Below are 115,343 nucleotides of genomic sequence, written 5' to 3' on the forward strand. Positions count from 1 at the left end.
CGAACCCCACACCCATGGCGTTCACAGAGCTGTTTACAGCACTGCAGCAGAAAACAGTAGACGCACAGGATAACGGTGCGGAGCTGACATGGCAGACAAAATTCTATGAAGTACAGAGCCACTATACATATACAAAACACATTTACTCTCCTTACCTGATTCTGATGAGTAAAGATAAATTTGATGCGCTGACTCCCGAACAGCAGGAAATCGTGCTGAAGGTTTCTGATGAAGCAGTTGCTTATGAACGTCAGAGATGTGACGAATATGAAAAGGTTGCACTGGAAAACATCAAAAACTGCGGCACCATGCAGTATAGCGACTTGGATCCTGCGGTTAAGGCCGAAATGGTGAAGGCTTGCGAAGGACTGAAGGAAATGGCTTATGAAAAGGTAACCAATCCCGATGTGGTAGACCTGCTGTATAAGGAAGTTGCCAAGGCAAAGGAAAAATTCCCTGAAGAAGGCTAAAAAGGAAAGGGGCGTAAAATACTATGAAATGGGTTTTAGACCATGTGGAAGAATTTTTCATGATTCCACTGATTTTCGCAATGAGTATTATCATTTTCATTCAGGTTGTATGTCGTTATGTGTTCCAGAACTCTCTGACATGGTCTGAAGAAATGGCAAGATATATGTTCGTATGGCTGGTATACTTCTCCGTAAGCTATACCGCAAGAAGAGAAAAGCACATCCGTATTGATGCTGCAATCAATTTGTATCCTAAAAAGGCACGTCCTTACATCGAAATCCTCAGTGAATTGATTGTTCTGGGCTTTGCTATCTTTATTGCTGTAACAGGCTATACTGTATTCGGCAAGATTGCATGGTCCGGTCAGATGTCTCCCGCAATGCGTATTCCTATGCAGTTCGTATATGCGGCACCTATGATCGGCATGGGGCTGACAGCAATTCGTCAGCTGCAGTGCATTTACAGAAGAATCAAGGCGTTGAAAAATCACGAGGAGGTGACTGAGGCATGACAGGTTCTATTGCTGCAGTAGTATTTCTTACATTGATTGCTTGTCTGGTGCTGACAGTTCCCATTGGTTTCTCTCTGGGTATTGCATCTCTGGGCTACATTCTTTACACAAAACAGCTGACATTCGGCTTTATCGCACAGAACATGGTAACAGGCTGCGACTCCTTCCCTACCATGGCGATTCCCTTCTTCATCTTCGCAGGTGAATTGATGGGCGGCGGCGGCATTTCCAAAAGACTGCTGAATCTGGCGAACGTATTCTTCGGCAGAATCCAAGGTGGTCTGGCAATCGTAACCGTTGTTGTATGTATGTTCTTCGCGGCAATTTCCGGCTCCGGCCCGGCAACTGTTGCGGCGGTAGGCGGTATGGTTATCCCTACCATGCTGGAAAAGGGCTATGATAAAAAATTCGTACTGGCGCTGATTGCTGCTGCCGGTTCCATCGGTGTTATCATCCCTCCCAGTATCCCTATGGTTATCTACGCTGTAACAACAAACAGCTCCGTATCTACACTGTTCCTGGCAGGCTTCGTACCCGGTATCCTGATTGGTCTGGTACTGATTGCGTATTCCTACTTCTATGCAAAGAAGATGGGCTACAAGGGCGATGACGAACCCTTCTCCGTAAAGAGAGCATTGCGCGAAACAAAGGAAGGCTTCTGGGCAATCCTTTCCCCCGTTATCATTCTGGGCGGTATCTATGGCGGTATCTTTACCCCGACAGAGGCAGCTGCGGTATCTGTAATCTACAGTATCATCGTTGGCTGTGTCATCTACAGAGAGCTGGATCTGAAAAAGCTGATTCAGTGTACCAAAAACGCCTGTGAAACAACAGCATCCATCCTGATTGTTATCGGCTGTGCTGCCGGTTTCTCCAAGGTTCTGACACTGGGTCGTATCCCTACCACAGTTGCATCCGCAATGCTGGCACTGACAGACAGCAAGATTGTAATTCTGCTGCTTATCAACGTGCTGCTGCTGATTGTTGGCTGCTTTATGGAAACACTGTGTGCCATCATGATTCTGGCACCCATCCTGTACCCCGTTGTAACAGCAATGGGCGTAGATGTAACACACTTCGGTATCATCATGGTAGTAAACCTTGCAATCGGTTTCATCACACCTCCACTGGGCGTAAACCTTTTCGTTGCCTCCCGTGTTGGCGAAACCACATTGGATACGGTTATTAAGGGTATCATTCCCTTCTTGGCACTGATGATTATTACACTGCTGTGCATCACCTATATCCCTGCAATTTCCATGTTCTTGCCTAATCTGATGGGCTAAGACAGTATTGTTAAAAGCTTCTCAAGGAGTTGGTAAATATGAGTATTTCAAGAAGAATAGTGCAAAGATTGCTGGACTGCGGCATCATTTTGATGACAGCACTTTGTATGTTTTATTACTACGGTTAAAACTCGTTGACCTTCATCTATCCTAAATAGATGTGGCTCATATTGAACTCCGCGTAGCCCCTCTCCCTGCATGGGAGAGGGGCTATTGCTATACTGCGGAAAATTTTTGTTTACGGACGCTTTGAAAAAGAATGTTTTACAAAACAGAAAAGCGTGCTATAATAGAAAAGATAGCCTCATTGCGAGGCTTACGCCAATGAAGCGGCGTACGAAAGGCAAACAGAAATGCGGCAGGCGATACTGCCGTTTTTTGCAAAATAAAAAACGAAACGGAAGGAATGGAAAAGTATGACATTTTATCAGGAGCTGCAATTAAATCAGGCCGGCTCAAAGGAGCTGCTGCGAAAGAGTGAAACGGCACAGGAAAGGCGCTATCACGCATTGGTTTATCTGGCAAAGGTTGCAATTACAATGCTGTTTTGCTTTGCATTCGTCAGCGTGTTCAGCATTTTATTCGGTAACGAAAACAGCGTTGTGGGCGTTGTTGTTTTATTGTGCTTAATGGTATTCCGCAATGCGGATTTTGGGCTGCATACAGGGCAATCTACCCTGCTGCTGGCGTTATTTTTTGTGGATATGGCGGTTTTTCCGCATTTGGCACAGCAGGCAGCACCACTGCCGGCGTTGCTTTTGAATGTGGCGGCACTTGCGTTTCTTGTTATTTTCGGGTGCCATAATCCGTTTATGTATAATCAGTCCACTCTGGTTTTGGGATACCTGCTGCTTTATGGATATGATGTTTCGGGAGACAGCTACCGGATGCGTTTGATTGCCATGGCTGTCGGCGCACTGCTTTCCTGTCTGGTGTTTTACAGAAACCATAAAAGCCGCACCTATCAAACAGGAATTAAGGGGGTTTTGCAGGCATTTGATCTGACCTCCTCCCGCACAAATTGGCAGCTTTGCCAGATTATCTGCGTACCCATGGTGCTTTTTCTTGCGGAGCTGTGCAAAATGCCCCGTGCCATGTGGGCAGGCATTGCGGCGATGTCTGCCATTGTGCCGCTGATGGCAGATATGCAGGCGCGGGTGAAAAACAGAATCATCGGCAACGTGGCAGGGGTGCTTTGCTTTCTGGTGCTATATACCCTTCTGCCTACCTCGATTTATGCCTATATCGGAATCCTTGGCGGTATCGGCGTTGGCTTTTCTGCGAAGTATGGCTGGCAGGCAGTGTTTAATACCTTTGGTGCGCTTGCCATTGCAGAGGAGCTTTACGGCCTCAAGGGTGCAGTGGGGCTTCGTGTGGCGCAAAATGTGTTTGGGGTTGTGTTTGCCCTGCTGTTCTGCGTTGCGTTTTATTGGGTGATGGAACGGGTGACGGGAAGAAGGATAGCAGGAGAGCAGAATATCTAATGCGGAAAATGCGTTCTTCGGATGCCGTGACATGTGTCCCGTGACCGTTATCATCATACGGCGCTGTCCTTCCGTTGATAAAATCCCGGAAGGCAATAATCCTGTTTTCAGGCAGAATAAAATCCGCCACAGGGGAAATTCCCGTATCCAGAAAGGCGATGGAAAGCCTTTTGCCGGTGGATTCTGTGGAAAAGATGCGCTTCATCAAAGACATGGCAAGCATCTCCTTTCCTTATCAAAATATGTGAAAAAGCATTTTTCGGCACAGCCCTGCATATCTTTATTTGAGAAAGAAAAAGGGGGGAAGTGCTGTGGCAGAACAGAAACAGATGGAAATGCTTTCGGCATTGATGGGAGAGGAAGGGCAGGATGCGGCAAAAATGCTCCTGCGGATGCAGAGACTGCAAAGGCTGCTGGGTGCGCCGCAGGATACGGCATTGCCACCTGCGCCGCAGGAGGAAGCGGATGTGTTTTCGCGCAGCCGCAGGGAAAATATGATTTCCGCCGCCATTCCCTTTTTGAATCGGGAATATCAGAAGGAACTGTATCTGGTGGTGCGGCTGATGGAGCTGCGGCGCGTGATGGGCAGTGAGCTTCTGGAAACCAGAGAGCGGCAGGAGGAGCCGCTGCGTCTGCGGCAGAAGAAGCTTTTGCAGGCGGTTGAAAAATATGTATCACAGCAGGAACGCGGACAGGTGCAGCTGCTGCTGAAAATGATGGATATGAAGGAAATTCTGGGGCAGGGGGAATGAAAATGAACGCATGGGAAATGCCACAGGTGCAGGCATTGGGCGAGGAACGGCTGCGCCTGATGCAGGAGGCGGCAGAAAAATGCAGAGGGAAAAGCGGCATGGAGCGTCTGGATATTTTTCTGGAATATGGCGAAAAATTATCTGAAGGGGGACCGCTTGCGCCGGAGGAGCAGAAGGCTTTGCTTGCGGCGGTGGCGGCAAGCCTGCCCGAACAGGAGCAGAAGCAGCTGACACAGCTGATGCAGATGATGGGAATCTGAAATGAAAAAAGAGCGGCGATTTTTCGTCACTCTTTTTTTGCGGAAAGCAGCTCCAGCAGCAGCATTGCAAGCACAGGCGAGCCGCCGCCTTGCGGCATTGTTTTTTCCTCCGCGTGAAGAAAAATGGGTTCTTTTGAGGTTTCCTTTTGGGAAAAAGCTGTGGTGGCTTCCTTCTTTTTTTCGGCTGTTTTCTGCGGTTTGCCGAAGGGCGCAGGGATTTTTTTTCGAGAATACATGACAGCCTCCGTGGGTTTTCTTTCCTTTATAGTGTATGCTTAAAAAAGTTTTTTATGTTTTTCCTATAAATAAACAGGCTTTTGTGGTATCATATATCATAAGAGAAACGAGAAAAAAGAAAACTCCTGAAAGGAAGCTGTAAATGAAGGAGCGCAGAGAACGAAATTTCCGTATTCTGGAATTTCGAGAAAATAAATTTGATATCATTGGGGATGTGCATGGCTGCTATGATGAGCTGATGGAGCTGATAGAAAGGCTCGGCTATGAGAAAAAGGATGGCTGTTATACGCATCCGGAGGGCAGAAGGCTGATTTCCGTGGGAGATGTGGCGGATAAGGGCTGTCAGAATCTGGCGTGTCTGGATTTCTGGATTGAGCAGGTCAATAACGGCGGCGCATTCTGGGTGCATGGCAACCATTGCAATAAGCTGTACCGCTATTTTCTGGGGAATCGTGTGCATCTGTCACACGGACTGGAGCGGACGGTAGCGGAGCTGGAGGCACTCCCGAAGGAAGAACGCATGGTGTTTCGCAGCCGATATATGCGCTGCTATGAGAGCCAATGCTTTTATCTTCTGCTGGACAGAAAGCGTCTTGCGGTGGTGCATGGGGGCTTGCGTCCCGAATCCATCGGAAAATTTTCCAATAAAATACGTGCGGTTTGTTTATATGGCGAAACAACGGGTAATTTTGACGAAAACGGTAAGCCTGAGCGTTTGGACTGGGCGGCGGAATATGACGGGCAGCCCTTTGTGGTCTATGGGCATACGGTGGCGGAAAGACCCGAAATCATCAACCGTACCGTTGATATCGATCAGGGCTGTGTTTATGGCGGCTATCTGACAGCATTGCGCTACCCGGAAATTGAATTTGTGCAGGTGCGCGGCAAAAAATATGCGGAATATCACGGCGGCGGAAAGGTGCCGGAGGAATGAAAAGTCTTAGAGAATCGGAAGCTTTAAGGCTTTTTTTCGTGCAGAAAAAGGAATTTTCGGGAAAATGGCGTATTCTAAAAGTAATAGGAAAAATTTCGACTGATACGAAAGGCGGAAAAGGAGGGATTGCTATGGAATTACGGCGGTTTCAGGAGGAATTGGAGGAGAAAATCCTTGGGGAATATGCAGCAAAAAGCAGCCGGACGAGGGGCAGGGAAAGACCTGAGGAAAAATGCGACATTCGGACGGATTTTCAGCGTGACAGAGACCGTATCATCCATTGTAAATCCTTCCGCCGCATGAAGCACAAAACACAGGTGTTTATTTCCCCTGAGGGCGACCATTATCGGACACGGCTGACGCACACGCTTGAGGTTTCGCAGATTGCCAGAAGCATTGCGCGCGCATTGCGGCTGAATGAGGACTTGACCGAGGCGATTGCCCTTGGGCATGATTTAGGGCATACCCCCTTTGGGCATGCAGGCGAGCGCAAGCTGGATGAGCTTTGCAGGGATACGGGCGGCTTCGCGCATAATGTGCAGAGTCTGCGTGTGGTGGAGCGTCTGGAAAAGGACGGACGCGGACTGAACCTGACCTGGGAGGTGCGGGACGGGATTCTGAACCATCGCACAAGCGGCAATCCTGCTACCTTAGAGGGGAAAATCGTGCAGCTTTCCGATAAGATTGCTTATACGAACCACGATATTGACGATGCCATCCGCGCAGGCATGCTCAAGCCGAAGGATATCCCAAGGGATATTGTTGCGCGCATCGGCACACGCTCCAGCAGCCGCATCAATGCCATGGTGCGGGATACCATTTTTCACAGCATGGGCATCAACGATATCCGCATGAGCGAGGAAATGCGGCAGACCCTAAAGGAGCTGCGTGCCTTTATGTTCCGTCATGTGTATGCCAGTGATATTGCGGTGGCGGAGCATAAAAAGGCGGAGAAAATCGTGGGGGATTTATTTGATTATTATTTGGAATATCCGGAGGAAATGTCGGGAGAGTTTCAGGCACTTCTGGATGACGGAGATCCGGTGCGGCAGGTGGTTTGCGATTATATTGCCTGCATGACGGATCGCTTTGCCGTTGCAAAGTATAAGACGCTTTTTATTCCGCAGGAATGGACCATCCTTTGAAAGGGTAAGTCGAAATCAGGATTTCGACTTGTTTGGACAGAAGAATAAACAGATGCGTTCCGGCGGTAAACCTTGAAACGCCCTGTTTTCCTCGACGGAAGTGAATTCCGTCTGCGGATTCCATTTGGGAAACTACTTACCGCTCAAGAAGGGGCGGCAGGCGAAGCCTGCTTTGCGTAGCAAAGTAATGAATAGTTTGTTTCCCAAGCCCTTCCGCTGCCCGAAATCACTTTGGCTACAGGCTGAAAAAGATACCAATTTTGGGGTAAAATATTCTTGCATTTTGCACATAGTTTGAAAAAGTCAAGGCTTTTTTGCAAAATTTTTGTTGATTTCTACAAAATGTATACAAGGAGAAGGATTTTTCTCAAATGTGTCGAATTTAGTATATAAAAGGGAGTGAAAGAACTTCCTTTTCGACTGTTATGGAAGGGGGGATGATGCCATGAGATATCCGAGGGAGGTCGTGGATGAGGTGCGGCTGCAAAATGATATCGTAGAGGTCATTTCCCAGTATGTGCCGCTGAAGCAAAAGGGCAGCTCCTATTTTGGGCTTTGTCCGTTTCATAATGAAAAAACGGCATCCTTTTCCGTCAACAGCGAAAAGCAGTTTTATTATTGCTTCGGCTGCGGCGCGGCAGGAAATGTGTTTTCCTTTTTAATGGAGATGGAAAACTGCGATTTCCCCGAAGCCATGAAGCGTCTGGCGGAGCGGGCGCATATTACCCTGCCCGAACCGGAAAAAAACGCGCAGGCAATCGCGGCGGAGCAGCTCAAGAAACGATTATTTGAAATGCACACCCTGGCAGGGAGGTTCTTTTATGAAGCCTTGCAGGAGGAGGAGGGGGCAGAGGCGAGAGCCTATCTGCAAAAACGGCAGATGGACCCCCGTATGGCAAGAAAATTCGGCATAGGCTACTCTCCGGACAGCTACGATGCGCTTTTCAGGCATTTGCAGGAGAAGGGCTTCAAGGTTTCGGAGATTTTGAAAACAGGGCTTGTGCTGGAAAATAAGGATGGCAAGGGCTACCATGACCGTTTCCGCGGCAGGCTGATGTTCCCCATTTTTGATGTACAGGGGCGTGTGGTCGGCTTCGGCGGCAGGATACTTGCCAAGGGTGAGCCGAAATATCTGAATTCACCCGAAACGATTCTGTTCAGCAAAAGCAGGAATCTGTATGGACTGAATTTTGCGAAGCAGACGAGAAAACGAGAGCTGATTCTGGTGGAGGGCTATATGGATATGCTTTCCATCTATCAGGCAGGGTTCCATAACGTAGTGGCATCATTGGGAACAGCCTTCAATCAGGAGCATGCAAGAACGCTGAAGCGCTTTGCGGATGATGTGATTTTGCTGTATGACAGCGATGAGGCAGGCACCAATGCCGCACTTCGCGCCATTCCCGTATTGGTGAAAAACGGCTTTCATGTGAAGGTGACACAGGTGCCGGACGGAAAGGATCCCGATGAATTTATCAAGGCAAAGGGTGCAGCGGAATTTTCCAAGCTGTTGGTGAATGCTGTGCATTATATATCCTTTGAAATTGCCTGCATACAGCGCAAATATAATCTCAAAAATCCGGAGCACAGGGTTCGCTTTGCCACAGAGGCGGCGGAAATCCTTGCAAAGCTGGACAGTGAGATTGAGCGTAATGTTTACCTTGGAGAGGTAAGCAGGGTGACAGGCGTGGAGGAGGAGGCCATCCGCAGTGAAATTCGGAAGCTGGTGCAAAAAGAGGATGCGGCTTACCAAAGGGAGGCCGAAAAGCGGCAGCAGAATCTGAAGAATTACACGCCGGAGGGCAGAAGAAAGGATAAAGGGCTTCTGGAAGCCCAGAGAAGCTTGTTATATTATGCCGCCCAGCATCAGGGCATCTATGATACGCTCAAAGAGATTCTGGAAGAGGATGATTTTACAGAAGGAATTTATTGGCGCACCTTCGGCGATATCGGGGATTTGTGGCAGAATGCAGGCCATGTGTTCCCTGCCGATTTGGTCAGCCGCTTTGAGGATGCAAAGGAACAGAAGCAGGTGACAGAGATTTTTGCCGTACAGCTGCCGACAGAAAACGGGGCAGATATGGAAAAAGCCATCAATGAACAGGTAAAACGGCTGAAACGGACGAAAATCGACCATTTGACGGCAAACGCCGCAACCGTTGAGGAGATACAACGGCTGGTGGATGCCAAGAGAAAACTGGATTCCCTGTATATTACCATTTGATATGGTTAGACTATAGGAACAGAGAGAAAGGAAGGATCATGTTGAAATCCGTCGAAGAAACAACATTATTGACCAAGCTGGAGGAACTGGTGCAGCTGGCCAAAAAGAAAAAGAATGTACTGGAATATAAGGAGATCATGGATCATCTGGCGGATTTGGATCTGGACCCCGACCGCATTGACAGAATCTATGAGTATCTGGAAAGTCAGAATATTGATATTCTGGGGAATATCGAAGCGGAGGAGGAGGTTGAGAAGGAGCTTGACCTGACTCTCCCCGAAGGCATCAATATTGATGACCCCGTCAGAATGTACCTCAAGGAAATCGGTAAGGTGCCCCTTCTGACGGCAGAAGAAGAAATCGAACTGGCGCAGAAGATGGAGGAGGGCGGCCCTGAGGGCGAAGCTGCCAAGAAGAAACTGGCAGAGGCCAACCTGCGTCTGGTTGTCAGCATTGCAAAAAGATACGTTGGGCGAGGGATGCTCTTTCTTGACCTGATTCAGGAGGGCAATCTGGGGCTGATTAAGGCAGTTGAAAAATTCGACTTCCATAAGGGCTTTAAATTCTCCACATATGCGACATGGTGGATTCGTCAGGCAATCACAAGAGCGATTGCAGATCAGGCAAGAACGATTCGTATCCCCGTACACATGGTGGAAACCATCAATAAGCTGATTCGTATTTCCAGACAGCTTTTGCAGGAACTGGGCAGAGAACCGACCGCAGAGGAACTGGCTGTGGAAATGCAGATGCCGGAGGAGAAGGTGCGTGAAATTATGAAAATCGCACAGGAGCCGGTTTCTCTGGAAACGCCTATCGGTGAGGAGGAGGACAGCCATCTGGGTGACTTTATCCCCGATGACGATATCCCCGCACCTGCGGAAGCCGCAGCGTTTACGCTTTTGAAGGAACAGCTGATGGAGGTTCTGGATACGCTGACGGAAAGAGAAGAAAAGGTGCTGCGTCTGCGTTTTGGTCTAGATGACGGCAGAGCAAGAACACTGGAGGAGGTTGGTAAGGAATTCAATGTTACCAGAGAACGTATCCGCCAGATTGAAGCAAAGGCTCTGCGTAAGCTGCGCCACCCCAGCAGAAGCAAAAAGCTGAAGGATTATCTTGAATAAGAGAATTGGAACAAAAGAGGGCGAAACAAATAGAGATATTTGCTGCGCCCTTTTTTTGAAAATAAGGAGTCGAGGCTATGGAGTTATCAAAACGATTGGAGATGGTCGCAGGTCTGGTGACGCAGGAGCGGATTGCGGATATCGGCACAGACCATGGCTATGTCCCTATTTATTTATACAAGCAGGGCAGAATCAAAAAGGCATACGCCTGCGATGTACGCAAGGGGCCTTTGGAAAAATGCAGAAAAAATATTGCGCTTTACGGTGCGGAGGATGTCATTGAAACGCGCCTTGGCAGCGGCTTAACCCCTCTGCGCCCCGGTGAAGCGGAAACGGCAATTATGGCAGGGATGGGCGGCATGCTGATTGTACATATTTTGCAGGACAGCCCGGAGGTGGCGGATAGCCTCAAGGAGCTGGTGCTTTCGCCGCAGCGCGATTTCGGTGCGGTTCGAAAATATTTACATCAAATCGGATTTGCCATCCGAGAGGAGCATACACTGAAAGAGGAGAATAAACCGTATGTGCTGATGCGGTGCGAAAGGGCAGAGGAGCATTACGACAGGGAGATTGAGTATCTTTACGGCAAAAGGCTGTTGGAGAAGAAAGACCCTATTTTAAAAGAGGTGCTTCTGCACGAAGAAGGAAAATACAGCCGTTTGCTTGAAAATCTTAAGAAGAACCCGACGGAAAACGCACAAAAGCGTCTGCCGGAGGTGGAGAAGAAGCTGGCTTTGATGAGGGAGGCGTTGGAATGTCTGTAAAAGCTGTAAGGGTAAAGGATATCATGGGTGTGATGGAGGAAATCGCACCGAAAAAGCTGGCGGAGAACTGGGATAAGCCGGGGCTTGCCATCGGTGATCCGGAGCGAGAGGTGAAAAAAATTCTGGTGGCACTGGATGTGATTGATCCTGTTGTGGAGGAAGCAAAGCGCATTGGTGCGGATATGATTGTGACGCATCACCCGATGCTGCTGTTCCGCAAAATCGAGAGCATTACGGCGGATACCCTTCTGGGGAAACGCATTTTTAATCTGATTCAGAATAACATTGCCGCTTTCTCCGCGCATACGAATCTGGATGTTGCCGCAGGCGGTACAAATGATGTGCTGGCGGAGCTGGCAGGCTTGAAGAATATTGAGATTCTGGAGGAAACATGGGCGGAGAGCCTGAAAAAAATCGTGGTTTATGTTCCTGCGGGGTATGAACAGGCGGTGCGTGATGCCATGTGCGGCGCAGGGGCAGGGCATATCGGTGCCTATTCCCATTGCACCTTTGGCGCGGCAGGGAAGGGAACCTTTCTTCCTTTGGAGGGGACAAATCCCTTCTTTGGTGAGCAGGGCAGACTGGAAACGGCGGATGAAATCCGTCTGGAAACGATTGTTCCTGCTGAGAAGGTACACGCCGTTGTGCAGGCAATGCTTGCGGCACACCCCTATGAGGAAGCGGCGTATGACATTTATCCTGTGGAACAGACAGGGAAAAAGGAGGGCATTGGGCGCATTGGAGAGCTGCCGCAGGCAATCCCCTTCAGGGATTTTGCAAAGCAGTTGAAGGAAAGGCTTGGTCTGGATGCCATTCGTCTGGTCGGGGACGGGGAAAACCCTGTCAAGCGCGTCGGTCTTTGCACAGGCACAGGGGTGGAATTTGTTTCTCTGGCGGCGGCGAAGGGCTGTGATGCCTATCTGACGGCGGATATCAAATATCATGAAGCGCAGAAGGCGGTCGAGCTGGGCATTGCCGTTGCGGATGTGACGCATTACGCGAGCGAGGTGCTGATTGTGCCTGTTCTGCAGGAAAAATTGCAGGCGGCGGCAAAGGAAAACGGTTGGAATATCGAGGTTGTCTGCTCCGCGGTGGATGGGCAGACCTTCTGGACGATAGAGTAAGGAGGGAAGACAAGTGGAAACAAGAAAAGTAAATGTAATGGGAAAGGAAGTGCAGATTCCCAAGGACATGACCTTCGGGGAGCTGGCAAAGGAATTTGAGGGCGAGGTTTTCGGCAAAATTCTGGTGGCAAAGCAGGGGAATTCCCTGCGCGAATTGATTTGCCCCATCCGCACCGATGAGGATATTACCTTTTTGGATTTTCGGGATAAGGAGGGTGTGCGCGTTTATGAAAGAGGGATTTCCCTGCTGCTGGTGAAGGCGGTGCGCGATGTGCTGGGGACAGCGACAGGCGTGGAAATCGAACATTCCCTGCGGGGCAATCTTTATTGCGAGCTGCGCAGCCCACAGCAGGTGCCGGATGCAGATCTGCTTGCCAAGATTGAGGCACGCATGAAGGAATATGTTGCGGCGGATACGCCTATTGTGAAGCATGTCTGCCCCAGAGAGGTTGCCATTTCCATCGTGAAGGAGCAGGGCTTGCAGGATAAGGTGGAGCTGTTCCGCTATCGCACGGCTTCCAATATCAACCTTTATGAACTGGATGGCTTCTATGATTATTTCTTCGGGTATATGCCGGATTCCGTCGGCGCATTGGAATGGTTTACGCTGATGCCCTTTGAAACAGGCTTTCTGGTGCGCTTCCCCGATCCTGCAAAGACAGGGGAGCTTCTGCCGGAGGAGCAGCCCAGAAAAATCAGCAAGGTATTTCTGGAGCAGATGCACTGGTGCCAGCTGATGCAGGTGCGCAACGTGGCAGAGCTGAACCGCACGATTGTCGAGGGGAAATTCGGTGACCTGATTCGCGTGAATGAGGCATTGCATGAAAAGAAAATTGCGGAAATCGCAGATCAGATTCATCAGCGGATGGACAAAGTGCGTGTGGTGCTGATTGCGGGGCCTTCCTCCTCCGGCAAGACCTCCTTCGCAAACAGATTATGTATTCAGCTGCGCGCGCTGGGGGTGAAGCCGCACAAGGTTTCTCTGGATGATTATTTTCTCAATCGGGAGGACACCCCTCTGGATGAGCACGGCAAGAAAAACTTCGAGCGCATGGAGGCGTTGGATTTGAAGCGGCTCAATCAGGACTTGAAGCAGATTATCGCGGGGGAAGAAGTAGAGCTGCCCTATTACAACTTCCTGACGGGCAAGCGTGAGCACAGCGGTGAATTTGTGCAGCTTGGCGAGGGCGAAATTCTGGTAATGGAGGGCATCCATGGCTTAAATGACCGCCTGACCCCCGAAATTCCGGCGGAATACAAATTCAAAATCTTCATCAGTGCCATTACGCAGCTGAATGTAGACGACCACAACCGCATTTCTACCTCCGACAGCAGGCTTATCCGCCGCATTGTGCGCGATTTCCAGTTCCGCGGCAGAAGCGCCAGAACGACCATAGAATCCTGGGGAGAGGTGCGTCAGGGCGAGGAGGATAATATTTTCCCGTTTCAGGAGAATGCGGATGCGGTGTTCAATTCCGCAACGCTATATGAGCTTTGTGTGCTGAAGCAATACGCAGAGCCACAGCTATTCGCGATTGAAAAAAACATGCCGGAATACCCCACGGCAAAGCGTTTGATTAAATTCCTGAGCTATTTCCTTGCCGCGCCGGGGCTGGAAATTCCGAATAATTCCTTGATTAAGGAATTTGTCGGCGGGAGCTGCTTTAAGGTTTGACAAGGGGACGAAATTCATTTATAATAATTTGGATTATGTGAGTAGGTTGGACAGTCGCGCTCGTAGGAGTGAGGAAAGTCCGGGCTTCGCAGAGCAGGGTGCCGGCTAACGGCCGGTGGAGGCGACTCCAAGGATAGTGCAACAGAAATAGACCGCCGAATTCGTTTCGGTAAGGATGGAAAGGTGGGGTAAGAGCCCACCGCTGCGGCGGTAACGTCGCGGGCCCCTGTAAACCCCACCCGAAGCAAGACAAACAGAGACCATGGGGCTGCTCGTTCCGTCTCGAAAAAGTCGCACGATGCCGTTGGCAACAACGGACCAAGATAGATGGCTGTCTGAAAAACAGAACCCGGCTTACAGGCCTGCTCGCGTTTTCAAATCTTTCGGCGTGATTTTTGCCCGATAGAAAAAACTTTTTCTACCCTATAATTAACCACTAAAAAAAGTCCTCTTTCGAGGACTTTCTTTTTTTGCTTTTTTTACACAAACTCCACAACCCAGAAGCCGATTTTCACAGTATCCACATCACAGCCGGTATGCTTAACGGTAATGGCATTGCTGCTCAGCGTATAGGAAAAATTCAAGAGGGAATCGAAATTATTATTCAATCGTTCTGTGATAATGAATGTTTTTTCGAGATTTACTGTCTGAATTGTTACCGTGCCGCCGTAGGAAGGGCTTTTCGGTGCGGTATACACCACATACTGAATCGAGCGAATCACCGAGCCGCCGTTTTGCAGCAGGGAAGAAATGCTCTGCCCATCGGGGGGCGTGCCAAGCTTTTTATTGATAGCGGCGAGGGTTTCCTCTGCTGTGGCAATGCTTGCTTGAATCGCCGCCACCTTTTGCTCCGCCTGTGCCAGCTGTGCATCAATGGCGTCCATGTTTTCATTGAAATCCTGAATGTCATAATAATCTTCGTTATCGGGCTTGATAAAATCATAATTTTCTGTAAAAGTGCTCATTTGCGTCACCTCCTTTCTGCCCTCATGATAAAGCCCCCTTAGTCTCATGGGGTCTCATGTTGTAATATTGCTGCAATATTTCAGTTTTGTTACAAAACGCCCAAACCCCTTGCCAATTTCCGATTCTATTGATATGATAGCTATGCAAAGTAAAACTGACGCAGGAATGGAAACCAAACCGGAACGGAAGAAACGGAAGCCGAATCCTTGAATGGGTGTGGAGGAAGCGGAAGGGCCGGAAGGGAAGGGGCGGCGGAAAGGATGGCGGCGGAATGAACTGCATTTCGTTGTATAATTATGAAACGAAGCGAACATTTAAAATTAAAAAAAGGAGGAATGAGACCAATGAAGAAACTTATCTCTATGGTCATGGCTGCAGCTATGGTAGTATCTCTGGTGCCCGCAACAGCATTTGCTGACACAGGTTCTGCTAAAGCAGTAGCTAAAGTTATCGATGCAGCTGATGTATCCAAAGATGCAACAGCAGAAACTGCAATGGATAGCGAAACAACAGAACTGCAGCTGAAGGTTGACGGCGACGGTCAGTATGCAGGCACAACTGGCAATGCAAAACATGAACTGACATTCACACTGGATGGTGCTGAATTCAAGACAGTTACAGCAGAAGCAATCGCAGCAAATGTTACAGTTAAAAAAGGCGCTTCTACTGTAACAACCATTACTAAAGATAACATCTCTGAAGTTGAAAAAGACGGCTTCAAACTGACAATCGAAGCAAGACTGACAGATGAAACTGTTATCGCTGTAAACCTGCACAACAACATCAAGCTGAAAAGCACATCCGTTGGCAAAAAGGCTACAATCGCTGTTGACGGTGCTATGGTAACAACAGATGATCTGACATTCGCAGAAGTTAAAGATACAGGTATCAAAGCTTCCGTGAAGAAAGTAGCAGACATCACAGAAGAAGGTATCTCTGCACTGGAAAAAGACCTGAAAATCGAAGCTAACGTTGGCAAATTCAAAAAGGGTCAGGTATTCACACTGAAACTGTCCAGCGGTTTTGAATTCAACAAGCTGAACAATGGCACAGATTACGTAGTGGTTGATGCAGATGATTACACTCCCGCAACTAACACTAACGGCACATACGCTAAGGGTGAAAAAGAAGTTACTATCAAAGTAACAGCTGACGACAACACAACAGATACAATTACAATCAAAGCAGCTGATTTGGTAATCTCTGCTGAATCCGCTAAGGTTGGCGCAGAATGCAAACTGACAGTTAAGGCTGTTAAAAACGGTTCTGCTGGTTTCTCTGATACAGCAGATGCAATCGTTGTAGCTAAGGTTGTTGCAGATGCAATCACAGTATCCGTTGATGAAGACGAAGATCTGCCCGTAATCTACAGCGGCGTTAACGTTAAAAACGAAGGTATCACAGATGATTCCGATCACGAAGCTCTGGAAGTTACTCTGGAAGAACCCACAGCAGGCACACTGGATGCGAAAAAAGAACTGACAATGGAACTGCCTGATGGTGTTTACGTAACAAACGTTAAGTTTGGTGACGTAGATTTCATCGAGGGCAAAGATAAAACTGTAGCAGAAACAGTATTCAAGGCTGCTTACAAGAAGGGTGACTACGAAACATTCGATTTCGCTAGAAGAACTCTGAAAGCAACAGATGAAAACACTGATAAAGACGGCGGCAAACTGGAATTCACACTGACACTGGTTGCTGAACCCGGCTTCACAGGCGACGTTACTCTGAAAGTAGACGGCGCTGGCATGGATAAGGCTCAGGAAGTAAAGATTGCTAAGTTTGTATCCCCTTACACAGTAGAAGCTTCTCAGAATGACCTGATCATCGACTACAGAAACACAAAGGTTCCTACCAACATCGTTGTGAAGGAAGCTGAAGATGGTCTGTGGAAGAAGGGCTCCGAATTCAAATTCAGCCTTGACAGAAATATCGACACTGAAGATGATGCTACTTACACAGTAGACGACAAGTCCGATATGGAAGTTAAGAAGATCAAAAACGATCTGGGCTTCAGAGTTGACAAAGAATCCGGCGATGCAGCAACAGTAACAATCTCCGACATCTCTCTGTACATGAGCAGAAGCCTGGCAGCAGGTGCTTACGATCTGCAGCTGGATACAACAGGTTCCGATGAATTCATGGATCAGGCAATTCTGGCTCCCACTGGAGTGAAGGCAGAAGAAGCAAAAGTTAAATACCAGTACTACAACAACGATGACAACTTCAAGCACGTTGTTAAAGAAGGTTTCGTAAACATCATCACAGCTGGTAGAGACCAGGATGATGCTTCCTTCACAAAGAAGGTAGTAGTTCCCGTTGGCGAAAAATACATCATCGCAGGTGAAGAACAGGTTGCTCTGGATGTACCCGCTTACATCTCCGCTGCAGGCTACACAATGCTGCCCGTAAGAGCAGTTGCTACAGCACTGGGTATCAACAACAACAACGTTCTGTGGAACCAGGCTTCCAGAACAGTAACAATCCTGTATGGTCAGAGAATCATCACTATGGTTGCAGGCCAGAAGGTTGTTACAGTTAACGGTAACACAATCCCCGCATCCGCTACAGTACAGATCAAAGACGGCAGAACATTCCTGCCTATGAGAGATCTGGCTACAGCTCTGGGCGTAACAGACATCACATGGGATGCAGCTACAAAGACAGCTACAATGAACGGTAACCAGAATAAGTAATTATTCTTTCCTTCATTCTAACTGAATCAGTAGAATCTCTAAGGACACTCCGAAAGGAGTGTCCTTTCTTTTGCATCTTTTTTGCATAAAAAAAAGACCTGTTTCTCACAGGTCTTATTTTCTTTAGCGGAAGGTTTTCGCAAGCGCCTTTATCGCCTGCTCCGCAAGCAGCGTTTCCCCATGCTCCAGCAGGTAATATTTCGCCAGTGGCGTGGAAATGTGCTTCTGACCGTATTCCTTCAAAATGCGCTCCGCATCCTCTGCGGTTTCCTCCGTGGTGTATGTATCCCCCTGCATCACAAGGAAATACTTCCCATCGTTCTTATAAACCGCGCTTTCGCCCTTGAACGCGCCATCCAGACGCAGGCTCACGCCAATCACATCATCCAGAGAAGGGAAGGAATAAATCAGAATATCCGAATTTTTTTCCTCCTGATGCGCCAGCGTATCCATGGGCTTCTTTTTCCAGCGGCGCAAATCCTCGTCCGCGTGTTTCTCTTTATTGTTTACCTTCGTCACGATGATCATGATACCATCGCCCCCCGAAGGGATCGCCTCTACCATCAGCGGTGTGTTTTCCGAAATGAAATCCTCCTCATCCAACGCCTGCTCCATAATATCCCGAAACAGCTTCTGCGTGCGCTCCGAAGGGGAAATCAAATCCTCCAGTTTGATTTTTCTTTCCGCTAAATCTGCCTTTGTCAGGGTCAGCTTTAGCTGGTTTTCGCTTATCCGCTCTATTTTCATGCTATCACTCCCTTTTTCCCGTTTTGCGGGGCATGATGCGGAAACGGTCAATTTATTACTATAGTATATGCAATCCTGCGCCGGATGTAAAGAGGGGATTGCCGCCAAAGTTTTGAATTTTTTATGAACACCCCGATTTCTTACAATTTCTTGAATTTTTGCCGCTTTGGTTGACACTGCGCCAATAAACCTGTAAAATATATTAGATAAAATGCGATTTTTGTGTGAAAATGTTTTATTTTCAAAGGATATATTTTTTTTTGGAGGGAATCACATGAGCGATGATAAAATCGGCAATAAAACAGGCCCGGAGGGTCTGAGCGAAACAGATAAGGGCTATTATGAGGATTTATATAACGACCTGCCGAAGGAGGTTGTGGATATCCTCATGCAGACGCACCCCCTCATGGGCAAAAATGACGACCTTGAGGCAACCGCCTACCGCGCACGCCGCCCCCAGAGACGCGAGGACGTGGAGGAGGTCAAAGAGGCGAGGATGCAGCAGGTCGGCAACGAGATTAACGAGGTGAGCCGCGCACCCCAGCAGGAGGGCGACCCTACCCGTTACGTTTCCCGCCGCGCAAGAAATGCGGAAAGCGCGCATACTTCCGCCCCGAAGGGGAATACAATGAATCAGGATGATTATGACGATGGCATTCAGTATGTAAGCGTACTGCCCGCGCGTAAGAAATCCAAAATCGTGGAGGAGGTTACTTTGCAGACCGCTGCCCCCGCGAAGCATCATGGCAAAAAGAAAAAGCATAAAAAAGAAAGAGAGCCATTTGACGATATGGGTATGGAGGAAAGAGATTATCGCCCCCGTTATGAGGATATGGATTTTGAGGAGCGCGCAAAGCAGGAGCACCTTGACAGCCTCTATGACGAGGAATATTATGACGATTACGGCAGAGGCAGAGGAAAGCTGCCGATGATTCTCGGCGTGGTTGCCGTTGTGCTGATTATTTTCCTCATTTTCCGTACCGTTAGCCTGAGCAGTAAGCTGGAGGAGGTACAGAACCAGCTGACACAGTCTCAGGATTATAAGCAGAAATACGAGGATATGCAGCTGGAAAATATGCAGTTGCAGGAAAAACTGGACGGTAAGGACACCAAAACGACAGGCAATTCTGATGCTGCGGACACCAAAAAGGACACCAAAGCGGACACCGCATCCACATCCTCCGGCACCAAGGAATACACCGTGCAGAAGGGCGATACTATGTGGACAATCGCCCAGAGCCAGCTTGGCAATGGCGCGGAATATCAGAAGATTCTGGATGCCAACGGCCTAAAGGAGAGCGATACCTTAGCGCCCGGCACAGTGATTAAAATCCCACAGTAAGAACAGGAGTGTAGCATGAGCGATTTGGAGAAAAGAACTCTTGTGGAATTGAGAAAAATGGCGAAGGAGCTGGGGATTCCTGCCATTTCCGGTTTGAAGAAAAGGGAATTGATTGAGAAAATTGAGCAGTCCTCTGAGGTGCAGAAAAATGATTCTGTACCTCGGTCGGCTGCTTCCGACTTTTCTCACAGAAATTTCGACGAAAAAACCGAAGCTCCGCAGGAGCATACGGAAAGGGAAAAGCAGTTTTTTGAGGAATTGGGAGAGGGGATTCTGGAGGTACTGCCGGATGGATATGGGTTTCTGCGTGCGGAAAATTGCCTGCCCGGTGCAAATGATGTGTATGTTTCTCCGGCGCAGATTCGCAGATTTAATCTGAAAACAGGCGACAGAGTGATGGGAAATGTGCGCCCTGCCAGAGAAGGCGAAAAGGTCGGCGGTCTGGTTTATGTGCAGACGGTCAATGGAGATGCGCCGTATCTTGCGATTCACCGCCCGAATTTCGAGGATCTGACACCCATTTATCCTGAGGAGAAGCTCAAGCTGGAAACAGTGCAGAGAGAACTTTCCGGTCGCATCATTGATCTGATTGCGCCTATCGGCAAAGGGCAAAGAGGGATGATTGTTGCACCGCCGAAGGTCGGGAAAACAATCCTTCTGACGAAGATAGCAAATGCAATCACCTGCAACCATAAGGAAGTGCATCTGATTGTACTGCTGATTGATGAACGCCCTGAGGAGGTAACGGATATTCAACGCTCCATCGAAGGGGAGAATGTGCAGATTGTGTATTCTACCTTTGACGAGGAGCCGGAGCATCATAAAAAGGTAACGGAAATGGTTCTGGAACGCGCGAAGCGCATGGTGGAGCAGGGGAAGGATCTGGTTATCCTGCTGGACAGCATTACTCGTTTGGCGCGTGCGTATAACCTGACGATTCCGCCAAGCGGACGCACGCTGTCCGGTGGTCTGGACCCCGCGGCACTGTATATGCCGAAGCGGTTCTTCGGCGCAGCCAGAAATATTGAAAACGGCGGCAGTCTGACGATTCTTGCAACTGCGCTTGTGGATACGGGCAGCAAAATGGATGAGGTTGTGTTTGAGGAATTCAAGGGCACCGGCAACATGGAGCTGGTGCTGGATAAGCGCATGGCAGAGCGGAGAATCTTCCCTGCGGTGGATATTATGAAATCCGGCACAAGACGAGAGGAAAAGCTGTTTACCCCTGAGGAGCTGGAGTGTAATTATGCGCTGCGGCGGATGGCGGCACAGCTGAATCATACGGATATGATTGAAGGCTTTTTTGACCTGATGCGCAAGTCCAAAAATAACAAGGAATTCATGGAGCGGCTGCACGTTTGGGAAAAAACGTTAGGTCTGCATGAAAAATAACCTCGGTTTTTGGATAAATCTCTCAAGAATACGGAAAATGCTGATTTTTCGGGGAATTGCAGTTGCCAAGCCGAAAAAAATATGCTATAATGCTCATGTTGTCTTTAAATAACGTAGATTATTGATCAACAAATACGAAAAATGAGGTGAAAGAAAATGCGCGAAGGTATCCATCCCGAATACAAACAGGTAAAAGTAAGATGTAACTGCGGCAATGAATTTGTAACAGGTTCCACAAAGGACGAAATCAGAGTCGAAGTTTGCTCCAAATGCCATCCCTTCTACACAGGCAGCCAGAAACTGCTTCTGGAAGCCGGCGGCAGAGTTGAAAAGTTCAACAAGAAATACGGCAGAAAGTAATTCTTTTCGGATTGCTGAGCTGCAAAAAATCAAGACAGAATATAAAAAGGGCGAGATCGCAGGATCTTCGCTCTTTTTTCATGCAGGAAGATTGTCGAAAAAAGGAAAGTATGATATGCTATAAGAACGGATTATCGCTTGGCGGTTCAGTCACTCTCTGTAAAGGGGGTGATGCTATGAATTGTGTTACATATTCTGATTTAATTCAGATGGGTATACTTGTAGTAGCGCTTATCTCCCTGTATCAAAATAGGGGATAAATAAAAAACGACCGCCTAACAAGAGTTAGACGGTCTTTCTTGAGATATTAGGACTGACCGCCCGACCAAAAGCGGTAATCCTTTTATTGTAGCTATTATCGCCCTGTGTAAAAACAGGAGATAAATAAAAAATGTTGCCTAACAAGAGTTAGACGGTCTTACTTGATTAATCAGGACTGACCGCCCGACCAAAAGCGATAATCCTTTTCTTATCTTCATGATAGCAAAAGAAAGTGATTCTGTCAATAAAAGCGTTTTGCTTAAACGCGTTTGATATGCTATAATAAGTACCTGTTAAAAGGAGATGATTCTGTGTCAGATAGAAAAAGACCAACTAACATCGGCGGTCAGGCGGTCATTGAGGGCGTTATGATGCGCGGAAAAAAGATATATGCAATGGCAGTGAGAAATCCCGAAGGGGAAATTGTTGTGGAAAAGAAGCCTGTCGGCGGCCTAGGGAAAAAAGGGCTGTTCAGATACCCTATTTTCCGCGGCATGGCGGCGTTTGTAGATTCCCTTGTTACCGGTACGAAAATACTGATGCGTTCTGCGGAAATTGCAGGCGAGGGCTGGGAGGAGGAAGAGCTTTCCCCCTTTGAGCAATGGCTGAAGGAGAAGCTGGGGGATAAAATCAACGATATTCTGATTTATTTCAGCGTATTCATTTCCCTGCTTCTGGGCATGGGGCTGTTTTTTGTGCTGCCTGTTGCCATCGGGAATTTATTCAAAACCCTTGTGCCGACATGGGCACTGGGCATTATCGAAGGCTTGATTCGTATTGCGATTTTCCTTGGCTATCTCTGGCTGATTTCTCGTATGAAGGAGATTAAGCGCGTATTCCAATACCATGGCGCAGAGCATAAGACGATTGCATGTTTTGAAAGCGGCAAGGAGCTGACGGTGGAAAACGTACGCCCCTGCACAAGGCTGCATAAGCGCTGCGGCACAAGCTTTCTGCTGTTCGTGATGCTGATTTCCATGATTGTGTTTTTCTTCGTTCGGACGGATGTATTCTGGCTGCGGCTGATTACAAGAATCTGCCTTGTGCCGTTTATTGCGGGGATTTCCTATGAGGTTATCCGCTGGGCGGGCAATTCAGAAAGCAGCTTCGTGAAAATCGTCAGTGCGCCGGGACTTTGTCTGCAAAAGCTGACAACGGCAGAGCCGGATGCAAGTCAGATAGAATGTGCCATTGCGGCAATGAAAGGGGTTCTGGAAGATGAGCCTGAGGAATAAAACCATTGCAGAGGCATTGCGCGAGGGGAAGCAGCGTTTGCGGTCGGCGGGAAAGGATGCCTACGCCGTTGAAGCGGAGCTGCTGCTCGAAAAAGCTGTCGGTCTGAATCGAACGGCTTTATTTTTGCGTGGAGAGGAGCCGCTTTCTGCGGAGGCTGCGATGCAGTATGAAGGCTTTCTTGCGGAACGGGAGAGCGGTCGCCCGACGCAGTATATCCTCGGCACATGGGAGTTCATGGGACTTCCCTTTTCTGTGGGCGAGGGCGTGCTGATTCCCAGAGGGGATACGGAAATTCTTGTGGAAACCATTCTGGAGAAGCAGCAGACAGAACCACTGCGGACGATTCTGGATATCGGGACGGGGAGCGGCTGTATTCCTGTCAGCCTGTCCCATTACGGGAAATTTGAATATGTTCTGGCGGTGGATATCAGCCGGAAGGCGTTAGGCTATGCAACGAAAAACGCGGCGGCAAATCATGCGGAAATTTCGTTTTACGAGAGTGATTTATTTCAAAATGTGCCTGCGCAGTGGAGAGGGCAGCTGGATGCGATTGTTTCCAATCCGCCCTATATTCCCAAGGAGGATATCGCAGGGCTGATGACGGAAGTGAAGGACTTTGAACCCATCAATGCACTGGATGGCGGTGCGGACGGTCTGGATTTTTACCGTGCGATTGTGGCAGAGGGCAGAGCATGGCTGAAGGAGGGCGGATGGCTCTTTTTTGAGATTGGCTATGACCAAGGCGAAGCCCTGCGCACGCTTTTGGCAGACTTTGGCTATACGGAAATCGGCATCCGACAGGACCTGGCAGGACTGGACAGGGTTGCCTTTGGGAGATATACAGGAAAGAAGGAGGGGGCATAAAAATGTTAGACCGTTTGGCGGAAATCGAGACAAAATATGAGGACTTGGCGGAACAGATTAACGACCCCGACGTGATTGCCAATCAGACAGAATGGCGCAAGCGGATGAAGGAATACAGCGATATGACTCCCATTGTGGAGAAATATCGGGAGTATAAGCAGGCGAAGGAAGGGATTGCCGAAAGCCTTGCCATGCTGGAGGAAAAGCAGGAGGAGGATTTTCGGGAGCTTTTGAAGGAGGAGCTGGCGGAAAACAAGGAAAAGGCGGAAACGCTGAAACAGGAGCTGACGCTTTTGCTGATTCCTAAGGACCCCAATGACGAAAAGAATGTTATCATGGAAATCCGCGGCGGCGCAGGTGGGGATGAGGCGGCATTGTTTGCAGGGGATTTATTCCGCATGTATGCGCGCTATGCAGAGCGGAGAAAATGGAAGATAGAAATTATGAATACGAGCGAGAGCGACCTTGGTGGCTTTAAGGAAATTTCCTTTATGATAAAGGGCGAGGGAGCATATTCTCGTTTGAAATACGAAAGCGGCGTGCATCGTGTGCAGCGCGTGCCGGTGACGGAAAGCGGCGGACGCGTGCATACCTCAACCGTGACGGTGGCAGTGCTGCCGGAGGCGGAGGAGGTCGATGTGCATATTGATATGAACGATGTGCGCGTGGATGTGTTCCGTGCATCGGGCAACGGCGGTCAGTGTGTCAATACAACGGATTCTGCGGTGCGGATGACGCATATCCCGACGGGGATTGTGGTTTCCTGCCAGAATGAGAAATCGCAGCTCAAGAACAAGGAGCAGGCGTTAAAGGTGCTGTATGCCCGTGTATATGAACGGGAGCGGCGTGCGCATGATGCGGCAATTTCCGCCGACAGACGTTCACAGGTCGGCACGGGGGACAGAAGTGAGCGAATTCGTACCTATAACTTTCCGCAGGGCAGGGTGACAGACCACCGCATTGGGCTGACACTGCATAAGATTGATGCCATTATGGATGGCGATTTGAATGAAATTATGGATACCCTTGCAACGACAGACCGTATGGCGAAAATGCAGGAGACATAAGAGCAGGAAAGAGGATAGCAATGAAAGAATTATGGGAATTATTTTCTTCTTTTGCACGCATTGGCGGCTTTACCTTTGGCGGCGGCTATGCCATGCTGCCGATGCTGCAGAAGGAGGTTGTAGAAAGGCGCCAATGGGCAACAGAGGATGAAATGCTGGATTATTTTGCAATCGGGCAATGCACCCCCGGTGTTATTTTTATCAATACGGCGACCTTTATCGGCTATAAGCAGAAGGGCATACCGGGTGCGATTGCGGCAACGGTCGGGAGTGTGTTCCCGTCACTGTGTATTGTGATGTTTATTGCGGCAGTGCTGAAAAACTTTGCAGAGCTGGCAGTGGTGCAGCATGCCTTTGCAGGGATTCGCGTTGTGGTCAGCGTGCTGATTCTCAATGCCGTGATGGGACTGCGGAAAAAATCCATCGTGGATAAGCTTTGTGTGGTGATTGCGGCGGCTTCCTTCCTTGTATCCGTATGGGTGGATATTTCCCCTGTCTGGATTGTGCTGGCGGCGGCGATTCTCGGTATTGCTGTTTCCTGCGGAAGGGAGGCGAAGGAGAAATGATGAGCCTTCTGATTTTGATTTTTGAATTTTTCAAGATTGGGCTGTTTTCCATCGGCGGCGGTCTGGCGACGCTGCCCTTCCTCTATCGTCTGGCGGATAAATATCCATGGTTTTCCGCGAAGCAGATTCCCGATATGATTGCTGTTTCGGAATCGACCCCCGGCCCCCTAGGCATCAATATGGCAACCTATACGGGCTTTCAGCACAGCGGCGTTATCGGAAGCATTGCGGCGACCTTTGGCTTGGTGCTGCCCTCGGTTATCATTATTATTCTGATTTCCAAGGTGCTGGAAAAATTCCGCAGCAATAAATATGTGGAGTATGCGTTTTACGGACTGCGTCCTGCGGTTATGGGGCTGATTGCGGCGGCAGGCTTTGGCGTGCTGATCGGGGCGCTGTTCCATTCTGCGGCTCTATCTGATTTAACGCTTTCCAATCTTGGCAGCTATATCGGCATTGAGGAATGTATTTTGTTTGTGGTGCTGCTGTTCGTAACGAATAAATGGAAAAAGCACCCGATTTTTTATATTGTGCTAAGTGCCATTGTGGGGATTGTTTTTGCACTCTGATGCGGCATGAAGGCTTTGTCCCTGCCATATCCTTTTTCTAAGAGGGTATGATGGGGTGATTTTATGGAAAAGGTCTGGGTACTCCTTCTGGTGGGGTATCTGATGATGATAAGGACGGCAGAGAGGCGGAACGCCGCGGGTGCTGTCCTTTGCTTTTTGGAGGGGGCTTATCTGGCAATGCTCTGCTTTGCGGTTTTGCCGCCTGCCATGGGTGCGGCGCGGTTCTGGGGTGCGGCAGGCTGTGCGGCGGCAGGCTGCGGAACGGGATTTCTGGCAGAGAAATATCTTCCGTGGGATGTGCTTTTGCGGCGCGCGCTGTTTCTTTTTCTGACGGCGGCGGTCTGCTTCTCATGGGAGATTCCCGTATTTCCGCTGGCATTTCTGGGCGGCGTGGGGCTGTATCATGCCTCGGCAGGCATTTTGCCTGAGCCTGTTTCCATACGAAACGCACTTTTCAGCGTAGGCGGCTTTCTTGCGGGAGTATTTCTCTTTTCGCCGCTATTGTAGCAGGAAAAAGGGGAAATTTGCCAAGCTTTCTTTTTTTTGGTATGATGAAAAGGAAAATGTACAGAATAGCATACAAAACAAAATTTTTGTAGAAATAGAGAAAACCTTAAGGGGGTTTATTATGGAACGAATTGAAAAAAAGGAATTGAAGAAGCTCATTCGGGAAAATGTAAAAACACTGTACCGCAAAACACTGGAAAATGCATCGCCTGAGGAGCTGTATCAGGCGGCGGTGTTTGCTGTGCGCGATGTGATTACCGATAAATGGATGAAAACCCATGATGAATATTATGAAAGGGATGCAAAGGTGGTTTATTACCTCTCCATGGAATTTTTGATGGGGCGTTTCTTTGGCAATGCACTGATCAATCTGGAAATGTTCGATGAGGTGAAGGAGGTCTTTGCGGAGCTGGGCATTGATTACAATATGGTGGAGGAGGCGGAGCCCGACCCCGGCCTTGGCAACGGCGGTCTTGGCAGATTGGCGGCCTGCTTTCTGGAATCCCTTTCCACGCTTTCCCTGCCGGCTTACGGCTGTGGGATTCGCTATCATTACGGCATCTTTGAGCAGCGGATTGAAAACGGCTATCAGGTTGAGGTGCCGGATAACTGGCTGGAAAACGGCGACCCTTGGGGCATTAAACGGAACGAATATGCCGTTGAGGTCAAATTCGGCGGCAATGTGCGCGCGGTGGGAAAGGGCAACGGCGAATATCGCTTTGTGCAGGAAAATTATCAGTCTGTAACGGCAATCCCGTATGATTATCCGGTGATCGGGTATGGCAATAATACTGTAAATACCCTGCGCCTATGGGAGGCAAAGCCCAAAACAAGACTGGATTTGAAATCCTTCAATGAGGGCAATTATCAGAAGGCGGCGGAGGAGGAGCTGCTTGCCAATACGCTGACGGATGTGCTGTATCCTGCGGATGAGCATATACAAGGGAAGGAGCTGCGTCTGCGTCAGCAGTATTTCTTCATTTCCGCAACGGTACAGCGTGTCATTGCGCGCTTTAAGAAAAAGCATACCGATTTCAACGAGCTGCCCGATAAGGTGGCATTTCAGCTGAATGATACCCACCCCAGCATGGCGGTGGCGGAGCTGATGCGTGTGCTGGTAGATGAAAATGATTTGCCTTGGGATCAGGCATGGGATATTACAAGAAGGGTCTGTGCATATACCAATCACACGATTATGTCCGAAGCGTTGGAAAAATGGCCGATGGAATTATTCAGCCGCCTGCTCCCTCGTATTTATCAGATTGTGGAGGAAATCAACCGCCGTTTCGTTCTGGAGCTGACGGAAAAATATGGGAACAATCCCGATAAAATCAGAAAAATGGCAATCATTGCAGATGGGCAGATTCGCATGGCATTCCTGGCAATCGTCGGGAGTCATTCTGTCAACGGGGTAGCGGCACTGCATACGGAAATTCTGAAAAAGCAGGAGCTGCATAATTTTTATGAGTTGTATCCCGAAAAATTCAATAACAAAACAAACGGCATTACCCAGAGAAGATGGCTGCTCCATGCCAACCCGAAGCTGGCAGAGCTGATTACGGAAACCATCGGCAAGGACTGGATCACCAATCTGGATGAGCTGAAAAAGCTGGTGCCTTATGCAGAGGATGCCGCCTTCCGCAGCCGATTTACGGCAATCAAGAAGGAAAACAAAATTGCATTGGCGCAATATATTAAGGAAACAAAGGGGATTGATATCAATCCTGATTCCATTTTTGATATTCAGGTGAAGCGTCTGCATGAATACAAAAGACAGCTGTTGAATATCCTGCATGTCATTGGGCTGTATAACCAGCTGAAGATGAACCCCGGACTGGATTTGGTACCCAGAACCTTTATTTTCGGGGCAAAGGCGGCGGCAGGCTACCATAGAGCGAAGCTCATCATCAAGCTGATTAACGCTGTTGCGGATGTGGTGAATAACGACCCGACCATCCATGGCAGGATTAAGGTGGTATTTATGGAAAACTACCGTGTTTCTCTGGCAGAAAAGATGATTCCGGCAGCAGATGTCAGCGAGCAGATTTCGACTGCGGGCAAGGAGGCCTCCGGTACGGGCAATATGAAGTTTATGCTGAACGGTGCGCTGACAATCGGCACGATGGATGGTGCAAATGTGGAAATTTGCGAGGAGGTCGGCAGAGACAATATCTTTATCTTCGGCATGAGCGCGGCAGAGGTGCAGCAGAAGACACAGGAGGGATATGATCCATGGATGGTCTATAACATGAATCAGGAGGTGCGGATGGCACTGACAAGCCTGATTGACGGCACATTTGACCCGGATACCAATCTGTTCCGCGAGCTGTACGATGCACTGCTGAACGGCTGCGGCGGCAGAGCGGATGAATACTTCGTTCTGGAGGATTACGCCGATTATGCGCGCGCACAGTGGGACATCGACAGAGCCTACCGCGATGAGGAAAAATGGGTGCGGATGGCAATTCTTAATACGGCAGAGAGCGGCAAATTTTCTTCTGACCGTACCATTCGCCAGTATGCCGATGAAATCTGGCAGCTGCCTTCGGTAGAGATTGTTTAAAATGAAGCGGCTTTTGACGAAAGGAAACAAGGGGAAAGGAATTGACATTTTCCACGATTCCATGTAGAATAGAAAAACGGGCTGGAACACAGCCCTTACGCACCCGTAGCTCAGGGGATAGAGCGTTCGGCTCCGGACCGAAAGGCCGCAGGTTCGAATCCTGTCGGGTGCAGCAAAGAAGCCTTGATTTTTCAGGGCTTCTTTTTTTATGCGATTCGCTTTAACACAGAATTTGCCCGAAGCAGCTGAGGACTGAGCAGACAGAGAGATGGGAAGCGGTTCTTCGGCAGGAGAAATAAATCATGAGGCATAAAAAGAACCCCGTTTGCCGGACGAAAGCCGTTCAGCAAATGGGGTTTTGTTTTTATCTGATTAAGTCAAGTGCCTTCGCACATTCCTCCAGTGCATCCACAACCTTGTCCAAATCCTCCTTGGTGTGGTCTGCGGAAAGGATGGTGCGCAGGCGTGCGGTTCCTCTAGGCACCATGGGGAATTGCAGAGCCTGTGCATAAACGCCTCGTTCATACATCATTTCACTGAGCTTCTGCGCCTTTTCAGCATCGCCGACGATAATCGGGATAACGGGTGTGACGGATGTGCCGATATTCAAGCCGAGCTTGCTCAGGCGGTCGGCGAAGTAATTGCGGTTTTCCCACAGCTTATCTACCAGTGCCGTATTTTCCATGACCAAATCTACAGCCTTTGCTGCCGCCGCTGTCAGGCAGGGAGCCATGGGGGAAGCGGTGAAGATAAAGCTTCTTGCCTTGGGACGCAGTGCTTCGATGAACTCCTTCGGGCCTGCCACAAAGCCGCCTGCGGAGCCAAATGCCTTGGAGAGAGAGCCTGTTTCAATGATGATGCGGTCGCGCAGACCGAAATGGTCTACCGTACCTCTGCCGGCAGGACCCATTACGCCATCCCCATGGGCATCATCTACCACCAAGAGAGCATTATATTGATCTGCCAAATCTGCCATTTCCGGAAGGGGTGCAAGGTCGCCGTCCATGCTGAATACGCCGTCTGTGATGATGAGCCGTTTGCCTTCGACAGGCTCCTGCAGCAGCTCTTCCAGATGTGCCATATCCATGTGGCGGAACACCTTTATTTTCGCGCCGGATAAGCGACAGCCGTCAATGATGGAGCCATGGTTCAGCTCATCGCTGTAGATAAAATCACCCTTGCCGACCAGCTGTGGAATCAGACCGGAGTTTGCGGTTACGCCGCAGTTGAATACCAGTGTTGCCTCCACGCCCTTGAATTTTGCCAGCTTTTCCTCCAGCTCATCATGCACGGGATAATTGCCGCAGATGTTTCTGCTTGCGGTTGTGGCAACGCCGTATTTTTCCAAAGCCTCCTTTGCGGCAGCAACAACGGCAGGATGGTTGGCTAAGCCAAGATAGTTGTTGGAGGCCATATTGATGACCTCACGTCCATCCAGGATAATGCGTCCGCCCTGTGGGCTGTATAATGTTCTGTACATAAAAATACCCTCTTTTCTATCAGTGCTGTATAGTGATTGCTTTTATCATACTACACAGAGACCGAAAGGGGAAGATTTATAAAATACAGTTCGGTCTGCATAAAATGAAAAAATGTTCAGCGGATTTTTGGGAGCATTCCTGCATAAAAGGGGAACGGCACCTTCTTGGGGGAGAAGGTGCCGCGTAAGGGTTGTCATTGCTACGCAAAAAAACGATAAAGGGGGTGCTTTTTTACGCTTGGGAAGCAATGACAAGAAGAGATGAAAAGTTTGATTCAAAATAGCTTGAAGTTAGGAGAAAAACCTCAAACTACAGAAGCAAGCATATTTAAAATACAAGAACGGAAAAAAAGATTTGCCGTTCTCGTTTTTTCTTATATACATCATACATGATTTTCAACCAAATATCAATAAAAAAATGCAATCAAACCCATAGATTTTTTAAAGGCTGTATGCAAAGTACGAAGAACAGCAGAAAAGGATTGTAAATTGTACATATTTTTGTTAATATAAAAAGAAGAAGGGGGGAACCCGTATGAAAACACAGGAATCTATGGAAAATTATCTGGAAACGATTTATGTTTTAAATCAGAAAACAGGCTTTGTGCGCTCGGTGGATGTTGCGCTGGAAATGGGCTTCAGTAAGCCCAGCATTTCCAATGCCATGAAAAAGCTGAAGGCAGAGGGCTATGTGCAGATAGAGGATAAGGGTCGTATCGTGCTGACAGAAAAGGGCAAGGCACTGGCAGAGGGCACCTATGAAAAGCATTGTGTGATTTCCCATCTGCTGATGGATATTGGGGTAAGCAAGGAAACGGCCTTGGCAGATGCCTGCCGCATGGAGCATATCCTGAGCGAGGAAACCTTTGACTGCATGAAGGCGCACCATAGAAAATGGCATGAGCTGAATCCGGATATGAAGGAATGATTTCTGCGATCAGGCAAAATAAAAAGCATACACATTTGTGTATGCTTTTTTTGTTTGCCTTAAGCAAGCCGCTTAACCAAGCAGCTTTACAAGAACTGCCTTCTGTGCATGCAGTCTGTTTTCCGCTTCGTCGAAAATTTCGTTTGCATGCGCCTCGAAAACCTCTGTTGTGATTTCCTGTTCGCGATAAGCAGGCAGACAGTGCAGCACCATAGCGTCTGCCTTTGCAACACCCATCAGCTCCTTATTTACCTGATAGCCTGCAAATGCCTTTTCTCTGATTTTCTTTTCCTCCTCCTGTCCCATGGAGGTCCAGCAGTCTGTGATGACAACATCGGCATCCTTTGCGGCTGTCATGGGGGCATCTGTGATGGAGAACCTATCGGGATACTGCGCTGCAAAATCCATTACCATAGGGTCGGGACGATAGCCCTCGGGGCAGGCAATCTGTACGTTCATGCCTGTTTTCAGACCGCCGACGATGAGGGAGTTTGCCATGTTGTTGCCGTCACCGATATAGCACATGGTCAGTCCTTCCAGCTTGCCCTTGTGTTCGCGGATGGTCAGCAGGTCTGCCATAACCTGACAGGGGTGACACAGGTCTGTCAGCCCATTGATGATGGGAATGGAGCCGTATTCGGCAAGCATTTCCACTTCCTTCTGCTCGAAGGTACGAATCATAATCCCATCCAGCATACGGCTCATCACACGAGCGGTATCCTGTGTCGGTTCGCCTCTGCCAATCTGGGAATCCCTTGCACTGATAAACAGCGCATGGCCACCCAGCTGATACATCCCTGTTTCAAAGGAAATACGGGTACGGGTGGAGGATTTTTCAAAAATCATACCCAGTGTTTTGCCCTTCAGGAAATGATGCTCCTTGCCTTCCTTGACATACTGCTTCATGGTTGCTGCCAAATCAAGCAGTTCATAAATTTCCTCTGTTGTGCAGTCCAACAGCTTCAAAAAATGTTTCATAGTTGTTCCTCTCTTTCCGAGGGACGCTGTCCCTTCCCAACCCCTGTCGGGTTTTTCTGTCAGTGATAGGTATCATTATACCCTATTTATGTTTGAAATCAAAGTGCCGCAAGCGTGTTTTTCAAAATGGAAAGCCCTTTTTCCAGCTCTGTCTGTGCAATATTCAGAGGGGGGAGCAGACGCATTTTGTGCTTTGCGGTCAGCACCAGAAGTCCGTTTTCCATCAGCGCCGTCACCACAGGCTTTACGTCAATATCCAGCTCAATGCCGAGCATCATGCCCATGCCTGCAACGCTTGTTACATGGGGCATTTTTTCGATTTCCTCACGCATGTGCCTGCCCTTTGCGGTTACGTTCTGCAGGAAGGTATCATCCATGCGGTTCAGCACCTCAACCGCACCGGCGCAGACAACGGGGTTGCCGCCGAAGGTAGAGCCGTGGTCGCCGGGAATCAGGGTATCCTGTGTTTTTTCACCGAACAGCACCGCACCGATCGGCAGACCGCCGCCCAGACCCTTTGCGGAGGATACTAAATCGGGCTGAATTCCGAACTGCTGATAGCTGTAGAAGGTGCCTGTTCTGCCGACACCTGTCTGTACCTCGTCTACGATAAAGAGAATATCCTTTTCCTGACAGGCCGCATAAACTGCCTGCACATATTCCTTCTCCAAAGGCATAACGCCGCCTTCACCCTGCACCAGCTCCATCATAACGGCGCAGACATCGTCTGTCAGCTTGGAGATGGTATCTTCTGTGTCATTTGCCTTTGCGAACACAAAGCCCTCCACAAAGGGGAAGAAGAAGTTGTGATATACGTTCTGTCCTGTTGCGGAAAGTGCCGCCATGGTTCTGCCATGGAAGGAGTTTTCCAGAGCGACAATTTTACTTCTGCCCTCACCGTATTTCTGGAAGGAGTATTTTCTTGCCGCCTTAATTACGCCTTCGTTTGCCTCTGCGCCGCTGTTGCCGAAGAATACCTTTTTCATGCCGCTTTTTTCGCAGAGTAGCTTTGCTGCCAGAACGCAGGGCTCTGTATAATACAGGTTGGAGATATGCTGTAATTTATTCAGCTGTGCCGTGACTGCCGCAACCCAGCCTTCATCCGCGAAGCCGAGGGAATTTACTCCGATGCCGCTGGTGAAGTCAATATAGGATTTGCCGGCAGGGTCATAGCAGATTGCACCCTTGCCGTGGTCGATTGCCACATTGTATCGCCCATAGGTGTGCATGACATAGGTGTCATCCAGTTTTTTAATATCTTCAAAGCTCATTGAAATTCCTTCTTTCCGTGCTTTTTCCATGCTTTTTTATTTTGTAAACATTGTGCCGATCCCTTCATCGGAGAACATTTCGATGAGGATGGAATGTTCGATTCTGCCGTCAATCATAACGGCCTTCTTTACACCTGCCTTGATTGCGGCCTCCAGACCCTTGATTTTGGGAATCATGCCGCCGCTGATAATCCCTCTTTCCATCAGAGTGGGAATATCGTCCATGGTGACAGTGGAAATCAGAGAATCGGGATCATCCACATCCTGCAAAAGCCCACGGATATCGGTCAGCGTGATGATGTTTTCTGCCTGCAGGGCTGTTGCGATTTCTGCGGCGGCAGTGTCGGCATTGATGTTGTATACATTGCCGTCTAAATCTGTGCCGACGGTCGCGATAACGGGGATATAGCCGTTCGCAATGGCATTTTCAATGGGTTCTGTGTTGATGTGGGTGATATCGCCGACATAGCCGTAATCGCCCTCCAGCTTTTTCGCCTGAATCATGCCTGCATCAATGCCGCACATGCCGATTGCCGTGCCGCCCAGCTGTTCAATCAGGGAAACCAGATCCTTGTTGGTTTTGCCGGAAAGCACCATTTGCACGATTTCAATGGTTTCCTCATCCGTATACCGCAGACCATTCACAAATCTGGAGGGGATATCCAGACGCTCCAGCATGCTGCTGATTTCGGGGCCGCCGCCATGCACCAGAACGATGTTGATGCCGACCAGCTTCAGCAGGATAATGTCGCTCATGACAGCTTTTTTCAGCAGGGGGTGAATCATGGCGTTGCCGCCGTATTTTACAACAACTGTTTTTCCGTTGTATTTTTGGATATAAGGCAGGGCGGCTGTTAGCACCTTCGCCTTTACGCTGTTTATATTCATATCTTCCATTACCTTTCTCCTTTGCTTTTCTTGAGGGCTTCATTCAAGCAGGGTGTGGGATGGAATCCCACGGTTTTATGGTATCAAGTGCGATAATCCCCGTTGATCTTCACATAATCGTATGTCAGGTCGCAGCCCCAAGCGGTTGCGCTCGCATCGCCCTGCTTCATTGCAATCTCAATATGTATCGCATCCTCCAGAAGGATTTCCTTCGCCTTATCCTCATCAAAGGCAACGCCTGCACCGTTTTCGCAGACCAGAATACTGCCCTTGGGCGAGGAAATATCCACCTGAATGGTATCTACGGCAAAATCACCCTCTGTATACCCAATCGCACAGAGAATACGCCCCCAGTTGGCATCCGCGCCGAACATTGCCGCCTTTGTCAGGCTGGAGGTGATTACGGATTTCGCAATCGCCTTTGCCAGAGGAATGGTTGGTGCACCTGTAACGGTACATTCCACTAATTTTGTTGCACCCTCGCCGTCACCGGCAATCTTCTTCGCCATAGAGGTGCAGATTTCCTTGACAACTGCAACGAATAAATCAAAATTTGCGCCTTCCTTGTCGATGACGGGGTTTTCTGCCATGCCGTTTGCCATGATGGAAACCATATCATTTGTGGAGGTGTCACCGTCTACGCTGACCATATTGAAGGTATCATCGACTGCCAATTTCAGTGCCTTTTGCAGCATTGGCGTTGTGATTGCCGCATCTGTGGTCAGGAAGCCAAGCATGGTCGCCATGTTGGGGTGAATCATGCCGCTGCCCTTTGCCATTGCGCCGATTTTGACTGTTTTTCCGCCAATCTCGATTTCATAAGCCTCTTCCTTGGGCTTGGTGTCTGTGGTCATGATGGCCTGCACGGCATCCAGATTGCCTTCTCTGGAAATGATGGGAGCCAGTGCCGCAATGCCCTTTTCGATGGGCTCGATGGGAAGCACCTGCCCGATGACACCGGTAGAGGCTACAATGATATCCTCCGGCTTCAGATGCAGTGCTTCTGCTGCCAGAATACACATTTTCTCCGCCTTTTCCACGCCGTCTGCATTGCAGGTGTTCGCATTGCCGCTGTTGCAGACAACTGCCTGCGCCATGCCGTCCGCAATGTTTCGTCTGGTTACGGTGATGGGTGCGCCGAAAACCTTATTCTGTGTATAAACCGCTGCTGCTGTGCAGGGCTTTTCGCTGTAAATGATAGCAATATCCTTTTTTGCGGTATTGTTTGTTTTTACGCCACAATGCACCCCGCCGGCAAGAAAGCCCTTGGGTGCTGTGACACCGCTGTTTATCTTTTGCATAGTATTTCCTCCTTATAGTAAACCGGTCGTTTCATCCAGACCTAATACAAGATTCATGTTTTCTACTGCTGCGCCGGATGCGCCCTTGCCCAGATTGTCGAATACGCTGATGAGCGTCATTCTCTCATCATTCCCTTCAACATAGAGCTTGAGCTCATTCGTATCACTCAGGGGATTGGATGCCAAGAAGTTCGTTTCCTCTGTGCCGACACTGATAAGCTTTGCATCCTTATAATATTCTGTCAGCAGTGCCAGCAGCTCGTCCTTTGTCACCTTCTTTTTGAATAAAGAGGCAATCAGAGGGATGCAGGTTGCCATGCCGCTGTAATAATCCACAACGATGGGGCAGAACACAGGCGGTGTATCAATCCCTGTCACATACTGCATTTCGGGCAGGTGCTTATGTTGCTGTCCCAAGCCGTACTGTCTGGGGCTGTCGAACAGGGGAGAGCGGTTCTCCGCTTCATATTCGGCAATCATTGCCTTGCCACCGCCGCTGTAGCCTGTCAGACTGTGCGCTGTCAAGGGATAATCCGTCCCGATGATACCAAGCCGAATGAGGGGATAAACCGCCGCAATAAAGCCTGTGGCATGGCAGCCGGGGTTGGCAATGCGCTTTGCATGCCTGATTTTTTCCTTATGCAGAGGGGAAAGCTCAGGAAAGCCGTATACCCAATCGGGATCTGTGCGGTGGGCTGTGCTTGCGTCAATAATGCAGGTGTTCGGGTTTTCCACCAGCTTAACCGCCTCTCTTGCCGCATCATCCGGCAGACAGAGAAAAACAACTTCTGCCTCGTTCATCAGTCTTTTTCGCTCTGCCTCATCCTTTCGCAGCTCCTCGCTGATTAAGAGGATTTCCACATCTTTGTGATTTTGCAGCTTCTGACGCAGCTGCAGACCTGTTGTGCCTGCCTGCCCGTCGATGTATACCTTATGCTTCATCAGGCTGTTCCTTCCTTTCTTTTTCTTCCGAAATAAATGATTACCCCATGGTAATGATGAGTTATTCTTATTATATACTCCTTATGGGTGAAGTCAATAAATATATGTATAATTATTCAATTTTAGCGAATTGCAGAGCGAGAACGGAGAGAAATAAAAATACGAGAGATAAAATAGACAAAAATCAGAGAGGAAATCTGCAAAAACTATATAGAATTTGCTGCTGTTCTGCAAAAAAATGCTTTGATAATTCCGATAGAAGCTGTGTATATGTGTATTGTATACATAGTTTATGCAATATTCACGCGAATATGTGAATAAAAAACAGAGGTGGCGTGTATTGTCGATGCAAAAGAAGGAATGTATCCGCAGAAAAACCGTTTGCCCTTGTTTTCGCGCAAAAGTCAACAAAAAACCGTAAAACCTGTTCTTTTTTACAGAAAGGCTTGACTTTAGTGCTTCGGTATGTTATGAATGAAGAATAGTCTGGCAGAAACGTCAGACAACAAATAAGGAAGATAGAGGTGCAATGACGATGAGTATCCTCTCCCAATAGAGCCGTGGGCGGCAGGAGGGGGAAAGGCGGCGTTGCCGAAGTGGTTTTTTCTGCCCAAGGGAAGAAGCTGCTGGGACATTGCAAAAAATGTAATGTACTGTCACGGATGTGGAGCGCTATCGGAATTTCAGCATATTTTTATGTTTCTGATGCCGTGCGCTTTGCGCAGGGCTTTTTTGTTTCCGAAATTTGGGGACAACCGATATCATCTTATTTATTCCTTTATTACTGTTTTTATCATTTAAGATTTTCTGAAAGGAGAAGGGTTATGAAAACAAAAAGCAACATCAAAAAAACATGGCTGGGAACGCTCTTTGTGGTTGTTCTGGTAGCGGCAGCCATGTCCGTAACCGTTTTTGCGGGCGATGCAGAAGCGGCAGAGCACACAAGTAAAATGTATGCAACCGCATGGTCTCTGGTGCCTCCGCTGGTTGCAATCATTCTGGCACTGATTACAAAGGAGGTTTATTCCTCTTTGTTCATCGGTATCGTGGTCGGCGGTCTGTTCTATGCGAACTTCAGCCCCAAGCTGACCTATCTGACGATTTTCACTGATATCACAGACGGCGGTATGCTGGCAAAGCTTTCCGACAGCGACAATGTGGGGATTCTGATTTTCCTTGTTATTCTGGGTATCATGGTTGCGCTGATGAATAAGGCAGGCGGCTCTGCGGCGTATGGCCGTTGGGCAGTTAAGGCAATCAAAACAAGAAAGGGCGCACTGCTGTCCACCTTCCTGCTGGGCGTTCTGGTATTCGTGGATGACTATTTCAACTGCCTGACCGTAGGCTCTGTTATGCGTCCCGTTACGGATACGCATAAGGTTTCCAGAGCGAAGCTTGCGTATATTATCGACGCAACAGCGGCTCCTATCTGTATCATTGCTCCCATTTCCTCCTGGGCTGCGGCAGTAGCCGGCGTAGTTGAGGGCGTGAACGGCTTGGATTTGTTCATCAGAGCCATTCCCTATAACTTCTATGCACTGCTGAGTATTGTAGCAATGCTGACACTGACTATCACCAATACAGACTTCGGCCCTATGCTGGAGCATGAAAGAAATGCACAGCTGAACAATGATCTCTATACCACAGATGCAAGACCCTTTGCAAGTGCAGAGGCAGAATCCGAGGTAGTGGGCAATGGTAAGGTTATCGACCTGGTTCTGCCCGTTATCGTGCTGATTATCTGCTGTATCATCGGCATGATTTACACAGGCGGCTTCTTTGACGGCGAAAGCTTCATCAAAGCCTTTGCAAACTGCTCTGCACCTACAGGCCTTCTGCTTGGTTCTGCGGCGGCACTGCTGATTACCTTCTTGCTGTATATCCCTCGCCGCGTGCTGACCTTCCACCAGTTCATGGAAGCGCTTCCCGAAGGCTTTAAGGCGATGGTTCCTGCAATCATGATTCTGACATTTGCATGGACACTGTCCGGTATCACAGGGCTTTTGGGCGCGGATGTATTCGTTGCGGGTATTCTGGCAAACAGCACAGGCGTTTTGCAGGTCTTTATCCCCATTATCGTATTCTGTATCGCGGTGTTCCTTGCATTTGCAACAGGTACCTCCTGGGGTACTTTCGGTATTCTCCTGCCTATCGTTGTGCCTATTATGCAGACAGGCAGTGAAATGCTGACCATTACCGTAGCGGCTACATTGGCAGGTGCGGTTTGCGGTGACCATTGCTCTCCTATCTCCGATACCACCATCATGGCATCCACAGGTGCGCAGTGTGACCACATCAACCATGTATCCACACAGCTGCCCTATGCACTGACTGTAGCGGCTGTTTCCGCTGTGAACTACGTTCTGGCGGCACTCATCCAGAATTGGATGATCAACCTGCCTATCGCAATCGTTTCCATGGTTGTTGTAATTCTTGCTATCCGTAAATTGTACGGGGATAAGGAAGTTCCGGCAGAGAAATAAAAAGACGTTTATAAAATAATTTATACTAAAAACGGCGTAACCGATTTCGGTTACGCCGTTTTTTATATCCCAACAGAAAGGCAGTTGGGGAAAGGGGTTACTTATGCAATGCGCGATACAGGAATGTTACAATCTGTGCGCGTGTGCAGGGGGCATCGGGGCTGAAGGTATTTGCGCCTGTGCCGCCGGTAATGCCGTTTTCTGCCGCCCAAAGCACTGCATCATGGTAATAATCCGCTGCATTCACATCCATAAACGGATTTTCTGCCGCAACCATAGGGGACTGCTTGCTGCGCCACAGGAAGGCAACAATCTGTCCACGGGAGCAAGGAGCGTCGGGGGAGAAGGTTGTAGCGGATGTACCGCCGGTAATGCCGTTTTCGACTGCCCACAGTACCGCATTATAATAGTAGGCATCCGTAGGTACATCTGCAAAGGGCATTTCTGTGCTGCTTGGTGCAGGACTGTCTGCCGCTCTCCATAGGAAGGTTACCGCCTGCGCGCGTGTGCAGGGAGCATCGGGAGAGAAGGTTGTGGCGGATGTGCCGCCGGTAATACCGTTTTTCACTGCCCACTGAACTGCATTATAGTAGTAGCTGCTTGCGGAAACGTCCGCGAAGGGATTTGGCTCCTCATCTTTGGACTTATCCATGATGAATGTGGTTTTAACGGTCACGTTGGAGGAGGGCATTGTGAAGGTATATTTGCTATCCTTTTCGGTCAGTGTCAGCTTCTGATCACTGCTGTCTGTAACGATTATGCGTCGAATAGCATAGCCCTTATCGGGAGTAGCAGTCAATGTAACGGTATCTCCCTTGTCGGCTGTCTTGTGGCTGGAGACTACCTCGCCGTTTTTGGTATTTTCAACGGTAATCATATAAGCGGATTTGGCTGTACCGCCGCCGCCACCACCGCCGCCGCCACCGCCGGAGGAGCCGCCGGAGGAGGAAGAGCCACCAATCTGAATGTCGATTCTCTTTTCAACGATTACGTTGGTATCTGTATTTACTGCCGCGCAAATCAAGGTCATTTTGCCGTCCTTGTCGCCAAAGCTCAGGATGTTTCCGTCAATAACGGCATTGGTATCGTTCTTTTCCAGTGTCCAGCGGATGGATGCAGGATAAGCCTTCAGTTCATCCGAGCTGAATTCCTTCTGGAACTGATCAAAGGTTTTTACAACGGGTTTTGTTAAGTCAAGGGTTGTATTTTTTGCCGCTGTGGAGGATACACCGCTTACGGAAATCCCTGTCATTCTTCTTGGCGCGTTGACGGTAAGTGTGATTTTATTGCTTTCCAGTGCGCCTGCTGTTGCATAAATTTCAGTGGAATCCTCTTTCAGTGCTTTCAGGGTGCCGTTTTCCAGAGAAACCACATCAGGCTTCGATGTATGCCATGTAAAGACTACGCCCTGCATTTCTCTGCCGTACTGGTCATATCCGACTGCACTGAAATGGTCTGCCAGTTTGGCATTTTCATCCAGACGCAAAATGAAGTTTTCGTTCATTGTTGCCTTGATGCTTTTCAGAACAGGCTGTTGTTCTGCCTTAAGCACAACGTTTTTGGCGGTTTTGTCGATGGAAGGAGAATATGCCTCCAGAATTACATCTGCATAGGATGCATCGGGCACCTGTCCTGCCGCAACGGTCAGCATGCCATTTTCAATCGTGGCATTTGTCTGGTTATTTTCTGCCAGTGTCCATTCGATATCCTGTGGAATGGCAATGGGATCACCGTGCTGATTGCGCGCGATCAGCGGAATCTGCGCCAGATCGTATGCTACGCCCTCTACTGCGGCAGGCGCACCGCCATTGTAATACAGCTCATTTACATAGGGCTTGGCAATTACCTTAACTGTAACGGGCTGAGAGGTTTTATAGATTGTTTTGCCGTCATCGTCTGTTCCGATTGGATAAGATAAGGTAACTGTATCCGTTCCGACTACAAGCCCGGTAATGGTGGTTCCGTCGTTTTCGTCGATTTCGGCATACCCTTTATTGGATGCCAGCTTCCAGATGCAGTTATTTTCATAAAGAAACATGTCTTCGCCGTACTGATCTCTTGCATCTACATCAAGATTGGAAAGGTCAAAGGTATTTGCCGTATCATCGTTGTAAATCAAATCGGGAATCATGCTTGTTATGGTAAGCGTATCCAGATACCGTTCGGGAAGAACCTGCAGAGCCACTCTGTTGGATTCTGTGCCGTTTACAACGGCATAAATCTGATAGGTGCCTGCTTTGGTAAAGGAAATTTCGCCTGTGCTTTCGTCAACGGTAATACCGTCATTTTCCTCTGCATACCATTTTACCTTGTCTGTTACATCAAAATCGTTGCCGTCCTCATCTTTTGCGGTAACGGTAAGCCCCGAAACATCGGTTTCGTTGGGTCCGTCATTCAGGTAGAAGGTATCAAAGGAGCCTTCCACCGTAACAGAGGACAGCTTTACAGGATTGATGGTAAGCGCGATGGATTCGCTCCTGAATTCTGCTGTTGTCTCAATTCTGTAATCGGGGGCATAAACAAGGAAAAGCTTCTTGTCATCATTCGGCTTCAGTGCTTTCAGAATCGGGTAGCCGTTTCGATTTTCCCCGATTTCGGCATATTCGGATGCGTCCTTGCCGTCCTCATCTTCGATTGCCCATGCGCCGCTCAAGCGAGGATTGAACCCATACCAAGCCACATCATATTCATCCAATGCCTGCACCTTAATGCTGTCCAGACGCATATCCTGCTGTTCATACAGCGTGATGTTCTCCGTATCTGGAACAAGTCTATCTAAGGCGTAAATCGGATAAACCTGCTGTGGTGTGATGATTGTGTTTTTGGAGGTGTAGTGGAAATCGCCGAAATACGGCGCTACCGGCTGACCGGAAAGCAGGGTATCGGCGGCGGTTTTGAATTCACCCTGATAAAGTGTCTTCATATCTAATTTATCGTGGTCAAAGCCGGGGACATTGCGGTTTTCGATTCTGGCATCCAAATCCTCGATAGCGGATCTGCCGTCACGACCGAAGGTGTATTTTTGGTATGCTCTTTCTTTCCATCGATTCTCGTTGGTACCGTTCACCTTGGTTACATTACAACCGGAAGCCGAGAGAATCATGGTCTTGTATTTGATGTGTACCGCACCTGTATAAGGAATCGTAGTTGTCATATCCTTTACATCCACGTTAATATCAATGCCGGTATGTGCAGGCAGAGGAACGGAGATGGTGTCCTGAATGGACTGGGAATAGGATTCCTCCTTGCTGGTTTCGTAGGTCTTTTCCATTCCGTAGGAATAGGAGAAGCTCTGTTCCACCTTTGCGGTAGGCGAAAGTGCCGCCAAAACGGGAACGCTGAATTCTACGCCTATCGTGGTTTCCTCTGTCCAGTTTTGAGAATAGGTGTTGGAAACCGTTGTTGATGTAGAGGTGCTTTTTTCGTAGGTATAGCTTTTTTCTACGGTATTCTCAAAATCATTGCGGTTTTCCGCCGTTACCTTATAGCTGTCAGAGCTGCCGCCCATGGAAAATTTATAGCCTCTCTCCTCTAAAGATTCTTGTGTATCATCATTCTCTACGGATGGAGATTTAAATCTGCCCTTAATGCCTTCGATTTCAAAGTCATAGAAAAGCTGAATATAATAACCATAGCCGGTGCTTATATAAGAGTGCGAATCATTTCTTTCCTTTTTCGCTCTTGTACATACATAGTAAACAGGAGTTTCTGCTTCAGGCAGACTGTTCAAAATGCCTGTGCCATTTTTAATTTCGCTCTTGTCAATGCAACTGTTGACAGCATCTCGCAGACCCTTAGATGTATATTTTACATTTGCATAATCATTTGCAGTAAATTTTGTATAAGATTCATCATAGCTAGACCACTCATTGTTATTGACGAATGTTTTGGGCAAAATATTATTTACAATAGGTGCCCAAGCATCTGCAAATTTTGGATTCTGAATCATAGCCGTAAGGATCTGTTCCTGCGTTTTCGGCAGATTATAAGTATCATCTGCATTAAAAATATCCCAGTCATTCGTTGAGGTCACAGCGGCAAAAGCTGTTGCCGGCAGCAGCCCTACCACCATAACAAGCGAAAGCAGACCGGTTAATATCCGTTTTATCATGGTATTCCTCCTTTTTATCATAGTCTAAAAAATAACCTTTCCATCCCTGTGGGTATGCCCTCCCTTCTTGAAAAAATAAATAAAAAATCCACCGTACTGTTATTGTACGATGGATAAAATCTAAAAGGCTATTAACCAAAAGTTAGGTTTTTTCTTCCAGTAATTGAAAGAGCTGTTTTCTCTTGCTATGGGTATCCCCTTCAATCTGCAGCTTGGAATAAATCTGATTGATATATTGCTTGACGCTCCCCTCGGAAAGGAACAGCTTTTCCGCAATTTCCCGATTCCGCAGGCGGCTCGCCATCAGCTTCACGATTTCATATTCCCGTTCCGTCAGCGTGGCAAGGGATGCAGGACGATGCGTGGAAAGCTGCTTCTGCCGCTGTTCGGATGCCTTTCCAAGCCGTTGGATGCGTGCAAGAAGGGGCGTTTGCGGCAGCTTTTCAAGCGTTTTTTTGATATAGCGGTAATTTTCCACGAAGGGCAGAAGAAACTCATCGGGCTCTGCCTCCTGCAATGCCTGTAAAAGAAGCGTCCGTGCCTCCTCTGTTTTTCCGAGCATGGCATACGCCGCAGCGGTCTGTATCCGCAGATGCAGCGTCACCAAGGCATAATGCAGCCCTGCACAGACGGCAAGCAATCCCTCGCTCCGCCCGATGACCTTTGCATAAGCACCCTGCGCCAGATAAACCTGATTTTCAACCATTTCTATCATGGGCTTGCCGGGAACAAGAATATTGACGGAGAAAAGCGTGTGCGTGCGGAAAATTTCAGGGATTTCCTCTGTTTCCCCCAGCAGGGCATAGTAATAGGCGGCAGTCGCATTGAAAATATTCAGCCATGCGATATTATGCTGCTTCAGAAGATACGCACGCCGTGCCGCGAAGGAAGCCCGTTCCTCTGTTTCGATGCAGAGGGAAAGCCGTCTTGCCAGAAAATCACAGCAAAGGGCAATGTTTTCCTGCCCATTTCCTTCAATTTGGGCATACGCCTGCTCCAGAGCAATCTGTGCGTCTGTAAATTTTCCCTGTAAGAAATATGCTTCGGCGGACATGATTTTTTCTGCCCCCTGCCCATGCCCGTTCGTGATTTTGTAATAATGGGGCATACATTCCTCCATTTCGGCAAGCTCCTTTTTGAGTGCGCCGGGTTCTCTGTGATACATCATCAGAACCGAGGGCGAGCCAAACGACCAGCCGCCGATGTTCTGTATGCTGACGGCAGGGCGGGACATCTGCTTGCTTGCGCTGCGGTGGAGCCTGCTCATGGCGCTGATGTCGTTATACATCAGGAAGCTGAGAATCAGGTCACATTCTCCCAGAAGGTTTCCCCTTTCCTGTTCCGGCAGATTCGGATGCTCTGCGATAGCGGTCAGCAGAAGTTCCTTCATCTGCATCATTTCGGGAATCAGCCGCCAGTTGAACATACTGCGCATCAGCACGAGAATTGCGAGCGGATGCTCCTTCAGAATCGGAACGGGACACTCCTCGATTGCCTCAAGCACTGCCTTGGGCGGCAGAGAGGAAAGCAGGATGCCTGCATCCTGCTCCACAATGCGAAGCAGGGCATCATAATTTTTGCCTTGCCGATACGCCGCCATGGCATGCAGATATTGGCGGTGCTCCTCATACCAGATGCCAAAACGGCTGCGGTACGCCGCTTGCTTTTCGGGCGGCAGCGTGTGAAAGGTGCGCTTTGCACATTCCTTCATCATGTGGTGAAAACGATAGACCTTCCCATCGGGCAGACGCTTCACAAAGGCATTTTGCTCCGTCAGTGTGGTCAGCAGCTTTTCTGTATGGGGAGTTTCTGTAATAAAGTGCGCCATTTCCAGCGTAAATTCATCCGCAAGCCCCATAACCGCGAGGAACTCTCTTGCATCCGCAGGCAGGGGCGCAATCATTGCGGCGGTAAACATGGTGTAGATATCGGATTTTTGGTCGGGCAGAGTGCCGCGTTCCGCAAGCGTACGCAGATGCAGATAAATTGCGGAAAACCAACCCTCACTCGTATAAAGCAGGGAGGAAATTTCTGCATCCGAAAGGGCAGTGCCACAGCGGTGTGCATAAACGGCAAGCTCTGCATGGTTCAGACGCAGCTCTGCCGTGCCAAGCTGACAGAGCCTGCCGCCCAGACGTACCTGTGCCGCAAAGGGCAGAAAACGGTCGCGGCTTGCTACAATGACATGCACATTTTCGGGCAGACGGTTCGCCAGCGTGCAGAGAAAGGCAGCGGTGTGTACATCTGTCAGCAGATGAAAATCGTCAATGAAAAGATAGCATGGCTTTTCTCCTGCAAGCGTATGGCAAAGGTCATCTGAAAGCAGACTGCCGCCGGCAGCATCCGTCGGGCAGGGATAATCCAGCAAAATGGAAAGCCCTGCACGCAAAAAGGCATCCTGTACGCTTTTCCAGAAAATTGCGAGATTGTCGGAATAGACGCTGATACGGATGATGCGCGCGTTTTCCTCTTTCCTGCGCTCCGCAAGATACCAGTTGACAGCGGTTGTTTTGCCATAGCCCATTGGTGCAACCACAGATGTCAGCGCACAGCGCGAAATTGGGCGCAGTGCCTCCTGTAATCGTTCAGATATGTATATGGTGTTAAAATCCTGCTTTCGTTTCGGCATGCGATGCACCTCGTTCGTTCAAAGGGATTTGATATTTTTTTATTTTAGCATAGCTTTTTGCCTTTTGGAATACTTTTTGGGCAGAGGAGGCTATGATAAAATGCAATAAAATCGCCCTTTGCAGTCAGGAGGGGAGCAAAGCTGCAAGCCCTAGCAGAACTATCGCAAACAGAAGATTCGCAAGGGTAAACCAGAGCAGATATTTCCCCTTTCCGACATTCGGTATCTGTGCGAAATATTTATAGGAAATCAGACTTGCCATAGAGGCAATCAATGTCCCCAGACCACCGATATTCACCCCTGCAAGCAAAAGGTCATATCGGTCGGTAAATTCTGAAAGCAGAACCGCCGCAGGCACATTGCTGATGAGCTGACAGCTCAGAAAAGAAACAAGCACCTCTCTGCCATAGAGCAGTGCTTGGAGGGCTTCTCGTATGGCGGAAATCCGTCCCAGATTCCCAATCAGGATAAAGAAAAATACAAACGTGAGCAGCAGGCAGTAATCCACCTCTTTCAGAATCCCTTTTTGAAACAGCAGAAACCACACCAGTGACAACGCCAACAGCGGCAGAATGGGCAGGATGCGGAAAACTGCCAGCAGGCAAAGAAAAAACAGCACCGTCAAGCCGAAAAGATGTTGTTTTTCTGCTCCTGTCCGTGTGGGTGGCGTTGTCTGCGGCTGTGTGGCTAAGGAGGTGTTTCCCTGCAAAAAGCAGAGCAGAAGCAGCAGAAAGAAGGACACGAGAACAAACGGCAGGGTAATTCTGAAAAACGCCCCGACCCCAATCCCTGAGATGGTATAAAGATAGAGATTCTGCGGATTGCCAACAGGGGTCAGCATACTGCCCAGATTGGCGGCAATCGTTTGCAGAACAATAACGGGAATTAACTTTTCCTCTAAATGCACGCGCTGCAGCAGTAAAATTGTGAACGGCACAAAGGTAATCAGTGCCACATCATTGGTCACAAGCATTGCGGAGAAAAAGCACAGCATGACTAAGGTCAGCGCCAGCTGCCGCATTTTTTTCGCCCTTGCCAGAAGCAGATTTGCCATGCGGTCGAAGATGCCAAGCGCACGAAAGCCTGCCAATACTGCCATCAGCGAGAAAAGCAGAATCAGCACCCTTGTATCAACGTAGCCAAGATACGCTGCATCGGGCGGCACAATGTATGCAGAAAGCGCCGCCAGCAGGCAGGCGATGCAGAGTATCGTTTCTTTTTTGAAAAATGTAAGCAGTTTTTCCTTCATGGTCTCTTTTCCTTTTCTTTTTCCGTTTGTTTCCGTTTGTTTCAGCTCAGACAATTATACGGCGGCAGACGCAAAGCCGCAAGCGTTGTTTTGCTTGCGGAAAGAGGAAGAACAGGGTAAAATAAAAAAAGAGAAGAAAGGAGGTTCCTCCATGAATCTGAATGAAATTATTGCTGTCAATTTAAAACGGCTGCGCGCAGAGCGTGGCTTCAGTTTGGGAAAGCTGTCGGAGCTTTCCGGTGTCAGCAAGGTTATGCTCAGCCAGATTGAGAAGGGCGAATCCAACCCTACCATCAACACTCTCTGGAAGATCGCAGGTGGCTTACAGGTTTCCTATACAAAGCTGATTGATGAGCAGATTGATGCGCCTCTGCTGATTCGAAAAGAGGAAAGCGTTATTGCGGAGTATGACGGCTATCGTGCCTACCATTACAATACAGCCAACCCTGCGCGCGATTTTGAGTTTTTCAACGGCGAATTGGATGCACATAAGGAATACACTTCCGAAGGGCATGGCATGAATACGCATGAATATCTTCTGGTGACGCGAGGGGAAATGGTTCTGCGTTACGGCGGCGAGGAATATCTCCTCAGAGAAGGGGATTTCATCCATTTTGACTGCACCCAGCCCCATACCTATTGCAACCGCGGGGAAAGCATGACGGAATTTACCAATATCGTGTATTATATCGGCTAAGGAGGACAACTATGTTTTATATCGGCTGTCATTTATCTGCCGCCAAGGGCTATCTTGCCATGGGGAAGGAGGCAGTGAGGCTTGGGGCGAATGTGTTCCAGTTTTTCACCAGAAACCCCAGAGGCGGCTCTGTTAAGGCGCTGGATTTAGAGGATATCGAAAAATACAATGCCTTTCATGCGGAGCACCGCTTCGGCACACTGCTTGCCCATGCACCCTATACCATGAACCCCTGTGCCGCGAAGGAGGATTTGCGCACCTTCGCCAGAAATACCATGAAGGAGGACTTGGCAAGGCTGGAGCTTCTGCCCGATGTGATGTTTAATTTCCACCCCGGCAGCCATGTGAAGCAGGGAGTGGAAATCGGGATTCCTTTGATTGCGGACGCATTGAACGATATTCTTTCGGCAGGCGGCAAAACCCTCGTCCTTCTGGAAACCATGGCAGGGAAGGGCAGTGAGGTCGGCAGAAGCTTTGAGGAGCTGCGCGCCATTTTGGACAGAGTAGAGCAGAAGGAGCGCATGGGCGTTTGTCTGGATACCTGCCATGTGTATGATGGCGGCTATGACATCATCGGGGATTTGGACGGCGTTCTGCAGGTGTTTGATGACATCATCGGCTTGGACAGGCTGAAAGCCATTCACCTGAACGACAGCAAGAATCCCATCGGCAGTCATAAGGACAGACACGAGAAAATCGGTGAGGGTACGCTTGGTCTGGCAGGCATTGCAAATATTATCAACCACCCGAAGCTGTGCCATCTGCCGTTTTATCTGGAAACACCGAACGAGGCGGCGGGCTACGCCAAAGAGATTTCTCTTTTAAAAAGCCTGCGCGAGGAAAAATAAGAAACGATTTGAGAAACGAGAAAAATTTTCAATAGCAAGCTTCAATAACAATAAGGAGGGAATGGATATGGCAACACCTCATATTTCTGCCGAAAAAGGCGATTTTGCAAAAACAGTATTGATGCCCGGCGACCCTTTACGGGCGAAATTCATTGCGGAAACATTTCTGACCGATGCCGTGGAGGTCAACCACACCCGTGGGATTCTCGGCTATACGGGTCTATATAAGGGCAAAAGGGTTTCTGTTATGGCAAGCGGCATGGGCTGCCCTTCCATCGGTATCTACAGCCATGAATTATTCAATTTCTATGATGTGGAAAACATTATCCGCATCGGCTCCGCGGGGGCATTGTCCGAAAGGCTGAAGGTGCGCGATATCGTGGCAGGCATCGGCTCCAACACAACCTCAAGCTATGCCGAGCAATATCACATGCCCGGCACCTTAGCCCCCACAGCGGATTATACGCTTCTTTCCACAGCGGTGGACTGCGCGAAGGCAAGGAAAATTGAAATGCACGTTGGCAATCTCCTCTGCTCTGATGCATTCTATAACGAGGGCGGCATGGCGGAAACCGTTTCCTGGGCGAAAATGGGTACGCTTGCGGTGGAAATGGAATCGACCGCACTGTATCTGGAGGCGGCAAGGGCAGGCAAACGCGCGCTGACCATTGTTACCATTTCCGACCATCTGATTACAGGCGAAGCCACCACAGCCGAGGAGAGACAGAATACCTTCACCCAGATGATGGAAATTGCCTTGGATACGGCGGCTCGGATGGAGGAAGTCTAAATGAAAAATTATGATTGATATAAGATATTTTTATAGAAAACAAGTGGGATATTATTGACAAGTGTGCGCTTTTCTTGGTAGAATGAGTGCGTCGGTGATCGAATGTACTTTCATCACACCATGACTAGAAATTTTGCCATCGATCCCGCGTTTTCGTGGGATCTTTTTACATTTATAGCGGAGAAAGCCGTTTTTTTCCTTAGGAAGACCATTCTGCTTGCAGAAAATGGGATTCGGGTTTCCGCTTTGCACAATGGCAAAAATCATTCGATCAAAGCAGGCAGAACGCCTGTGAGAAATAAATCGAATTTTTCAGGAGGTTTTACACTATGGCAGGAACAATTTCCAGAGGTATCAAAGCACCTATCATCCGTGAAGGGGATGACATCGTTAAAATCGTAGCAGATTCCGTTCTGGCGGCAGTGGAGCAGGATGGTTTCCAGCTGCATGAAAGAGATGTAATCTGTGTAACAGAGGCAGTTGTTGCTCGTGCAGATGGCAACTACGCATCCACAGAGGATATTGCGGCAGACGTAAAAGCAAAGCTGGGCGGTGAAACAGTCGGTGTTGTATTCCCCATCCTCAGCAGAAACCGTTTTGCAATCTGCCTGAGAGGTATCGCAAAGGGCGCAAAGAAGGTAGTGCTGATGCTGAGCTATCCTTCCGATGAAGTAGGCAACCACCTGTTTGATATGGATATTCTGGATGACAGCGGCGTAAATCCCTACACAGACGTGCTGTCTCTGGATGAATACCGTAAGGCATTCGGTTATGTGAAGCACCCCTTCACAGGCGTTGACTATGTAGAATACTACAAGGGTCTGATTGAAGAGGAAGGCGCAGAAGCTGAAATCGTATTCGCAAACCACCCCGAAGCAATCGTAAAGTATACAAAGAACGTGCTGTGCTGTGATATTCACAACAGAGAACGCTCCAAACGTCGTATTCTGGCAAAGGGCGGCGAAAAGGTTCTGACACTGGCAGAAATCCTGAACGCACCCGTAAACGGCAGCGGCTACAATGCAGAGTACGGTCTGCTGGGCTCCAATAAGGCAACAGAAACAACCATCAAGCTGTTCCCTAAGAACGCACAGGAGGTTGCAGAAAAAATCCAGAAGGAAATCATCGCACGCACCGGCGTAAAGGTAGAGGCTATGGTTTATGGCGACGGCGCATTCAAGGATCCCGTTGGTAAGATTTGGGAGTTGGCTGACCCCGTTGTCGGCGCAGGCTATACAGATGGTCTGAACGGTCTGCCCAATGAGCTGAAGCTGAAATATCTGGCAGATAACGATTTCGCTGACCTGAACGGCGATGCACTGGCAGATGCAATCAAGAATGCAATTAAGGCAAAAGAAGCAAATCTGAAGGGACAGATGGCATCCGAAGGTACCACACCTCGCCGCCTGACAGACCTGATTGGTTCCCTGTGTGACCTGACAAGTGGTTCCGGTGATAAGGGTACCCCTATCGTTCTGGTTCAGAATTACTTCAATAACTACGCAAACTAAGCAAGTCTGATAAGCGGATAAGTAAGATAAGTAAAATGAAAAGGAGTATCGGGAGATACTCCTTTTTTTCGCAGGAAGGGTTTTTATTCAGAAAGGAGAAGGCTGATGGGTTTACCTGTTGCAACATTGAAAAAGGGCGAAGGACGCATGCTTAAGGCAGGCGGTCTTTGGGTATTTGATAATGAAATTGCCGCCGTAACAGAGGATGCGGTCAATGGCGAGCTGATTATGGTAGAGGATTTTGACGGCTATCCCATGGGGACAGGCTTTTATAACAGCAATTCCAAAATCACCATCCGTATGATGAGCAGAAATAAGGATGCGGTGATTGATGAGGCATTCTTGCGTGAAAGAGTGCAGGCGGCTTGGAATTACCGCAAACGGACGGTGGATATTTCCTCCTGCCGTGTTATTTTCGGGGAAGCGGATTTTCTGCCCGGTCTGGTTGTGGATAAATTCTCCGATGTGCTTGTGGTACAGTCTCTTGCGATGGGGATTGACCGCATGAAGGAAACCATTTTGCGCCTGCTCATCGAAGCTATGCTGGAGGATGGCATCCATATCCGCGGTGTGTATGAACGCAGTGATGCGAAGGTGCGCAGGCAGGAGGGCATGCAGCCTTGGAAGGGCTTCCTCAGCGAACCCTTTGACCCCAAGGTGCAGATTGTGGAAAACGGCGTAAAATATATCGTTGATGTGGAGGAAGGGCAGAAAACCGGCTTTTTCCTTGACCAGAAGTATAATCGACTGTCCATTCATAAAATTTGTCAGGGAATGGATGTGCTGGACTGCTTTACCCATACAGGCTCCTTTGCGCTGAATGCAGGCATTGCGGGGGCAAAAAGCGTACTGGGGATTGATGCAAGCCAGCTTGCGGTGGATCAGGCAACGGAGAATGCCAAGCTGAATGGCTTGCAGGAGGTTGTGAAATTTCAGTGCGAGGATGTGTTTGCGCTGCTGCCCAGACTCGAAGCAGAGGGCAGAAAATTCGATGTAATCATTCTTGATCCTCCTGCCTTTACAAAGTCCAGAAGCTCTGTCAAGAATGCGGTTAAGGGCTATCGCGAAATCAACCTGCGCGCTATGAAGCTGCTGAAGGATGGCGGCTTTCTGGCAACCTGCTCCTGCTCGCATTTCATGACCTATGAATTGTTCACCCAGACCATTGGGCAGGCGGCAAAGAATGTGCATAAACGCCTGCGTCAGGTGGAATATCGCCATCAGGCACCCGATCACCCGATTCTCTGGGCGGCAGAGGAATCCTATTATCTGAAATTCTATATTTTTCAGGTTATGAATCAGCCCTAATGCGGCGATTAAAAAAAGAACGAAGAACTTTTTCTTTTTGGGAGAAGCAATTTTATGTGAACCTATGGCAGATATGAACAGAAGAATGTGGCTGTGGAAAACGTGGATAAATTCCACGTTTTATCCACAATAAAAATCCTTGAAACGTAAGTTTTCCACAAGGTTATTCACAATATCCACAGGTTGTGCAAAAAAAATTTGTGGAAAAATGGAGAGGAATGTCGTTTTTTGTGGAAATTTGAAAAGCCTGAGAATCCGCCGTTTCTGCTTCTGCGGAAAAAGTATCCGATTCCATAAATCAGATTATGGAAACGAAAGCATAAAAAGCCTACAACCCTTTTTTGATGCTCTTGCGAAAAAAATCGAAAATTTGAATATTTTTTTCAAAAGAAAGAAGGATTTTACGAAATAACGGAGAATATAACAAATAAACAGGAAATCCATTTTGATTACTTTTGAATCTCATCGGCGCGGTGCCGATTGGATATATGTTTTTGATTCTCTGAGAAGATGAGAGAATCCCGAAGGGAGTTGTTAGTATGCGTTATAACATTATTGGGAAAAACATCGATGTATGGGACAAAACAAAGGAAATGGTGGAAAAGAAGATGGATCGAATTGCCAAGCTGTTCCCTGCGGACACAGAGGCAACCATCACATTAAGCTTGGAAAAACAGGTTGCTACGGTGGAAGTAACCATTCCTATGAATAAAAGATATGCACGGGCAGAGGTGCAGGATGCGGACATGACAGCCGCTATGGATAAAACGGTGGATATTCTGGAGGGGCAGGTTGTCCGTTATAAAAAACGGATGCGCACCAAAATCAGAAACGGCGCAGATGCCTATGCGGCAGAATATGCGGCAATTCTGGTGCCTGAGGAGGACTTGGATGACGAGCCTCTGGTAAAAATCGAGAAGGTAAAGCGTTTTGCCGTAAAGCCTATGGATGCGGAAGAGGCTGTCATGGAAATGGAGCTGGTAGGGCATAGCTTCTTTGTATTCCGCGATGCGGAGACAGACGAGGTAAGTGTGGTTTATAAGAGAAAGAACGGCACCTACGGTCTGATTGAGCCCGAATATTAAAAATAAGTTGAAATCAGGATTTTGACTTGCTGAAGCAGAAAGATAAACAGACGAGTTTCTGAGCCTTAGACCGAAAGGTCTAAGGCTTTTCTTATGAAGAAAGAGGGAGAAGGATGGACAGAAAACGATTTAAGAAGCAGGTAGCGTTTATTCTGGAGGCGGACAAGGAGAAGAATATTCTCAGGCAGACGCACCTGAGTGGGCACGGCAGAAGGGAAAACGATGCCGAGCATGCGTGGCACATGGCGATGATGATTTATCTGCTGAAGGAATACGCGAATGCGGAATTTGACCTTGCGAAAACGATGATGATGGCGCTGATTCATGATATTGTGGAGATTGATGCAGGGGACACCTATGCCTACGATACGGCAGGGCTGGCAACACAGGCGGAGCGGGAGGAAAAGGCGGCAGAGCGGATTTTCGGCTTACTGCCCGATGACCAGAGAGATGAGCTGCGCGGATTATTTGAAGAATTTGAAGCGAATGAAACACCTGAAGCAAGATTTGCGCATGTGATGGATAATTTTCAGCCGCTGCTGCTGAATAATGCCAATGACGGCGGAGATTGGCGCGCGCATAGGGTGAGCCGCAGTCAGGTTTGGGGGAGACAGGCGAAAACGGAATTGGGTTCGGCGGAAATCTGGGAATATACCCGTGGATTGATTGAGGAAAATATCCGAAAGGGAAACATTAAACCCTAAGTCGAAAACAGGTTTTCGACTTGTTGAAACAGAAGAATAAACAGATGAGTTCCATCGGCTAAAAAGCCTCGAAACTCACTGTTTTCCTCGCCGGAAGTGAATTCCGACTGCGGATTCCATTTGGGAAACGGGTTTGTTTCCCAAGCCCTTCCGCTACCTCAGAATTACTTTGTCGAAACACAAAGGGGCAGTGCTTTATCGGCACTGCCCTGTGTGTTTTATGTCGGATTTTTTTCCCAAGGCTTAAGATGATAGAAGAAAACGGAAAGGAGGGTGGAAAGCGTCCAGCCGATTGGCCATGCCATCCAGATGCCGGTTGCGCCGAGACCAAGTCCTTTTGCAAAGAGAAACGCCAACGCCACACGCAGGAAGAGGTCGGTGAAGGTGGTTGTCATGAAATAGAGCATGGCACTGCCGCCGCGCAGCACCCCATCGCACATGACCTTAATCGTTACGATGAAATAGAAGGGGGTGACGATGTGCATATAGTCTACACCTGCCTGAATTGCGGCAGCACTGCTTTCATCCAGAAACAGCTCCATGGCGGTGCGACCGAAGAAGAAATAGAACAGGAAAAACGGTACGCAGACCAGAATACCGAGGAGCGCCCCTGCCCGAAAGCCTTCGGAAACTCGTTCCTTTTTAGCTGCGCCAAGGTTCTGAGCGGTGAAGGAGGAAACGCCGTTGGACAGGGTTGTCATGCAGGTGACGGCGAAGGTATTCAGCTTCTGGCAGGCAGAAAAGCCTGCAACAACGGCAGAGCCATAGCTGTTGACGGCAGACTGCACGAAAAGATTCCCGACGGAAACAAAGCATTGCTGCAAAATACTTGGGATGGCGACGATAGTAACCTGTACAAGCATTTCTGCGGAAAATTTTGCATACGGTTCGGTGCTTCTTAATTGCTTGATGCGATGCACCAGCGTAAGAAAGGCGAGTACGGATGCCGCGCCCTGTGCGGCGAAGGTTGCCCATGCAACACCGGCAACGCCCATTTTCAGCCAGACCACGAAGAAAATATCTAGAAGAATATTACTTATGGAGGAGCCGATGAGGAAATACAGCGGCGTACGGCTGTCCCCCAGAGAGGTGAAGATGCCGTTGCAGATATTATAAAGATACAGGAACAAAAACCCATAGATATAGATATGCAGATAGAGTTTGGCATCGGCGAAAACATCGGCAGGGGTGCGGATGAGGCGAAGCATGGCACTTCCGCCGAAAATGCCGACAAGCGTCAGAACCACGCTGACCGCAATGCAGGCGCAGAAGATGGTGCAGATAGCCGTTTTGAGTGCGCTGTATTTTTTTGCCCCGAACAGGCGGGAAACCACAACGGCACAGCCGATATTGCTGCCAACGGCAACTGCCATGAAAATCATAGTGATGGGGTGGGATGCACCGACTGCCGCAAGCGCGGCTTCACCGATGAACTGCCCGGCAATGATGCTGTCTGCAATTTGATAAACCTGCTGAAAGGCAACACTCAGCAGCATGGGAATGGAAAACATCCAGAGCATTTTTCGGCTGCTGCCCCGGGTTAAATCTGTAATCAACAAAGTCATCTCCAATCTGAATTTTTGGTGGGTATCATTTTGTTATATTTTTGTCATTTTACCTTCTTTAGACAGTATACTCTTTTTTTTGAGAAAAGAAAGCAAAAAGCAAAAGAATTTTTGGGGAGAGTGTCACTCGCCAAGGGGCTAGGATTGTGGTATCATAACAGGGAAATTGAGAAGAAAAAGCAAAGGGGTTTTGTGTATGGCAAAATTATATTTCAGATACGGCGTGATGGGCAGCTCCAAATCGGCACAGGCACTCATTACGAAATTCAACTACGAGGAACAGGGGATGCGCGTCTGGCTGATGAAGCCTGCGGCAGATACGCGCTATGGCGCAGATAAGGTACATTCTCGCATCGGGCTGGAGCAGCCTGCGGATGTGATTGACGATGATATGGATTTATATGAAGTTTTCCGTGACAGAGAACGGGAATTTTATGATGTGATTATTGTGGATGAGGCACAGTTTTTACAGCCTGCCCATGTGGAGCAGCTACGGGAGATTGTGGATTATTACAATGTGCCTGTGTTCTGCTTTGGACTGCGGACAGATTTTCGGACAAGATTGTTCCCCGGCAGTGCAAGGCTGTTTGAGTTGGCAGATTCCGTGACGGAGCTGAAAACGGTCTGCACCTGTGGCGGAAAGGCTATGGTGAACGCAAGAATTGATGCGGAGGGCAGAGTTGTTACCGAAGGGGAGCAGTTCCTTCTGGGGGGCAACGAAAGCTATCGTCCGATGTGCTATAAATGCTGGAAGAAGGCGGCGCTTGAGTCGAAATCAGAGAAATAAAGCAGAAGCGGAACAAAATGCGCTGTTTTTCGTCAGAAGAATAGTGGTATTGAGAAAAAATGTGAAATTTATATAAAGATTTCTTAAAACTTTTTGAACATCCCCTGAAATGCGCAAGTTTTCCTTGTGTACGGGGGTGTTCTTCTGCTATACTATAATAATGTAAAAGTGTGCCTATCGAGTGGCTGTCTGCTTTCGGCACATGTGAGAAAAGAAAAATGAGGTGAACCAAATGGGTTTCTTGGAAAAAATATTTGGGAACTACAGTGAAAAGGAAATCAAGAAAATCAAGCCCATCGTGGCGAAGATTGAAGCACTGGGCCCCCAGTATGAAAACCTTTCGGATGAAGAGCTGAGAGGAAAGACACAGGAATTTAAGGATCGTCTGGCAAAGGGCGAAACACTGGATGATATTCTGCCTGAGGCGTATGCAGTGGTAAGAGAGGCGGCTTCCCGTCCCAATGTGCTGAATATGAAGCATTTTCCCGTACAGCTGATGGGCGGCATCGTGATGCATCAGGGACGTATTGCCGAGATGAGAACAGGTGAAGGTAAAACACTGGTGGCAACACTGCCTGCATATCTGAATGCGCTGGAGGGCAAGGGCGTACATGTGGTTACGGTCAATGACTATCTGGCACAGCGTGACTCTGACTGGATGGGTGAGGTATTCCGTTTCTTAGGGCTGAGCGTGGGCTGCATCCTGAACGGGATGGACAACAACGAACGCCGCGCGGCGTATGCCTGCGATATTACCTATGGTACAAACAATGAGTTCGGCTTTGACTACCTGCGTGACAACATGGTAGTACGAAAGGAAAACATGGTGCAGAGAGACCTGCATTATGCCATCATCGACGAGGTTGACTCTGTTCTGATTGACGAAGCCAGAACACCCCTGATTATTTCCGGCAGCGGTTCCAAGTCCACGGATTTGTATCGCGTGGCAGATCTGTTTGTAAAAAAACTGAAAAAGGGTCGTATTCTGAATGAGGATGAGGCAATGAATGCCCTTCTGAAGGAGGAAATTCAGGAGGAAGGCGACTTCGTTCTGGATGAAAAGGCGAAATCTGTTGTGCTGACGCAGGAAGGTGTTGCAAAGGCGGAAAAATATTTCTCCGTGGACAACCTTTCCGATCCCGAAAATCTGGAACTGCAACATTATATCAACAATGCTTTGAAGGCAAACTATAACATGCATCTGGATAAGGATTATGTGATTCATGAGGGCGAAATCGTTATCGTTGATGAATTTACGGGGCGTATGATGCCGGGCAGACGCTATTCCGACGGTCTGCATCAGGCAATCGAGGCGAAGGAAAACGTACAGGTGCGCAGAGAAAGCAAAACGCTGGCAACAATTACCTTCCAGAACTACTTCAATAAATACGCTAAGAAATGCGGTATGACAGGTACGGCGAAAACAGAGGAAGAAGAATTCCGTAATATCTATGGGATGGACGTTGTGGAAATTCCCACAAACCGCCCTATACAGAGAAAGGATCTGGATGATGTTGTGTATCGTACCGAGGCGGGCAAATTCCGCGCGGTGGTAAGAGATATCATTGCGGCGCACGAAAAGGGACAGCCGGTACTGGTTGGCACGGTTACAATCGAAAAATCCGAAACACTGAGCAAGCTGCTGAAGATGGAGGGCGTGAAGCATCAGGTGCTGAATGCAAAATATCATGCACAGGAAGCGGAAATCGTTGCACTGGCAGGGCAGATGGGCGCAGTTACGATTGCGACAAACATGGCCGGCCGTGGTACGGACATTAAGCTGGGCGAAGGCGTTGCAGAGCTGGGTGGCTTGAAAATCATCGGTACGGAACGTCATGAATCCAGACGTATTGATAACCAGCTGCGTGGGCGTGCCGGTCGTCAGGGTGACCCCGGCGAATCCCGTTTCTATATCTCTCTGGAGGATGACCTGATGCGTCTGTTTGGCTCCGAAAAGACAATGAAGCTGGTAGATGCGATGGGCATGACAGAGGACGAGCCGATTGAAGCAGGGATGCTTTCTAAGGCGATTGAAAATGCACAGAAGAAGGTAGAGGGCAACAACTTTGCCATTCGTAAACACCTTCTGGAATATGACCAGGTCATGAATGAGCAGAGAGAAATCATTTATGGCGAAAGAAAACGCGTGCTTTACGGTGAAAACCTGAGAGACAGCATTGTCGGCATGATTGGCGCGGTTGTGGAACGCACGGTGGACGCACATATGAGCGATGACCAGCTGCCTGAGGAATGGGATATGGCGGCATTCAGCGAATCTCTGAGTGCAATTATTCCTGTCGGCAAGGTGAATATCAAGGATGAAGCGCTGCCTCAGATGACAAAGGATAAGCTGAAGGAAACCCTGACAAAGCTGGGCAATCAGCTGTATGAAATGAAGGAAAAGGAAATCGGTCAGGGCCAGGCTGAGGGCGAAGAACGCATGCGTGAGCTGGAGCGCGTGGTGATGCTGCGCGTGATTGACCAGAAATGGATGGATCATATTGATGATATGGATCAGATGCGTCAGGGGATTGGGCTGCATGCTTATGCACAGAGAGACCCTCTGACAGAATATAAATTTGCGGCGTATGATATGTTCGAGGAAATGAGCAATCATATTCAGGAGGATACGCTGAAGATTCTTTACCGCGTGCGTATCCAGACAGAGGTAAAGCAGGAGGAACCGCCGAAGCAGATGTTTACCAATAAGGATGATTCTGCGGTAAAGCAGCCGAAGAAGCGCGCTGATGAAAAAATCGGCAGAAACGACCCCTGCCCCTGCGGTAGCGGCAAGAAATATAAGCAGTGCTGCGGCAGAAACGTGTAAAGAAAGCGTTATCAAGCGGCTGTGCAAGGCGGAAGCTTGCTTACGCAGATGCACAGGTATTTTGCAGCATTTGGGACAGAAAGAGGGAAACAAATGGGAGAAAAAAAGCAATATCGGCTACAGATGGATTTCCCTTTTTATACCCAGAGAATGACGCAGGAAACATGGAAGGAGGAGGGCTTTTCCTCCTTCTCTGAGGCGGACAGCTGGACCTTTCGCAGTTGCGGTATTGCCTCCTTGCGTATGATATTGGAGGGCCTTGGCAAGCAGGTGGAGCGCCATGGCACAATGATTGCAAAGGGTGTTGCGGCAGGTGCCTATAAAGAAGGTGTCGGCTGGATTCACTGGGGGCTGGCGAAGCTTGCGGCGGATTACGGCATTTACGGCGAGGCACTGCGCGAAAAAACAGCAGAGGACTTAAAGCAGGAGCTGGATGCAGGGCATCCCTGCATGGTTTCTGTGGCACCCCTTTTTCAAGGGGGCAAGCCCAAGCCGGACGGCAGCGGTGTTTACGGGAAAAGCGGACATTTGGTGCCTGTGCTTGGCTATGAGACCGAGGACGGCAGACTGACAGCCTTTCTGGTGCATCATCCGTCTGCCTTTTTGGAGCAAAACAAGCCGAATTGGTGGGTGCCGATAGAAGATTTTTCGGCCTCCTTCGGCGGCAATTTCATTCGATTTTCAACGGAAAATTTTTCCGAGGAAGATAAATAGGACAAACTGTCTTTGGTGGCAAGCCCAAGCCGCAGGATGCTTTGTCAACTAATAAATCAATTCTATTTTCATTATGAAGGAGATGATTTTTTATGTTCGAGTTAGAACAGATCCGTCTGGGCCTTTCTGCTTATGACGAAAAATTAAAGGAAATGGGGGCTTCACTTTGACGTCGCTGGCGCGAAGGAGAAGATAAACGAATTAGAAGAGCTTTCCGCAGACCCCGATTTCTGGAATGATCTGGAAAAGAGCCAGAAAACATTGCAGAAGCTGAAAGCACTGAAAAATAAGGTCGGCAAATATGAAGGCCTTGTAACAACCTACGAGGACATTCTGACACTCATCGAAATGGGCATCGAGGAGCAGGATGACAGCGTATATGAAGAAGTAAAGGAAATGAACGATTCCTTCCTTGCGGAATACGAGGCACTGCGCATTGCAACGATGCTCGATGGCGAATATGACCGCAACAATGCCATTGTTACCCTGCATGCGGGGACAGGCGGCACAGAGGCGTGTGACTGGACAAATATGCTTTTCCGCATGTATTCCAGATGGGCGCAGAAGGAAGGCTTCGAGGTGGAGGTACTGGATATGCTGGACGGCGATGAAGCCGGACTGAAATCTGTTACTATTCAGGTAAACGGCGAAAATGCCTATGGCTATCTGAAATCCGAGAAGGGGATTCACCGTCTGGTGCGTGTGTCTCCCTTCGACAGCGCAGGCAGACGGCAGACCTCTTTTGCGTCCTGCGATGTTATGCCTGAAATTGAGGATGATACGGAAATTGAAATCAAGCCGGATGATATCCGTATTGATACCTACAGAGCCAGCGGTGCAGGCGGTCAGCACATCAACAAGACCTCATCTGCAATCCGTATCACACACTTCCCTACGGGGGTTGTGGTATCCTGTCAGGAGGAGAGAAGCCAGTTTGCCAATAAGGATAAGGCATTCAAAATGCTGAGAAGTAAGCTGCTTGCCCTCAAGATTGAGGAGCAGATGCAGAAGCTGGCGGAAATCCGTGGGGATGTAAAGGAAATCGGCTGGGGCAGCCAGATTCGTTCCTACATCTTTATGCCCTATACTCTGGTAAAGGATCACCGGACAGGCGAGGAAACCGGTAAGGTGGACGCGGTGATGGATGGTGAGATTGATAACTTTATCAGCGCATATCTGGCATGGATTCACAGCTGATTTTCCGGAGGGAAGAGCCTTGAAAGAGATTATCATTACCAAAAACGAGGAAAATCAAAGGCTGGACAAGTTTCTGCTGAAATATATGAATAAGGCCTCCAAGGGCTTTATTTATAAAATGCTGCGGAAAAAACGCATCAAATACAACGGCGGTAAGGCAGAGGGAAACGAACTGCTTCGGGCAGGGGACACCCTCAGGCTTTACCTCGCCGAGGAAACGATGCAGTCCTTTATGGAGGAAAAAACGGTGCCTGCGGCAAAAAGGCATTTTGGCATTGTGTATGAGGATGACGAGATTCTGGTGGTTTCCAAGCCGGCAGGACTGCTCACACATCCCGAAAAAAGCAGTGATACCGATACGCTGATTGATCAGGTGCTTTATTATCTTTATCAGAAGGGGCAGTATACCCCTGCGGCGGAGAGCAGCTTTACCCCGGCACTCTGCAACCGACTGGATAGAAACACAAGTGGCATCGTGATTGCGGGGAAAACCCTGCAGGGCGTACAGGCGGTGAATGAAATCATTCGCAGCCGTAAGCTGAATAAGTTTTATCTGACACTGGTTGCAGGGGAAATACATGAGGCGGGCGAAATTACCGCCTATCTGACGAAGGATGCAGAAAAGAATCAGGTGCGCATTTCCAAACGGGAGGGAAGCGGCGCAAGAACGATGACGAAATATCGTCCGCTTGCACATGCAAAGGGCTATACCCTTCTGGAAATTCAGCTGATTACGGGTAAGACGCATCAGATTCGTGCCCACATGCAGGCAATCGGGCATCCCGTTGCAGGTGACAGAAAATACGGCTCGGAAGCGACAAATCGAAAATTCCGAGAGGAATATGCCCTTTCCAATCAGTTCTTACATGCCCTTCGGGTGGAATGGAAGGAACAGGAGGGTCCTCTGGGCTATCTTTACGGAAAGGAAATGACGGCTCCTCTGCCGAAGCAGCTGCAGGAAATCTGCGATGGTCTGTTTGGCAGGGCAGAATAAAAGAAACAACATGAAGGAGGAGAGAAGATGAAAGCCATTATTTTGGCGGCGGGCTATGCCACAAGATTATATCCGCTGACATTGCATACGCCGAAGGCTTTGCTCCCCATTGGCAAAAAACCAATCATTGATCATATTGTAGAGAAGATGAATACCGTAAAAGAGCTGGATGCGATTTATGTGGTTTCCAATGATAAATTCGCAGAGCAGTTTGCGGACTGGGCAAAAACGGCGAAAAGCCGCGTACCCATTACCGTTCTGAATGACGGCACAACAGATGATTCCAATAAGCGCGGCGCAATCGGGGATATTTCCTTTGTGATTGACGAAATGCAGATTGCGGATGACCTGATGGTAATTGCAGGAGATAATTTCTTCACCTATTCGCTGAAGGAATATGTGGATTTCTTCCATGAAAAGAACCGCGACTGTGTGTGCGTGAAGGTCTGGGAGGACGAGGCGGCGCTGAGCCAATTCGGTATTGCCCTTCTGGATGAAAACGGAAGGGTGCTGGATATTGAGGAAAAGCCCGCAAAGCCCAAATCCAATACGGTTGTATTCGCCGCATACCTCTATAAGAAAGAAACCGTTCCCATGTTTGCCGCATATTTGGCGGCAGGCAATAAGCCGGATTCCCCCGGCAACTTCCCTGCATGGCTTTACCGGCAGAAGGAGGTATACGCCTATACCTTTGAGGGAGAGTGCTACGACATCGGGACACCGGAAAGCTATCGGGAAGTATGCGAACTCTATGACAAATAACACGAAGCCGTTCTGCTGATTTAAGGACGGCTTTATTTCCTTTTTATAAAAAAAGTCCCGACAAGCGGGTGAGCAAATGCATAAAGACGCATTTGTGCACTTGCTCAGACATTTGACGGGCAACGGATAAACGGAAGGAGAAAACCTGAAATGGAATGGATTGAAGTATTCGTAGCGACCAGCCAGATTGGACTGGAGCCTGTGGAGGGCGTGCTGTATCAGTGCGGACTGACAGGACTGATGATTCATGATGAGGCGGATTTTGCGGAATTTCTGGAAAACCCCAACAGAGAATGGGATTATGTGGCAGATGAGCTGGTGGAGGAAAAGGAAGAACTGGAAACAGGAATTACCTTTTTCCTGCGCGATAACCTTTACGGCAGAGAACAGCTTGCACAGATTCAGGGCGCATTGGCGGCAGTGAAGGCAAGTGAGAAGGAATTGGATTTAGGCTCTTTGGAGTTAAAAATGAAAAACGTGCAGGAGGAGGATTGGGCGAACAACTGGAAGAAATATTTCAAGCCCTTCCCTGTCGGCGAAAAAATCATGATTAAGCCCTCCTGGGAGGAGTTGACGGAGGAAACCGATAAGGTGATTCTGAAAATTGACCCCGGACATATCTTCGGCACAGGGACACACGAAACCACGCAGCTTTGCATGGAGCTGATTGAAAAATACGTGAAAAAGGACGATATGGTTCTGGATATCGGCTGTGGCAGCGGGATTCTTTCGATTGCCTCTCTTTTGTTGGAGGCGAAGGAGGCGGATGCAGTGGACATTGACCCGAATGCCATAGCGATTGCTTATGAAAACAGCGACAGGAACGATATTCCCAGAGAGAAATACCATGTTTGTGCAGGGAATATTCTGGAGGATGCGGCACTGCATGAAAAATACAGCGGCAAAAAATATGACATGGTAGAGGCAAACATTGTGGCGGATATCATCATTGCACTGACGAAGCAGGTGCCTGACTATATTAAGGACGGCGGTATTTTCCTTTCGAGTGGTATCATTACCGAGAGAAAAGAGGATGTGCTTGCGGCACTGGCGGCAGGCGGCTTTGACGTGCAGGATGTGCGTGAGAAAAAGGGCTGGGTTGCCATCGCATCGAAATATGTGGGGTGATGGGGATGCCGAAATTTTTCTTTGATAAAATCGACATGACACAAGGACAGATTTGCCTGCATGGAGAGGACGAAAAGCATATTAAGACCGTTCTGCGCGCGAAGGAGGGCGAGGAGCTAACGCTTTGCGACGGAGAGGGCATGGATTACCAATGTAGAATTTCCTCTCTGACAGATGGGGTACAGCTGGAGATTCTCTCCAAAGCGCCCTGCGAAACAGAGCCGAAAACAAAAATTACGCTTTATCAGGGCTTGCCGAAGGCGGATAAGATGGAGCTGATTATTCAGAAATGTGTGGAGCTTGGCGTGGAGCGGATTGTTGCGGTCAGCACCGAGCGTGCCATTGTGAAGCTGGATAAAAAGGAAGGCAAAAAGCTGGAGCGTTGGCAGAAAATTGCCGAGGCGGCGGCAAAGCAGAGCGGCAGAGGGAAGATTCCCGAAATCGGCGGACAGGTGCTAAAATTCAAGGATGCCGTTGCAGAGGCAAAAAGACTGGATGGCGCGATTATCCCTTATGAGAGGGAAGAAAAGACAGGGCTGCGCGAATTTGTGAAGGACTTCAAGGGTGAGAGCATTGGCGTTTTCATCGGGCCGGAGGGCGGCTTTGCTGAGGAAGAAATCGCACTGGCGAAGGAAAACGGCATTACGCCAATCACCCTTGGGAAACGCATCCTGCGGACGGAAACGGCCGGCATGACAACAACAGCTATCCTTTTATATGAATTGGATTGAGGAGGCAAGTATGATTTATTTTGATAATGCGGCAACAACAAGAGCGCTGCCTGCGGTAGCGGAAAAAATGAGCACAATGCTCTGCGAACAATACGGCAACCCTGCATCTGTGAGTGCTATGGGTCTGGCGGCGGAAAAGGAAATCAGAAATGCGGCGGAAATCATCGCAAGAGGGATTCACTGCAAATATGACGAGGTTTTCTTTACCAGCGGCGGCACGGAAGGCGACAACTGGGCGATTTACGGCACGGCAGAGGGCTATAAAAGACAGGGACAGCACTTTATTACAACGGAAATTGAACACCCTGCGGTGAAGAATCCTATGAAGCTATTAGAGGAAAAGGGCGCAGAGGTCACATGGCTGAAGGTGGACAGACAGGGACATATCTCCTTGGAGGAGCTGGCAAATGCCATCCGCCCCGATACGGTTCTGGTCAGCACGATTCTGGTAAATAACGAAACGGGAACGGTGCAGGATGCGGCGGCAATCGGCAAGCTGATTAAGGAGAAGAATCCGCAGTGTCTGTATCATGTGGATGCGGTGCAGGCCTTCGGGAAATACCCCATTGATGTGGAAAAAATGAAAATTGACCTGCTGACGATGAGCGGTCATAAGATTCATGGACCGAAGGGCGTTGGGATGCTCTATATGCGCAAGGGCTTGAAGGTGAAACCGCTGATGCTCGGCGGCGGACAGCAGAGAGGACAGCGCCCCGGTACAGAAAACGGCCCCGGCGCGGCGGCATTGGGCGTGGCATGTGACGAAGCCTTCAAGAGCATGAAGGAAAGCATTGCGCATGTGAGAGAGGTAAAGCAGACCTTGCTGGAAGGGATTCTTGCTCTGCCCGATACCCAGCTGAACGGGGACAGTCTGGAGGAGGCAAGCCCCTATGTGCTGAATGTGACCTTCAAGGGGCTCAGAAGCGAAGTACTGCTGCACGCACTGGAAAGCAAGGGCATTGTGGTTTCTGCCGGCTCTGCCTGCGACAGTAAGAAAAAGGTTGGCAGCCCTGTTCTGACGGCAATGGGTCTGCCCTTCTCTGAAATTGAAGGGGCAATCCGTTTCAGCTTCTGCCGCTATAATACAGTGGAGGAAGCAAAGGAATGTCTGAAAGCGTTGGAGGAACTGGTTCCCTTCTTCAGAAAATATAACAGATAAGCGAGAAAAGGAGAAAATAATGGCTGAAAAGGTTTTAATCGTGAAATACGGTGAGATTGCCATGCGCGGCAATAATAAATATATCTTCATCAACCGCCTGATTTCCGCGATTCGCAAAAATCTCGACCCTTACGGTAACTATTATGTTGTGCGTGACCCCGGTCGCCTGATTGTGGAAAATCGCGATGGCGAATTGGACTATGATTTTACCATTCCCAAGCTGGAAACCATCTTCGGGCTGCATTCCATCTGCCCCGGAGTGCGTCTGGAGGATAACAGCTTTGATACCATCTGCAAGGAAGCATTGGCGCACATGCAGGAATTTTACGGCGATAAGGAAATGACCTTTAAGGTAAATACACGCCGTGCGAATAAAAGCTATCCCATGCATTCCATGGAAATGAGCATGGAGGTGGGGGCGTATCTTCTGGATCACATGCCGAATATGAGGGTGGATGTGAAGCATCCGAATGTGACGCTGAATATTGAGATTCGCAACAGCACCTACTTACATTCCAAAACAATCCGCACCTACGGCGGCTTGCCCTATGGTAGCAACGGCAAGGCAGTCAGCCTGCTTTCCGGCGGCATCGACAGCCCTGTTGCAACATGGATGATGGCAAAACGCGGCGTTGAGGTGGAGGGCGTTTATTTCCACAGCCCCCCGTATACAAGCGAATGGGCGAAGGAAAAGGTGATTGATTTGGCGAAGCGCATTGCGGATTTTACAGGGGAGTTTCGGCTGTATGTGGTTCCCTTTACGGAATTGCAGCTGTACCTTCTGGATAACACGGCACATGACCGCCTGACGATTCATCTGAAACGTGCGATGATGCGTGCGGCGGAAATGATTGCACACAAGGATGATGCACTGGCACTGGTGACAGGCGAAAGCGTGGGACAGGTGGCAAGCCAGACCATGCAGGGGATTCAGGTCATCAATGCAGTCTGCGATTTGCCTGTACTGCGCCCTCTGGCAGGGATGGATAAGGCGGAAATCATTGAACGTGCGGAAAAAATCGGTACATTTGAAATTTCCATTCGCCCGTATGAGGACTGCTGTACTGTTTTTGTGGCAAAGCATCCTGTGACAAAGCCTCGTCTGAATTATATTGAAAAGGCGGAGCATAAGCTGACCGAATTGGACAGACTGCTGGAGGAAGCGGTTGCCAATGCGGAAATTATCGATTTGTAATGGCGTAAGGAGGATGAAAGATGTTTGAACAGGCAACCCCTTTGACAAAGCGTATCAATGAACTGGCGAAGAAAGCGAAAACCGTTGGTCTGACCGAAGCGGAAAAGGAAGAGCAGACCTTATTGCGTCAGGAATTCCTGATTAAATTCCGCGCGAATTTCAAGACACAGCTAGATAACATTGAAATTGTGGACGAGGACGAAAAAGAAGAAAAATAAAAAAAATAAAAAAAATAAAAGCGAAGGAACTGCTGTTTCAGAAGGATGAAATAGCAGTTCTTTTTGTTTGGAAAAAGAAACAATAAAAATCTGATAATTTTTTAAAAAAAACGGAACTTTTGCAAAATAGATTACGTCTGATTGGTATACAACGAAAACAGAAAAAAATACCACACCATTTAGTTAGGAGGAAATGAATATGAAAAAGAATATGACAAAGGTTATGGCAATGGGTATGGTGCTGACAATGCTGGCAGGCACAACTGTGTTTGCGGTAGACAGAACAGCAACAAATGATATGGCTGCAACAGGCAGTGAGATGGACGTAAAGGAAGAAGGCTTTGTAACGGATAGCGGTAAGATTATTTCCGTAGAGAAATCCGGAACAGACGGTGTTTCCGTTGTGGAAATCGAAAACAAAAATGGCGGTCTGCGTTTTGCAGTTGATGCAAACAGCCTGATTCTGGATAGAAAGGACGGCAGCTATAAAACAGTGGCTGATTTGACAGAGGGCATGGAGATTGCAGTGGTTTACAGCGCAAACAGCCCTATGGGTATGAGCTTGCCCCCTTATCTGGGCAGCGTGACAGCAGTGGTTGCCAATGCAGATGCGGACAATATGATGGTTGGACACTTCGGGGATGACCTGACAGATGAGACAAATAAGCTGCAGCTGAATATTTCCGATGAAACAAGAATTCTGAACATGGAGGGCGCAAAAATCAAGCTTTCCGCTGCGGATGTAAAGAACCGAGATGCACTGGTATTCTATGATATTACAACAAGAAGCATTCCTGCACAGACAACCCCCTCCCTGGTGCTGCTGCTGCCACAGGCGGAGGAAGTAGGGGAAGAAATGGAAAACGAGCCTAAAATGCAGGTGCAGATGATGGTTCCTCTGAGAGAGGCGGCAAAGGAAAACGGCTATACCGTAAAATGGCAGGGCAAGCAGAAGCCTATCGTTCTGGAAAAGGACGGCACCTCCATTGAAATTACGCTTGGCAGCGCAGAATATGTAGTTGAGGGCGATATGGTGATGAAGGCGGCAATGCCCAGTGAGCTGAAGGACGGCAAGACATACGTTTCCAGCGAGATTTTTAATTAACATAAAATCGGTATTTTAAGTTGAAAAAAGGGAGTCCGAATGGACTCCCTTTTTCGTATTATAATGTACCTTTTTTCTTACTGTTTTCTCTTGCATCGACTGCAATGAAATCTACAATCTCATCGCCGCGCACGCAGGTATACCAGCCGGTATTATTTGCGGTGGAGCAGGAATGATTCGGGATGATTTCGACCCGATCACCGATCTGCAGAGTACATGTGCCGTCTGCCTTTACCTTTGCGACCTCCTCGGAAAGCCCGACAATCGTCAGCTCAGGATGCCCGACAACATGCCCGAAGCCCTTGATAGCAGAATTTCCGTGTGCCCCCTGATCCAGACCCAGACATTTGGAGCCGGCATCAAAGAGATAGAATTCCTCGGAGGGATGGGAAACAACGGTTGCCAATACGCGTAAGGAGCAAGCATCCTCGCCGCAGGTGCCAAGGGAAATCTGGATGTTATCGAAGAAGGTATAGTTGCCGGGATGGCTTACGTTGAGGGTTTTATCCTTTACGGCAATCTCAAAGGTGGGAGTAGAGCCGGAGGAAATGATTTCACAGGGGAAGCCTGCCGCAGCCAGAGCATCAGCAGCCTTTTTCATGGTATCCTTTTCCAGCTTGGCAACCGTCTCCAAAGCGGCTCTTGTGGTGCAGCCATAAACCTGTCCGGGATGGGTGGAAATGCCGCGGAATTTCAGATTTTTCAAGGAGGAAAGCGTTTTCACGAAATCCACAACGGCATCTGCGGGCATCCCGAAGCGGTGGAAATCCATATCCACAATGACGGTATAGGAAACGGTGACACCTGCTTTTTCCGCTTCGCTGTTTAAAATTTCTGCCGCGCGGACAGTATCCAGACGGATAATCAGCTCTGCATCCTTGGTAAAGGGCAGCAGGCGGCGGATATTGACGGGGTTTGCGGTGGGGTAAGCATACATGATATGCTTTGCGCCAAGCTGATAAACCATTTCACATTCATCCAATGTGCCACAGAGAAAGCCTGTTGCGCCTGCGTCCAGCTGCATTTTCGCAAGGGCGGTGCTTTTATGCGTCTTAATCATGGGCCACAGCTCTTTGCCGTTTTCGTTGCAGAGTGCTTGCCAGGATTGGATATTGTGTTCCAGCTTATCCAGATCCAAGAGGATAGCGGGGGTTTGTAATTCGTGTTTTTTCATGGGTATCATACCTCCTTTAAAATCGTGTTTCTATAGAAATACATTACCGAAAAGAAAGCCGTCTGTCAATCGGCAGAATCACGATTGCAGAGGGGCTTTTTCTATGTTAAAGTGAAGAAAAGCCGATGTTTTGTATAGGAAAAATGGCGAAAGGGCTTTCAGCGGAGAAAGAAAAAATGAAGTGACGATTTTAATGGATAACCGGATGGCTTCTGTTTATCCGAAGCAGGGGACAGGGGTGGAACAAAACGGAAAAATTTTCGTCTAAAAGAAAAGATAGTTCGTAAAAAATGCGAAAGATTAAGGAAATTGAAAGAATTTTTTCCTGAAATTTATGATACAATTATGGTAGAGAGGTTTGTCCTTTTGGAGACAACAGAGAACAAGAAGGGGGCAGAAGGTATGAAAAAAACAAAGCAGATTCTAACCTTGGCAACAACAGCAAGCCTGTTGATGGGCAGTATTTCAGTGCCTGCCTATGCGGCAACAACCTTTGTGGATATCAACACGGTGACGTGGTCGGGCTTTAAGCCGTTTCTGAATCAGGCGGCAGAGCTTGGGCTGATGAGCGGCTACGAGGAAAACGGCAAGCGTTACTGCAAGCCGAGAAACAACGTGACCTATTGCGAAGCGGTGCAGCTGATGTATTCTATCATGAAGGCATACACGAAGCAGGATGTCAATGATGCAACGGTGACAAAATGGAAGCCTGTAATCAGCGCGTATAACATCCCGACGTGGGCGTATAAGGCAACGGCATACGGCTTGGAAAACAGTATTCTGACAACGGCGGAGCTGAATAAGCTGCAGGGCGGCACAAAGGCGGCAAATCGCGAGGATGTCGGCGTGATTTTCGGGAAGGCGATGGATACCGTAAAGGGGTATGACGTGAAATCCGGTGCAACACTGGGCTATGCCGATAAGGATGCGATTTCCGCAACGGCAGTGCCCTATCTGGAGCTGTTGTATAGAGTGAATTTGATGGTGGGGGATTCGGATAATAAATTCAATCCAAAGAAGAACATCACTCGTGCGGAGATGGCGGTGCTTTCCGTAAAATCCTATAATAAGTTGGTGGAAAACAAGGGAACGGAAACAAACCAGAAAACCGCAACAGGGACAGTGACCGACTGCAAGACGATGCAGAATGGGGATATTTTCCTGACGATGACGGCAAGCGGTTCCTCTTTGAGCCTGTTTGGGGTGAAAGGAAAGGTAACGGCGAAATATAACGGACAGACGATTGCTCTTTCGGATATCAAAACAGGGGATACTGTGAAGGTGACCTACGAAGGGCAGTATATGAGCAGTATCACGGTGACATATTCCAAGAACGGCATCAAGCAGACAACTGAAAAGAAATATGAGCTGAAGGATATCACCGATTCCAAGATTACGGTCAAGGATGGCTCGACCGAAAAGAAATTTTATCTGGATGATGATGTGGAAATCAGACTGGATGGGAAGAAATCGACCGTCAGCAAGCTTTCCAGAGCCTTGGAGGATACCTCCTATGACGTAACACTGACTCTGGATAAGGATGAATATGTGCTGAAGGTTGTAGCGGTGGTGAATGCAAACAACCCCACTGACGGCACTGTGACGGATGTGGAGGATGACGAGATTACCATCAAATCCGGCAAGAAGGAATATACCTACACTCTGGCAAGCGATGTGGAGGTTACCTATAACGGCAATACGATGAAGTTCAGCAAATTCCAACGGAATTATGATGACAGCAATTTTGTGGTTTCCCTGAAGCTGGATAAGAATAACAGGGTTTCGGAGATTAAGATTACCTCTATGGAGGATGATTACAACGGCACGCTGACCTTCCTCAACAGCAAACGCATTGAATTTACGGCAGGAAGTAAGACATATCAGTATAACCTGAGTGATGATGTGACAGTGCGGATTGACGGCAAGAAGAGCAGTGTTTCTGCCCTGCGGGAAAGCTATCGCGATGGCAAGGCGTACACCGTTTCGGTGGACACCAACAGGGATGACGAGGTAACGGAGCTTCTTGCGGTATCGAAATTCAGCAGTAATAACAAGGGCAAGCTGAGTAAAATCAGCAAGAGAGAGCTTACGATTGTAGCGAAGGAAAAGGACTATACCTACGGTTTGGCGGATGATGTGGATGTAACCATCAATGGCAAGAACAGGGATGTTTCCGATTTGATTGACAGCTATAAGGATTACAGCTTCAATGTTACGTTGGGGTTCGATAAGAATGGTGATGTTTGCGAAATTACCGCGGAGATGGCGGACGCGAAGGAAGGCTATCTCAGAGACTTGGTTGAGGATAAGAGAACCATTACCGTTACGGCGGCAGGGCTGAATATCAAGATGGATTTGGCAAGCAGTGTAACAGTGAAATTGGGCGGCGAAAGCATCAGTCTGACGAAGCTGAACAGCGAGTTGGACTATGCCTATGGCGATTCCCAGATTTATGTGGAGCTGGGCTATAACGGTAGCGGTGAGGTAAAAACGATTACGGCGTTCTGGGAGGATGCACGCGGCGAGCTGGTATCTGTTGACAGAAGAGCAGATGAAATCGAGGTAAGGATAGACGGCAGCAAAAAGACATTTGAAATCAGCACCCGTGCAGAGTTTGTGTATAAGCTTTCTGCGGCGGCGGATGCGGATGATTATAAGAGAAACCTCAGATATGATGAGGATTTGTATGGACTGCAGGACTTTCTGGATGCCTGCTCGGATGCAAGGGATGACTGCACGGTTGCATTGACGAAGGATTCTAAGGGCAAAATTGTAAGAATCTGTGCAATCGCAGGATAAAAAAGGAATAGAAAAGGACGAAATTCCGGAAACGGGGTTTCGTCCTTTTTGATTGCAGAAAAGCAAAAGAAAAACCTCCGGTTTTTCTTGGCTTAAAACCGGAGGTCTGAAAGAGGAGCGGAAGGGAGCAACCCTTCCGAGTTGTAAGCGCTTATGATTTATTTATCAAGCTCGGACCAGTCACGAGTTTCACGCAATTCTGTCCACTTTTCATACTGAGAATTTTCTTTGTATTCATAATAGTGGCTGTTGGTTGCTTCCTGTACTGCCAGATAGTACCAAGCGTTGGTATCGGCATTATCTGTCCATTTTGTCATGTTTTCCAGGAGATCCTCGGCTGTCTCAGGTTTGCGGTTGAGCACGCGGTTTACCAGAGACATTGTTTCGGCACGAGTGATTTTGTTCTGAGGACGGAAGGAACCGTCTTCATAGCCGTTTACCCAGCCGTTATTGGCTGCTACAGCGATTTCGTCCTTTGCCCAGTGGCCTGCGATATCGTTGAAGCTTGCGGGTGTTTTATCGCCGTTTACATCGAAACGAGTTGCGATTGCGGCGAATTCGGCACGAGTGATGGATGCGTTGGGGCGGAAGGTAGCATCGGGATAACCGGAAATGATACCCATCGCGCTCAGTGTGGATACTGCGCTGCAGTACCAAGCATCGTTGCTTACATCTGTGAATTTATTCTGACGAGTGTAGTTTGCATCACGAACGTCATCCTCAAGCAGGCGGAAGAAGATAGCCGCAACCTCTGCACGGGTGATGGAGTTCTGAGGTCTTACCTCGCCGTTGCCGTAGCCAACGATGTATGCGAAGTGGTCTGTGTTATTCAGACCCAGTGCATCATCATCCTTGATTTCTACGGTAGGTTTTTCCTCTTTTTTGCCGCCGCCATTACCACCGTCGCTGGAGGAATGGTGACGCTTGTAGGTGTAAATATTGTGGAATGTGATTGTTGTGCCTTCTACGGGTTCTAGTTCAGGATGATCATTCTCACTATCCTTCTCTTTTGCAATCCAGATATAGTCCACTACAGCATTCCCATCTGTTTCAAATCCGAGGATGTATTTTGTGGTGTCATAGGTTACTTTGGAAAGGTCGCCTTTATCCTCGGAGACCCTGACTGTGTAGCGTGTGTTAGGTGTTAATACATCAGCCATTTTGTCTTTTGCGGAGAAGTCGAAGGCTTTTGTTTCGCCTGTTTTCAGAGTAACCGTACCATCGTAGATTCTGGCTTCTGTGGGTTCATCCATTTCTTCAGCTGTGTAGGAAATTGCTATTGCAACAGGTTCTGCGATAACCTCTGCGGTTGCAGTGAAGGTTCCTTCTGTGCTGTAGTTGTACTGCGATTTGAAGTCTTTCTGAATCAGCTTGCTCAGTTCAGTGGCAACAGTACCACGTTCGTTGAAGGTATAGATGAAGTCTGTATTTCCTTGAATAAGGATGCTTGTAATATCCTGACCTTTGTCAATTTTCCAGTACCCTGTACCGATGTGGTTTGCATCGGGGGTATGAGTACCTTTGGGCAGTTGTTCTTCTTTTAAATAACCTGCTCCATTTGTTAGAATAACTGTTGTGGTCTGATCTTCGCTGTTAGTGCCATCCCATGTGCCGCCTTCGATTTTGAAGGTTACTTTAACTTCAACGGGTTTCTCTTTTTCTGTGAATTTCCAATTACCCGTGAAGATGATTTTTGTACCATCATCAGATCTTAAGGGAGTCCAACCAACGAGTGTCCATTCACCATATTTACCATCTTTGTTGGTTGTGGAAGTAGTGGTATAGGTTTTCTCTGCGGCTTTATTGAGAGCGTTAATTTCAGTTTCCTCAGTAGGAGCTAAGCCATCTTTTGTAGTAGCTGGGGGAAGCTGAGTCTCTGTAATATCAGAGGGACGATCTGTGCTCCACTGATATTCGATGGTGTACTGCTGTTTATCAAATTTCAGAACGAAGGTTGTATCACTGTCGATATTTACATTTAAAATGTTGACAACAGAAACGAGGTCATCATTAACTTTTTTATACCATTTGCCTTCAGGGCTGTAGTTTTCGTTTGCAGTACCTTTAGGAGCGGCAGAAAGTTTATCAGAAAGTTTTGCTGGACCGTTTTCCACGTCGAGAACTATGGATTCAGGTGCTGTAGAATTCCATGTACCACCGTCAATCTCGAAAGTTACAGTAGCGGTCTTTGGAGGTGCTTTAGGTTCGAATTTCAGGATAAAGATAGCACCATTTTCAACAGACTGATTTTCGAAGTCACCGATAATAGGGTTACTATCCTTGTACCATTTACCATTGCCTGTGTGGCTGTCATCTGCTTTGCCTTTAGGAGTATAGCCAATGTTAGCTAATGTCGCATGACCGTTGTCCAGCTTAATTGTTTCTTTAAAAGCGTTTGCTGTATCCTTTACAGCTTCAGGGGCAGTCCATGTACCGCCATCAATCATAAAGGTTACATTTGCGTTGCTCAGTGTCCACTGTGCAACCAGAGTTACGTCTCCATTAAGAGTGAATTCCTGATTTGCCTCGTAAACGTTATCAGTGCCTTCTGCCTTCCAGCCTTGGAAGTCATAGCCTTCACGGCTAGGTGCAGCGGCGGTTGTGTAGCTGCCGAAGAAGTAGCCTTGGGGGTTAGTGGGCATATTTGTAACGCTAGCATCATCAACGCCGTCATCGTATGCTACAGTGTAAACATTGATATTACCGTCCATGTGCCAAGCAAAACCCTCGTTGGTATAGCCTACTGCACCGGGACAAGCGTGAACATTACCCCAGCTGTTAACATTGCTCAGAGAAACATTGTTAGAAGCAGCACTGCCTGTACCAGAGAATTCTTCATTCAGAGTGATGCTATCCGTGCTGAATAAAAGATCAGAAGTTGTTGCACCTTCTGTAGCTTCTACCTTTGTACCTTTTTCGATTTTACCAAAGGTGATGTAATATTCTTTAGCGTTTTGGTTTGCACTATCTGCGTTCCACTGAATCTTTTCGTTGTTTACAGTTACATCGCCTTTCAGATGATCGTTGTTGTGCATGTAACGACCGTAAACATAAACGGGGTAAGCAGGTGTGTATGTATTTGTGAAGGTGATGGGAGTAGTGACAGCTCCTTCAGTTGCATCTGTAAAAGAAACTGTAGCTACCAGATTGCCATCTTCCAATTTGAGGTTTACCTTCATTTTGTAGGTTGCATTATCAAATTCGATATCATCAGAAGAACCAGATGTTTCTTCTTTTACAGTATAGGTGTAATCTACGCCGTTCTCAGGCACAGTGCCGTCTTCACCAATGCCTGCATCGTCGATATCGAATACCATTTTCTGGGTTTCATCAAATTCAAAGGGTGCAGTGGGATTTTCTTTGCTTACAGTGGCTGTACCTGTGTATGTTTCATTAGAATCGTCATCATTGGTAATGCTGATTGTAAATTCGCGTTTAGCGTCATCAGAAAGCTTTTCTGCATTAGTCAGAGTTTTTTCAAATCTGTTGGTATTGCTGTCATCCTTGTTCAAATCAACTTCAACAGCCGCAGAAGTCCAACGACCATAGAAGGTGTAGTTTGTATCGGAGACAGTGATAGAAGTTACGGGGCTACCTTTAAACTCGGAGTTATCATACCAACCGGAGAACATATATTTAACACCGTCTTTGCCTTCTTTAATGAGGTTAGGCGTAAATGCTGCTGCTTCATCGGTTAAGTTTGCTGTGGTATCCCAGTCATATTCTGCATTATCAGTAGGCAATGTTACCGCAAGGTTTTCTGCACCAATCCAGTGGTACTGAACTTTGGTTGTTTCTACGCTTTTAATGTAGAAGGTAACTACATGGGGATTTTTACGGTCAATGGAGACTTCTTTGTCGAGATCCTGTTCGGCACCATCAACAGTGATTTTGGAAATTTCATATTTAGGGTTCAACTGTGCACCAATACCTTTAATGAGATAGGGTTTATCTGCATACCAGTAATCTCCGCTTTTCAGTATAGTAGTGCTGCCATCATTGTTTTCCTGTGCAAATTGGTAGGTTATCTTTGTAGGAGCATCATCATGACTACCATCACTATATCCCCAGTCAGTACCGTAGATAATACCGTAGTTGGAATCTGTAACAAATACCTGTTTGTAATAAACAACTACAGTTTGGTTCGCGCGCAGGGTACCTGTTTTCCCATCTGCTGTAAGATAATTGTACTGGTATTGATACCACTGAAAAGGTATCCACTTCCATTCACCCCAAATGGAAGTGATTTCAGTACCTGTATCGGTTTTATTGACATTTTCACCACCGGTCTGCTTGTTGTTATTATTCTGAACCATTACTTTCCAGAGTTTGCCTGTTAAACCGGAGCCGTTTTTAAGAGTCCCTGTCTGCAAAGCTGTTTCCTGCGAAAAACAAGCTGTTTTTTTGCCGGAAAGCAGACTGTCGAGGGATGTAGATGTTTTGCCGCCTACATTAACGTTGGAGTTGGTACACCAGAACTCCACATTGTTATTGCTTTGGTTGGCGTAGGTGTCAATTCCGCCATAGTCGTTGTCATCCTTCGCAAACGCATTCGCCGGCATCAACGCAATTATCATTACGGCAGCCAAGAGCCAGGACAGAAAGCGTTTGCCTGATTTCTTTTTCATCATAAAAAATCCTCCTTCTTTGTTCTTGTGAGACCCGAAGAAGGAGGATACGATATGTCTTTTGGCAACCGGCTGCCTTGCGAAGAAAAATTCGGTTAGGCCCTTGGCTTTGCGACACCGGCTTTCGTCGGCTGTGCCTTTGTCTGTACACACGCTCTTTCAACGAGCCGCACAGATAATACTATAATGTATTTATATAGATAAAATACATTGCAAAGTTCTGTTACAATGTATTATATCACAACTTGATAAAATTTCAAGTATTTTTGTGGATTCTCAACATATTTGTATGCAATTATATGCAAGTTTTGTTGAAAAAATATGGAAAAATGATGACGGCACGGAAAATGGGGACATGCCGCTATCTAAATATAGAAAACTTGTCTGTTTTTAATGAAAAATAAGCGTTGCTTTTATGCAAAACACCTGAATCGAATTTATTATAATCATCTTAATCCGATTCAATCAAGTGTTTTGCGCAAGCCTGTCCATTTTTCATAGGCAGAGTTTTCCTTGCTTGTGTTGTAGTGGCTATTGGTTGCTTCCTGTACCGCCAGATAATACCATGCGTTTGTGTCTGCGTTATCTGTAAAGGTAGAAATGGTTTTGTTATAGGAAACATATAGCGAAGAAAAGACTTCCTGCTATGTGTTTTTTCTTTATTACATTATTACAATCTGTTATGCTGCGATTGCAAGAGAATCGCTCTGCTGTGCGTAGTGCAAAGGAGATACGCAATCGGACAGGCTGTTTGCGTTCAGTACACGCTCTGTTACAGCGTAGGTCAAATCAATCTGATACCAAGCACCGTCTACGTTTACCTTGTTCCAAGCATGGTAGCTTCTGCCGGCATAGCCCTTTGTCAAAGAGCAAGGGATGCTCTGGCTGCGGCACATAGCTGCAAACAGAGAAGACAGGTCATAGCAGATGCCCTTGCTACTGTTCAGCGTAGCACTTGTGTCAGGGATATATTTGCTTACCTTGCCGGATGTGATTTCATCTGCAAGCTTTGTATCGTAGGTGTAATGCCCTGCAATGTAGTTGTAGATTGCGGTTACCTTTTCTGCATCGGTTGCTGCGCCCTTGCAGATTTCAGCCGCCTTTTGGCTGACTGCATCACCTGCTGCAAACTGCACATCTGCGGTGGAGATAAGGTAGGGAGCATATTCGTTTTTGATTTTTGCATTTACGGTTTCTCTGCTGACAACCTGATAGGTTGTACCGGAAATGTTTTCACATACGGTAATGGTGTATGTGCCATCGCCCTGATCCAGAGAGAACTCTGCAGTTTTGCCGCTGGGGCAGTTTTTATAGGAGGTCTTATTGTCACCGTACTGGATGCCGACCTTCAATTTGGAATCGGAAGTGTAATTTACGGTAACAAAACCATCTTTTGCATGGGAAGTGTCAATAGAACCTGTAGAAGCGCTGGCTGTTACCACGCCTGTCATAGACATTAAAATAAAGGCTGCAACAAATGTGCAAACACAAGAAAAAAGCCGTTTCATACGGAATCTCCTTTCGGTAACTGGCTGCCAGCCCTTTTTCAAGGGGGAAGGCCCTATAGCTTTGCGTCGCCACCTTTCGATGGGTTTGCTATTATCGTTTGAGATGCTGTCGACTACGGCTGCATCTTTTACTGATATTGATTGTATTATTTTTTATACCTACACTATATACCTTTTTTCGCGTTTGTCAATAGAAAATCGCAAAAAATCTGAAAAATCGACAAAAACTCGGCGTACAGACGGATGGGAGAAAGAGGTGGCAGGCACTGCACACAGGGCATGAGAGGACTTGTGTATTTTGCATAAAAAATAAGGAAGAAAAAGCAGATTCTTTTGCTTTACTTTAGCGTAGCAATGTGATACTATGATGAAGAACAAAGGAGCGGCGCTCCGCAGGAACGAAAAAACGATATGAAAAAGGGGACGATAGCGTATGAAAAAGTATTTGGCACTGTTTTTGACAATGGTTATGGGTGCGTCTGTTCTGGCAGGCTGCGGCGGCTCTGACAGCGCAAAGACCTTCACTGTAGGCTTCGATGCGGAATATCCTCCTTATGGCTACAGAACAGAGAGCGGCGATTATGCCGGCTTTGATCTGGATCTGGCTGCTGAGGTCTGCGAAAGAAACGGCTGGGAGCTGGTAAAGCAGCCCATCGACTGGGATGCAAAGGATATGGAGCTGAACAGCGGTGCAATCGACTGTATCTGGAACGGCTTCACCATGACAGGCAGAGAGGATGAATACACCTTCTCCAAACCCTATGTTGACAACAGCATCGTATATATTGTAAGAGCGGATTCCGATATTCAGACAGAGGCTGATCTGGCAGGCAAGCACGTTATTACACAGGCAGGCTCCTCCGCACTTTCCGCTTTGCAGGATGAATCCAAGGCAGATGTAGTAAATTCCTTCGCATCTCTGGATGAAATCGCAGATTACAACACAGCATTCATGAATCTGGAGGCAGGCACAAATGATGCCATCGCGGTAGATATCGGCGTAGCACAGTATCAGCTGACAACAAAGGCAGATAAATTCAGAATGCTGGAAGAGCCCCTTTCCACAGAGCAGTATGCAATCGGCTTCAAGAAGGGCAATGAAGAACTGAGAGATCAGGTACAGGCAACACTGGACGAAATGGCAGAGGACGGTACTCTGGCAGAAATCGCAGCAAAGTATAAGGATTACAATCTGGATCAGATGCTTTGCCTGGGAAAATAAGAAAGAGACAGTTATGAAAAAAGCTGGGAAAGACGGTGGGAAAGCTCCTGCCGCCTTTCCTGCGTTTTAGGAATTTCTCGGATTCCTGCATTTTACGGTTAAGAAAGGAAATTTACTATGAATTTTGCGATTATTGCACAGCAGCTGGTAAGCGGCATGGGCTCCTCCCTGATGATTTTTGTGCTGACACTGCTGTTTTCCATGCCCTTGGGGCTTTTGGTTGCCTTCGGGCGTATGTCAAAAATAAAGCCCTTACAGGCAGTCATTAAGGTTTTCATTGCCATTCTGCGCGGCACGCCTCTGATGCTGCAGCTTCTGGTGGTGAATTTTGCACCTTATTATCTGTTCCGTATTTCTTTGCCCAGATGGTACCGCTTCGCTGCGATTATCATCGGCTTTTCCATTAACTATGCGGCATATTTTGCGGAAATTTACCGTTCCGGTATCGAATCCATCCCCAAGGGACAATATGAGGCGGCATCCGTTCTGGGGTATAATAAAAACCAGACCTTTTTCCGCATCATTTTCCCGCAGATGGTGAAGCGCGTACTGCCTCCTGTGACGAATGAGGTTATCACACTGGTAAAGGATACCTCTCTGGCGTTCGTACTGGCGTATGAGGAAATGTTCACCGTAGCAAAACAGATTGCATCTGCAAGAACAAGTATTATGCCCCTGTTCGTTGCGGGTGTGTTCTATTTCATCTTCAATGCTGTGGTTGCATTCGCAATGGAACGCATTGAAAAGAAACTGAGCTATTACCATTAAGAAAGGAGGGCATACAATGAATAAGGTATTGGAAATTAAGCACTGCAATAAAAGCTTCGGGGAAAACGAAGTGCTGAAGGATATTTCTCTGTCTGTAACAGAAGGACAGGTTGTGTCTATCATTGGGCCTTCCGGCTCTGGGAAATCAACCCTTCTGCGCTGCGCAACCATGTTGGAAACCATGGATGGCGGCGATTTGATTTATTTGGGAGACTATGCCGCAAAGGCGGACGCACAGGGCAAGGCGGTTTATGCCGCAAAGGAAACCCTGCAGGGCATCAAAAAGCATTTCGGTCTGGTGTTCCAGAATTTTAATCTGTTTCCCCATTATTCCGTCATGAAAAATATCACCGAACCGCCGATTCTGATCGGCAAGCGCAAAAAAGAGGAAATTTATGCCGAGGCAAGGGAGCTGCTGAAAAAAATGGGACTGGCGGACAAGGAAAACGCTTATCCCTGTGAGCTTTCGGGCGGACAGCAGCAGCGTGTTTCCATTGCGCGTGCATTGGCAATGAAGCCGAAAATTCTTTTCTTTGACGAGCCGACCTCCGCGCTTGACCCTGAGTTGACGGGCGAAATTCTGAAGGTTATCAAGGATTTGGCGGCGGAACACATGACAATGGTAATCGTGACACATGAAATGTCCTTTGCAAGGGATGTTTCCGATCATATTATTTTTATGGATGGCGGCGTGATTGTGGAGGAGGGCGAACCCGAACAGGTCATCAATCATCCCCAGCAAGAACGTACCAAAGCCTTCCTGAGCCGTTTTCAGCAGTAAGGAAGTGGTCGGATGGAAGTGAAATTCATCAAAGCAAGCCCTACGGAAAATATGACACTGCTCATCGAAACGCCTGTGGCAAGAGAGAAGCAGCTTGCTGTGGCAGAAAGGCTGATTGCCTATGGCAGTGTATACGCTGAGCAGGCAGGCTATATCGAGGAAGCGGAAAATCCTGCGGCAGAAAAACGCCTGCAAATGATGGCGGGGGAATTTTGCGGCAATGCCAGCCTTTCTCTGGCGGCATGGCTGGCGCAGAAGAAAAATCTGCAGATTGGCGAAAAAACGGAAATTACGCTTGAGGTTTCCGGTGCGGAGGAGCTTGTTCGCTGCGAAATGAAACGAGAAGCGGAGCATCGCTTTCTTGGCAGAGTGGCAATGCCCTTACCGCAGACAATCGAAAAGAGAGCATTTACGCTGGACGGCGAAAGAATTGAGCTGACCGCAGTTGTTTTCGCAGGCATTACGCATATCCTCGTCCCTGCGTCCCTTTGGGGCGAGAATGCCGCAAAAAAGGCGGAACACGCGGCAAGGGTCTGGGCGAAGGAGCTGCCGCCTGTGTTTGGGCTTCTGCTGTTTGATGAGCAGGAGAAAAGCTTGAAACCGTTGGTTGCGGTGGAGGATGTCAGTCTCATCTGGGAAAGAGGCTGCGGCAGCGGAACCTCTGCTGTCGGGGCATATCTGGCGGCAAGGGAGAAGAAGGATGTTACCGTTTCCCTCAAGCAGCCCGGCGGCGTGATGCGCGCAACAGCTTCCTATCAGAATGGAGCGGTTACGAAAATTGAAATTACGGGCAGCGTTGCTATCGTGGCAGAGGGTACGGCATATTTATAAAAAAAGCGCAGATGAAAATTCTGCGTTTTTTTGTTATGTGAGGGGGAAACCGTGTAAAATAAGCATTTTCCTGCATTTTTTTGGCAGATAGCTTGACAGAAAGAAGGGATTTCCTCTATACTTTGCCAATAAGAACAGCGAAAAGGAGTGAAATCCTATGGTTGCAAATATTCCGAGAGTCGGTATGCGTATGGTGAAAACAGCATTGGCGGTTGCCATCTGCTTTTTTCTTTATGTTCTGCGCGGAGAGGAAGGCGTACCGATTTTTTCTACGATTGCCGCGATTATCTGTATGCAGCCCTATGCGGAAAACAGCATACAGGTTTCCATAAACCGTATTATCGGCACACTGCTTGGGGCGGTCTTTGCGCTTCTGGTGCTGTATCTGATCCAATATATTCCCTATCAGGTGCGTATCCTGCGATATCTGGTGATTTCCTTTGCGGTCATTCCTGTGATGTATGTGACGGTTTTATTGAAGCGCACGGGTGCTTCTGCGCTGGCAGGGATTGTACTGCTGAGTGTCTGCCTCTCTAATGTGGGGTATACACCGCTGGAGGGGGCAATCAATCGTTCTGTTGAAACGATTATCGGGATTCTGGTTTCTCTGGGGGTCAATAATCTGCATCTGCCACGGAAAAGGACAGAGAACTATCTCTTTGTGACGGGCTTTGACGGGGCATTATACGATGAAAAAAACGGTATTTCGCCCTATGCCTCCTTTGAGCTGAATCAGCTTTTGCAGGATGGCCTGCCGTTTACCATTGCGACAGAGCGTACACCCGCTTCGCTGATGGCGGATTTAAAGGGGCTTGATTTGCGCCTGCCTGTTATCGCGATGGATGGGGCGGTGCTGTATGATGTGAAGGATAAGCGATACCGTGCGACAAGCGGACTGCCGAAGGAATGGGTGGACAGAATCTGCACCCTTGTGAAGGAGAAGGAGTATCATTATTTCCTGAACGTGGTCTGGCAAAATGTGCTTTTGATTTATTTTGGCGAATTTAAAAATGAGGTGGAACGAGAATTGTATCTTTCTAACCGCCGATCGCCTTACCGCAATTATATTTATGGAGAAATGCCGGAGGATGGTGTTGTGGTGTATATCCTGCTGGTGCTGCAGGATGCGGATGCGGATGCACTGGAGGCAGAACTAAAAGAGATGGATACCGAACAGGAGCTGCTTTTCCTGCGGGATAAATCGGAAACGCCGGAGACATACTGTCATTTGAAGATTTATCATAAAAATGCAACGAAGAAATATATGCTGGAGCGGCTGATGGAGGAAATCCCGCAGAAGAAATGTGTTGCCTTTGGCAGCAACCGAAACGATCTTTCCATGCTGACCTCTGCACAGCTTTCCTATGCAACTGCGGATGCCGAAGCGGAAGCAAAGGCGGCGGCGAAGCGGCAGTTAAAGGGACATGGCGGCGACAGCATTGTGCGAAAGATTTTCCGTTTGTATGAGCGGCTGCCTTGGGAAAAGCTGCCCAAGGAGCTGAGAGAACCAAAGGAATGAGAGGAATGATATGAGCGAATTGAATGAATTTTCCAGAGCGGAGCTGCTTCTGGGAGAGGAAGGCATAGAAAAACTGAGAAAGGCGCGTGTGGCAGTGTTCGGTATTGGTGGTGTCGGCTCCTTTGTGGCAGAGGCACTGGCAAGAGGCGGCGTGGGACACCTTGCCCTTGTGGATGGAGATGTGGTAAGCCTGACAAATATCAACCGTCAGCTGATTGCAACGCAGAAAACGATTGGCAGAAGGAAAACGTCTGTCATGGCAGAGCGAATTCATGAGATTCTGCCGGAGACCGAGGTGGTGGAATATCCTGTGGTTTACGGTGCGGAAAACAGGGATTTGCTGGATTTTGCTTCGTATGATTACATTGTGGATGCGATTGATACGGTGACCTCCAAGCTGATTCTGATAGAAGAAGCGAAAAAAGCGGGGACAGAGGTTATCAGCTCCATGGGGACAGGAAATAAATTTGACCCGACCCGTTTTGAGGTGGCGGATATCTCCAAAACAAGCGTCTGTCCGCTGGCGAAGGTGATGCGGAAGGAATTGAAGGTGCGCGGCATTCGCGGCGTGAAGGTGGTTTATTCTAAGGAGCTGCCCCAAAAGCCGGCAGAATCGCAGGAGACGGGCAAACGACAGATTCCCGGAAGTCTTTCCTTTGTGCCGCCGGTGGCAGGCATGATTCTGGCAGGAGAGGTTATCCGGCATATTGCTGGCGTGGATTTGGCATAAGGGCATAAGAAAGGGGATTGACAGCACCTTTATTTCTGTTACAATAGTCATCATCAAATAAAATATATCTTCATCGGAGAACTTGTAGTCGCAATTACAAAGTTGAAAAGATGTCGAGTGCGCTCGGTTATGCAAATAACCGGGCTGTTTTTTTGAATTGAAAAGGAGAGAAGACGTATGAATATCCAATTATCGGATCATTTTACCTATCGCAGGCTGATTCGGTTTGTCATCCCTTCGGTTGCCATGATGATTCTGACCTCGATTTATGGCGTGGTCGATGGGCTGTTTGTTTCCAATTTTGTTGGGAAAACCGCCTTTGCGGCAGTCAATCTTGTGATCCCCTTCACATTGGTTTTGGGTGCCTTCGGCTTTATGCTGGGGACAGGCGGCACTGCCCTTGTGGCGAAAACCTTGGGAGAGGGCAAGCAGGAGGAGGCAAATCGGATTTTTTCCATGCTGATTTATTTTGCGATTGGCTTGGGGCTTGTGCTGACGATGCTCGGCATTGCGGCGTTGAAAAAAATCCTTCTTAAAATGGGCGCAGATGATGCCATGCTTGGCTACGGCATGATTTACGGGAGGCTTGTGCTTTTGGGGATTCCCTTTTATATGCTGGAAAATATGTTCCAGAACTTTCTGATTGCAGCGGAAAAGCCGCAGCTTGGCTTAATTGTAACGATTGCCGCAGGGCTGACGAATATGGTTTTGGATGCGCTGTTTATTGCGGTGCTTGGCTGGGGCGTGGCAGGTGCGGCGGTGGCAACGGCATTGGGGCAATGTGTCGGCGGCTTGATTCCCTTTGTTTATTTTGCAAGGAAAAACAGCAGCAAGCTTTCTCTGGTGAAAACAAGGCTGATGGGCGGCGCATTATTTCATGCCTGTACGAATGGCTCCTCCGAGCTGGTGTCGAATATTTCCATGTCCTCGGTGGGAATGCTCTATAATGCACAGCTGATGAAGGTTGCGGGGGAAAACGGCGTGGCGGCGTATGGCGTGATTCTATATGTCAATTTTATTTTTATTGCGATTTATCTGGGTTATGCCTATGGCTCTGCGCCCATCGTTGCCTTCAACTATGGTGCGGGGAAGAAGGCGGAGCTGCAGAATGTGCTGAAAAAGAGCCTGAAGCTGCTTTTGGGGACAGGCATTGTGCTGCTTTCGATAGGGGTGCTTTTTGCCGGCGTGCTTTCGGGGCTTTTTGTCGGCTATGATGCACAGCTTTATGCCATGACTGTGAGAGGACTTCGCTTTTATGCGGTTTCCTTCCTTTTGAGCGGCTTTAATATTTTCGGTTCGTCCTTCTTTACGGCATTGAACAACGGGATGGTTTCTGCGGCAATTTCCTTCCTGCGTACAGTTGTTTTTGAGGTGGCGGCAGTTTTGATTTTGCCTCTCTTTTTTGGCTTGGATGGCGTTTGGTGCGCCATTACGGTGGCGGAGCTTGCCTCTATCCTGATTACCATAGGTGCTTTCTCCGCCCTGCGAAAGAGGTATCAGTATCTGTGAAGTGGAGAATTATCCCTCAATTCTTACAATTTTCTTAGAATTTTATGAAGAAAGGGGGAACTTACTTGCAATGAGTGGAGATTTACGCTACAATCGGATTGAGAAAAGCGGTGTTCTGTTGCCTTTTGTCGGGCTGCGGCGCGAAGGCATGAAGGAGGAATCCCTATGAAGAAACAAAGAAAAAGCAGAGGATTGGGTATGACTTTTATTATTGTCTGTCTGGTTTTATCCGGCTGTGGCGCAGGTACACAGGAGGCGGCGCTCGGCTCTGCGGAGGAATATGTGCAGGCGGCAAAAACGGCACTTGCAGGACAGGACAGCTTTACGGCGAATTTTGATGCCACGATTGCAATGAACAACGCAGGAAGGGGCAGCATGACTACGAAGGGAACCGTAACCTTCGTGAAGGAGCCGCTTTATATGAAAGTGGATACGGATATGGGCTTTGATAATGGCAGCCAGAGGTACATTCTTTATCTGCAAAAGGGCGAAGAGGAAAAGAACGAGGATGGCGTGAATCAATACATGAATTATGACGGACAATGGACGGAAATGACCTTGCAGAAAACCGATGCCATGAACAGCGTGCAGATTTACAACACGGCGGAAAACATGGAAACCCTGCTTGCGGCGGCAGAAAACTGCACCATGCAGGAGAACGGCGGCAAGGCTGTCATTTCTGCGGATATCTCTGCGGAAAAGCTGTATGATGTGGAGGCGGCAGGACGTTTCTTCCAGATTGCAGGCATGAGCAGCCTTTCTGAGGTTTATTTCAAGGGTACAGGGGATGTGCCTGTTACCTTTGTGTTGGACAAAAAAACAGGCGCGCCGATTTCCTATGAAATAGATCTGGCGCAGGCCTTGGAAAAGGTCACGAATAATGTGCTTTCGGAGCTGAGCAGTGATAATGAAAGCAGTGGTATCACCGTGCAAACCTACCGCATTTCCTCCGAGCTGACACAGCTGGGCAATGTGAAGGCGGGAGAGATTCCGGATGAGGTCAAGAGCAGTGCTATCAATTATGAAAGAGAGATTTCCATGTTGGAATCCGATAAATAAGAAATAAGAGACAACAAAAACCCGTTTTGCATAGCGCAGGGCGGGTTTTTCTTTGATTTCAGTGGATTTTATGGGAATAGGGCTTTTATTTTGCATGACATTCGTGTTATAATCAAATTTAGTTTGTTTTTTGAACATGGCGGCGAAGGTGCCGTAGCGTAATAAAAAATGGAATGAGAAAAAGGAGAGAAAAACATGATCGCTGCACAGGGTGTCAGCCTCCAATATGGCGGCAGAGTACTTTTCAACGATGTGAATATCAATTTCACAAAGGGCAACTGTTATGGACTGATTGGTGCCAATGGTGCCGGTAAGTCCACATTTCTGAAAATTCTTGCAGGGGAGTTGGAACCCAATAAGGGCTCTGTATTCATCACCCCCGGGGAAAGAATGGCAGTTCTGAAGCAGGACCATTTCCTGTTTGATGAGTTTGATGTGGTAGAGTGCGTGTTATATGGGCATAAAAGACTGTATGATATCCGCAAGGAGAAGGACGCACTTTATATGAAGGAGGACTTCACAGACGAGGACGGCATTAAGGCGGCAGAGCTGGAGGGTGAATTTGCGGAGCTGGACGGCTGGGCTGCGGAATCCAATGCGGAAATGCTGCTGAACGGTCTGGGGGTTACGAATGAATTCCATTATGCGAAGATGAAGGAGCTGACAGGCGGACAGAAGGTGAAGGTGCTTCTGGCACAGGCATTGTTCGGCAATCCCGATATTCTGCTTCTGGACGAGCCTACCAACCATCTGGATATTCATGCGATCAAATGGCTGGAGGATTTCCTGATGAACTTTGAAAATACGGTTATCGTGGTTTCCCATGACCGTCATTTCCTGAATAAGGTCTGCACAAATATTGCGGATATCGATTATGGCAAGATTACCATGTTTGTCGGCAACTATGATTTCTGGTACAGCTATACCCAGATGACACAGCGTCAGCTGAAGGATCAGAATAAGCGCGTGGAACAGAAGATTAAGGAGCTGCAGGACTTCATCCAGCGCTTTAGTGCGAATGCCTCCAAGGCAAAGCAGGCAACCTCCAGAAAGAAGCTGTTGGATAACCTGCAGATGGATACCATTAAGCCTTCCAGCCGCAGATATCCCTTCTGTAGCTTTAAGCAGGACAGAGAGGTCGGCAACGATGTGCTTTTGGTGGATGGGATTTCCAAAACCATTGACGGCAAGAAGGTGCTGAATGATGTTAGCTTTATGATTCGCCCGCACGAAAAGGTTGCCTTTGTCGGCAAGGATGAAATCGCAAGAACTACGCTGTTCCAGATTCTGATGGGCGAGCTGGAGCCGGATGAGGGCAGCTTTAAATGGGGAATTACTACAAAAACCGCATATTTTCCGAAGGATAACACAGAATATTTTGAGGGCAACAAGGACAGCCTGATTGAATGGCTGCGTCCCTTTGCAAAGGAAGGCGAGCAATACGATTCCGATATTCGCGGTTGGCTGGGCAGAATGCTGTTCAGTGGTGAGGAAGCGCTGAAGGAGGCCGGCGTGCTTTCCGGTGGTGAAAAGGTAAGATGTATGCTTTGCAAGATGATGATGAGCGGCGCAAATGTGATGATTCTGGATGAGCCTACCAACCATTTGGATCTGGAATCTATTACAGCACTGAATGAAGGGCTGACGGAGTATAAGGGGACACTGCTGTTTGATTCCCACGACCATCAGTTTGTGCAGACCATTGCAGACAGAATCATTGAAATCCTGCCCGGCGGCATCATCGACAGACAGATGACCTATGACGAATATATCGAGGATGAAAGCATTGACGCAATCCGCGAAAAATTATCCTAAACGGGATATGCTAAAAAAATAAGTTCTGTAAGCTTACTGCCTCTGCGCTTTGCGTAGGGGCAGCTTTTGGAGGGATGAAATATGAGATATATCTTTTTGGCAATCGGATTAGGGGTTTTGATTGGCTATCAAGGTTGGATTCGGGAGAGGGGAATCCGCTGGAACAGCAGATTGCAGACGGTTTGGCTGCTGCTTTTGATTTTCTGCATGGGCGTGAGTATCGGCAGAAATGGTGAGGTGGTCAGAAGCCTGCCGCTTTTGGGTGGTAAGGCAGTGCTGTTTGCAGTGATGACGGCGATTGGCAGTATTGCTGTGGTTTATATTCTTTCCACGCTGTTTTTGGAGAAGGAGGGGAAGAAATGAGCCTTGTGATTTTGATTGTTCTGGTGCTTGGCGTTGGGGCAGGATACCTGATGCCTGCGGATGTGAGCGGCTTTCTGGATAGCGCATCCACCCATATGCTGCTGCTCCTTTTGTTTTCCGTCGGGATTGATACAGGGCTGAATAAGGCTGTTTTCACACGCATTAGGGAATTGGGCTTTCGGATTTTGCTGATTCCGTTCGGGGTTGCGCTCGGCTCCCTTTGCGGCGGTGTGGTGACTGCCTTTTTGCTTTCCCTGCCTGCAAAGGAGGGCTTGGCGATTTCCGCAGGCTTGGGCTGGTATAGCCTTTCCGGCGTGCTGATTACGGAGGCAGGCAACCCCGTCGGCGGTACGATTGCGTTTCTCGCAAATGTGTTTCGTGAAATGCTGACGTTTGTCATTGTGCCGTTTGTGGCAAGCCATTTGAATTATTATTCCGCCATTGCGCCGGCAGGGGCTACCTCTATGGATACCACCTTGGGCATTATCAGCAAGAACACGAACGGTACGATTGCTGTGCTTGCCTTTGTGAACGGCATTGTGTGTACGCTTCTGGTGCCGCTTTTGGTGCCGCTGTTCCTGTAAAAGAGAAAAATGAAAAAAATATAAAAAATGTGTTGACAAAAGTGTTTCGGTGCGGTATTATAATCAAGCGCACTGAGATGTGCGGATGTGGCGGAACTGGCAGACGCGCTAGATTCAGGTTCTAGTGGGCATTGCGCCCGTGCAGGTTCAAGTCCTGTCATCCGCAGTAATTGCGGAAAAGACCATTGTGGATTGCAGTGGTCTTTTTTATTCTCCAAAAAGAAGTTGTATTTCCGGAGATAAAAGAAAGATTTAAAAAAAAGAAAAAATTTTATCGAAAAATGCTTGACATTTTTCTTCTGATGCAGTATTATAGTCAGGCACACTAAGTTGTGCGGATGTGGCGGAACTGGCAGACGCGCTAGATTCAGGTTCTAGTGGGCATTGCGCCCGTGCAGGTTCAAGTCCTGTCATCCGCAGTATTGCGGAGGAGACCATCGAGAAAATCGGTGGTCTTTTTTTATGTAAAATTATTATGTAAAAAACGAAGGAATTTCGATTTGAAAAAGAATGTATTTTTTTGTGAACAAATTTCAAAAAAGGTGTTGACAAACTCTTTTTGATACGGTATTATAGTCAAGCACACTAAGTTGTGCGGATGTGGCGGAACTGGCAGACGCGCTAGATTCAGGTTCTAGTGGGCATTGCGCCCGTGCAGGTTCAAGTCCTGTCATCCGCAGTAATTGCGGAAAAGACCATCGAGAAATCGATGGTCTTTTTTTATGCCGGCAGAATAAGACATACCTTTAGCGGCTGCCTGAAATAGGAATGCAGTGCATACCACCGATTTATCGGTGTCTATGATTTGTCAGCTGTTGCAGCCGTTTTTCTGCATGAAAAAATAATGCTGCTGCTTCAGATAATCTCTGGCGTAGTCCAGAGCTTCTCCGAAACGCTGGAAATGCACGATTTCCCGTTCTCGCAGGAAGCGCAGTGGCGCGAGCACATCGGGGTCATCCGTCAGGTCGATGAGATATTCGTAGGTGCTGCGCGCTTTTTGCTCTGCTGCGATGGCGTAAGTGCAAAGAAAAAGGCAGGGGAATCAAAGGATTCCCTTGCCTTTTTGAATTTTGCGATTATTCGGTGGTAGGATTCCCGGTGTTATCGGAATCCCCGCCTGCCGTATTGCAGACAGTTATGCTATCCCCTACCTTGACCCACGTATCCGTGTCATCAACCTGAACCCAAACAGCATAGGTACCTGCTGTGACATTGTCGAATGTTGCCGTATAGCACCTGATGGGTATACGGTACTCGTACTTTTGGCTGCCGGATAGGGCGAAGTAGTAATGCTGCTCTTTACTTTCCGTATTGCGCATATCTGTGCCGGAAATTGCATTATTGTCTTTGCCGTCGTAGGATGTTGTGCTCGTTGGTACAAGAGCCACATTCAGAGTCTTACCCTCATTCAGAAACAGAACTTGGAGCGGCACTGTCACTGTTGTATCCGCAACGCTAGCTTTTTCGGCAAGAACCTTGGGTTGGTACACCCGCACATCCTCCGCTGTCAGCTTCAAGCCACCCTGCGGGATATACCAGCCGGCTGTTTTCCCCTCATTCGTGAGGGAAACTTTGTCGGACGGGATGGTAAATGTCACTGAGGTTGTTTTGTGGGGGTTCTTTTCCTCTCTATCGAAGCTATTCACTGCAACCGCAGGAAGCTGCTCCGATGTGACTGTCATGCCTAAAAATACAACAAAATTTGGTGGAGTGGTATCTGTTTCCGTAGTGGCTGATCCCACGGAGATAGAATCTTGAAACAATCCGGAATTGCTAGAATTGACGGTCTCTTCCGCGCTTATGTCTGCTTCATCGGACACTGTAATCACAGAAGCGGTTCCCGTGCCTTTCAGGCGAATATGGACATTAGCTTTATCTTTGCCGGAGGTAAGCAGTGTGGGTAATTCGTCTGCTTTGCTGACCGGTGCCCCGACTGTGCAGGTGTAAGTCGCAACCTCTTGGCCCAAGTTCACCGTGCTACCGTTGGAATCCGTATAATTTAGTGCCGTAACGGTCAGCTGTACGCTTTCCTGCACATATTTTACCCCTTGAGAAACATTCCTTTCGTCGTCGTTTGTCGGCAGCAGATAGATTTTGTCCGGATTCGCCAGTGCCTCGGCTTCCGAATTTGTGGTTCTATCCAACTGCACCCATGCCGCATTAAGTGCTGTCTGCTTTTATTTCCTTGTCAATCTCAGTGTACGACTCTATTCGTCCATACTGCACAATGGTGTCCGTTGGCAGTTGTTTCTTCGTTGCATTGTTTGCCACAACCGTAATGGTGGCTTTTGCGGTCAGTGTGCCGTTGCTGTAGGCGTAGCCCTCGGGGATTTTTACCGTCCCGACAAAGGTATAGCTGCCCGCGGTATTTCCATCGAAGGCACCATTTTTGATTTTCGCCGTAACATCCTTGATTTTCTTGTTATCCACCAACAGCGTTACCATGCTCGGCAGGGATTTTTTCGCCTCTGTCTCGTCCTTGAGGTCGCCGACATTCATCTGAATCTCACCGATGGGGTTCTTCAAACCGTTGATTGCAATCTTCGGTGTGGATGCTGTGCCACCACCACCACCACTGCTGCCGCCTGTGATGGTGGGCGCTTTTACCCCTGTGGCGGTTACCGTCTTTTTCACGCTTAGGCTGCTATCCAGCATTACGCCGTTTGCGCCGCCAGCGCCAGAGGCAGGAATTTTTGGGTAAAAGTGTGTCTTCCCATCTCGTTCCTCCTTTTCCGTGAAAATCATAAAATTCTAATTGTGATTTCACATTCGTTATAGCGGGAAAAATTCTTTTTGTATATCCTACTAAAGTAGGATTGGAAAAAATTTGTATATTATTTTAACAGGCGGATTCCTGCTTCGGGTTGCGTATAATCTCCATTTGTTGGGAAACACTAGCTTGCAAAAGGAAAAGAAGGGACGGTTGATTTATGAGCAACAATATGGATTTAGGCTATGAAATGTTTTGCTATCAATGCGAGCAGACGGCAAATGGTAAGGGCTGTACGAAGCTGGGCGTTTGCGGAAAAACGGCGGAGGTTGCCAATTTGCAGGATTTGCTGATTTTTCAAATTAAGGGTATCAGCTGTTACGGCAAGGCGTTGCTTGCGCAGGGGAAGGAGATTGACAAAAGCGTGATTCGCTTTATCGAAAATGTGCTGTTTACCACGCTGACGAATGTAAACTTTGATGAGGCGGTTCATGTGGAGCTGCTGAAGGAATCGCAGGAAATCAAGGATACGCTGAAAGGCATGACAGGGGAGATTGACAATCATACGGCACACGTTACCTATACCCTCCCCGAAACCAAAACCGAAATGCTCAAGGATGCACCCATGGCAGGCATTATGTATGAGGATTTAGATCCCGATATCCGCTCCTTGCGGCAGACGGTGCTGTATGGCTTGAAGGGCATCAGTGCCTACGGGCATCAGGCGAGGGAGCTGGGGTATTACAGTGACGAGGTGGACAATTTCTATATCGAGGCATTGGAGGCAATTACGGATGATACCCTGACGGTAGAGGAGCTGATTCGCTTGACGATGCGCACAGGCGAGATGGCGATTGCCGTTATGCAGAAGCTGGACGAGGCAAACACCGAGGTTTACGGCAATCCTTCTCCGCATACCGTTGATGTTCACATGAAAAAAGGTCCGTTTATCGTGGTTTCCGGGCATGATTTGAAGGACTTGGAAATGCTTTTGGAGCAGACGAAGGGCAAGGGCATCAATATTTATACGCATGGGGAAATGCTGCCCTGCCATGGCTACGAGGGCTTGAAAAAATATCCGCACTTGGTCGGGAATTTCGGCGGTGCGTGGCAGGATCAGCAAAAGCAGTTCGACAATCTGCCGGGGTGTATTTTGATGACAACCAACTGCCTGATGCGCCCGAGAGAAAGCTACAAGGACCGTATTTACAGCACGAATGTGGTCGGCTGGGAGGGCGTGAAATATATCGGCAAGAAGGAAAACGGCGAGAAGGATTTCAGCGAAATCATTGCGCAGGCGTTGGAATTGGGCGGCTATCCCGAGGATGAGGAGGCACATGAAATTTTGGTCGGCTTCGGGCATCATGCCACATTAGGCTATGCCGATAAAATCGTGGAGGCGGTCAAGAGCGGAAAGCTCAGACATTTCTTTTTGATTGGCGGCTGTGACGGCGCAAGGCCGGGGCGAAATTATTATACGGAATTTGCGAAAAAGGTGCCGCAGGATTGTATCATTTTAACCTTGGCGTGCGGCAAATACAGATTTAATAAGCTGGAGTTCGGCGAGGTGGCAAGTCTGCCGAGATTGCTTGATGTGGGGCAGTGCAACGATGCCTATTCCGCCATCCGCATTGCAACGGCTTTGGCAGATGCCTTTGGGACGGATGTGAACGGCTTGCCGCTGTCCATGATTCTTTCGTGGTATGAGCAGAAGGCGGTGGCGGTTTTGCTGGCACTCTTGAGCCTTGGCGTGAAGGGCATTTATTTGGGGCCGACACTGCCTGCATTTTTAAGCCCGAATGTGCTGCAGTATCTGGTGGATACCTTTGATTTGCGTGCTGTCAGCAACCCCGAGGATGATATCAAAACCTGCTTGAAGCAGAATATGTAAGAAGAAAAATCGGTTTCGGCGGAAGCCGATTTTTTTATTACAAAAACGGCGAAAAAATAAGGTTGCCGTCTCATACTTTGGTAGGATGTTCATTGCGAAAAGAATCTGCTATAATTTTGGCAAATGCAGTATTTTCGCGGGTTTTGTCGAAAAATACAGCGTTCGCAGGATATTGCTTGATGGAAGGACACAAGAGAAGGAAGGGATTTTATGAAGAAAAAGCTAATCAGTCAGTTGGTGTGCGTGACAATAGCGCTTTCTCTTACGTCTGTGTCGGCGCTTGCTGAGGAAACAAACGCAGCGGCGGAGGTAAATGAGGGTGCCGCAGAGGGCAAGGAAGAAGGAAAAACAGAGCCGCAGGAAGCACCCAAGGAAGAAGTAGATGTATCTCAGGGTGGCATCTATGCTGAGGCGCTTTTGTGAAACATTCGTAAAATAAAATTGATTTGTTAAATGGAGGATACCCTCTTTGCCAAATGGCAGGGAGGGTATTTTTTTATTGCAGTGCCAAAATGAGAACACTTATCAAGAAGGAAAAAAGCGGTTGCAAATGAAAAAGAGGCAAATTATAATGGAATTTAGTTAGCCGCAGCTAACAATATAAAAATCACTAGAGAAGGGTGGAGGAAAATGAAAACAATTTACAGCAGCATCAGTAAAAGAGTATTCAGTCTGCTTGTTGCACTTATTATGGCAATTTCGACAGTTCCTTTTGCGGCAGCTTCGGCATTTGCGCAGGAACAGGGAATTTCCATCACAACAAGCACCATTACACCGAATACAAAATCGATTGAGGTTACACTTGCACAAGGTATTACAACCGGCTTTGCAAAGGTCATACAGCTTGACAGCGGAGAAGAGTATGACACGACTAAACTTTTCAGCTATACGGACTTGAGCGGTGTGATTGGATATACAGCTTTGAACGAAGGAAGTAATACGATTACGCTTACAACAGCACCAACGGAAGGCAAAGAGGTAATAGCGGTACTGCATGATAGATCAAGCGGTGAAATGCAGGAATATACTTCTGCACCGATTACGGTCACTGCCTCCGAAGGTTCTTCCGGCGGAGAAACAACCAAACCGACACAGGCGGAAATTTTGGCAGGCTGCGAGGTAACAATAGATGGTTTTGCAGACGGAAAAATTACAGAGGATGCAACATCCCTTACGGCAAATGTGAAGCTGCACAGCAGTGTGAAAAGCTGCTACATGATTGTTGCGGTATACCCCGCAAATACAGTCTTTGATCCCGACAGCACCGCCACAAAGCAGCTTTATTCGGTACGGGTGGAAAACGGAAAAAGCTATACCTGTAATTTCGCAGGGTCCCTTCTCCCTTTGAAGGTGGGGCAGAAGGTATGCGCTTATCTGAATGTGCCTGTTGCAGAAACGAAGAATGATGTTTTTTACAAGCAAAAGCAATCCCGTGAGCTTACGGTTGTGGATAAAAACGGCGAGGGCTTTCGGGATTACACATGGCCCGAGGTAAGCATTGCGGATACGGATTTAAAAGCAGGCGATACCAAGCTGCACATCAATTTTTCCGCAGATGAGAGATTGCTTGCATACGCAAAGGATGAAAATGTAGATTTCAATATGACAGTTTCCATCCAGCAATATCCGCAGGATAAAACATTCGACTTTGAAGGCAGCTATATGCGCAGATTGACGATTCCGCTGCAGTTTACGAAAAATCTGACAAACTATGAAATCAATCTGGAGGAACCGCTTCTGGCAGGCTATCGTGTGCGTGCCGTTGTATATTGGAACCAGAATACGGCGCTGTATATCCCCAAAGGCAATGACTATGAGGCGGAGAGCATCCCTGATGATTCCGTTTTGATTCCTGCTGTGCCTGTTGCGCCGACAGTGAAAATCAACGCAGATAAAATTAAGGCAGGTGCGAGCGCAGTAAGCGTTGTGGTTGCCGGTGATGTGGAAGAAGGCTCTAACCTTATCATCAGACAATATGCGTCTGCGGATGCGGTACAGGGGGACGATTGGGAATTTTTCGGCAACAAGAGTGTTTCCGAAGCAGGAACGGTTTCGGTAGAGAAAAATTCCGCTATAAAAAAGGAATTGGCAGCAGGCAAATATGTTGCGGCAGTGCTGATGAAGGGCGGAACGGTTGTTGCATATTCCAATGCGGTTCCCGTTGTTTTGGAGACAGAGATGGAAAAGCCCGTACTGATTGTGAACGGGAATGTATATGAAGGGGATACCAAGGTAAGTCTTGCGGTGAGCAAAACGGATTTAATCCCCTCCGGCAAGGGAATGATTATCCTATATAAAGCAAAAGAAAACGGAGACGCTGATGTATATGGAGACCCCGTTTCTGTCGGCAGTAAAAGTCCTGTTATCAGTGGGGATAATGTAGAAATCACTATTACAAAGGCTTTAACGGCAGGGGATGTGATTATTCCTTATATCTATTATGTTGATGATGAAGATAAAACGCATTATTACCCCGGCACAGCCTTTACGGTAAAAGCGAAAGCGGAAGGGGACAGCATCAGCGTTTCCCCCGAAGCACTCACAGCAGATACGGAAAGCATTACGGTTTCCGTAAACGGATATGACAGCTATAAGGGCGGCTATGTGTTTGTAAGGCTTGCAGACAGAAACAATACACATCCGGATGATGCGGCATCCCTCAAGAGTCAGAGCTTTACGGGAAGCGGCAGCTATACCTTTGATGTAAAGGGAAATCTTACGCCTGAAAAATATGTATTGGTATATCTTTACAAATATGATGTTGACACTGGCAGAACCCATTACAGTGATGATAAGGTTTATATTCTGATTGGTGGCAAGGTGGTAAAAGAGCCTTCTGTTGAAATTACCTCCTCCAAAATTCTTTCTACGGATAAGAATCTTTATGTAAAGGCGGATTTCGACAATGCGCTTACAGGCAATTTGAAGCTGTATACCTACCGCTATGGTGGTGCATTTGACAGTGCAAATGTAGGAAATGCTTTGCTGTATTCCGGTGCGGTAACGCCTTCCGCATACAGCAGTAAAATTACATTTACCAATGATTTGACGGCAGGAGATAAAATCGTTGCGGTGCTTACGCTGCCAGGCGGCGAAAGCGAAGTGGTAAAAATCTCCGATGCAAAAACCATTCAGGCACCCCCTCAGATTATAGAACCCTCTGCTTATATCAGAGAGGAGCATGTATCCGAAGGCGATACAAAGATGGAAACCTATCTGAACTTTGAAAGAAATTATTATGATTCCGTAAGCTATGTACTGTATAACTACACAGGCGAGGAATTGGATGAAAGCAAAGCAAAAATTGCGGCAGAAAGCAGCATTTACAGCCCCGGCGTAACAACCATGGGCTTTAGAGAAAGCGTAAAGCCGCTGAAAGCAGGCTCCAAGCTGATGATTAAGCTGACGCTTGTGAAAAACGGCGTAAGCAAAGTGGTATATTCCAATGCGAAAACCGTTGAGGCGGCACCCGATTGGGCAACACCTACCGTTTCTATTGATGTTGCCGCAGTCAGAGTGACAGATACTACCATTCCTGTAACAGTGACATACGATGCAGGCTATACGGAAATGAGCGACTATTATTGCAACGTAACAGCATATCAGTTCCCCTCCGACTATACAGATGATGAATTTGAGAAGAAGGAGTTGCATGAAAGCTCGATTACACAGCGTATCGGTCAGCGTGATGCGAATAAAGCAAGCAAGGAGCATTTCACAACCATCAATATTCCCGTTAAGGCGAATACGTTTGAGGCAGGAAAACGATTGATTGTAAAGCTTAGACTGCCTCATCCCGAATGGGCAGGAGAGGAAGCGGATTATCTTTCCTATTCCGTTCCCATTATTGGTGCGGAGGAAGAAATCCCCGCAGCAAAGGTACTGCTGTTCAACCTCGGTGCGGATACCGTAAAGGGCAGCAAAATCAGAGCAATTCTGGAGGAAATGGGAATTAAGGCAGTTACGGTTGAAAAAAGCCAGATTAACCAGTCCGTTGGATATCTTGCAGGGTACAAAGGCTTTGCAGGGGATGCAGAGGCATTTACAGGCAGTGGCTACACAGCGGAATTTATGCTGATGAGCGGCTTGAGCGAAACACAGCTTGACCAGTTTCTTGCAAAAATGCGTGCGGCAGATGCGGTGATTGACCATAAGGCAACAGTGACAGAAACCAATAAGCAGTGGAGCTTTAAAGAGCTGATTGGTGAAATCGAAGAGGAGCATGAAGTAATGCAGGCTTGGCTTGCACTGAAAAATGCAGTGAAAGAGGCAGAGGCTTTGCAGGAAGCGGATTACTCCGCAGAGAAATGGGCGGCATTTGCAAAGGTTTTGGCGGATGCAAAGGAGGTTTCCAAGGTTGAAGCGACGGCAGAGGAATATAACAATGCCACAAAAGCCTTGCAGGATGCCTATAAAGCACTGACTGCCAAGCCGGAGAGCGGCGGCGGTTCTTCCTCCGGCGGCAGAAAATCCAAAACACAGAAAAACGAAACAAAAGTAGAGGAAACGAAGGAAAACAACGAAACAAAAGCAAAGGAGAAAACAATCGTCGAAATGCAGATTGGCAGAAAGAGCATTTCTGTTAACGGGAATCTCGCCCAAAAGGATGCGGCTCCCGTGATTCAGAATAGCAGAACCTTGGTTCCCATCAGATTCATTACAGAATCTTTGGGCGGTGCGGTTGCATGGAACGGCGAAAGCAAAGAGGTTACCTTGCTTTTGGATGGAAAGGAAATTAAGATGACGATTGGGAAAACGCTTGAAAAATATGGCGTTGCACCTGTCATCATGGATAGCCGTACCTATGTGCCTGTTCGCTTTGTAGCGGATGCGCTTGGCGCACAGACTTCTTGGAATGAAGCGGAAAAAACAGTTACGCTCGTAAGGGAAGGCTAAAGCGGAAAATAAAAATGGTCTGAATCCTTGTGGTTCAGACTATTTTTTATGAAAAGGTTGAGTCAAGATTGACTCTATGAGTTAAAATAGACTCGATTTGAGTAAAATAGGGCATTGAACTGACCCCAAAAAGTTAGACAAATATTTTGAAGTAAAAATTGTTCAAGCAGCCGAAAGGGCTTGTTGTCTGTGAATTGCAGGCGGCAAGCCCTTCAGTTTTGCCTTGATCCTGCGGTTGTTGTAGTAATCCAGATATGCAACGAGTTCCTGTTTGAAGTGCTCCATGGACTGAAATTCCTGCAAATACAGCAGTTCGCTCTTGAGCAGTCCAAAGAAATTTTCTATCACAGCATTGTCCAGACAATTCCCTTTTCGGCTCATGCTCTGCCGGATGCCTTTCTCCCGGAGCATCCGTTGATACTGCCTGTGCTGATACTGCCAGCCCTGATCAGAATGGAGAATGTGATTTGTTCCGTCCGGAATTTTTGCAAATGCCTCGTTCAGCATAGTTGTCACCATGCGCAGCACAGGACGATCCGATATGGTATAGCTGACCAGATCGCTACTGTGCAAATCGAGAATTGGGGACAGATACAGTTTCTCACCAAACAGGCTGAACTCTGTCACATCCGTGACCCATTTCTGATTCGGTTTTTCGGCATGGAAGTTCCGATTTAACAGATTTGGTGCGATTTTGCCCACTTCACCCTTGTAAGAACGATACTTCTTCATCCTGACACGGCAAACTAAGCCCAACTTCTGCATAAGACGCTGAACAGTTTTATGATTTAAATAAATATTCCTATTTCGAAGTTCTGCAGTAATACGTCGATAACCGTATCTTCCTTTATTCTCATGGAAAATAGCAGTGATTTCTTCTTTCACAGAATGATATTTATCTGCTTTCTTCAGTTGTTTTAGATGATAGTAAAAGGTTGCACGAGGCAGTTGAGCGACATCCAGCAGGATTGCCAGTGAAAATTCTTGCCTTAGTTTCTAAATCACCTGTGTTTTCTGTGATGCTGTCGCTCGTTTTCCAAAACCAAGGCTTGCAAGTTTTTTAGGTATGCGTTTTCTGCGCGCAATCGCTGCACCCCTGCGATCAAATCCTCCTCTACCTCTTTTTGTAGTTTCATTGGCCGTCCGGTGCTTTTGCGTCCACGACGCTCGATAGCCAGCCCCTCTGAACCTTCTTCGAGATAAATTCGCTCCCAACGTTGAATGATTCCGTGATCATTTATTTCAAATTGTCTTGCCGCTTCACTGTAGCTCAGTTTTTCTTCCAGCATTGTTTCTACCACCAGTTTCTTAAATTCTGGAGTATATCGTTTGTTTGGTGCTCCTTTTGGCATAAAAATCACCCCACTTGCTAAATAGTATATCATACTGTCTAACAAATGGGGTGCAGTTCACTTATCTTTCATTAGGGATATAAGGTATTAAATCGAGAGGAGATTATTCAAATTTTAAGAGAAAGCTTGTGACAGAAGCATATTTTCGGCAGGCTTTCGGAAAGCGGATAGACAGAATCATAGAATTGGGAAGGAGTCGGAACGCAGATGGAATATGTAACCTTAAATAATGGCGTGCAGCTGCCGATGATTGGCTTTGGTACATGGGATGTGCGTGGAGAGGCAGGCAAGAAAACGATTCTCACCGCATTGGACAGCGGATACAGGCTGATTGACACAGGGCAAATGTATGAAAATGAAGATATCGTCGGGCAGGCGGTAAAAGAAAGCGGTCTGGAGAGAAAAGAGGTCTTTCTTACAACAAAGCTGTACCGTCCCTGCGTTACCTACGAAAAAGCAAAGGCCGTAATCGAAAAATCTCTGCAGGCATTGCAGACGGATTATATTGATTTGCTTTTGATTCATGAGCCGTATGATTCCGCTTTGGAAATGTATGAAGCCATGAAGGAGGCCTATCGGGCAGGAAAGGTAAGAGCAATCGGCATTTCCAATTTTAATGAAAAGAAATATCAGGCGTTTGTTGCCGCCTGTGATATTGTGCCTGCGGTCAGCCAGGTGGAATCCCATGTGTACTATCCGCAGCTGGCATTGCAAAAGGAAATGGAAAAGCATGGAACGCAAATGCAATCTTGGGCATCCTTTACGGAGGGCAGAAAAAATATTTTTGCGGAGCCGTTATTGCAGGAGCTTGGGAACAAATACGGAAAAACATCTGCACAGATTGCACTGCGGTATTTGGTGCAGAATAAAATTGCGGTAATTCCGAAATCCGTCCATCAGGAGCGCATGAAACAAAACCTCGCTGTCTTTGATTTTGAAATTTCGCAGGAGGATATGAAAAAAATTGAGAAATTGGATGGCGGAAAAACCCTGTTTGGGTGGTATTGAGCGGAAGGGTTCGGGAAACGAATAGCTCATTACTTTGCTCCGCAAAGCAGGCTTTGCCTGCCGCCCCTTCTTGGACGGTAAGTATTCTCCGGAATGGAATCCGCAGAGGGAGCTTTGCCCCCTCGAGGAAAACAGGGCGTTTCAAGGTGCTTGCCACCGCCGGAACGCATCTGTTTATTCTTCTGTTTCAATAAGTCGAAATCCTGATTTCGACTTAGGGGTCGACTTTGTCGACACCTTAAAACGGTCTGAACCCTGCGGTTCAGACCGTTTTTATATCCTCAGCCTTCGTAAATGAAGTTATCAATCAATCTGGTTTTGCCGATATAAACCGCCATGGCAACCAATACGGGCGGCTGCATTGTGCTGACAGGCTCTACTGCTGCGATGGCGCAAGGGCAATCAATCCTTGTGGGAATCAGTGCTTGGCTGCCTGAGAATACCATTCCAGTGTTTCATAAACAATGCTCATGTGTTCTTCAATAATTTTCTGTAAGGCGGCTTCGTCCTTTGCCTTCAGCGTATTGAGAATTTCTTTATGCTGATGGAAGGAGGTTTTGAGCTGATCCAGAGGGAGGTTGGTTGCGCTATACATATAAAACATGGTGCCGATGCTCCAGTTGGATTCATAGAGCTTCATAATCTGCGGATTGCCACAGAGGGAGATATAGAGGGTATGGAATTTTGTTTCCAGCTCTGCCGCAGCGGGATATCCGGCTTCCAGTGCGGTTTCAAATTCCTGTACAACGGTCTCCATCTCCTTGATGATGCTGGGGTGATACTCAATATTGCGGATACAGAGTTTTACACAGAAAAGCTCCATCATCTGACGCGCTTCAATGATATTTCTAATCTGGGTATCGGAAAGCTGTGCAACGGTTGTGCCCTTTCTCGGCGTTGCCTCTACCAGACCAAGCGCAATCAAGCGGTTGATTGCAGCAAGGACAGGGGAGCGGCTGATGCCCAGTGAATCGGATATTTCCTGCGTATTTAATTTTGTTCCGGGGGCGTATTCCCCGTTTTGAATTCGTTTTTTAATTTCTTCATAAGCGAAATCCTGTAAAGAATCTGAAGGTTTCATACTATCTCTCCTAAAATAAAAAAATAAATAAATCATACCTCGACAAATGTGAGCGTATCCCCTTAAAAACAATTTTTATCATTATACATCAAAAAGCAGATTTTGTATACAAAAAATAGGATTTCTTTCAAAATAAGAAAACTGTGAAAATTTGATAAATTTCGACAATTCAAAAAAGTTGGTTTTTAGCAATACGCAAAAATGCGTTTTTGCAAAAATATACAAAAATAAAGAAATTTTAAAAATTAACAAAAAATGGATTGACATTTGCAAAAATGAATATTAGTATCAAATTACAAATTCAAAAAAGAAAAATTGAATACAAAAATAACGAAAACAATACAAAAGCGAAAGGGGAAATAAGTATGGATTTCACAGGAAAGAACATTATTGTGACAGGCGGTGCGAGCGGCATCGGCAAAGCAATCGTAACCGGCGTGGTAGAAGGCGGCGGTCATGCGATTATTGTTGATCTGAATCTGGATGCAGCCGAAAAGCTCAGAGAGGAGCTGGGCAAGGACAAAACCTCTGCTTACAAGGTAAATCTGGCGAACAGTGCTGAAATCAGAGAGGTATTTGGCAAAATTGTTGCAGATTTTAAGCAGATACATGGGCTGATCAACAATGCAGGCATCGTAAGCACGGTACCCTTTGATGAGGTAACACAGGCAGAATGGGATAAAGTAATTGCCATTAACCTGACAGGTGTTTATACTGCAATTAGTGCAGTTTATCCCTCTATGAAGGCAAACGGATATGGCAGAATTGTAAATGTAGCCTCCGTAGCGGCAAAAAGAGGCGGCGGTCTTTTGGGAACAAGTGCCTATGCGGCATCCAAGGCAGGCGTAATCGGGCTGACAAAGGCAGTTGCCAGAGAAGGCGCACCTTATGGGGTTGCCTGCAACGGCGTATGCCCCAGCTTGACAATGACACCGATGACTGCCAATATGGGAGAAGAAAAGACAAAGAAGATTATCGCAACCATTCCTTTGGGACGAGGCGCACAGCCGAGAGAAATTGCAAATATGGTTCTGTTCTACGCATCTGATCTGGCAAGCTTTGCTACCGGTGAAATCAGTGATGTGGACGGTGGCGTAACAATGGACGGCTGATATCGGTAAGAAAAGGTTGAGGAGGAATTTTCATGAAAAAGAAAATTTTGGCGATTGCAATGACAGCCATTGTTGCGGCATTGGGCTTGACCGGCTGTAATAATGGTATGGGTATCAATGATGACGGTACATATACATGGAAAATGGCATTGAACTCCACAGAAGGGGACAATGCTTACGATACAGGCGCAGCCTTCGCGAAAAAGATAGAGGAACTGACGGATGGCAGAGTAGAGGTTGTTCTTTATGGCGGCGGCAGCCTTGGTACAACTTCTGAGGTTCTGGAAGGGATGAAATTCGGCGTTGCCAACGTGATGTGTGAATCAATAGGTACACTGGCAACCTTTACCCCGATGGCGAATATTGACGCAACCCCGTATCTGTTCCGCGATTATGATCACTTCATGGAAACATGGAACAGCGATGTCGGCGAGGAAATCAAGGAGACTGTCGGTGAGGAAAGCGGCTTTAAGCTGCTGGGCGGCACATACAGAGGTCCCCGTATCGTAACGGCAACAAAGGAAATGAAAAATATCGAGGATTTCAAGGGCTTTAAGCTGAGAGCACCAAATCTGGAGATGTATCTGGAAACCTGGAAATGGATGAAGGCAGCACCTACACCCATTGCGATGACAGAAACCTATACAGCTTTGCAGCAGAAGACGGTAGACGGGCAGGAAAACCCTATGACGGACTCCCTGAACTATGCATTTGATGAGGTCTGCAAATATTGGATTAAGACAAACCATGTTTACAGCAGTAACGTTATCATCATGGATAGAGAATACTTTGATGCATTACCTGAGGATATTCAGCAGGCAGTGCGGGAGGCAGCTGAATATGCAGGCGTAACTGTCAGCGAACAGCAGCTGCAGAAGGAAAAGGAAGCAGAGCAGGAGCTGATTGATAAGGGCTGCCATATTATTGAAGTGGATACAGACCAGTTTATCGAATATTTCAAGGACTTTACAGATGAAAAATTCCCTTATTTGGCAGATTGGGCAGCAAAGATTCGTGCTGTCGGCAAAGAGGAGTAAATACAAAGGAAAATCATTAAAATCGAGGTGAATCGAATGAAAGGGTACGGAAAATTTCTGGACGGAATTGAAAAGATAGAAAAATTATTTCTGGCGGTAACGGTTGCAATCATGATTATTGTCATTACCTATCAGGTTATTTTAAGATATGTTTTTTCTGCGTCCAATGCGTGGAGTGAGGAACTGGCAAGGTATCTGTTTATCTATGATGTTATGGTAGCAGCAGCCATTGCCACAAGAAGAAACAGCCATTTGCAGGTGGATGCGTTTATCGGTATTCTTAAGCCCAGAACGAAGGCAATCTATACAGTGATTGCAACCATCGTAGGGATTGTATTCCTGGCATTTCTGTTCTGTTATTCTGTTGTATTGTGTCAGGCAGCGGCAGTGAATGTTTCTGCCGGCTTGAAGATTCCGATGTCTGTGCCGTATGCATGTATGCCGATTGGTGCAGTATTGATGATCTTGACCTCTATTGAGGTTATTATGAAGCAGCTTGTGGAAATTGCGGAATTAAGCAGAAGGGAGGCGTAACACATGAATGCCGGTTTGATTGTAATTATTTTGTTATTGGTATTATCCATTTTGGGTATTCCGATTTATCTTGCGTTGGGTATTGGCACACTGGTTGCCCTGAATATGGCAGATATGCCGTTTATCGTGCTTCCACAGAAGCTTTTTGCAGGCATGAACTCCAGCTCACTGCTGGCAATCCCGTTCTTTATGCTGGCAGGGAATATTATGTCTCGCAGTATTACAGGGAAGCTGATTGATGTTTCCAATGCCTTGATCGGTTGGATTAAAGGCTCTCTGGCGGTTGTTACCGTACTGGCATCTGCGCTGTTCGGTGCGATTTCCGGTTCCGGTGTTGCAACGGCATCTGCGGTTGGCGGCACAACCATTCCTGCCATGAAGGAGGAAGGCTATCCCGACCATTTCGCAGCGGCGATTTCCGGTATTGCGGCTATTCTGGGGCCTATCATCCCGCCTTCCATTACATTGATCGTATATGCGAGCATTACGGATTTGTCCGTATCCAAGCTGTTTGTCGGCTCTGTCATTCCCGGTATCCTGATGGCAGTCGGTCTGATTATTTATGCGCTGTTCTATGGTAAGAAGAATGACCTGCCTGCGCATGAGAGAAAATCTGCAAAAGAGGTTCTGCTTATTTTCAAAGACAGTATCTGGGCTCTGCTGATGCCCGTTATCATTCTGGGCGGTATTTTCGGCGGTATTTTTACACCAACGGAATCCGCAGCGGTTGCAGTTGTGTATGCGCTTCTGGTCAGCCTGCTGATTTATAAGGATATTAAGATTAAGGATATCCCCGGCATTTTCGTGGATGGTGCGATTTCTACAGCAACCATTCTGATGCTGGTAGGGATTTCCAAATCCTCCGGTTATGTTATCACAACATCCGGTCTGCCTCATCAGGTTCTGGAGGTATTCAGCTCCTTTACCAATAGTACAGTTGTCATTCTGCTGCTGCTGAATATTCTGTTCCTGGTTATCGGTATGCTGATGGAGGCAAATGCAGCGATTATCATGATGACACCTATCCTGCTGCCTCTGCTGGATGCGTTTGGCATTGACCCTTTGCAGTTTGGTATCATGATGAGCTTCAACCTGTGTATCGGTCTGGTTACACCGCCGGTCGGCATCTGCTTGCTGATGACAAACCAGATTGCCGAGGCACGCTTTGTGCAAACGCTAAAATCGGTTATGCCAATGCTGCTCATCGGTGTTGTGGTGCTGATGCTGGTTACTTATATTCCGCAGGTTACAACCTTCCTGCCGGGATTGATTAAATAAGATGTAAAAAATAAATAAGATGTAAAATAGATCTGAAAATGTAATTTTGAGAAAAGAAAATGCTGCATACTGCTTGGGTATGCAGCATTTTTCAGAAGGAGGGAACAGAGATGCAGGAGCAGGTAAAGGCAACGTTTCTGGTAAATGCGGCGGTGCTTCTGGAGTTTCGGGGGACGAAGCTGCTAATCGACGGGATTTATGATGAAAACGGACATTGCTTCAGCAATCTTTCCGAAAGGCAATGGGAAAAGCTGAAGGCGGGCGAGGGAGAATTTGCGGGTATTGAGTATCTGCTGTTTACCCATGAGCATGGGGATCATTTTTCGCCGCAGAGGGTGGCGGAATATCTGGAGTACCGGCAGCCGAAGGCGATTTTCATGCCGAGAGACGGCTCTGCTGCCTTGCGGGCGTTGCAGAAAAAGGCGGAGGGGATGGGGATTCCGTGTGTTCTGCTGCATCGGGAATTATGCAGGAAAACCGTTTTTCGTCCGGAGCAGGAGATTCGTATCCGTGCCTTTCAGACCAGACATCTGGATAAGCTTTACTGGGATGTGCCGCATTTCTGTTATTTATTAGAGTGCGGCGAGAAGAAGCTGCTTTTTACGGCGGATGTGGATTTCACACAGGAGGATTTTTCTGCGGTACGAGGCATGGCGCTGGATGCGGTGTTTGTCAATCCGCTGATGAGCCACAGCGAGGAGGGCAAGGCATTATTTGCGGCAGGCGTATTGCAGACAAAGACGAAGATTGTTTATCATATTCCCTTTGCAGGAGAGGATAAAATGATGATACGGAAGATTGTGGAGCAGGAAATGCGCGCAGGAAGGCAGGAAAATGCGCTGTTCTTTATGGAGGAAGGACAGACCTGCCTGATTTAAGAAAAATAGGATTCTGAGGTTTTGTGATAAAAAATTCTGACAAGAACCTCTTTTTTTAGACATCATTTTGTATACAAAAGTAGTTTTATGAATTTTAAATAAAAATCAGAAATACATTCTGTAAATTACGCCAAAAAGGAAAAAAATGGCGGTATTGTATTGACACATAAAAATTCTAATGATAAAATTTGAATACAAAATAAATAAAAAGAATACAAAATAAAGAAGGAGAGATACAAATGATGCAATCCATCGAACATGCTGCAGGCAGCATAAAAAGAGTCGTTGCATTCCGCTTGAAGCCCGGTATGGATGTTTTGAAGGGCATCGAGGAGATTTGCAAAGCAGAAAATATTAAAAACGGCGTAATCCTCAGCGGGATTGGCAGTCTGGACGGTGCAGCCTTTTGTAATCCTGTTCCTTTGAAGGATAAAAAAGCAGGATACGGCTACGGAGAACCTACGATTCTGTATGGTCCCATTGAGCTGACTGCGGCAGCCGGCATGATCTGCCACGATGATGACGGCAACCTTCTGCTTCATGTACACATGAGCATGAGCGACCAGCACGGCACAGGGCATGGCGGTCATCTCATTGAAGGCACAAAGGTTCTGCTGACCACGGATATGGTGATTGCGGAGCTGGATGGGCTGGTTATGGGCAGAAGATTTGATGAGGAACTCGGGGTGCCTCTGTTTGCACCCAAGCAAAAATAAAAAACATAAAAAGAATGAGAAAAAAGAAAGGTGTGAATCACATTGGCTTCTAAAGGTAAAAAATATCCCAAGGAAATGCTTTTGGATATGTACAAAACAATGTTGAGTATCAGAGCATTTGAAACAAAAGCGGCAGAATGCTTCACAAAGGGTATGCTGGCAGGGAATATTCACCTGTGCATCGGGCAGGAGGCAGTGCCCACAGGTGCTTGCTATGCACTGGAACCCGAAGATTATATGACATCTACCCACAGAGGGCATGGTCACTGTATCGCAAAGGGCGCATCTCTGGATAAAATGCTAGCAGAGCTGTTCGGTAAGAAAACAGGGTATTGTCAGGGTAAGGGCGGTTCCATGCACATCGCGGATGTAGCAGGACTGCACAGCCTTGGTGCAAACGGTATCGTAGGCGCAGGTATTCCCATTGCGGCAGGCTCTGCACTGGTGTCCAAGATTAAGGGAGATAAGCATGTTACCCTGTGCTTCTTCGGTGACAGCGCATCCAATCAGGGTACCTTCCACGAAGCGGTAAATATGGCGGCGGCATGGAAGCTGCCTGTAGTATTCCTGTGTGAAAACAACAGCTACGGCGTTTCTGTTAATATCCATTCCGTAACCAATACGGATACGATTGCAGTGCGTGCGCAGGCGTATAACATCCCCGGGAAAACGGTTGACGGCAACGATCCCGTTACTGTATATGAAGCAGTAAAAGAAGCGGTAGATTATGCAAGAGAGGGCAACGGTCCTTCTATCGTAGAGTGCATGACGTTCCGCCATCAGGGACATTATTGCGGTGACCCTGCAAATTATCGCCCTGCATCCTACATGGAGGAGGCGCATAAGAAGGACGCAATCCCCAATATGAGAAAGAGACTGTTGGATGGCGTGGCAACAGAGGAAGAAATTCTGGCTGTGGAAAAGGCAGTAGAGGATGAGATGGAAGCGGCTTATCAGTTTGCAAATGAATCCGCATATCCTGACCCTTCCGAAGCAACAACAGATGTATATTTCTCTGATAATGAAAGGAGCGTTGTAAGATGAGTAAAAAATTGAGCATCAGTAAAGCCATCGGCGAGGCTCTTCATGAGGAAATGGCAAGAGATGAAAATGTAATTATCATGGGCGAAGACATGGGTAAGATGGGGAATGTTTTCGGCATTACGGTTGGCTTTCAGGAGGAATTCGGTGAGAACCGCGTGTTTGATACCCCGATTTCCGAATCCGGCTTCTGTGGCATGGCAGTGGGGGCTGCAATGAGAGGGATTCGCCCTGTGGTAGAGTTGATGTATGATGACTTTATCACCGTTGCGGCAGATCCTATCATCAATCAGGCTGCAAAGATGAGATATATGACAGGCGGACAGGCAACCGTACCCATGGTATTGAGACTGCCCATGGGCGCAGGCAGAAGAAACGCAGGACAGCATTCGCAGTGCTTTGAAAATATTTTCTGCCACACACCCGGTCTGAAGGTTGTGGCACCCTCCAGCGCGGAGGATGCAAAGGGCTTGCTGAAATCCGCGATTCGTGATGAGGACCCCGTTATCTTTATTGAACATAAGCTGCTGTATGCAAAGAAGGAGCAGATTCCCGAAGGGGAATACACCATCCCTCTGGGTGTTGCGGATGTGAAAAGAGAGGGTACAGATATTACAATCGTAACCTGGAGCCGTGAGGTATACTTCGCACTGGAGGCAGCGGAAGAGCTGGCGAAGGAAGGCATCAGCGCAGAAGTTCTGGATTTGAGAACACTGGTTCCTCTGGATTGGGATGCCATCGTGAAATCCGTTTCCAAGACACACAATGTAATCGTTCTGTCCGAAGAGGTAAAGCGTGGCAGCTATGCGGCTGAAATTTCCGCACAGATTGCAGAGGAGCTGTTTGATGAACTGGACGCACCCGTAGAACGTGTCTGCGGTCTGAATATTGTTTCTCCCTTCAGCCCTACATTGGAGGATGAAAACTTCCCTCATCCCGCAGATATCGTAAAGGCAGTGAAAAAGGTTCTGAATAAATAAGGAGGGAAAACCATGGCTTTTGAAGTAAAGATGCCTCAGTTGGGGCTGACAATGGAAGAAGGCACAGTCACAAAATGGGTAAAACAGGAAGGCGACACGGTCAAGGCCGGTGATGTCATTCTGGAAATTACAACAGATAAATTGACAAGCGAAGTAGAAAGCGAGCATGACGGCGTATTGCTGAAAATTGTAGCGCAGGAAGGCGAGGATATCCCCGTAAAGGGTCTGCTGGCATATATCGGTGAAGCAGGCGAACAGGTTGGGGATGCACCCGCGGCAAAGGCAGAAGCACCTGCGGCTGAAGCGCCCGTGCCCGCAGCAGCACCTGCAGCACCTGTTGCACCTGTGGCAGGCGGCAGAATCAGAATTTCCCCTCTGGCAAAGAAAACAGCAGCAAAGCTGGGGGTAGATTATACAACAGTGGCAGGCTCCGGCCCTCTGGGCAGAATCGTGCAGAAGGATATTCTGGCGGCGGCAGAAGCTGCAAAAGCCGCACCTGCACCCGTAGCACAGGCGGCAGCAGAAAAGGCAGCGCCGAAGAAAACCGCACTGGAACTGATGGATGGCGACGAGGTTGTAAAGCTGGCAGGGATGAGAAAGGTCGTTTCCGAAAGAATGACAAAATCCGCACAGGAAATCCCTACCGTTACGCAGAATGTCCGCATTGATGTGACAGAGCTGATGGCATTCCGTAAGAAGATTAACAATGACCTTGGCGTGAAATATTCTTTGAATGATTATGTGCTGAAAGCAACGGCAAAGGCACTGAAAAATAACAAGCATATTCTGGTATCTATCGACGGTGACCAGATTATCAAGCGTGCGCATGTGAATATCGGTATGGCGGTTGCGCTGGAGGATGGTCTGATTGTGCCCGTTATCAAGGACGCGGATAAGATGAGTCTGGGCGAAATTTCCGAAGCAGCGAGAGATCTGGCAGAACGTGCAAGAACAAATAAGCTGTCGATGGACGAATATAAGGGCTCTACCTTCTCCATCTCCAATCTGGGTATGTTCGGCGTAGAAACCTTTAATCCTATCATCAATCAGCCGGATGCAGGCATTCTGGGTGTCTGCGCAGTGCAGGATGAGCTGGTAATGGATGCAGAAGGCAACATCACAAAGAGACAGTTCATGCGCATTTCCTTTACATTCGACCATAGATTGATTGACGGTGCGACAGCAGCAAAATTTGAACTCGCTATCAAAGAGCTGTTGGAAAACCCCATGCAGATTCTGCTGTAACATCGGAAGAAAAAGAAGACAGAAATCAAGAGAAGAAACCTGAACGGACAGGAGGAATAGACTATGGCAGTAGAGGTTAAAATGCCTCAGCTTGGGCTGACAATGGAAGAAGGCACGGTTTCCAAATGGGTAAAGCAGGAAGGCGATGCCGTAAAGGTTGGCGATGTTCTGTTGGAAATTACAACAGATAAGCTGACCAGCGAGGTGACAGCAGAAGCAGAAGGCACACTGATTAAAATCGTGGCACAGGAAGGCGAGGATGTACCCGTAAAGGGGCTTCTGGCATATATCGGCGAAGCAGGCGAGCAGGTTGGAGCAGCACCCGCACAGGCAGCACCCGCACAGGCAGCGGCTCCTGCGGCAGAGAAAAAGCCTGCCGGCGAAACGAAAGTAGCAGTTATCGGCGGCGGCCCCGGCGGTTATGTGGCAGCCATCAGAGCGGCACAGCTGGGCGGCAAGGTAACGCTGATTGAAAAGAATAAGCTCGGCGGCACCTGTCTGAATGTCGGCTGTATTCCCACAAAGGCAATCCTGCATGCGGCAGAGGCGCTGACAGAAGCAAAGGAAATGGCGGAATACGGCATCCATATTGAAGTGAAAAATGTAGACTGGAAACAGGTGCAGGCAAAGAAAAATGCCATTACCGCACAGCTGGTAGGCGGTGTTACCGGTCTGATGAAGGCAAATAAGATTCAGGTTGTGGAGGGAACAGCATCCTTCGCATCCAAGGATACTCTGGCTGTCCTGAAAAAGGACGGTACAAAGGAAAACATGACATTTGATAAAATCATCATCGCAGCAGGCTCCGTCCCCGCGGTGCCTCCCATTCCCGGGGTAAAGGAAAATGCAAACTGCGTAGATTCGACAGGCGCTTTGTCTTTTGAAGAAATTCCCAAAAGCCTTCTGGTCATTGGCGGTGGCGTAATCGGTATCGAACTGGCAACTGCGTACTCCAAATTCGGTACAGAGGTAACGGTGGTAGAAGCCGCACCTAAGCTGCTGCCCATGATGGATGGCGAGCTGACAGCACAGCTGCGCAAGCTGATGGAGGCAAAGGGCGTAAAGATTATGACAGATGCAAAGGTGCAGTCTGTAGAAGCGGCGGCAGTCGGTGCAAAGGTCAATGTAGAGATTGGCGGCAAGGTGCAGCCCTTTGCAGCAGAAAAGGTACTGGTTGCTGTCGGCAGAAGAACAGATACAGAAGCCTTGGGCTTGGATGCGGTTGGCATTGCGAATGACAGAGGCCGTATCACAGTCAACGATAAAATGGAAACAAATGTACCCAATGTATATGCCATCGGTGACTGTCTGGGCAAGGTTATGCTGGCGCACGTTGCATCTGCGCAGGGTGAAGTGGCAGCGGAAAATGCACTGGGAGAAAATGCGGTTTACAACGGTGCAACCAACCCCTCCTGTGTATATACAGACCCCGAATTTGCAGGCGTTGGGCTGACAGAAGAAAAAGCAAAGGAAATGGGGATTGCATATCAGGTAGGCAAATTCCCTCTGATGGCAAACGGTAAATCTCTGATTATGAACGGCGGCGTTGGTAGCATTAAGTTCATCATCGGGACAGAATATAAAGAGGTTCTGGGGGTACATATTCTTGGCCCCAGAGCAACAGATCTGATTGGCGAATGTGCGCTGGCCATCGGTATGGAAGCGACCGTAGAGGATATTATTGCGGCAATCCACGCACATCCCACCGTAACCGAAGCGGTCAGAGAAGCGGCTCTGGCAGCAGAGAAAAGAGCAATTCATATTCCCAATAAATAAAAATCAACAGTATAAATACAAAAAAACAAAAGATAAAGGATAAACAAAAGCTTGATGAACATAAGTGTTCACTTTTGAGATACACAGCGGCTGTGAGTCGGATTTGCAGCCGCCCCTCCCCTCTAAAGAGGGAGCAGGATTTAGCAAGACAAAATCTCCTTCATAACTCTTTTTTTGCGGCTGTGCTGAGCCCATAGCCGCATCCCTTTTAAGTTGTTACTTTAGACATATAACTATAATAAAAGAAGATGCCTCGGCTGATTTCGTATCGGTCGGGGCATTTTCTTTTGCAAAATTTGGAGATACCAAAATAAAAAAGCCGCCCTGAAGGTGCGCCCGGATAAGAAACCTTGCATTCTGAAATGCTGAAAGCTACGGCTACTGCATCAGTTCCCCTTGACAGCCTAAGTCAAAGGATGCCTGCGAGAAACTTCCTTGTATCCGCAGCCTTTCAGCTATTTCATTTTTTTCCTGTTTTCTTATTGGGACACACCTAAGGCGGCAAATCATATTATTCACTTTGCAGCAGAAGATTGAGAAAATCATTCTTCTCCAGTCCATGGAAATACTGTGCGATATCGAAATCGGCAAGGCGGCTTTCCAGAGCCTGATGCTCCAGCTTTGTGCCAATCAGTGCCTTGGCAAGGTCGGCAGAGTCCTTTACGCCGAAGAAATCGCCGAAGAACTGCAAATTGGTAATGCTGCCGTCCTCCGTATTCATATGGACCTCGATTTTTCCGCAGCCCTCAAAGCGGCGGCTCTTTTCTACGCTGTAGGAGGGAGAAAAGCCGTAATTCCATTCCCACTTATCATAGCGTTCCTTTTTGATTTTTTCGATTTCAGCCAGCTCCTCTGCGGAGAATACATAGGGCTGAACATTTTCTTCTTTCAGAATGTATTTTAAGAGAAGCGTCTTGAATTGTGCCAGCGTAAAGCCCTCAGGCAGATAAGGCGCAATATTTGTCACTCTTGCTTTTACGGATTTTGCAGCCTTTGATTGGAATTTATCTGCGGAAACATTCAGCACATCCGCAACAACGGAAAGGTCTGAATGAAACATCAGCGTGCCGTGGTGCATGATGCGGCCCTGCTTCAGATACTGGGAATTGCCGGAGAATTTTTTCCCTTCAATGCTGATATCATTTCTGCCGTTGACCTCAGCAGGCACATCGAGAGAACGCAGCAGCTCTGCAATCGGCTGACAGAACAGACGAATATCCAGATCGGTTGCATCCTTTGCGTTGAGAATAAATGTGAAGTTCAGATTCCCCAAATCATGATATACGGCACCGCCGCCGGAAAGTCGGCGGACAACGGAGATATGCTTTGCATCGGCAACCTTTTGATTGACCTCTGCAAAGGCGTTCTGATTTTTACCGATGACAACGGTGTTATCGTTCTGCCAAAGCATGAAGTATTCCTGACTTCTGTCCATTCGGTCGAAAACATATTGCTCCAGAGCCAGATTAAAAGCAGGATTTGTGCTGGGGGATTCGATATAGACCATAATAGTACCTCCTTTGTATTTGTATTCAAAAATAATATTGTGAATACATTCTAACATATAAAAAGACAAAATGGAATAGTGTTTTGCAGATTTTGTCAGATTTGCTGCAGAATTTTCGGGCGGCACTGCTTTCGCCCATTTTTCAGAAGCGCCAGTATATGGTGATGGGAACCTCCCTTGTCCCTGCAATCCGTCTGCCGACAGAAATAGAATCAATCAAAATTTCGACCATTTCCCTTGTCAGGTGTGTCGGGTTGATGTATTTTTCAATGATGGCGCGGCGGTTATCCCCTGCG

The 115,343-nt window shown here is 47.8% G+C and carries 95 protein-coding genes, 4 tRNA genes, 1 other RNA gene, 1 pseudogene and 3 riboswitches (2 of these 104 cut by a window edge); of the genes and pseudogenes, 77 read left to right on the plus strand and 24 right to left on the minus strand.

Going from position 1 to position 115,343, the window contains the following annotated elements; genetic code table 11:
- The 6 genes from EJE48_RS10575 to EJE48_RS10605 form a co-directional block, all read left to right on the plus strand.
- Positions 1-470, plus strand: partial view of a TRAP transporter substrate-binding protein gene (locus tag EJE48_RS10575; protein WP_124984560.1) — the final stretch only. The gene continues 649 nt to the left of window position 1, outside the view; 470 of the gene's 1,119 nt are visible here — the last part of the coding sequence; the start codon falls outside the window, past its left edge; the stop codon is at positions 468-470.
- 23 nt (positions 471-493) lie between these two features.
- On the plus strand, positions 494-982 hold the full coding sequence (locus tag EJE48_RS10580; protein ID WP_124984561.1) for a TRAP transporter small permease: 489 nt from the start codon (positions 494-496) through the stop codon (positions 980-982).
- Positions 979-2,268, plus strand: coding sequence for a TRAP transporter large permease (locus tag EJE48_RS10585; RefSeq protein ID WP_124984562.1), 1,290 nt, complete (start codon positions 979-981; stop codon positions 2,266-2,268). The genes EJE48_RS10580 and EJE48_RS10585 overlap by 4 nt, the downstream gene beginning before the upstream one ends.
- A gap of 416 nt (positions 2,269-2,684) precedes the next feature.
- The gene (locus EJE48_RS10590) at positions 2,685-3,752 is read left to right on the plus strand and encodes an FUSC family protein (protein WP_118580962.1); all 1,068 of its coding nucleotides are present in this window, start codon (positions 2,685-2,687) and stop codon (positions 3,750-3,752) included.
- A gap of 311 nt (positions 3,753-4,063) precedes the next feature.
- Positions 4,064-4,504 (plus strand): hypothetical protein, encoded by a 441-nt coding sequence (locus EJE48_RS10600; RefSeq protein WP_118580959.1) that lies wholly within the window; start codon positions 4,064-4,066, stop codon positions 4,502-4,504.
- A 2-nt stretch (positions 4,505-4,506) separates the two neighbouring features.
- A complete protein-coding gene (locus EJE48_RS10605; protein WP_118580956.1) occupies positions 4,507-4,764 on the plus strand; it encodes a hypothetical protein in 258 nt (85 codons plus the stop codon).
- 26 nt (positions 4,765-4,790) lie between these two features.
- On the opposite strand, the gene EJE48_RS10610 is transcribed toward EJE48_RS10605, so the two are convergent.
- The gene (locus tag EJE48_RS10610; RefSeq protein ID WP_118580953.1) at positions 4,791-5,000 is read right to left on the minus strand and encodes a hypothetical protein; all 210 of its coding nucleotides are present in this window, start codon (positions 4,998-5,000) and stop codon (positions 4,791-4,793) included.
- Positions 5,001-5,143: 143 nt separating this feature from the next.
- Between EJE48_RS10610 and EJE48_RS10615 the strand changes: the two genes are divergently transcribed.
- The 8 genes from EJE48_RS10615 to rnpB all read left to right on the plus strand — a co-directional run bounded on the left by EJE48_RS10615 (position 5,144) and on the right by rnpB (position 14,364).
- Positions 5,144-5,935: a metallophosphoesterase gene (locus EJE48_RS10615; RefSeq protein ID WP_016406642.1), complete on the plus strand. Its 792-nt coding sequence runs from the start codon at positions 5,144-5,146 to the stop codon at positions 5,933-5,935.
- Positions 5,936-6,066: 131 nt separating this feature from the next.
- On the plus strand, positions 6,067-7,080 hold the full coding sequence (locus EJE48_RS10620; RefSeq protein ID WP_016406643.1) for a deoxyguanosinetriphosphate triphosphohydrolase: 1,014 nt from the start codon (positions 6,067-6,069) through the stop codon (positions 7,078-7,080).
- Positions 7,081-7,525: 445 nt separating this feature from the next.
- Positions 7,526-9,304 carry a DNA primase gene (gene dnaG / locus EJE48_RS10625; protein WP_118580950.1) on the plus strand — a complete coding sequence of 593 codons (1,779 nt, stop codon included), beginning with the start codon at positions 7,526-7,528 and terminating at the stop codon, positions 9,302-9,304.
- Between the two features lie 38 nt (positions 9,305-9,342).
- Positions 9,343-10,428: an RNA polymerase sigma factor RpoD gene (gene rpoD / locus EJE48_RS10630; protein ID WP_016406645.1), complete on the plus strand. Its 1,086-nt coding sequence runs from the start codon at positions 9,343-9,345 to the stop codon at positions 10,426-10,428.
- Between the two features lie 77 nt (positions 10,429-10,505).
- Complete coding sequence (locus EJE48_RS10635; protein ID WP_118580947.1) at positions 10,506-11,192, plus strand: tRNA (adenine(22)-N(1))-methyltransferase; 687 nt, start codon at positions 10,506-10,508, stop codon at positions 11,190-11,192.
- Entirely contained in the window at positions 11,183-12,316 is a 1,134-nt protein-coding gene (locus tag EJE48_RS10640) for a Nif3-like dinuclear metal center hexameric protein (RefSeq protein ID WP_118580944.1), read from the plus strand. Before EJE48_RS10635 ends, EJE48_RS10640 begins: the two co-directional genes overlap by 10 nt.
- A 13-nt stretch (positions 12,317-12,329) precedes the next feature.
- Positions 12,330-13,991: a nucleoside kinase gene (locus EJE48_RS10645; RefSeq protein WP_243108022.1), complete on the plus strand. Its 1,662-nt coding sequence runs from the start codon at positions 12,330-12,332 to the stop codon at positions 13,989-13,991.
- A gap of 38 nt (positions 13,992-14,029) precedes the next feature.
- Positions 14,030-14,364, plus strand: an RNA gene (rnpB, locus tag EJE48_RS10650) — RNase P RNA component class A.
- Positions 14,365-14,470: 106 nt separating this feature from the next.
- Here the strand turns inward: rnpB and EJE48_RS10655 are convergent.
- The gene (locus EJE48_RS10655; protein WP_118580941.1) at positions 14,471-14,956 is read right to left on the minus strand and encodes a hypothetical protein; all 486 of its coding nucleotides are present in this window, start codon (positions 14,954-14,956) and stop codon (positions 14,471-14,473) included.
- 345 nt (positions 14,957-15,301) lie between these two features.
- On the opposite strand from EJE48_RS10655, the gene EJE48_RS10660 reads away from it, so the two are divergent.
- Positions 15,302-17,656 (plus strand): copper amine oxidase N-terminal domain-containing protein, encoded by a 2,355-nt coding sequence (locus EJE48_RS10660; RefSeq protein ID WP_160117359.1) that lies wholly within the window; start codon positions 15,302-15,304, stop codon positions 17,654-17,656.
- Between the two features lie 123 nt (positions 17,657-17,779).
- Here EJE48_RS10660 and EJE48_RS10665 read toward each other — a convergent pair whose 3' ends face one another.
- On the minus strand, positions 17,780-18,403 hold the full coding sequence (locus EJE48_RS10665; protein WP_118580935.1) for an adaptor protein MecA: 624 nt from the start codon (positions 18,401-18,403) through the stop codon (positions 17,780-17,782).
- Positions 18,404-18,677: 274 nt separating this feature from the next.
- Here EJE48_RS10665 and EJE48_RS10670 point away from each other — a divergent pair, with 274 nt between their 5' ends.
- From EJE48_RS10670 to EJE48_RS10720, 11 genes are all read left to right on the plus strand, one after another.
- Entirely contained in the window at positions 18,678-19,745 is a 1,068-nt protein-coding gene (locus EJE48_RS10670) for a LysM peptidoglycan-binding domain-containing protein (RefSeq protein ID WP_160117360.1), read from the plus strand.
- A 15-nt stretch (positions 19,746-19,760) separates the two neighbouring features.
- Positions 19,761-21,137 (plus strand): transcription termination factor Rho, encoded by a 1,377-nt coding sequence (rho, locus tag EJE48_RS10675; RefSeq protein WP_118580929.1) that lies wholly within the window; start codon positions 19,761-19,763, stop codon positions 21,135-21,137.
- 156 nt (positions 21,138-21,293) lie between these two features.
- Positions 21,294-21,497, plus strand: a complete 204-nt coding sequence (gene rpmE / locus EJE48_RS10680; RefSeq protein WP_016406654.1) for a 50S ribosomal protein L31 — start codon at positions 21,294-21,296, stop codon at positions 21,495-21,497.
- 572 nt (positions 21,498-22,069) lie between these two features.
- Positions 22,070-22,993, plus strand: a complete 924-nt coding sequence (locus EJE48_RS10685) for a DUF1385 domain-containing protein (RefSeq protein WP_243108023.1) — start codon at positions 22,070-22,072, stop codon at positions 22,991-22,993.
- On the plus strand, positions 22,977-23,858 hold the full coding sequence (gene prmC, locus EJE48_RS10690) for a peptide chain release factor N(5)-glutamine methyltransferase (RefSeq protein WP_118580926.1): 882 nt from the start codon (positions 22,977-22,979) through the stop codon (positions 23,856-23,858). The genes EJE48_RS10685 and prmC overlap by 17 nt, the downstream gene beginning before the upstream one ends.
- Positions 23,859-23,860: 2 nt before the next feature.
- On the plus strand, positions 23,861-24,925 hold the full coding sequence (prfA, locus tag EJE48_RS10695; RefSeq protein ID WP_118580923.1) for a peptide chain release factor 1: 1,065 nt from the start codon (positions 23,861-23,863) through the stop codon (positions 24,923-24,925).
- Between the two features lie 20 nt (positions 24,926-24,945).
- A complete protein-coding gene (locus tag EJE48_RS10700) occupies positions 24,946-25,491 on the plus strand; it encodes a chromate transporter (RefSeq protein WP_118580920.1) in 546 nt (181 codons plus the stop codon).
- A complete protein-coding gene (locus tag EJE48_RS10705; protein ID WP_330548509.1) occupies positions 25,488-26,060 on the plus strand; it encodes a chromate transporter in 573 nt (190 codons plus the stop codon). The genes EJE48_RS10700 and EJE48_RS10705 overlap by 4 nt, the downstream gene beginning before the upstream one ends.
- A 63-nt stretch (positions 26,061-26,123) precedes the next feature.
- A complete protein-coding gene (locus tag EJE48_RS10710) occupies positions 26,124-26,567 on the plus strand; it encodes a hypothetical protein (RefSeq protein ID WP_118580917.1) in 444 nt (147 codons plus the stop codon).
- Between the two features lie 121 nt (positions 26,568-26,688).
- Positions 26,689-29,130, plus strand: a complete 2,442-nt coding sequence (locus tag EJE48_RS10715; RefSeq protein ID WP_118581227.1) for a glycogen/starch/alpha-glucan phosphorylase — start codon at positions 26,689-26,691, stop codon at positions 29,128-29,130.
- 99 nt (positions 29,131-29,229) lie between these two features.
- Positions 29,230-29,302 (plus strand) — tRNA-Arg (locus EJE48_RS10720).
- Positions 29,303-29,494: 192 nt separating this feature from the next.
- On the opposite strand, the gene EJE48_RS10725 is transcribed toward EJE48_RS10720, so the two are convergent.
- Positions 29,495-30,610 (minus strand): aminotransferase class I/II-fold pyridoxal phosphate-dependent enzyme, encoded by a 1,116-nt coding sequence (locus EJE48_RS10725; RefSeq protein ID WP_118580914.1) that lies wholly within the window; start codon positions 30,608-30,610, stop codon positions 29,495-29,497.
- Positions 30,611-31,145: 535 nt separating this feature from the next.
- Between EJE48_RS10725 and EJE48_RS10730 the strand changes: the two genes are divergently transcribed.
- On the plus strand, positions 31,146-31,538 hold the full coding sequence (locus EJE48_RS10730) for a metal-dependent transcriptional regulator (protein ID WP_118580911.1): 393 nt from the start codon (positions 31,146-31,148) through the stop codon (positions 31,536-31,538).
- A 72-nt stretch (positions 31,539-31,610) separates the two neighbouring features.
- Here the strand turns inward: EJE48_RS10730 and argF are convergent, their stop codons facing one another.
- The 5 genes from argF to argC all read right to left on the minus strand — a co-directional run bounded on the left by argF (position 31,611) and on the right by argC (position 36,918).
- Positions 31,611-32,516 carry an ornithine carbamoyltransferase gene (argF, locus tag EJE48_RS10735; protein WP_118580908.1) on the minus strand — a complete coding sequence of 302 codons (906 nt, stop codon included), beginning with the start codon at positions 32,514-32,516 and terminating at the stop codon, positions 31,611-31,613.
- Between the two features lie 98 nt (positions 32,517-32,614).
- Positions 32,615-33,787, minus strand: coding sequence for an aspartate aminotransferase family protein (locus EJE48_RS10740; protein ID WP_118580905.1), 1,173 nt, complete (start codon positions 33,785-33,787; stop codon positions 32,615-32,617).
- 36 nt (positions 33,788-33,823) lie between these two features.
- Complete coding sequence (gene argB, locus EJE48_RS10745) at positions 33,824-34,684, minus strand: acetylglutamate kinase (RefSeq protein WP_330548510.1); 861 nt, start codon at positions 34,682-34,684, stop codon at positions 33,824-33,826.
- 74 nt (positions 34,685-34,758) lie between these two features.
- Entirely contained in the window at positions 34,759-35,976 is a 1,218-nt protein-coding gene (gene argJ / locus EJE48_RS10750; RefSeq protein ID WP_118580902.1) for a bifunctional glutamate N-acetyltransferase/amino-acid acetyltransferase ArgJ, read from the minus strand.
- Positions 35,977-35,988: 12 nt separating this feature from the next.
- Positions 35,989-36,918: an N-acetyl-gamma-glutamyl-phosphate reductase gene (argC, locus tag EJE48_RS10755; protein ID WP_016406668.1), complete on the minus strand. Its 930-nt coding sequence runs from the start codon at positions 36,916-36,918 to the stop codon at positions 35,989-35,991.
- Between the two features lie 511 nt (positions 36,919-37,429).
- Positions 37,430-37,601, plus strand: a riboswitch (Lysine riboswitch).
- 141 nt (positions 37,602-37,742) lie between these two features.
- Between argC and EJE48_RS10760 the strand changes: the two genes are divergently transcribed.
- Complete coding sequence (locus EJE48_RS10760; RefSeq protein ID WP_118580896.1) at positions 37,743-39,401, plus strand: Na+/H+ antiporter NhaC family protein; 1,659 nt, start codon at positions 37,743-37,745, stop codon at positions 39,399-39,401.
- A gap of 97 nt (positions 39,402-39,498) precedes the next feature.
- On the opposite strand, the gene EJE48_RS10765 is transcribed toward EJE48_RS10760, so the two are convergent.
- The 3 genes from EJE48_RS10765 to EJE48_RS10775 form a co-directional block, all read right to left on the minus strand.
- Positions 39,499-43,512: an S-layer homology domain-containing protein gene (locus tag EJE48_RS10765; protein WP_160117361.1), complete on the minus strand. Its 4,014-nt coding sequence runs from the start codon at positions 43,510-43,512 to the stop codon at positions 39,499-39,501.
- Positions 43,513-43,654: 142 nt separating this feature from the next.
- On the minus strand, positions 43,655-46,141 hold the full coding sequence (locus EJE48_RS10770) for a LuxR C-terminal-related transcriptional regulator (protein WP_118580890.1): 2,487 nt from the start codon (positions 46,139-46,141) through the stop codon (positions 43,655-43,657).
- Positions 46,142-46,265: 124 nt separating this feature from the next.
- The gene (locus EJE48_RS10775; RefSeq protein WP_118580887.1) at positions 46,266-47,390 is read right to left on the minus strand and encodes an SLC13 family permease; all 1,125 of its coding nucleotides are present in this window, start codon (positions 47,388-47,390) and stop codon (positions 46,266-46,268) included.
- A 151-nt stretch (positions 47,391-47,541) separates the two neighbouring features.
- Between EJE48_RS10775 and EJE48_RS10780 the strand changes: the two genes are divergently transcribed.
- The 7 genes from EJE48_RS10780 (at position 47,542) to EJE48_RS10810 (ending at position 54,333) form a co-directional block, all read left to right on the plus strand.
- Entirely contained in the window at positions 47,542-48,087 is a 546-nt protein-coding gene (locus EJE48_RS10780) for a helix-turn-helix domain-containing protein (protein ID WP_118581221.1), read from the plus strand.
- Between the two features lie 11 nt (positions 48,088-48,098).
- On the plus strand, positions 48,099-48,935 hold the full coding sequence (locus EJE48_RS10785) for a deoxyribonuclease IV (RefSeq protein WP_118580884.1): 837 nt from the start codon (positions 48,099-48,101) through the stop codon (positions 48,933-48,935).
- Positions 48,936-49,002: 67 nt separating this feature from the next.
- A complete protein-coding gene (gene deoD, locus EJE48_RS10790; protein ID WP_016406675.1) occupies positions 49,003-49,725 on the plus strand; it encodes a purine-nucleoside phosphorylase in 723 nt (240 codons plus the stop codon).
- Between the two features lie 329 nt (positions 49,726-50,054).
- Entirely contained in the window at positions 50,055-51,236 is a 1,182-nt protein-coding gene (locus EJE48_RS10795; protein WP_016406676.1) for a coenzyme F420-0:L-glutamate ligase, read from the plus strand.
- Between the two features lie 105 nt (positions 51,237-51,341).
- Positions 51,342-52,544 carry a class I SAM-dependent rRNA methyltransferase gene (locus tag EJE48_RS10800; RefSeq protein ID WP_118580881.1) on the plus strand — a complete coding sequence of 401 codons (1,203 nt, stop codon included), beginning with the start codon at positions 51,342-51,344 and terminating at the stop codon, positions 52,542-52,544.
- 539 nt (positions 52,545-53,083) lie between these two features.
- Positions 53,084-53,629, plus strand: coding sequence for a ribosome hibernation-promoting factor, HPF/YfiA family (hpf, locus tag EJE48_RS10805; protein ID WP_118580878.1), 546 nt, complete (start codon positions 53,084-53,086; stop codon positions 53,627-53,629).
- Positions 53,630-53,742: 113 nt separating this feature from the next.
- Positions 53,743-54,333 carry an HD domain-containing protein gene (locus tag EJE48_RS10810; protein WP_118580875.1) on the plus strand — a complete coding sequence of 197 codons (591 nt, stop codon included), beginning with the start codon at positions 53,743-53,745 and terminating at the stop codon, positions 54,331-54,333.
- 218 nt (positions 54,334-54,551) lie between these two features.
- Here EJE48_RS10810 and EJE48_RS10815 read toward each other — a convergent pair whose 3' ends face one another.
- Positions 54,552-55,889 carry an MATE family efflux transporter gene (locus EJE48_RS10815; protein WP_118580872.1) on the minus strand — a complete coding sequence of 446 codons (1,338 nt, stop codon included), beginning with the start codon at positions 55,887-55,889 and terminating at the stop codon, positions 54,552-54,554.
- 205 nt (positions 55,890-56,094) lie between these two features.
- On the opposite strand from EJE48_RS10815, the gene EJE48_RS10820 reads away from it, so the two are divergent.
- The 12 genes from EJE48_RS10820 to EJE48_RS10875 all read left to right on the plus strand — a co-directional run bounded on the left by EJE48_RS10820 (position 56,095) and on the right by EJE48_RS10875 (position 68,715).
- Entirely contained in the window at positions 56,095-56,685 is a 591-nt protein-coding gene (locus tag EJE48_RS10820) for a thymidine kinase (RefSeq protein ID WP_016406681.1), read from the plus strand.
- 232 nt (positions 56,686-56,917) lie between these two features.
- Complete coding sequence (gene secA, locus EJE48_RS10825; protein ID WP_016406682.1) at positions 56,918-59,512, plus strand: preprotein translocase subunit SecA; 2,595 nt, start codon at positions 56,918-56,920, stop codon at positions 59,510-59,512.
- Between the two features lie 93 nt (positions 59,513-59,605).
- Positions 59,606-60,226 (plus strand): C39 family peptidase, encoded by a 621-nt coding sequence (locus EJE48_RS10830; RefSeq protein ID WP_160117362.1) that lies wholly within the window; start codon positions 59,606-59,608, stop codon positions 60,224-60,226.
- Between the two features lie 92 nt (positions 60,227-60,318).
- A protein-coding gene (gene prfB / locus EJE48_RS10835) for a peptide chain release factor 2 (protein WP_118580866.1) occupies positions 60,319-61,423 on the plus strand; the annotation gives its coding sequence in 2 pieces (ribosomal slippage) (positions 60,319-60,393 and positions 60,395-61,423; 1,104 coding nt in all).
- Positions 61,424-61,442: 19 nt separating this feature from the next.
- Positions 61,443-62,417 (plus strand): RluA family pseudouridine synthase, encoded by a 975-nt coding sequence (locus EJE48_RS10840; protein WP_160117363.1) that lies wholly within the window; start codon positions 61,443-61,445, stop codon positions 62,415-62,417.
- A gap of 27 nt (positions 62,418-62,444) precedes the next feature.
- The gene (locus EJE48_RS10845) at positions 62,445-63,179 is read left to right on the plus strand and encodes a nucleotidyltransferase family protein (RefSeq protein WP_118580860.1); all 735 of its coding nucleotides are present in this window, start codon (positions 62,445-62,447) and stop codon (positions 63,177-63,179) included.
- A 150-nt stretch (positions 63,180-63,329) separates the two neighbouring features.
- The gene (gene prmA, locus EJE48_RS10850; RefSeq protein ID WP_118580857.1) at positions 63,330-64,307 is read left to right on the plus strand and encodes a 50S ribosomal protein L11 methyltransferase; all 978 of its coding nucleotides are present in this window, start codon (positions 63,330-63,332) and stop codon (positions 64,305-64,307) included.
- A gap of 5 nt (positions 64,308-64,312) precedes the next feature.
- A complete protein-coding gene (locus EJE48_RS10855) occupies positions 64,313-65,038 on the plus strand; it encodes a 16S rRNA (uracil(1498)-N(3))-methyltransferase (RefSeq protein ID WP_118581218.1) in 726 nt (241 codons plus the stop codon).
- Positions 65,039-65,048: 10 nt separating this feature from the next.
- A complete protein-coding gene (locus tag EJE48_RS10860) occupies positions 65,049-66,197 on the plus strand; it encodes a cysteine desulfurase family protein (RefSeq protein WP_118580855.1) in 1,149 nt (382 codons plus the stop codon).
- 19 nt (positions 66,198-66,216) lie between these two features.
- The gene (gene thiI, locus EJE48_RS10865; RefSeq protein ID WP_118580852.1) at positions 66,217-67,392 is read left to right on the plus strand and encodes a tRNA uracil 4-sulfurtransferase ThiI; all 1,176 of its coding nucleotides are present in this window, start codon (positions 66,217-66,219) and stop codon (positions 67,390-67,392) included.
- Between the two features lie 20 nt (positions 67,393-67,412).
- Entirely contained in the window at positions 67,413-67,610 is a 198-nt protein-coding gene (locus tag EJE48_RS10870) for a DUF896 domain-containing protein (protein ID WP_118580849.1), read from the plus strand.
- Positions 67,611-67,809: 199 nt separating this feature from the next.
- Positions 67,810-68,715, plus strand: coding sequence for a copper amine oxidase N-terminal domain-containing protein (locus EJE48_RS10875; protein WP_160117364.1), 906 nt, complete (start codon positions 67,810-67,812; stop codon positions 68,713-68,715).
- A gap of 58 nt (positions 68,716-68,773) precedes the next feature.
- Here the strand turns inward: EJE48_RS10875 and EJE48_RS10880 are convergent, their stop codons facing one another.
- Complete coding sequence (locus tag EJE48_RS10880; RefSeq protein ID WP_118580843.1) at positions 68,774-69,889, minus strand: alanine racemase; 1,116 nt, start codon at positions 69,887-69,889, stop codon at positions 68,774-68,776.
- A gap of 402 nt (positions 69,890-70,291) precedes the next feature.
- Between EJE48_RS10880 and EJE48_RS10885 the strand changes: the two genes are divergently transcribed.
- The gene (locus tag EJE48_RS10885) at positions 70,292-72,688 is read left to right on the plus strand and encodes an S-layer homology domain-containing protein (protein ID WP_160117365.1); all 2,397 of its coding nucleotides are present in this window, start codon (positions 70,292-70,294) and stop codon (positions 72,686-72,688) included.
- A 158-nt stretch (positions 72,689-72,846) separates the two neighbouring features.
- Here the strand turns inward: EJE48_RS10885 and EJE48_RS10890 are convergent, their stop codons facing one another.
- Positions 72,847-77,319, minus strand: a complete 4,473-nt coding sequence (locus tag EJE48_RS10890; protein WP_124984566.1) for an S-layer homology domain-containing protein — start codon at positions 77,317-77,319, stop codon at positions 72,847-72,849.
- Between the two features lie 57 nt (positions 77,320-77,376).
- A riboswitch (cyclic di-GMP riboswitch) is annotated at positions 77,377-77,464 on the minus strand.
- A gap of 532 nt (positions 77,465-77,996) precedes the next feature.
- On the minus strand, positions 77,997-78,824 hold the full coding sequence (locus EJE48_RS10895; protein ID WP_118580834.1) for a transglutaminase-like domain-containing protein: 828 nt from the start codon (positions 78,822-78,824) through the stop codon (positions 77,997-77,999).
- A 12-nt stretch (positions 78,825-78,836) separates the two neighbouring features.
- Positions 78,837-78,924: riboswitch (cyclic di-GMP riboswitch) on the minus strand.
- Between the two features lie 333 nt (positions 78,925-79,257).
- On the opposite strand from EJE48_RS10895, the gene EJE48_RS10900 reads away from it, so the two are divergent.
- The 15 genes from EJE48_RS10900 to EJE48_RS13035 all read left to right on the plus strand — a co-directional run bounded on the left by EJE48_RS10900 (position 79,258) and on the right by EJE48_RS13035 (position 91,095).
- A complete protein-coding gene (locus tag EJE48_RS10900; RefSeq protein WP_118739666.1) occupies positions 79,258-80,046 on the plus strand; it encodes an amino acid ABC transporter substrate-binding protein in 789 nt (262 codons plus the stop codon).
- 117 nt (positions 80,047-80,163) lie between these two features.
- The gene (locus EJE48_RS10905) at positions 80,164-80,814 is read left to right on the plus strand and encodes an amino acid ABC transporter permease (RefSeq protein WP_118739667.1); all 651 of its coding nucleotides are present in this window, start codon (positions 80,164-80,166) and stop codon (positions 80,812-80,814) included.
- 16 nt (positions 80,815-80,830) lie between these two features.
- On the plus strand, positions 80,831-81,595 hold the full coding sequence (locus EJE48_RS10910) for an amino acid ABC transporter ATP-binding protein (RefSeq protein ID WP_016406699.1): 765 nt from the start codon (positions 80,831-80,833) through the stop codon (positions 81,593-81,595).
- Positions 81,596-81,607: 12 nt separating this feature from the next.
- A complete protein-coding gene (locus tag EJE48_RS10915) occupies positions 81,608-82,426 on the plus strand; it encodes a hypothetical protein (RefSeq protein ID WP_016406700.1) in 819 nt (272 codons plus the stop codon).
- Between the two features lie 157 nt (positions 82,427-82,583).
- Entirely contained in the window at positions 82,584-83,945 is a 1,362-nt protein-coding gene (locus EJE48_RS10920) for an HAD hydrolase family protein (protein ID WP_016406701.1), read from the plus strand.
- 10 nt (positions 83,946-83,955) lie between these two features.
- The gene (locus EJE48_RS10925) at positions 83,956-84,675 is read left to right on the plus strand and encodes a tRNA threonylcarbamoyladenosine dehydratase (protein WP_118580831.1); all 720 of its coding nucleotides are present in this window, start codon (positions 83,956-83,958) and stop codon (positions 84,673-84,675) included.
- 177 nt (positions 84,676-84,852) lie between these two features.
- Positions 84,853-86,184 carry an MATE family efflux transporter gene (locus tag EJE48_RS10930; RefSeq protein ID WP_118580828.1) on the plus strand — a complete coding sequence of 444 codons (1,332 nt, stop codon included), beginning with the start codon at positions 84,853-84,855 and terminating at the stop codon, positions 86,182-86,184.
- A gap of 165 nt (positions 86,185-86,349) precedes the next feature.
- Complete coding sequence (locus tag EJE48_RS10935) at positions 86,350-87,243, plus strand: hypothetical protein (protein WP_118580825.1); 894 nt, start codon at positions 86,350-86,352, stop codon at positions 87,241-87,243.
- Positions 87,244-87,438: 195 nt separating this feature from the next.
- Positions 87,439-89,058 carry an ABC-F family ATP-binding cassette domain-containing protein gene (locus EJE48_RS10940; RefSeq protein WP_016406705.1) on the plus strand — a complete coding sequence of 540 codons (1,620 nt, stop codon included), beginning with the start codon at positions 87,439-87,441 and terminating at the stop codon, positions 89,056-89,058.
- Between the two features lie 81 nt (positions 89,059-89,139).
- Entirely contained in the window at positions 89,140-89,421 is a 282-nt protein-coding gene (locus EJE48_RS10945; RefSeq protein ID WP_016406706.1) for a LysO family transporter, read from the plus strand.
- Positions 89,418-90,005 (plus strand): lysine exporter LysO family protein, encoded by a 588-nt coding sequence (locus EJE48_RS10950; protein WP_118580822.1) that lies wholly within the window; start codon positions 89,418-89,420, stop codon positions 90,003-90,005. Before EJE48_RS10945 ends, EJE48_RS10950 begins: the two co-directional genes overlap by 4 nt.
- An 81-nt stretch (positions 90,006-90,086) precedes the next feature.
- Positions 90,087-90,171 (plus strand) — tRNA-Leu (locus EJE48_RS10955).
- Between the two features lie 168 nt (positions 90,172-90,339).
- Positions 90,340-90,424, plus strand: a tRNA-Leu gene (locus EJE48_RS10960).
- A 175-nt stretch (positions 90,425-90,599) separates the two neighbouring features.
- Positions 90,600-90,684, plus strand: a tRNA-Leu gene (locus EJE48_RS10965).
- Positions 90,685-90,810: 126 nt separating this feature from the next.
- Positions 90,811-91,095, plus strand: a complete 285-nt coding sequence (locus EJE48_RS13035) for a hypothetical protein (protein ID WP_330548511.1) — start codon at positions 90,811-90,813, stop codon at positions 91,093-91,095.
- Here EJE48_RS13035 and EJE48_RS10975 read toward each other — a convergent pair.
- Entirely contained in the window at positions 91,082-92,155 is a 1,074-nt protein-coding gene (locus tag EJE48_RS10975; protein WP_118580819.1) for a hypothetical protein, read from the minus strand. The two genes, EJE48_RS13035 and EJE48_RS10975, sit on opposite strands and share 14 nt — an antisense overlap.
- A gap of 10 nt (positions 92,156-92,165) precedes the next feature.
- On the minus strand, positions 92,166-92,750 hold the full coding sequence (locus EJE48_RS10980; protein WP_118580816.1) for a hypothetical protein: 585 nt from the start codon (positions 92,748-92,750) through the stop codon (positions 92,166-92,168).
- A gap of 185 nt (positions 92,751-92,935) precedes the next feature.
- Between EJE48_RS10980 and hcp the strand changes: the two genes are divergently transcribed.
- The 3 genes from hcp (at position 92,936) to EJE48_RS10995 (ending at position 99,502) form a co-directional block, all read left to right on the plus strand.
- Positions 92,936-94,606, plus strand: coding sequence for a hydroxylamine reductase (gene hcp, locus EJE48_RS10985; RefSeq protein WP_118580813.1), 1,671 nt, complete (start codon positions 92,936-92,938; stop codon positions 94,604-94,606).
- Between the two features lie 210 nt (positions 94,607-94,816).
- A complete protein-coding gene (locus tag EJE48_RS10990) occupies positions 94,817-95,029 on the plus strand; it encodes a hypothetical protein (RefSeq protein ID WP_016406712.1) in 213 nt (70 codons plus the stop codon).
- 207 nt (positions 95,030-95,236) lie between these two features.
- Positions 95,237-99,502 carry a DUF3783 domain-containing protein gene (locus EJE48_RS10995; protein ID WP_118580810.1) on the plus strand — a complete coding sequence of 1,422 codons (4,266 nt, stop codon included), beginning with the start codon at positions 95,237-95,239 and terminating at the stop codon, positions 99,500-99,502.
- Positions 99,503-99,664: 162 nt separating this feature from the next.
- Here the strand turns inward: EJE48_RS10995 and EJE48_RS11000 are convergent.
- Positions 99,665-100,483 (minus strand): annotated as a pseudogene (locus tag EJE48_RS11000) (IS3 family transposase); the annotation flags it as partial.
- Between the two features lie 20 nt (positions 100,484-100,503).
- The gene (locus EJE48_RS12995; protein WP_118580804.1) at positions 100,504-100,854 is read right to left on the minus strand and encodes a transposase; all 351 of its coding nucleotides are present in this window, start codon (positions 100,852-100,854) and stop codon (positions 100,504-100,506) included.
- A 207-nt stretch (positions 100,855-101,061) separates the two neighbouring features.
- Here EJE48_RS12995 and EJE48_RS11010 point away from each other — a divergent pair, with 207 nt between their 5' ends.
- Positions 101,062-101,862: an aldo/keto reductase gene (locus tag EJE48_RS11010; RefSeq protein WP_118580801.1), complete on the plus strand. Its 801-nt coding sequence runs from the start codon at positions 101,062-101,064 to the stop codon at positions 101,860-101,862.
- Between the two features lie 281 nt (positions 101,863-102,143).
- Here the strand turns inward: EJE48_RS11010 and EJE48_RS13000 are convergent, their stop codons facing one another.
- Positions 102,144-102,308 (minus strand): hypothetical protein, encoded by a 165-nt coding sequence (locus EJE48_RS13000; protein WP_160117366.1) that lies wholly within the window; start codon positions 102,306-102,308, stop codon positions 102,144-102,146.
- Positions 102,281-102,943: a GntR family transcriptional regulator gene (locus EJE48_RS11015; protein ID WP_160117367.1), complete on the minus strand. Its 663-nt coding sequence runs from the start codon at positions 102,941-102,943 to the stop codon at positions 102,281-102,283. The genes EJE48_RS13000 and EJE48_RS11015 overlap by 28 nt, the downstream gene beginning before the upstream one ends.
- A gap of 365 nt (positions 102,944-103,308) precedes the next feature.
- On the opposite strand from EJE48_RS11015, the gene EJE48_RS11020 reads away from it, so the two are divergent.
- The 10 genes from EJE48_RS11020 (at position 103,309) to lpdA (ending at position 113,540) form a co-directional block, all read left to right on the plus strand.
- Entirely contained in the window at positions 103,309-104,055 is a 747-nt protein-coding gene (locus tag EJE48_RS11020) for an SDR family NAD(P)-dependent oxidoreductase (protein ID WP_118581212.1), read from the plus strand.
- Positions 104,056-104,087: 32 nt separating this feature from the next.
- Entirely contained in the window at positions 104,088-105,092 is a 1,005-nt protein-coding gene (locus EJE48_RS11025) for a TRAP transporter substrate-binding protein (protein WP_124984567.1), read from the plus strand.
- 36 nt (positions 105,093-105,128) lie between these two features.
- Entirely contained in the window at positions 105,129-105,626 is a 498-nt protein-coding gene (locus tag EJE48_RS11030; protein ID WP_016407898.1) for a TRAP transporter small permease, read from the plus strand.
- Positions 105,627-105,629: 3 nt separating this feature from the next.
- Positions 105,630-106,904, plus strand: coding sequence for a TRAP transporter large permease (locus EJE48_RS11035; protein WP_118580795.1), 1,275 nt, complete (start codon positions 105,630-105,632; stop codon positions 106,902-106,904).
- Between the two features lie 110 nt (positions 106,905-107,014).
- Positions 107,015-107,782, plus strand: coding sequence for an MBL fold metallo-hydrolase (locus tag EJE48_RS11040; RefSeq protein ID WP_016407896.1), 768 nt, complete (start codon positions 107,015-107,017; stop codon positions 107,780-107,782).
- A gap of 239 nt (positions 107,783-108,021) precedes the next feature.
- Complete coding sequence (locus tag EJE48_RS11045; protein ID WP_016407895.1) at positions 108,022-108,498, plus strand: PPC domain-containing DNA-binding protein; 477 nt, start codon at positions 108,022-108,024, stop codon at positions 108,496-108,498.
- 42 nt (positions 108,499-108,540) lie between these two features.
- Positions 108,541-109,542 carry a thiamine pyrophosphate-dependent dehydrogenase E1 component subunit alpha gene (locus EJE48_RS11050; RefSeq protein WP_016407894.1) on the plus strand — a complete coding sequence of 334 codons (1,002 nt, stop codon included), beginning with the start codon at positions 108,541-108,543 and terminating at the stop codon, positions 109,540-109,542.
- Positions 109,539-110,519, plus strand: coding sequence for an alpha-ketoacid dehydrogenase subunit beta (locus EJE48_RS11055; RefSeq protein WP_016407893.1), 981 nt, complete (start codon positions 109,539-109,541; stop codon positions 110,517-110,519). The genes EJE48_RS11050 and EJE48_RS11055 overlap by 4 nt, the downstream gene beginning before the upstream one ends.
- A gap of 12 nt (positions 110,520-110,531) precedes the next feature.
- Positions 110,532-111,764 (plus strand): dihydrolipoamide acetyltransferase family protein, encoded by a 1,233-nt coding sequence (locus EJE48_RS11060; protein ID WP_118580789.1) that lies wholly within the window; start codon positions 110,532-110,534, stop codon positions 111,762-111,764.
- 63 nt (positions 111,765-111,827) lie between these two features.
- Positions 111,828-113,540: a dihydrolipoyl dehydrogenase gene (gene lpdA / locus EJE48_RS11065; protein WP_118580786.1), complete on the plus strand. Its 1,713-nt coding sequence runs from the start codon at positions 111,828-111,830 to the stop codon at positions 113,538-113,540.
- A 511-nt stretch (positions 113,541-114,051) separates the two neighbouring features.
- On the opposite strand, the gene EJE48_RS11070 is transcribed toward lpdA, so the two are convergent.
- Together EJE48_RS11070 and EJE48_RS11075 are read right to left on the minus strand one after the other, a co-directional pair.
- On the minus strand, positions 114,052-115,047 hold the full coding sequence (locus EJE48_RS11070; protein ID WP_118580783.1) for a lipoate--protein ligase: 996 nt from the start codon (positions 115,045-115,047) through the stop codon (positions 114,052-114,054).
- A gap of 142 nt (positions 115,048-115,189) precedes the next feature.
- Positions 115,190-115,343 carry the 3' portion of a recombinase family protein gene (locus EJE48_RS11075; RefSeq protein WP_118580780.1) on the minus strand. The gene runs 1,409 nt beyond the window's last position, so the window shows 154 of its 1,563 coding nt (coding positions 1,410-1,563); its start codon lies off the right edge, out of view; the stop codon is at positions 115,190-115,192.

This window comes from Anaerotignum faecicola (genome assembly GCF_003865035.1).
Taxonomy (GTDB): Bacteria; Bacillota; Clostridia; order Lachnospirales; family Anaerotignaceae; genus Anaerotignum_A; species Anaerotignum_A faecicola.

Coding starts and splice junctions, on each gene's coding strand:
- EJE48_RS10580 (WP_124984561.1), top strand. CDS start 494: ATGAAATGGGTTTTAGACCATGTGGAAGAATTTTTCATGATTCCACTG.
- EJE48_RS10585 (WP_124984562.1), top strand. CDS start 979: ATGACAGGTTCTATTGCTGCAGTAGTATTTCTTACATTGATTGCTTGT.
- EJE48_RS10590 (WP_118580962.1), top strand. CDS start 2,685: ATGACATTTTATCAGGAGCTGCAATTAAATCAGGCCGGCTCAAAGGAG.
- EJE48_RS10605 (WP_118580956.1), top strand. CDS start 4,507: ATGAACGCATGGGAAATGCCACAGGTGCAGGCATTGGGCGAGGAACGG.
- EJE48_RS10610 (WP_118580953.1), bottom strand. CDS start 5,000: ATGTATTCTCGAAAAAAAATCCCTGCGCCCTTCGGCAAACCGCAGAAA.
- EJE48_RS10615 (WP_016406642.1), top strand. CDS start 5,144: ATGAAGGAGCGCAGAGAACGAAATTTCCGTATTCTGGAATTTCGAGAA.
- EJE48_RS10620 (WP_016406643.1), top strand. CDS start 6,067: ATGGAATTACGGCGGTTTCAGGAGGAATTGGAGGAGAAAATCCTTGGG.
- dnaG (WP_118580950.1), top strand. CDS start 7,526: ATGAGATATCCGAGGGAGGTCGTGGATGAGGTGCGGCTGCAAAATGAT.
- rpoD (WP_016406645.1), top strand. CDS start 9,343: ATGTTGAAATCCGTCGAAGAAACAACATTATTGACCAAGCTGGAGGAA.
- EJE48_RS10635 (WP_118580947.1), top strand. CDS start 10,506: ATGGAGTTATCAAAACGATTGGAGATGGTCGCAGGTCTGGTGACGCAG.
- EJE48_RS10640 (WP_118580944.1), top strand. CDS start 11,183: ATGTCTGTAAAAGCTGTAAGGGTAAAGGATATCATGGGTGTGATGGAG.
- EJE48_RS10655 (WP_118580941.1), bottom strand. CDS start 14,956: ATGAGCACTTTTACAGAAAATTATGATTTTATCAAGCCCGATAACGAA.
- EJE48_RS10660 (WP_160117359.1), top strand. CDS start 15,302: ATGAAGAAACTTATCTCTATGGTCATGGCTGCAGCTATGGTAGTATCT.
- EJE48_RS10665 (WP_118580935.1), bottom strand. CDS start 18,403: ATGAAAATAGAGCGGATAAGCGAAAACCAGCTAAAGCTGACCCTGACA.
- EJE48_RS10670 (WP_160117360.1), top strand. CDS start 18,678: ATGAGCGATGATAAAATCGGCAATAAAACAGGCCCGGAGGGTCTGAGC.
- rho (WP_118580929.1), top strand. CDS start 19,761: ATGAGCGATTTGGAGAAAAGAACTCTTGTGGAATTGAGAAAAATGGCG.
- rpmE (WP_016406654.1), top strand. CDS start 21,294: ATGCGCGAAGGTATCCATCCCGAATACAAACAGGTAAAAGTAAGATGT.
- prmC (WP_118580926.1), top strand. CDS start 22,977: ATGAGCCTGAGGAATAAAACCATTGCAGAGGCATTGCGCGAGGGGAAG.
- prfA (WP_118580923.1), top strand. CDS start 23,861: ATGTTAGACCGTTTGGCGGAAATCGAGACAAAATATGAGGACTTGGCG.
- EJE48_RS10700 (WP_118580920.1), top strand. CDS start 24,946: ATGAAAGAATTATGGGAATTATTTTCTTCTTTTGCACGCATTGGCGGC.
- EJE48_RS10705 (WP_330548509.1), top strand. CDS start 25,488: ATGATGAGCCTTCTGATTTTGATTTTTGAATTTTTCAAGATTGGGCTG.
- EJE48_RS10710 (WP_118580917.1), top strand. CDS start 26,124: ATGGAAAAGGTCTGGGTACTCCTTCTGGTGGGGTATCTGATGATGATA.
- EJE48_RS10715 (WP_118581227.1), top strand. CDS start 26,689: ATGGAACGAATTGAAAAAAAGGAATTGAAGAAGCTCATTCGGGAAAAT.
- EJE48_RS10725 (WP_118580914.1), bottom strand. CDS start 30,610: ATGTACAGAACATTATACAGCCCACAGGGCGGACGCATTATCCTGGAT.
- EJE48_RS10730 (WP_118580911.1), top strand. CDS start 31,146: ATGAAAACACAGGAATCTATGGAAAATTATCTGGAAACGATTTATGTT.
- argF (WP_118580908.1), bottom strand. CDS start 32,516: ATGAAACATTTTTTGAAGCTGTTGGACTGCACAACAGAGGAAATTTAT.
- EJE48_RS10740 (WP_118580905.1), bottom strand. CDS start 33,787: ATGAGCTTTGAAGATATTAAAAAACTGGATGACACCTATGTCATGCAC.
- argB (WP_330548510.1), bottom strand. CDS start 34,684: ATGGAAGATATGAATATAAACAGCGTAAAGGCGAAGGTGCTAACAGCC.
- argJ (WP_118580902.1), bottom strand. CDS start 35,976: ATGCAAAAGATAAACAGCGGTGTCACAGCACCCAAGGGCTTTCTTGCC.
- argC (WP_016406668.1), bottom strand. CDS start 36,918: ATGAAGCATAAGGTATACATCGACGGGCAGGCAGGCACAACAGGTCTG.
- EJE48_RS10760 (WP_118580896.1), top strand. CDS start 37,743: ATGAAAACAAAAAGCAACATCAAAAAAACATGGCTGGGAACGCTCTTT.
- EJE48_RS10765 (WP_160117361.1), bottom strand. CDS start 43,512: ATGATAAAACGGATATTAACCGGTCTGCTTTCGCTTGTTATGGTGGTA.
- EJE48_RS10770 (WP_118580890.1), bottom strand. CDS start 46,141: ATGCCGAAACGAAAGCAGGATTTTAACACCATATACATATCTGAACGA.
- EJE48_RS10775 (WP_118580887.1), bottom strand. CDS start 47,390: ATGAAGGAAAAACTGCTTACATTTTTCAAAAAAGAAACGATACTCTGC.
- EJE48_RS10780 (WP_118581221.1), top strand. CDS start 47,542: ATGAATCTGAATGAAATTATTGCTGTCAATTTAAAACGGCTGCGCGCA.
- EJE48_RS10785 (WP_118580884.1), top strand. CDS start 48,099: ATGTTTTATATCGGCTGTCATTTATCTGCCGCCAAGGGCTATCTTGCC.
- deoD (WP_016406675.1), top strand. CDS start 49,003: ATGGCAACACCTCATATTTCTGCCGAAAAAGGCGATTTTGCAAAAACA.
- EJE48_RS10795 (WP_016406676.1), top strand. CDS start 50,055: ATGGCAGGAACAATTTCCAGAGGTATCAAAGCACCTATCATCCGTGAA.
- EJE48_RS10800 (WP_118580881.1), top strand. CDS start 51,342: ATGGGTTTACCTGTTGCAACATTGAAAAAGGGCGAAGGACGCATGCTT.
- hpf (WP_118580878.1), top strand. CDS start 53,084: ATGCGTTATAACATTATTGGGAAAAACATCGATGTATGGGACAAAACA.
- EJE48_RS10810 (WP_118580875.1), top strand. CDS start 53,743: ATGGACAGAAAACGATTTAAGAAGCAGGTAGCGTTTATTCTGGAGGCG.
- EJE48_RS10820 (WP_016406681.1), top strand. CDS start 56,095: ATGGCAAAATTATATTTCAGATACGGCGTGATGGGCAGCTCCAAATCG.
- secA (WP_016406682.1), top strand. CDS start 56,918: ATGGGTTTCTTGGAAAAAATATTTGGGAACTACAGTGAAAAGGAAATC.
- EJE48_RS10830 (WP_160117362.1), top strand. CDS start 59,606: ATGGGAGAAAAAAAGCAATATCGGCTACAGATGGATTTCCCTTTTTAT.
- EJE48_RS10845 (WP_118580860.1), top strand. CDS start 62,445: ATGAAAGCCATTATTTTGGCGGCGGGCTATGCCACAAGATTATATCCG.
- prmA (WP_118580857.1), top strand. CDS start 63,330: ATGGAATGGATTGAAGTATTCGTAGCGACCAGCCAGATTGGACTGGAG.
- EJE48_RS10855 (WP_118581218.1), top strand. CDS start 64,313: ATGCCGAAATTTTTCTTTGATAAAATCGACATGACACAAGGACAGATT.
- EJE48_RS10860 (WP_118580855.1), top strand. CDS start 65,049: ATGATTTATTTTGATAATGCGGCAACAACAAGAGCGCTGCCTGCGGTA.
- thiI (WP_118580852.1), top strand. CDS start 66,217: ATGGCTGAAAAGGTTTTAATCGTGAAATACGGTGAGATTGCCATGCGC.
- EJE48_RS10870 (WP_118580849.1), top strand. CDS start 67,413: ATGTTTGAACAGGCAACCCCTTTGACAAAGCGTATCAATGAACTGGCG.
- EJE48_RS10875 (WP_160117364.1), top strand. CDS start 67,810: ATGAAAAAGAATATGACAAAGGTTATGGCAATGGGTATGGTGCTGACA.
- EJE48_RS10880 (WP_118580843.1), bottom strand. CDS start 69,889: ATGAAAAAACACGAATTACAAACCCCCGCTATCCTCTTGGATCTGGAT.
- EJE48_RS10885 (WP_160117365.1), top strand. CDS start 70,292: ATGAAAAAAACAAAGCAGATTCTAACCTTGGCAACAACAGCAAGCCTG.
- EJE48_RS10890 (WP_124984566.1), bottom strand. CDS start 77,319: ATGATGAAAAAGAAATCAGGCAAACGCTTTCTGTCCTGGCTCTTGGCT.
- EJE48_RS10895 (WP_118580834.1), bottom strand. CDS start 78,824: ATGAAACGGCTTTTTTCTTGTGTTTGCACATTTGTTGCAGCCTTTATT.
- EJE48_RS10900 (WP_118739666.1), top strand. CDS start 79,258: ATGAAAAAGTATTTGGCACTGTTTTTGACAATGGTTATGGGTGCGTCT.
- EJE48_RS10905 (WP_118739667.1), top strand. CDS start 80,164: ATGAATTTTGCGATTATTGCACAGCAGCTGGTAAGCGGCATGGGCTCC.
- EJE48_RS10910 (WP_016406699.1), top strand. CDS start 80,831: ATGAATAAGGTATTGGAAATTAAGCACTGCAATAAAAGCTTCGGGGAA.
- EJE48_RS10915 (WP_016406700.1), top strand. CDS start 81,608: ATGGAAGTGAAATTCATCAAAGCAAGCCCTACGGAAAATATGACACTG.
- EJE48_RS10920 (WP_016406701.1), top strand. CDS start 82,584: ATGGTTGCAAATATTCCGAGAGTCGGTATGCGTATGGTGAAAACAGCA.
- EJE48_RS10925 (WP_118580831.1), top strand. CDS start 83,956: ATGAGCGAATTGAATGAATTTTCCAGAGCGGAGCTGCTTCTGGGAGAG.
- EJE48_RS10930 (WP_118580828.1), top strand. CDS start 84,853: ATGAATATCCAATTATCGGATCATTTTACCTATCGCAGGCTGATTCGG.
- EJE48_RS10935 (WP_118580825.1), top strand. CDS start 86,350: ATGAAGAAACAAAGAAAAAGCAGAGGATTGGGTATGACTTTTATTATT.
- EJE48_RS10940 (WP_016406705.1), top strand. CDS start 87,439: ATGATCGCTGCACAGGGTGTCAGCCTCCAATATGGCGGCAGAGTACTT.
- EJE48_RS10945 (WP_016406706.1), top strand. CDS start 89,140: ATGAGATATATCTTTTTGGCAATCGGATTAGGGGTTTTGATTGGCTAT.
- EJE48_RS10950 (WP_118580822.1), top strand. CDS start 89,418: ATGAGCCTTGTGATTTTGATTGTTCTGGTGCTTGGCGTTGGGGCAGGA.
- EJE48_RS10980 (WP_118580816.1), bottom strand. CDS start 92,750: ATGATTTTCACGGAAAAGGAGGAACGAGATGGGAAGACACACTTTTAC.
- hcp (WP_118580813.1), top strand. CDS start 92,936: ATGAGCAACAATATGGATTTAGGCTATGAAATGTTTTGCTATCAATGC.
- EJE48_RS10990 (WP_016406712.1), top strand. CDS start 94,817: ATGAAGAAAAAGCTAATCAGTCAGTTGGTGTGCGTGACAATAGCGCTT.
- EJE48_RS10995 (WP_118580810.1), top strand. CDS start 95,237: ATGAAAACAATTTACAGCAGCATCAGTAAAAGAGTATTCAGTCTGCTT.
- EJE48_RS12995 (WP_118580804.1), bottom strand. CDS start 100,854: ATGCCAAAAGGAGCACCAAACAAACGATATACTCCAGAATTTAAGAAA.
- EJE48_RS11010 (WP_118580801.1), top strand. CDS start 101,062: ATGGAATATGTAACCTTAAATAATGGCGTGCAGCTGCCGATGATTGGC.
- EJE48_RS13000 (WP_160117366.1), bottom strand. CDS start 102,308: ATGGTATTCTCAGGCAGCCAAGCACTGATTCCCACAAGGATTGATTGC.
- EJE48_RS11015 (WP_160117367.1), bottom strand. CDS start 102,943: ATGAAACCTTCAGATTCTTTACAGGATTTCGCTTATGAAGAAATTAAA.
- EJE48_RS11020 (WP_118581212.1), top strand. CDS start 103,309: ATGGATTTCACAGGAAAGAACATTATTGTGACAGGCGGTGCGAGCGGC.
- EJE48_RS11025 (WP_124984567.1), top strand. CDS start 104,088: ATGAAAAAGAAAATTTTGGCGATTGCAATGACAGCCATTGTTGCGGCA.
- EJE48_RS11030 (WP_016407898.1), top strand. CDS start 105,129: ATGAAAGGGTACGGAAAATTTCTGGACGGAATTGAAAAGATAGAAAAA.
- EJE48_RS11035 (WP_118580795.1), top strand. CDS start 105,630: ATGAATGCCGGTTTGATTGTAATTATTTTGTTATTGGTATTATCCATT.
- EJE48_RS11040 (WP_016407896.1), top strand. CDS start 107,015: ATGCAGGAGCAGGTAAAGGCAACGTTTCTGGTAAATGCGGCGGTGCTT.
- EJE48_RS11045 (WP_016407895.1), top strand. CDS start 108,022: ATGATGCAATCCATCGAACATGCTGCAGGCAGCATAAAAAGAGTCGTT.
- EJE48_RS11055 (WP_016407893.1), top strand. CDS start 109,539: ATGAGTAAAAAATTGAGCATCAGTAAAGCCATCGGCGAGGCTCTTCAT.
- EJE48_RS11060 (WP_118580789.1), top strand. CDS start 110,532: ATGGCTTTTGAAGTAAAGATGCCTCAGTTGGGGCTGACAATGGAAGAA.
- lpdA (WP_118580786.1), top strand. CDS start 111,828: ATGGCAGTAGAGGTTAAAATGCCTCAGCTTGGGCTGACAATGGAAGAA.
- EJE48_RS11070 (WP_118580783.1), bottom strand. CDS start 115,047: ATGGTCTATATCGAATCCCCCAGCACAAATCCTGCTTTTAATCTGGCT.